The organism is Candidatus Pelagibacter sp., assembly GCF_052049835.1.
Lineage (GTDB): Bacteria > Pseudomonadota > Alphaproteobacteria > Pelagibacterales > Pelagibacteraceae > Pelagibacter.
The window spans coordinates 1-115,343 of sequence record NZ_JBNGZF010000016.1 but is presented as its reverse complement, the minus strand read 5'-3'; the positions used below and the strand labels follow the sequence as shown (position 1 = coordinate 115,343).

At 30.3% G+C, this 115,343-nt stretch carries 117 protein-coding genes, 2 tRNA genes, 1 other RNA gene and 1 riboswitch (1 of these 121 running past the window's edge); of the genes, 35 read left to right on the top strand and 85 right to left on the bottom strand.

The window, feature by feature from the left end; translation table 11 throughout:
• The 6 genes in view from ACTT9R_RS06100 to ACTT9R_RS06075 are tightly spaced (at most 21 nt apart) and all read left to right on the top strand, a layout consistent with a single transcriptional unit that may run on beyond the window.
• A protein-coding gene (locus ACTT9R_RS06100; protein WP_440927119.1) for an iron-sulfur cluster assembly scaffold protein crosses the window boundary here: on the top strand, window positions 1-200 show its 3' portion. The gene continues 199 nt to the left of window position 1, outside the view; only the last 200 of its 399 coding nucleotides appear in the window; its start codon lies off the left edge, out of view; the stop codon is at window positions 198-200.
• Window positions 201-677, top strand: coding sequence for an HPP family protein (locus ACTT9R_RS06095; protein WP_440927118.1), 477 nt, complete (start codon window positions 201-203; stop codon window positions 675-677).
• Window positions 678-681: 4 nt separating this feature from the next.
• A complete protein-coding gene (gene fdhD, locus ACTT9R_RS06090) occupies window positions 682-1,521 on the top strand; it encodes a formate dehydrogenase accessory sulfurtransferase FdhD (RefSeq protein WP_440927117.1) in 840 nt (279 codons plus the stop codon).
• A gap of 21 nt (window positions 1,522-1,542) precedes the next feature.
• Complete coding sequence (locus tag ACTT9R_RS06085; protein ID WP_440927116.1) at window positions 1,543-3,198, top strand: NADH-ubiquinone oxidoreductase-F iron-sulfur binding region domain-containing protein; 1,656 nt, start codon at window positions 1,543-1,545, stop codon at window positions 3,196-3,198.
• Window positions 3,198-5,966: a formate dehydrogenase subunit alpha gene (fdhF, locus tag ACTT9R_RS06080; RefSeq protein ID WP_440927115.1), complete on the top strand. Its 2,769-nt coding sequence runs from the start codon at window positions 3,198-3,200 to the stop codon at window positions 5,964-5,966. The genes ACTT9R_RS06085 and fdhF overlap by 1 nt, the downstream gene beginning before the upstream one ends.
• Window positions 5,967-5,971: 5 nt before the next feature.
• Window positions 5,972-7,417: a protein adenylyltransferase SelO gene (locus tag ACTT9R_RS06075; RefSeq protein ID WP_440927114.1), complete on the top strand. Its 1,446-nt coding sequence runs from the start codon at window positions 5,972-5,974 to the stop codon at window positions 7,415-7,417.
• 2 nt (window positions 7,418-7,419) lie between these two features.
• On the opposite strand, the gene ACTT9R_RS06070 is transcribed toward ACTT9R_RS06075, so the two are convergent.
• A complete protein-coding gene (locus ACTT9R_RS06070; protein ID WP_440908175.1) occupies window positions 7,420-8,523 on the bottom strand; it encodes an NAD(P)/FAD-dependent oxidoreductase in 1,104 nt (367 codons plus the stop codon).
• A 2-nt stretch (window positions 8,524-8,525) separates the two neighbouring features.
• Entirely contained in the window at window positions 8,526-8,993 is a 468-nt protein-coding gene (locus ACTT9R_RS06065) for a TspO/MBR family protein (RefSeq protein WP_440927113.1), read from the bottom strand.
• Window positions 8,994-9,016: 23 nt separating this feature from the next.
• Between ACTT9R_RS06065 and ACTT9R_RS06060 the strand changes: the two genes are divergently transcribed.
• Entirely contained in the window at window positions 9,017-9,775 is a 759-nt protein-coding gene (locus ACTT9R_RS06060; protein ID WP_440927112.1) for an SDR family NAD(P)-dependent oxidoreductase, read from the top strand.
• Here ACTT9R_RS06060 and ACTT9R_RS06055 read toward each other — a convergent pair whose 3' ends face one another.
• The 10 genes from ACTT9R_RS06055 to ACTT9R_RS06010 all read right to left on the bottom strand — a co-directional run bounded on the left by ACTT9R_RS06055 (window position 9,776) and on the right by ACTT9R_RS06010 (window position 20,551).
• On the bottom strand, window positions 9,776-10,324 hold the full coding sequence (locus tag ACTT9R_RS06055; RefSeq protein ID WP_440927154.1) for a DUF3833 domain-containing protein: 549 nt from the start codon (window positions 10,322-10,324) through the stop codon (window positions 9,776-9,778).
• A gap of 16 nt (window positions 10,325-10,340) precedes the next feature.
• Window positions 10,341-11,519 carry a class I SAM-dependent methyltransferase gene (locus ACTT9R_RS06050; RefSeq protein WP_440927111.1) on the bottom strand — a complete coding sequence of 393 codons (1,179 nt, stop codon included), beginning with the start codon at window positions 11,517-11,519 and terminating at the stop codon, window positions 10,341-10,343.
• The gene (locus ACTT9R_RS06045) at window positions 11,519-12,283 is read right to left on the bottom strand and encodes a DUF1365 domain-containing protein (RefSeq protein ID WP_440927110.1); all 765 of its coding nucleotides are present in this window, start codon (window positions 12,281-12,283) and stop codon (window positions 11,519-11,521) included. Before ACTT9R_RS06045 ends, ACTT9R_RS06050 begins: the two co-directional genes overlap by 1 nt.
• Window positions 12,276-13,514 carry an NAD(P)/FAD-dependent oxidoreductase gene (locus tag ACTT9R_RS06040; protein ID WP_440927109.1) on the bottom strand — a complete coding sequence of 413 codons (1,239 nt, stop codon included), beginning with the start codon at window positions 13,512-13,514 and terminating at the stop codon, window positions 12,276-12,278. The genes ACTT9R_RS06045 and ACTT9R_RS06040 overlap by 8 nt, the downstream gene beginning before the upstream one ends.
• 6 nt (window positions 13,515-13,520) lie before the next feature.
• A complete protein-coding gene (gcvP, locus tag ACTT9R_RS06035; protein ID WP_440927108.1) occupies window positions 13,521-16,391 on the bottom strand; it encodes an aminomethyl-transferring glycine dehydrogenase in 2,871 nt (956 codons plus the stop codon).
• Window positions 16,391-16,771: a glycine cleavage system protein GcvH gene (gcvH, locus tag ACTT9R_RS06030; protein WP_440927107.1), complete on the bottom strand. Its 381-nt coding sequence runs from the start codon at window positions 16,769-16,771 to the stop codon at window positions 16,391-16,393. The genes gcvP and gcvH overlap by 1 nt, the downstream gene beginning before the upstream one ends.
• A complete protein-coding gene (gene gcvT, locus ACTT9R_RS06025; RefSeq protein ID WP_440927106.1) occupies window positions 16,771-17,874 on the bottom strand; it encodes a glycine cleavage system aminomethyltransferase GcvT in 1,104 nt (367 codons plus the stop codon). Before gcvT ends, gcvH begins: the two co-directional genes overlap by 1 nt.
• A 77-nt stretch (window positions 17,875-17,951) precedes the next feature.
• A riboswitch (glycine riboswitch) is annotated at window positions 17,952-18,037 on the bottom strand.
• A gap of 30 nt (window positions 18,038-18,067) precedes the next feature.
• On the bottom strand, window positions 18,068-18,940 hold the full coding sequence (locus tag ACTT9R_RS06020) for a DMT family transporter (RefSeq protein ID WP_440927105.1): 873 nt from the start codon (window positions 18,938-18,940) through the stop codon (window positions 18,068-18,070).
• Complete coding sequence (locus ACTT9R_RS06015; protein ID WP_440927104.1) at window positions 18,940-19,884, bottom strand: biotin-dependent carboxyltransferase family protein; 945 nt, start codon at window positions 19,882-19,884, stop codon at window positions 18,940-18,942. Before ACTT9R_RS06015 ends, ACTT9R_RS06020 begins: the two co-directional genes overlap by 1 nt.
• Window positions 19,877-20,551 (bottom strand): allophanate hydrolase subunit 1, encoded by a 675-nt coding sequence (locus tag ACTT9R_RS06010; RefSeq protein ID WP_440927103.1) that lies wholly within the window; start codon window positions 20,549-20,551, stop codon window positions 19,877-19,879. The genes ACTT9R_RS06015 and ACTT9R_RS06010 overlap by 8 nt, the downstream gene beginning before the upstream one ends.
• Before the next feature lie 27 nt (window positions 20,552-20,578).
• Here ACTT9R_RS06010 and ACTT9R_RS06005 point away from each other — a divergent pair, with 27 nt between their 5' ends.
• Together ACTT9R_RS06005 and ACTT9R_RS06000 are read left to right on the top strand one after the other, a co-directional pair.
• Window positions 20,579-21,352, top strand: coding sequence for a 5-oxoprolinase subunit PxpA (locus ACTT9R_RS06005; protein ID WP_440927102.1), 774 nt, complete (start codon window positions 20,579-20,581; stop codon window positions 21,350-21,352).
• Window positions 21,352-21,849, top strand: a complete 498-nt coding sequence (locus ACTT9R_RS06000; protein WP_440927101.1) for a tetratricopeptide repeat protein — start codon at window positions 21,352-21,354, stop codon at window positions 21,847-21,849. Before ACTT9R_RS06005 ends, ACTT9R_RS06000 begins: the two co-directional genes overlap by 1 nt.
• Here ACTT9R_RS06000 and ACTT9R_RS05995 read toward each other — a convergent pair.
• From ACTT9R_RS05995 to ACTT9R_RS05985, 3 genes are read right to left on the bottom strand one after another with little or no spacing between them, the layout of a single operon-like run.
• A complete protein-coding gene (locus ACTT9R_RS05995) occupies window positions 21,846-23,156 on the bottom strand; it encodes a TRAP transporter large permease (protein ID WP_440927100.1) in 1,311 nt (436 codons plus the stop codon). The two genes, ACTT9R_RS06000 and ACTT9R_RS05995, sit on opposite strands and share 4 nt — an antisense overlap.
• Window positions 23,149-23,637, bottom strand: a complete 489-nt coding sequence (locus ACTT9R_RS05990; RefSeq protein ID WP_440927099.1) for a TRAP transporter small permease — start codon at window positions 23,635-23,637, stop codon at window positions 23,149-23,151. Before ACTT9R_RS05990 ends, ACTT9R_RS05995 begins: the two co-directional genes overlap by 8 nt.
• Before the next feature lie 49 nt (window positions 23,638-23,686).
• Window positions 23,687-24,658 carry a TRAP transporter substrate-binding protein gene (locus ACTT9R_RS05985; protein WP_440927098.1) on the bottom strand — a complete coding sequence of 324 codons (972 nt, stop codon included), beginning with the start codon at window positions 24,656-24,658 and terminating at the stop codon, window positions 23,687-23,689.
• Between the two features lie 111 nt (window positions 24,659-24,769).
• Between ACTT9R_RS05985 and ACTT9R_RS05980 the strand changes: the two genes are divergently transcribed.
• A complete protein-coding gene (locus ACTT9R_RS05980) occupies window positions 24,770-25,381 on the top strand; it encodes a TerC family protein (RefSeq protein ID WP_440927097.1) in 612 nt (203 codons plus the stop codon).
• Between the two features lie 137 nt (window positions 25,382-25,518).
• Complete coding sequence (locus tag ACTT9R_RS05975; RefSeq protein ID WP_440927096.1) at window positions 25,519-26,709, top strand: ABC transporter substrate-binding protein; 1,191 nt, start codon at window positions 25,519-25,521, stop codon at window positions 26,707-26,709.
• A 34-nt stretch (window positions 26,710-26,743) separates the two neighbouring features.
• On the opposite strand, the gene ACTT9R_RS05970 is transcribed toward ACTT9R_RS05975, so the two are convergent.
• The 16 genes from ACTT9R_RS05970 to ACTT9R_RS05895 all read right to left on the bottom strand — a co-directional run bounded on the left by ACTT9R_RS05970 (window position 26,744) and on the right by ACTT9R_RS05895 (window position 40,999).
• Window positions 26,744-27,913: an MFS transporter gene (locus ACTT9R_RS05970; RefSeq protein WP_440927095.1), complete on the bottom strand. Its 1,170-nt coding sequence runs from the start codon at window positions 27,911-27,913 to the stop codon at window positions 26,744-26,746.
• A 76-nt stretch (window positions 27,914-27,989) separates the two neighbouring features.
• Window positions 27,990-29,321 carry a branched-chain amino acid ABC transporter permease gene (locus tag ACTT9R_RS05965; RefSeq protein WP_440927153.1) on the bottom strand — a complete coding sequence of 444 codons (1,332 nt, stop codon included), beginning with the start codon at window positions 29,319-29,321 and terminating at the stop codon, window positions 27,990-27,992.
• Window positions 29,322-29,356: 35 nt separating this feature from the next.
• The gene (locus ACTT9R_RS05960) at window positions 29,357-30,367 is read right to left on the bottom strand and encodes a branched-chain amino acid ABC transporter permease (RefSeq protein ID WP_440927094.1); all 1,011 of its coding nucleotides are present in this window, start codon (window positions 30,365-30,367) and stop codon (window positions 29,357-29,359) included.
• A 1-nt stretch (window position 30,368) separates the two neighbouring features.
• The gene (locus tag ACTT9R_RS05955; RefSeq protein WP_440927093.1) at window positions 30,369-31,076 is read right to left on the bottom strand and encodes an ABC transporter ATP-binding protein; all 708 of its coding nucleotides are present in this window, start codon (window positions 31,074-31,076) and stop codon (window positions 30,369-30,371) included.
• Entirely contained in the window at window positions 31,076-31,864 is a 789-nt protein-coding gene (locus tag ACTT9R_RS05950; protein ID WP_440907568.1) for an ABC transporter ATP-binding protein, read from the bottom strand. Before ACTT9R_RS05950 ends, ACTT9R_RS05955 begins: the two co-directional genes overlap by 1 nt.
• A 5-nt stretch (window positions 31,865-31,869) precedes the next feature.
• On the bottom strand, window positions 31,870-32,637 hold the full coding sequence (locus ACTT9R_RS05945) for a pyrroline-5-carboxylate reductase (RefSeq protein ID WP_440927092.1): 768 nt from the start codon (window positions 32,635-32,637) through the stop codon (window positions 31,870-31,872).
• A gap of 74 nt (window positions 32,638-32,711) precedes the next feature.
• Window positions 32,712-33,365, bottom strand: coding sequence for an outer membrane protein (locus ACTT9R_RS05940; protein ID WP_440927091.1), 654 nt, complete (start codon window positions 33,363-33,365; stop codon window positions 32,712-32,714).
• Window positions 33,366-33,561: 196 nt separating this feature from the next.
• Window positions 33,562-34,476 carry a glutarate dioxygenase GlaH gene (glaH, locus tag ACTT9R_RS05935; RefSeq protein WP_440927090.1) on the bottom strand — a complete coding sequence of 305 codons (915 nt, stop codon included), beginning with the start codon at window positions 34,474-34,476 and terminating at the stop codon, window positions 33,562-33,564.
• Window positions 34,477-34,515: 39 nt separating this feature from the next.
• Entirely contained in the window at window positions 34,516-34,842 is a 327-nt protein-coding gene (locus tag ACTT9R_RS05930; RefSeq protein ID WP_440927089.1) for an AzlD domain-containing protein, read from the bottom strand.
• Complete coding sequence (locus tag ACTT9R_RS05925) at window positions 34,829-35,533, bottom strand: AzlC family ABC transporter permease (protein WP_440927088.1); 705 nt, start codon at window positions 35,531-35,533, stop codon at window positions 34,829-34,831. The genes ACTT9R_RS05930 and ACTT9R_RS05925 overlap by 14 nt, the downstream gene beginning before the upstream one ends.
• Entirely contained in the window at window positions 35,533-36,318 is a 786-nt protein-coding gene (locus ACTT9R_RS05920) for an ABC transporter ATP-binding protein (protein ID WP_440927087.1), read from the bottom strand. Before ACTT9R_RS05920 ends, ACTT9R_RS05925 begins: the two co-directional genes overlap by 1 nt.
• Window positions 36,318-37,058 carry an ABC transporter ATP-binding protein gene (locus ACTT9R_RS05915; protein WP_440927086.1) on the bottom strand — a complete coding sequence of 247 codons (741 nt, stop codon included), beginning with the start codon at window positions 37,056-37,058 and terminating at the stop codon, window positions 36,318-36,320. The genes ACTT9R_RS05920 and ACTT9R_RS05915 overlap by 1 nt, the downstream gene beginning before the upstream one ends.
• Window positions 37,055-38,104: a branched-chain amino acid ABC transporter permease gene (locus ACTT9R_RS05910; RefSeq protein WP_440927085.1), complete on the bottom strand. Its 1,050-nt coding sequence runs from the start codon at window positions 38,102-38,104 to the stop codon at window positions 37,055-37,057. Before ACTT9R_RS05910 ends, ACTT9R_RS05915 begins: the two co-directional genes overlap by 4 nt.
• Window positions 38,104-38,997, bottom strand: coding sequence for a branched-chain amino acid ABC transporter permease (locus ACTT9R_RS05905; RefSeq protein WP_440927084.1), 894 nt, complete (start codon window positions 38,995-38,997; stop codon window positions 38,104-38,106). The genes ACTT9R_RS05910 and ACTT9R_RS05905 overlap by 1 nt, the downstream gene beginning before the upstream one ends.
• A gap of 62 nt (window positions 38,998-39,059) precedes the next feature.
• Window positions 39,060-40,298 carry an amino acid ABC transporter substrate-binding protein gene (locus ACTT9R_RS05900; protein WP_440927083.1) on the bottom strand — a complete coding sequence of 413 codons (1,239 nt, stop codon included), beginning with the start codon at window positions 40,296-40,298 and terminating at the stop codon, window positions 39,060-39,062.
• Between the two features lie 86 nt (window positions 40,299-40,384).
• Window positions 40,385-40,999 (bottom strand): LysE family translocator, encoded by a 615-nt coding sequence (locus tag ACTT9R_RS05895; protein WP_440927082.1) that lies wholly within the window; start codon window positions 40,997-40,999, stop codon window positions 40,385-40,387.
• Between the two features lie 117 nt (window positions 41,000-41,116).
• On the opposite strand from ACTT9R_RS05895, the gene ACTT9R_RS05890 reads away from it, so the two are divergent.
• Window positions 41,117-41,413 (top strand): TIGR03643 family protein, encoded by a 297-nt coding sequence (locus ACTT9R_RS05890; RefSeq protein WP_440927081.1) that lies wholly within the window; start codon window positions 41,117-41,119, stop codon window positions 41,411-41,413.
• Between the two features lie 3 nt (window positions 41,414-41,416).
• A complete protein-coding gene (gene grxC / locus ACTT9R_RS05885; protein ID WP_440927080.1) occupies window positions 41,417-41,674 on the top strand; it encodes a glutaredoxin 3 in 258 nt (85 codons plus the stop codon).
• Here the strand turns inward: grxC and ACTT9R_RS05880 are convergent.
• The 24 genes from ACTT9R_RS05880 to hflK form a co-directional block, all read right to left on the bottom strand.
• The gene (locus tag ACTT9R_RS05880) at window positions 41,671-42,903 is read right to left on the bottom strand and encodes a YbiU family protein (RefSeq protein WP_440927079.1); all 1,233 of its coding nucleotides are present in this window, start codon (window positions 42,901-42,903) and stop codon (window positions 41,671-41,673) included. The genes grxC and ACTT9R_RS05880 overlap by 4 nt on opposite strands.
• A 5-nt stretch (window positions 42,904-42,908) precedes the next feature.
• Complete coding sequence (msrB, locus tag ACTT9R_RS05875) at window positions 42,909-43,283, bottom strand: peptide-methionine (R)-S-oxide reductase MsrB (protein ID WP_440927078.1); 375 nt, start codon at window positions 43,281-43,283, stop codon at window positions 42,909-42,911.
• Window positions 43,280-44,179 carry a histone deacetylase family protein gene (locus ACTT9R_RS05870; protein ID WP_440927077.1) on the bottom strand — a complete coding sequence of 300 codons (900 nt, stop codon included), beginning with the start codon at window positions 44,177-44,179 and terminating at the stop codon, window positions 43,280-43,282. Before ACTT9R_RS05870 ends, msrB begins: the two co-directional genes overlap by 4 nt.
• Before the next feature lie 2 nt (window positions 44,180-44,181).
• Window positions 44,182-45,132 (bottom strand): D-2-hydroxyacid dehydrogenase family protein, encoded by a 951-nt coding sequence (locus ACTT9R_RS05865; protein ID WP_440927076.1) that lies wholly within the window; start codon window positions 45,130-45,132, stop codon window positions 44,182-44,184.
• Entirely contained in the window at window positions 45,125-46,027 is a 903-nt protein-coding gene (locus ACTT9R_RS05860) for a DMT family transporter (RefSeq protein WP_440927075.1), read from the bottom strand. The genes ACTT9R_RS05865 and ACTT9R_RS05860 overlap by 8 nt, the downstream gene beginning before the upstream one ends.
• A complete protein-coding gene (locus ACTT9R_RS05855) occupies window positions 46,028-47,269 on the bottom strand; it encodes an NAD(P)/FAD-dependent oxidoreductase (protein ID WP_440927074.1) in 1,242 nt (413 codons plus the stop codon).
• Between the two features lie 43 nt (window positions 47,270-47,312).
• Complete coding sequence (gene rodA / locus ACTT9R_RS05850; protein ID WP_440927073.1) at window positions 47,313-48,437, bottom strand: rod shape-determining protein RodA; 1,125 nt, start codon at window positions 48,435-48,437, stop codon at window positions 47,313-47,315.
• Window positions 48,438-50,360: a penicillin-binding protein 2 gene (gene mrdA, locus ACTT9R_RS05845; protein ID WP_440927072.1), complete on the bottom strand. Its 1,923-nt coding sequence runs from the start codon at window positions 50,358-50,360 to the stop codon at window positions 48,438-48,440.
• Window positions 50,353-50,871, bottom strand: coding sequence for a rod shape-determining protein MreD (mreD, locus tag ACTT9R_RS05840; RefSeq protein WP_440927071.1), 519 nt, complete (start codon window positions 50,869-50,871; stop codon window positions 50,353-50,355). The genes mrdA and mreD overlap by 8 nt, the downstream gene beginning before the upstream one ends.
• Window positions 50,871-51,719, bottom strand: coding sequence for a rod shape-determining protein MreC (gene mreC, locus ACTT9R_RS05835; RefSeq protein ID WP_440927070.1), 849 nt, complete (start codon window positions 51,717-51,719; stop codon window positions 50,871-50,873). Before mreC ends, mreD begins: the two co-directional genes overlap by 1 nt.
• 5 nt (window positions 51,720-51,724) lie before the next feature.
• Window positions 51,725-52,759 (bottom strand): rod shape-determining protein, encoded by a 1,035-nt coding sequence (locus tag ACTT9R_RS05830; RefSeq protein WP_075504547.1) that lies wholly within the window; start codon window positions 52,757-52,759, stop codon window positions 51,725-51,727.
• Window positions 52,759-54,330 carry a 2-isopropylmalate synthase gene (locus ACTT9R_RS05825; protein WP_440927069.1) on the bottom strand — a complete coding sequence of 524 codons (1,572 nt, stop codon included), beginning with the start codon at window positions 54,328-54,330 and terminating at the stop codon, window positions 52,759-52,761. Before ACTT9R_RS05825 ends, ACTT9R_RS05830 begins: the two co-directional genes overlap by 1 nt.
• Before the next feature lie 101 nt (window positions 54,331-54,431).
• Window positions 54,432-56,114: a dipeptide ABC transporter ATP-binding protein gene (locus ACTT9R_RS05820; protein WP_440927068.1), complete on the bottom strand. Its 1,683-nt coding sequence runs from the start codon at window positions 56,112-56,114 to the stop codon at window positions 54,432-54,434.
• Window positions 56,111-57,040, bottom strand: coding sequence for an ABC transporter permease (locus ACTT9R_RS05815; protein WP_440927067.1), 930 nt, complete (start codon window positions 57,038-57,040; stop codon window positions 56,111-56,113). The genes ACTT9R_RS05820 and ACTT9R_RS05815 overlap by 4 nt, the downstream gene beginning before the upstream one ends.
• Complete coding sequence (locus ACTT9R_RS05810) at window positions 57,033-58,016, bottom strand: ABC transporter permease (protein WP_440927066.1); 984 nt, start codon at window positions 58,014-58,016, stop codon at window positions 57,033-57,035. The genes ACTT9R_RS05815 and ACTT9R_RS05810 overlap by 8 nt, the downstream gene beginning before the upstream one ends.
• 61 nt (window positions 58,017-58,077) lie before the next feature.
• Entirely contained in the window at window positions 58,078-59,640 is a 1,563-nt protein-coding gene (locus ACTT9R_RS05805) for an ABC transporter substrate-binding protein (RefSeq protein ID WP_440927065.1), read from the bottom strand.
• 81 nt (window positions 59,641-59,721) lie between these two features.
• The gene (gene ilvC, locus ACTT9R_RS05800; protein ID WP_440927064.1) at window positions 59,722-60,744 is read right to left on the bottom strand and encodes a ketol-acid reductoisomerase; all 1,023 of its coding nucleotides are present in this window, start codon (window positions 60,742-60,744) and stop codon (window positions 59,722-59,724) included.
• A gap of 18 nt (window positions 60,745-60,762) precedes the next feature.
• Window positions 60,763-61,311 (bottom strand): acetolactate synthase small subunit, encoded by a 549-nt coding sequence (gene ilvN, locus ACTT9R_RS05795; RefSeq protein ID WP_440927063.1) that lies wholly within the window; start codon window positions 61,309-61,311, stop codon window positions 60,763-60,765.
• A gap of 5 nt (window positions 61,312-61,316) precedes the next feature.
• Complete coding sequence (locus tag ACTT9R_RS05790; protein ID WP_440927062.1) at window positions 61,317-63,083, bottom strand: acetolactate synthase 3 large subunit; 1,767 nt, start codon at window positions 63,081-63,083, stop codon at window positions 61,317-61,319.
• A 52-nt stretch (window positions 63,084-63,135) separates the two neighbouring features.
• Window positions 63,136-64,044, bottom strand: coding sequence for a tRNA (adenosine(37)-N6)-dimethylallyltransferase MiaA (gene miaA / locus ACTT9R_RS05785; protein WP_440927061.1), 909 nt, complete (start codon window positions 64,042-64,044; stop codon window positions 63,136-63,138).
• A gap of 2 nt (window positions 64,045-64,046) precedes the next feature.
• Window positions 64,047-65,462 carry a Do family serine endopeptidase gene (locus ACTT9R_RS05780; protein ID WP_440927060.1) on the bottom strand — a complete coding sequence of 472 codons (1,416 nt, stop codon included), beginning with the start codon at window positions 65,460-65,462 and terminating at the stop codon, window positions 64,047-64,049.
• Between the two features lies 1 nt (window position 65,463).
• Window positions 65,464-65,649: a DUF2065 domain-containing protein gene (locus tag ACTT9R_RS05775; protein WP_440927059.1), complete on the bottom strand. Its 186-nt coding sequence runs from the start codon at window positions 65,647-65,649 to the stop codon at window positions 65,464-65,466.
• Between the two features lie 7 nt (window positions 65,650-65,656).
• On the bottom strand, window positions 65,657-66,529 hold the full coding sequence (hflC, locus tag ACTT9R_RS05770; protein WP_440927058.1) for a protease modulator HflC: 873 nt from the start codon (window positions 66,527-66,529) through the stop codon (window positions 65,657-65,659).
• Between the two features lies 1 nt (window position 66,530).
• Window positions 66,531-67,631, bottom strand: coding sequence for an FtsH protease activity modulator HflK (gene hflK, locus ACTT9R_RS05765; protein ID WP_440927057.1), 1,101 nt, complete (start codon window positions 67,629-67,631; stop codon window positions 66,531-66,533).
• Window positions 67,632-67,680: 49 nt separating this feature from the next.
• On the opposite strand from hflK, the gene ACTT9R_RS05760 reads away from it, so the two are divergent.
• Complete coding sequence (locus ACTT9R_RS05760; protein WP_440927056.1) at window positions 67,681-68,505, top strand: Mrp/NBP35 family ATP-binding protein; 825 nt, start codon at window positions 67,681-67,683, stop codon at window positions 68,503-68,505.
• On the opposite strand, the gene thyX is transcribed toward ACTT9R_RS05760, so the two are convergent.
• Window positions 68,486-69,433 (bottom strand): FAD-dependent thymidylate synthase, encoded by a 948-nt coding sequence (thyX, locus tag ACTT9R_RS05755; protein WP_440927055.1) that lies wholly within the window; start codon window positions 69,431-69,433, stop codon window positions 68,486-68,488. The genes ACTT9R_RS05760 and thyX overlap by 20 nt on opposite strands.
• Window positions 69,434-69,437: 4 nt before the next feature.
• Here thyX and ssrA point away from each other — a divergent pair.
• Window positions 69,438-69,736, top strand: a transfer-messenger RNA (tmRNA) gene (gene ssrA / locus ACTT9R_RS05750).
• Window positions 69,737-69,743: 7 nt separating this feature from the next.
• On the opposite strand, the gene ppdK is transcribed toward ssrA, so the two are convergent.
• Genes ppdK through ACTT9R_RS05730 form a run of 4 tightly spaced genes read right to left on the bottom strand, consistent with a single transcriptional unit; the run spans window position 69,744 to window position 76,147 of the window.
• Window positions 69,744-72,404: a pyruvate, phosphate dikinase gene (gene ppdK / locus ACTT9R_RS05745; protein ID WP_440927054.1), complete on the bottom strand. Its 2,661-nt coding sequence runs from the start codon at window positions 72,402-72,404 to the stop codon at window positions 69,744-69,746.
• Window positions 72,404-74,470, bottom strand: a complete 2,067-nt coding sequence (gene glyS, locus ACTT9R_RS05740; RefSeq protein WP_440927053.1) for a glycine--tRNA ligase subunit beta — start codon at window positions 74,468-74,470, stop codon at window positions 72,404-72,406. Before glyS ends, ppdK begins: the two co-directional genes overlap by 1 nt.
• Entirely contained in the window at window positions 74,470-75,351 is an 882-nt protein-coding gene (locus ACTT9R_RS05735) for a glycine--tRNA ligase subunit alpha (protein ID WP_440927152.1), read from the bottom strand. The genes glyS and ACTT9R_RS05735 overlap by 1 nt, the downstream gene beginning before the upstream one ends.
• Window positions 75,341-76,147 (bottom strand): S49 family peptidase, encoded by an 807-nt coding sequence (locus tag ACTT9R_RS05730; RefSeq protein WP_440927052.1) that lies wholly within the window; start codon window positions 76,145-76,147, stop codon window positions 75,341-75,343. The genes ACTT9R_RS05735 and ACTT9R_RS05730 overlap by 11 nt, the downstream gene beginning before the upstream one ends.
• Window positions 76,148-76,261: 114 nt before the next feature.
• On the opposite strand from ACTT9R_RS05730, the gene ACTT9R_RS05725 reads away from it, so the two are divergent.
• On the top strand, window positions 76,262-77,275 hold the full coding sequence (locus tag ACTT9R_RS05725) for a polyprenyl synthetase family protein (RefSeq protein ID WP_440927051.1): 1,014 nt from the start codon (window positions 76,262-76,264) through the stop codon (window positions 77,273-77,275).
• On the opposite strand, the gene pdxH is transcribed toward ACTT9R_RS05725, so the two are convergent.
• Window positions 77,272-77,898 (bottom strand): pyridoxamine 5'-phosphate oxidase, encoded by a 627-nt coding sequence (gene pdxH, locus ACTT9R_RS05720; protein ID WP_440927050.1) that lies wholly within the window; start codon window positions 77,896-77,898, stop codon window positions 77,272-77,274. The genes ACTT9R_RS05725 and pdxH overlap by 4 nt on opposite strands.
• Before the next feature lie 33 nt (window positions 77,899-77,931).
• Between pdxH and aroC the strand changes: the two genes are divergently transcribed.
• On the top strand, window positions 77,932-79,014 hold the full coding sequence (aroC, locus tag ACTT9R_RS05715; protein WP_440927049.1) for a chorismate synthase: 1,083 nt from the start codon (window positions 77,932-77,934) through the stop codon (window positions 79,012-79,014).
• Window positions 79,015-79,020: 6 nt separating this feature from the next.
• Here the strand turns inward: aroC and dxs are convergent, their stop codons facing one another.
• From dxs to ACTT9R_RS05700, 3 genes are read right to left on the bottom strand one after another with little or no spacing between them, the layout of a single operon-like run.
• Window positions 79,021-80,937, bottom strand: coding sequence for a 1-deoxy-D-xylulose-5-phosphate synthase (dxs, locus tag ACTT9R_RS05710; protein ID WP_440927048.1), 1,917 nt, complete (start codon window positions 80,935-80,937; stop codon window positions 79,021-79,023).
• Window positions 80,934-81,806, bottom strand: a complete 873-nt coding sequence (locus tag ACTT9R_RS05705) for a polyprenyl synthetase family protein (RefSeq protein ID WP_440927047.1) — start codon at window positions 81,804-81,806, stop codon at window positions 80,934-80,936. Before ACTT9R_RS05705 ends, dxs begins: the two co-directional genes overlap by 4 nt.
• Window positions 81,790-82,038, bottom strand: a complete 249-nt coding sequence (locus tag ACTT9R_RS05700; protein WP_440927046.1) for an exonuclease VII small subunit — start codon at window positions 82,036-82,038, stop codon at window positions 81,790-81,792. Before ACTT9R_RS05700 ends, ACTT9R_RS05705 begins: the two co-directional genes overlap by 17 nt.
• A 20-nt stretch (window positions 82,039-82,058) precedes the next feature.
• Between ACTT9R_RS05700 and ACTT9R_RS05695 the strand changes: the two genes are divergently transcribed.
• From ACTT9R_RS05695 to ACTT9R_RS05685, 3 genes are read left to right on the top strand one after another with little or no spacing between them, the layout of a single operon-like run.
• Entirely contained in the window at window positions 82,059-82,991 is a 933-nt protein-coding gene (locus ACTT9R_RS05695) for an L-threonylcarbamoyladenylate synthase (RefSeq protein WP_440927045.1), read from the top strand.
• Window positions 82,991-83,713 carry an ABC transporter ATP-binding protein gene (locus ACTT9R_RS05690; RefSeq protein WP_440927044.1) on the top strand — a complete coding sequence of 241 codons (723 nt, stop codon included), beginning with the start codon at window positions 82,991-82,993 and terminating at the stop codon, window positions 83,711-83,713. The genes ACTT9R_RS05695 and ACTT9R_RS05690 overlap by 1 nt, the downstream gene beginning before the upstream one ends.
• Before the next feature lie 2 nt (window positions 83,714-83,715).
• The gene (locus ACTT9R_RS05685; protein WP_072090933.1) at window positions 83,716-84,507 is read left to right on the top strand and encodes an ABC transporter permease; all 792 of its coding nucleotides are present in this window, start codon (window positions 83,716-83,718) and stop codon (window positions 84,505-84,507) included.
• A gap of 2 nt (window positions 84,508-84,509) precedes the next feature.
• On the opposite strand, the gene ACTT9R_RS05680 is transcribed toward ACTT9R_RS05685, so the two are convergent.
• Window positions 84,510-84,586: transfer RNA gene (locus ACTT9R_RS05680), tRNA-Arg, on the bottom strand.
• Between the two features lie 23 nt (window positions 84,587-84,609).
• Between ACTT9R_RS05680 and ACTT9R_RS05675 the strand changes: the two genes are divergently transcribed.
• Together ACTT9R_RS05675 and rpoH are read left to right on the top strand one after the other, a co-directional pair.
• A complete protein-coding gene (locus tag ACTT9R_RS05675) occupies window positions 84,610-85,590 on the top strand; it encodes an RluA family pseudouridine synthase (RefSeq protein WP_440927043.1) in 981 nt (326 codons plus the stop codon).
• A gap of 41 nt (window positions 85,591-85,631) precedes the next feature.
• Window positions 85,632-86,525 (top strand): RNA polymerase sigma factor RpoH, encoded by an 894-nt coding sequence (gene rpoH, locus ACTT9R_RS05670; RefSeq protein WP_440927042.1) that lies wholly within the window; start codon window positions 85,632-85,634, stop codon window positions 86,523-86,525.
• Here the strand turns inward: rpoH and ACTT9R_RS05665 are convergent.
• From ACTT9R_RS05665 to ACTT9R_RS05580, 18 genes are all read right to left on the bottom strand, one after another.
• Window positions 86,522-87,814 carry an adenylosuccinate synthase gene (locus ACTT9R_RS05665; protein WP_440927041.1) on the bottom strand — a complete coding sequence of 431 codons (1,293 nt, stop codon included), beginning with the start codon at window positions 87,812-87,814 and terminating at the stop codon, window positions 86,522-86,524. The genes rpoH and ACTT9R_RS05665 overlap by 4 nt on opposite strands.
• A complete protein-coding gene (thiD, locus tag ACTT9R_RS05660) occupies window positions 87,814-88,626 on the bottom strand; it encodes a bifunctional hydroxymethylpyrimidine kinase/phosphomethylpyrimidine kinase (protein WP_440927040.1) in 813 nt (270 codons plus the stop codon). Before thiD ends, ACTT9R_RS05665 begins: the two co-directional genes overlap by 1 nt.
• A gap of 1 nt (window position 88,627) precedes the next feature.
• Entirely contained in the window at window positions 88,628-89,959 is a 1,332-nt protein-coding gene (gene glmM, locus ACTT9R_RS05655) for a phosphoglucosamine mutase (protein ID WP_440927039.1), read from the bottom strand.
• Window positions 89,959-91,011 (bottom strand): dihydropteroate synthase, encoded by a 1,053-nt coding sequence (folP, locus tag ACTT9R_RS05650; protein ID WP_440927038.1) that lies wholly within the window; start codon window positions 91,009-91,011, stop codon window positions 89,959-89,961. Before folP ends, glmM begins: the two co-directional genes overlap by 1 nt.
• Before the next feature lie 6 nt (window positions 91,012-91,017).
• Entirely contained in the window at window positions 91,018-92,925 is a 1,908-nt protein-coding gene (gene ftsH / locus ACTT9R_RS05645) for an ATP-dependent zinc metalloprotease FtsH (protein WP_440927037.1), read from the bottom strand.
• A gap of 63 nt (window positions 92,926-92,988) precedes the next feature.
• Window positions 92,989-94,017 carry a tRNA lysidine(34) synthetase TilS gene (gene tilS, locus ACTT9R_RS05640; RefSeq protein WP_440927036.1) on the bottom strand — a complete coding sequence of 343 codons (1,029 nt, stop codon included), beginning with the start codon at window positions 94,015-94,017 and terminating at the stop codon, window positions 92,989-92,991.
• Window positions 93,977-94,984 (bottom strand): tol-pal system protein YbgF, encoded by a 1,008-nt coding sequence (ybgF, locus tag ACTT9R_RS05635; RefSeq protein ID WP_440927035.1) that lies wholly within the window; start codon window positions 94,982-94,984, stop codon window positions 93,977-93,979. The genes tilS and ybgF overlap by 41 nt, the downstream gene beginning before the upstream one ends.
• Window positions 94,985-95,067: 83 nt before the next feature.
• Entirely contained in the window at window positions 95,068-95,559 is a 492-nt protein-coding gene (pal, locus tag ACTT9R_RS05630; protein ID WP_440927034.1) for a peptidoglycan-associated lipoprotein Pal, read from the bottom strand.
• Between the two features lie 97 nt (window positions 95,560-95,656).
• A complete protein-coding gene (gene tolB, locus ACTT9R_RS05625) occupies window positions 95,657-96,997 on the bottom strand; it encodes a Tol-Pal system beta propeller repeat protein TolB (protein ID WP_440927033.1) in 1,341 nt (446 codons plus the stop codon).
• Window positions 96,998-97,006: 9 nt separating this feature from the next.
• Window positions 97,007-97,870, bottom strand: coding sequence for a cell envelope biogenesis protein TolA (locus ACTT9R_RS05620; protein ID WP_440927032.1), 864 nt, complete (start codon window positions 97,868-97,870; stop codon window positions 97,007-97,009).
• Window positions 97,871-97,875: 5 nt separating this feature from the next.
• Complete coding sequence (gene tolR / locus ACTT9R_RS05615; protein ID WP_023854310.1) at window positions 97,876-98,292, bottom strand: protein TolR; 417 nt, start codon at window positions 98,290-98,292, stop codon at window positions 97,876-97,878.
• A gap of 3 nt (window positions 98,293-98,295) precedes the next feature.
• Complete coding sequence (gene tolQ / locus ACTT9R_RS05610) at window positions 98,296-98,970, bottom strand: protein TolQ (protein WP_440927031.1); 675 nt, start codon at window positions 98,968-98,970, stop codon at window positions 98,296-98,298.
• Between the two features lie 53 nt (window positions 98,971-99,023).
• A complete protein-coding gene (locus ACTT9R_RS05605) occupies window positions 99,024-99,518 on the bottom strand; it encodes a crossover junction endodeoxyribonuclease RuvC (protein ID WP_145596142.1) in 495 nt (164 codons plus the stop codon).
• Window positions 99,518-100,243 (bottom strand): YebC/PmpR family DNA-binding transcriptional regulator, encoded by a 726-nt coding sequence (locus ACTT9R_RS05600; protein WP_440927030.1) that lies wholly within the window; start codon window positions 100,241-100,243, stop codon window positions 99,518-99,520. The genes ACTT9R_RS05605 and ACTT9R_RS05600 overlap by 1 nt, the downstream gene beginning before the upstream one ends.
• Before the next feature lie 5 nt (window positions 100,244-100,248).
• Complete coding sequence (locus tag ACTT9R_RS05595) at window positions 100,249-101,052, bottom strand: TIGR00282 family metallophosphoesterase (protein ID WP_440927029.1); 804 nt, start codon at window positions 101,050-101,052, stop codon at window positions 100,249-100,251.
• Window positions 101,052-101,594, bottom strand: coding sequence for a 5-formyltetrahydrofolate cyclo-ligase (locus ACTT9R_RS05590; RefSeq protein WP_440927028.1), 543 nt, complete (start codon window positions 101,592-101,594; stop codon window positions 101,052-101,054). The genes ACTT9R_RS05595 and ACTT9R_RS05590 overlap by 1 nt, the downstream gene beginning before the upstream one ends.
• Window positions 101,595-101,598: 4 nt before the next feature.
• On the bottom strand, window positions 101,599-102,045 hold the full coding sequence (zapA, locus tag ACTT9R_RS05585; protein WP_440927027.1) for a cell division protein ZapA: 447 nt from the start codon (window positions 102,043-102,045) through the stop codon (window positions 101,599-101,601).
• Window positions 102,033-102,356: a 5-formyltetrahydrofolate cyclo-ligase gene (locus ACTT9R_RS05580; RefSeq protein ID WP_440927026.1), complete on the bottom strand. Its 324-nt coding sequence runs from the start codon at window positions 102,354-102,356 to the stop codon at window positions 102,033-102,035. Before ACTT9R_RS05580 ends, zapA begins: the two co-directional genes overlap by 13 nt.
• A gap of 53 nt (window positions 102,357-102,409) precedes the next feature.
• Between ACTT9R_RS05580 and tkt the strand changes: the two genes are divergently transcribed.
• The 11 genes from tkt to ACTT9R_RS05525 all read left to right on the top strand — a co-directional run bounded on the left by tkt (window position 102,410) and on the right by ACTT9R_RS05525 (window position 110,659).
• On the top strand, window positions 102,410-104,368 hold the full coding sequence (gene tkt, locus ACTT9R_RS05575) for a transketolase (RefSeq protein WP_440927025.1): 1,959 nt from the start codon (window positions 102,410-102,412) through the stop codon (window positions 104,366-104,368).
• Window position 104,369: 1 nt separating this feature from the next.
• On the top strand, window positions 104,370-105,377 hold the full coding sequence (gene gap / locus ACTT9R_RS05570; RefSeq protein ID WP_440927024.1) for a type I glyceraldehyde-3-phosphate dehydrogenase: 1,008 nt from the start codon (window positions 104,370-104,372) through the stop codon (window positions 105,375-105,377).
• The gene (locus tag ACTT9R_RS05565) at window positions 105,377-106,555 is read left to right on the top strand and encodes a phosphoglycerate kinase (RefSeq protein WP_440927023.1); all 1,179 of its coding nucleotides are present in this window, start codon (window positions 105,377-105,379) and stop codon (window positions 106,553-106,555) included. The genes gap and ACTT9R_RS05565 overlap by 1 nt, the downstream gene beginning before the upstream one ends.
• 1 nt (window position 106,556) lies before the next feature.
• Window positions 106,557-107,567, top strand: coding sequence for a class I fructose-bisphosphate aldolase (locus tag ACTT9R_RS05560; RefSeq protein WP_440927022.1), 1,011 nt, complete (start codon window positions 106,557-106,559; stop codon window positions 107,565-107,567).
• A complete protein-coding gene (thiE, locus tag ACTT9R_RS05555) occupies window positions 107,554-108,168 on the top strand; it encodes a thiamine phosphate synthase (RefSeq protein ID WP_440927021.1) in 615 nt (204 codons plus the stop codon). The genes ACTT9R_RS05560 and thiE overlap by 14 nt, the downstream gene beginning before the upstream one ends.
• Complete coding sequence (gene efp, locus ACTT9R_RS05550; RefSeq protein ID WP_440927020.1) at window positions 108,165-108,725, top strand: elongation factor P; 561 nt, start codon at window positions 108,165-108,167, stop codon at window positions 108,723-108,725. Before thiE ends, efp begins: the two co-directional genes overlap by 4 nt.
• Window position 108,726: 1 nt before the next feature.
• Window positions 108,727-109,467 (top strand): inositol monophosphatase family protein, encoded by a 741-nt coding sequence (locus ACTT9R_RS05545; RefSeq protein ID WP_440927019.1) that lies wholly within the window; start codon window positions 108,727-108,729, stop codon window positions 109,465-109,467.
• Window positions 109,468-109,502: 35 nt separating this feature from the next.
• Window positions 109,503-109,733: a 50S ribosomal protein L31 gene (rpmE, locus tag ACTT9R_RS05540; RefSeq protein ID WP_440927018.1), complete on the top strand. Its 231-nt coding sequence runs from the start codon at window positions 109,503-109,505 to the stop codon at window positions 109,731-109,733.
• Entirely contained in the window at window positions 109,734-110,315 is a 582-nt protein-coding gene (locus tag ACTT9R_RS05535) for a cell cycle transcriptional regulator TrcR (RefSeq protein WP_440927017.1), read from the top strand.
• A 67-nt stretch (window positions 110,316-110,382) separates the two neighbouring features.
• Window positions 110,383-110,577: a 30S ribosomal protein S21 gene (gene rpsU, locus ACTT9R_RS05530; RefSeq protein WP_440927151.1), complete on the top strand. Its 195-nt coding sequence runs from the start codon at window positions 110,383-110,385 to the stop codon at window positions 110,575-110,577.
• A 5-nt stretch (window positions 110,578-110,582) separates the two neighbouring features.
• A tRNA-Met gene (locus ACTT9R_RS05525) sits at window positions 110,583-110,659 on the top strand.
• A 59-nt stretch (window positions 110,660-110,718) separates the two neighbouring features.
• On the opposite strand, the gene wecB is transcribed toward ACTT9R_RS05525, so the two are convergent.
• Window positions 110,719-111,831, bottom strand: a complete 1,113-nt coding sequence (gene wecB / locus ACTT9R_RS05520) for a non-hydrolyzing UDP-N-acetylglucosamine 2-epimerase (RefSeq protein WP_440927016.1) — start codon at window positions 111,829-111,831, stop codon at window positions 110,719-110,721.
• 84 nt (window positions 111,832-111,915) lie between these two features.
• Between wecB and ACTT9R_RS05515 the strand changes: the two genes are divergently transcribed.
• Entirely contained in the window at window positions 111,916-113,175 is a 1,260-nt protein-coding gene (locus tag ACTT9R_RS05515) for a hypothetical protein (RefSeq protein WP_440927015.1), read from the top strand.
• A gap of 16 nt (window positions 113,176-113,191) precedes the next feature.
• Here the strand turns inward: ACTT9R_RS05515 and ACTT9R_RS05510 are convergent, their stop codons facing one another.
• Complete coding sequence (locus ACTT9R_RS05510; RefSeq protein ID WP_440927014.1) at window positions 113,192-113,917, bottom strand: glycosyltransferase family 2 protein; 726 nt, start codon at window positions 113,915-113,917, stop codon at window positions 113,192-113,194.
• A gap of 172 nt (window positions 113,918-114,089) precedes the next feature.
• On the opposite strand from ACTT9R_RS05510, the gene ACTT9R_RS05505 reads away from it, so the two are divergent.
• Window positions 114,090-115,343, top strand: a 1,254-nt coding sequence (locus ACTT9R_RS05505) for a Rieske 2Fe-2S domain-containing protein (RefSeq protein ID WP_440927013.1), incomplete at its 3' end; no start/stop codon positions are given.

The following is a 115,343-nucleotide window of genomic DNA, read 5'->3' as shown; positions in this document are numbered from 1 at the left end:
TATCAAGAAAAATAAAAGAAAAAAAGATAGAAGAAATTAAAGTATTTATTTTAATTGGAGAGCAATTGTTTGATGACGTTAAAATAACTTTAGAGAAACATTGGAAGGATTTTATGGAAATTTTTGATAAAAAAAACCTCTCCAGGAAAGAATGTTTGCTATTACCTTTAAGAACAATTGCAAAAGCTTTAAAAATTTAAATGATTAATACTTCAAAAACTATTTTGCAGAAAGCATTAATTGCTGGATTTTTTTCAGCGTTCACAATTGGTGTGTTAACAGTACTTACTTACAAAAGTACTCTTGGCTATTTTATAGCAGGGTCTTTTGGCTCTTCCATGGTTTTGTTATTTGGTTTTCCTGAGAGCCCATTTGCTCAACCAAAAAATGTTTTTTTTGGACATCTGGTAACAGCTTTAGTTGGTGTAATTTTTGTTAATTTTATTCCACTACCTATTTATATCAATATTGCAGCTGCAGTTGGTATTGGGGTATTTTTAATGATATTATTGAATGTTGTCCATCCACCAGCTGGTGGAAATCCTATAATGGTAATTATAGGTAGTGCCTCTTACGACTATCTTATTAATCCAATAATTTTTGGATGTATTATTATTCTATTATTGGCAATTATTGTTAACAAATATCTTTTAAAAAAAAATTATCCTTTAAAATAATTTAATGAATTCAAAATATAAAGTTACAAAATTTTCTTCAAAAAATTTTAGTGATACCGAAGATTTAATATCTATTGAAGAGCCTCTTGAAATTTCTCTAAAATATAAATCAGAAGATAAATGGATTAATCAAAATTTATCTATCACAATGAGAACACCAGGTCATGATGAGGACTTGGTAACAGGTTTTTTGTTCAATGAACAAATTATTACATCTTTAGAAGATATTGCTTCTGTTGAAAGTTATGGTGAAAAAGTCGGTCAATACAAAATCCAAAATAAAATCTTAGCAACCTTAATAAATTCAGAAAATGTTAATATAGCGAAAATAAAAAGAGATTTTTTAACCAATTCTTCCTGTGGCGTATGTGGAAAATCTTCATTAGATGCACTTGAGATTGTTAAAAAAAATAAAACTCATGCTTCTGAACCAAAAATTTCAAAAGATATTATAGTTCAATCTCCGAATTCGTTACGAGAGGCTCAATCAGAGTTCAGCAAAACAGGTGGTATCCATGCAAGTGGTCTCTTTAATTCTAGTGGGGAACTGGTAGATCTAAGAGAGGATGTGGGTAGACACAATGCTTTAGACAAACTTATTGGTTGCACTCTAAAAAATGGTAAGCTAGATCCAAAATCTCAATTTATTACATGTTCTGGAAGACTTAATTTTGAGCTGGTTCAAAAGGTTTTAATGACAGATGTTGGCATAATGATTGGTGTTGGTGCGCCAACAAGTCTTGCTATAGATTTAGCGAATAAATTTGACATTACCCTTATAGGTTTCGTAAAGAGGGACAGTTTTAATATTTACACAAATAACAAAAAAGTTATTGTGAACTAAATAATAAAGAAAAGGGTATTTGTGTCAAAAAACATAAGTAATTTATCTGGTAGAATTGGCTTAAAAGACAATTTATTTAAGCAAATTTCAGAAAACACTTTAAGCGAAAAACCGCAGGATATTAAAGAAATTGCCAAAAAACATAACCTTGGGGTTTCAACACTTCATGGAGCTGAGTCATTTTATGAATTTCTAAGACCATCTCATAGAGAAAAGAAAGCTTTTGTTTGTAATGGTAGTGCGTGTATGTGCGCTGGCACACAAGAGAAGTTAAAAGATACTTTAAAAGAAAAACTTGGTGACGATAAAGTTGGAGAAATGTTTTGCTTAGGACATTGTTATGAAAACCATGCATTCCATTATGATGGAGAAAATTATGCTGGGAAGGATATAGAAAAAATTGACCAAATAATTAAAGGTGAAAAAATTAAACAAGATAAATTTTTCTCAAAAAGTTTTGCAACAACAAGTTTTTTAATGGATGATAAACTTTCATCAACTGACCAATTTAAAGATCAATTAAATAAATTTTTAAACACTGATAAAAAAGAAATTGTTAAATCACTTTTAGATTCTAATTTAACTGGTAGAGGTGGTGCTGGATTTCCAACAGGAATGAAATGGGATTTTTGTAGTAAAGCAAAAGGAGAAAAAAAGTATGTTATCTGTAATGCAGACGAAGGTGACTCTGGTGCTTTTTCAGATAGATATTTATTAGAAGACCAGCCTCTAAAAGTCATTTTTGGAATGGTAATGTGTGGCTTTGTAATTGGAAGTGATGAGGGAGTTTTATATATTCGTGGAGAATATCCAAAATCTATTGAAGCTTTAAATGGAAGTATTAATGAACTTAAAAAGTTAGGTCTTCTGGGTGAAAATATTTTAGGAACTGATTTTTCATTCGATCTTGGAATTTGTATTGGTCAAGGTGCTTATATTTGCGGAGAAGAAACAGCATTGATTGCATCTATTGAAGGAAGAAGAGCAGAAGTTGATGTTAGACCTCCTTTTCCTGTTACAGAAGGATTATATAAAAAACCAACTGTTGTTAACAATGTTGAAACTTTAGCAGCTGCTACCGGAATTTTAATAAATGGTGCTGAAAAATTTTCATCTATAGGAAATAAAAAATCTGCAGGTACTAAATTGGTTTGTTTGGATAGTTTCTTTAACAACCCAGGTGTTTATGAAATTGATATGGGAACTCCAATGAAAAAAATATTTAATGAAATTGGTGGAGGATACAAAGAACCATTAAAAGCTTTCCAAATTGGTGGGCCACTTGGTGGTGTGGTTCCATTAAGTGAAATAGAAAATCTTAATTTAGATTTTCAGGAGTTTACTGCAAAAGGTTTTATGTTAGGTCATGCTAGTGTGGTGAGTATTCCTAAAGATTTTTCTATGGCTGAATACATTCATCATCTATTTGAATTTTCTGCTGAAGAATCATGTGGAAAATGTTTCCCTGGAAGACTTGGGTCTTACAGGGGTAAGGAAATGTTTGACCAAGCTAAAAAGAAAACTGCCAAAATACCTTTGAAATTGCTTGAAGAATTGCTTGTTACAATGAAAAAAGGTTGTTTATGTGCTTTATGCGGAGCTATTCCCACTCCTATTCAAAACATCCTAAAATACTTTGGTGATGAAATGAAAAATGATATGGTTAAAGATAATTAATGAGTTCAGAGAAAAGAAAAATTGCTTATATTGACGGAAAACCGTACGAAATCGGTCCAAATCACTCATCTATTTTAAAATTTGTAAAAAGCTATGTAGGAGAAAAAAAAGTTCCTACTTTATGTGATGATCCAAATTTAGCACCTTATGGGGCTTGTAGAGTGTGTTCGGTCGAAGTTGCTTTAGAAAAAGATGGTCCTACAAGAGTAGTTGCTTCTTGCCATACTCCAGTTGCTGAAAATCAACACATATTTACGTCAAATGAATCTTTGAAAGATCTTAGAAAAAATATTGTTGAATTAGTATTAACAGACCACCCAATGGAATGTGATACTTGCGAGGTAAACAACAACTGTGAATTACAAACAGTAGCAAACGATTTAGGGGTATCTGATCACAGATATAACAGTCCAAGACAACATAAAGGAATTCCGAGAGATACCTCTCATGATTACATGAGAATGAATTTAGACAATTGTATCAATTGTGGAAGATGCGTCAGAGCTTGTGATGAAATTCAAGGTTCATTCGTTTTAACAATGAGTGGAAGAGGATTTGAGTCAAGAATAACAACTGATAACGACATGATGTTTGGAGATAGTTCATGTGTTTCTTGTGGTGCTTGCGCACACACTTGTCCAACAGATGCTATCTCAGATGTTTTTCAATCAAAGTCTGCTGCAGTAGATAAAAAAGTTAGAACAACTTGTTCATACTGCGGTGTTGGTTGTAATTTAGAGGCTTCAATTAAAGATGATAAAGTTGTAGCTATTGACACACCCAAACAAACAGAGGTTAACGCCGGACATACGTGTATTAAAGGAAGATATGCATTTAGTTTTTATGATCATCCAGACAGATTAAAAACACCTTTAATTAAAAGAAATGGAAAATTTGAGGAAGCTTCTTGGGATGAAGCTTATGATTATATCAAAAAGGAAATGAATAGAATTACAAAAGAAAATGGTCCAGATGCCTTTGCTGGAATTTCTTCTGCGAGATGTACGAATGAAGAAAATTATGTTTTTCAAAAAATGATTAGAGCTGCTGTAGGAACTAACAGTGTAGACTGTTGTGCAAGAATTTGTCATTCACCAACAGCATGGGGGATGCAACAAACTTTTGGAACGGGAGCAGCGACTAACTCTACAGAAGATATTTATCATGCAGATTTATTTTTAGTGATTGGAGCTAATCCAACTAATGCTCATCCTGTAACAGGTGCTAAAATAAAACAGCAAGTGATGAAAGGTAAAAAACTAATTGTTCTTGATCCAGTAACAACTGAACTAGCAAAACTTGCAGATTACCACATTAAATTAAGACCTGGAACTAACGTTGCAGTTCTAAATATGATGTTGCATTTTATTATAAAATCAAAACTCTATAATGCAGATTTTGTTAGAGATAGAACTGAAGGCTTTGATAATTTCTTAAAAGAGATTGAAAGACAGGATGTAGATCAACTAGCAAAAGTGGCTGGAGTAGATAAACAATTAGTTAAAGAAGCTGCAATTGCATATGCAACTGCTAGAAATTCAATGGAGTTCCATGGTTTAGGAGTTACTGAACACGAACAAGGTTCAAAAACAGTAATGTTAATTGCAGACCTAGCAATGATTACTGGAAACATTGGAAGGAAAGGTGTTGGAGTTAATCCTTTAAGAGGTCAAAATAATGTTCAAGGCGCAGCGGATATGGGATGTCAGCCACACCAAGGTGCTGGATATTTTTCTGTTGCTGAGGAAAAACATCAAGAATTCTATACTGAAAAATATGGAGTAACACATCCAACTAAACCAGGATTAAAAATTCCTCAAATGTTTGAAGCTGCAATAAACAAGGAATTAAAAGGTTTATGGATCATAGGAGAAGATATTGTTCAAACAGATCCTAATAGCGCACATGTTATTGAAGCTATGAACTCTTTAGAACTTTTAGTTGTACAGGAAATATTTATGAGTGAAACAGCAAAATTAGCAACTGTTGTATTGCCTGGTACAACTTTCTTAGAAAAAGATGGAACTTTTACAAACACTGAGAGAAGAATTCAAAGAGTGAACAGAGCTGTACCTCCTCTTCCAGGAACTAAACCTGATGGATTAATTGTAACTGAGATGATGCAGAAATTAGGTTTTGACCAGCCAACTTATGATGCAGATCAAGTTCTAGCAGAAATTGCTGATATTGTTCCCTTCTTTAAGGGAGTTACCAGAGAGAGACTTGGGAAATTTGGATTACAATGGCCAGTTCAAGAAGATGGAACTGATACGAAAATTTTACATACAGAAACATTTAAATTAGGTAAAGGCAGACTTAAAAACTTTGATTGGAAAGAATCATCAGAAATTGAAGCTAATCAAAAAGACTATCCTTTGATTTTGACAACTAGTAGAGTTTTACAACATTACAACGCCGCAACAATGACTAGAAGAACAAAAAATATAAATATTGTAGATGAAGATGTTTTATTAATTCATCCTAAAGATGCTGAGTATAGAGATCTAAACACTGGTGATATTGGAAGACTTTATTCAGGTAGAGGTGAGGTTGCTCTTAAAGTTGAGGTTACAGATAAGGTTAAAGAAGGAATTGTTTTTACTACATTCCATTTCCCAGAACATATGGTTAATATGGTTACAGGTCATGGTAAAGATGAAGAAACAATGTGTGCAGAATACAAAGTATCTTCTGTTGAAGTACAAAAAATTTCTAATCAATTTAAAACAGAAGTTAAACCAAAAGAAAATCAAGCCGAAGTTAGTTAATTAAAATGACCATTGGTTGGCATTTTGATAATACGTATTCAAAGTTATCAAATACTTTTAAAGAAAATATTAAACCAACTCCTGTTCATGATCCTGAATTAGTAATTTTAAATGAGGAACTAGCGTCTACTTTAAATTTAGATTTTTCAAAAACTGAAAAAAAAAAATTAGCAGAAATATTTTCTGGAAACTCTATACCGGAAGAAACTAATACCATTGCACAAGCATATGCGGGTCATCAATTCGGACACTTTACTATGTTAGGAGATGGTAGAGCAGTTTTATTGGGTGAGCATTTAGTTAATAATGACAATCGTTTTGATATTCAGTTTAAAGGTTCAGGAAGAACTTCTTTTTCTAGAGGGGGTGATGGAAGAGCAGCACTAGGACCTATGCTAAGAGAATATATTATCAGTGAAGCGATACATTCACTAAATATTCCGACTACTAGAAGCCTTGCTGTAGTAAAAACAGGAGAAAAAGTTGTAAGAGAAAATCTTTTACAGGGTGCTATATTAACAAGAGTTGCATCAAGTCATCTTCGAGTCGGAACATTTCAATATATTGCTGCAACTCAAAATATTGAAAATTTAAATACTTTAGTCAACTACACTATAAACAGACATTATCCAGAAATTAAAACATCAAATTCAAAAGCATTAGACTTGTTAAATCTTGTTATGGAAAAGCAATGTCAGCTTGTAATCAATTGGATGCGAGTTGGATTTATTCATGGGGTTATGAATACTGATAATATGGCAATTTCAGGTGAAACTATTGATTACGGTCCTTGTGCATTTATGGACCATTATGATCCAAAAACTGTCTTTAGCTCAATCGATAAGTTTGGAAGATATGCCTTTTCTAATCAACCGCCAATTACAAAGTGGAATTTAGCAAGATTTGCTGAATGTTTGATCCCTCTAATTGATAAAGATGAAGATACTGCAATAAAATTAGCTACAGATTTAATAGATAATTTCCAAAATATTTATGAGGATAAGTGGTTAAATATGATCAGAGATAAGCTTGGTCTATTTGGTGAGGAAAAAAATGATAAAAAATTAATTAATGATTTGTTTAATTGGATGGAAAAAAATAAAGCAGATTACACAAATACTTTTTGTCATTTAATGGGTATTAATTCTGAAGAAGTTTACAAAAATGTTGAATTTATCAATTGGAAAAATGAATGGAAAAAAAGATCTGAGTTAAATAATTCAACTAAGGAAAAACAAATCAATCTTATGAAAAAAAATAATCCAACTGTTATTCCTAGAAATCATAAAGTAGAGGAAGCCTTAGCTGAAGCAGATAAAGGAGGTTTAGATAAAATGAAAAAATTATTAGCTATTTTAAAAAATCCTTATGACAATCAAAATAATATTCAGGAATATCAAACGCCTGCTCCATCAAGCAATGAAAAATATCAAACTTTTTGTGGAACTTGAAATTATAAAACGTAAGGCTCTGGCCTAGCTGATTTACCCAAAACTCTTTCAACTGCAAAATCACTTATATCAATTGTTTGGTATGATCCTGTTGTGATTAATTCAGTTAAGGCCCTACCGATACCTGGTGCCTGCATTAAGCCTCGTCCGGTAAACCCAGATGCCATGTATACATTCTCATATTTTGGATGTTTACCAACTACTGCATTATTATCCAATCTATTACAATCATAGTAACCTGCCCATCCACCAGTTAACTTTAATTCCTCAAAAGCAGGTATTCGTTTAGCTAGAGCTGGCCAGACTAATTCTTCAAAGTCATTCCAGGCTGGTTCTAAATCTTCTGCGTCGAATACAGAAATAGGTGAGCCTGCTAAATATTCTCCTCCTTCTGGTCTCCAATAAACACCCGTTGTTAAATCTCCACTTAGTGGCATCTCTTTTATATATGTTGGGCATTTTACTCTAAACACGGTATGCTTTTGAGGAACAACAGGAATATCCTCTAACAATTCTTTTGTCCAACAACCAGCCGCAGAAACAATTGTTTTGGCATTTATTTCAGAAATACTTTTTACTTCACCCTTAATAAATTCTGCTCCAAGCTCTATAGCTTTACTTTTAAGAGCGCTATGAAACATAAATGGATCAATCCATCCTTCGCTTTGGTTATCTGTATAGGTTGCTGTTTCAATTCCCTCACTATTAACATAAGGAAAAACTTTTGATAATTCTGAGCCTTTAATATTTTTTGTTCCTGCATCACAATCTTTATGGTTTTCTAATGCTCTATATTGCTCTTCAGCATGTTCAGGGCCAAACATTAAAAGATATCCATTGGTTACCATACTAGCTGTTGGATTAGGATTTTTTTCTGTTTTTAATAATTCTGGTATTTGAAAAATAAATTCTCTTGCAAATTTTCCTAATAAAATATTTTCTTTTTGGAAAAATTGTCTTCTAAAACCTCCTAGAGATAATGGGAATGAAGCTGTTTTATAAGTAGGATCTCTTTCAATGACTTTTACTTTTCTACCTTCTTTGGATAAAAAATAAGCAGTTGCCGCCCCTATTATTCCACCACCAATTACTACAACATCATCCATATCTAATTTAATATAATTAAGCTTGTATTCAGAATTAGTGCAAAGCTACACCAAAGTAAATATGGAATCATTAAGTAGGCGCTCAACATCTTGACGCGTTTAAACCTTAAAATTAAGTTAATTATCAATGCTATTAGAATGATTAAAACTAATAAAGCCAAGACCATATTGTGAAAAACAAAAAAAACTACACTCCAAGTTGTATTGAAAATTAAATGAATGAAGTAAATATAAACAGTATTCATATCTCTATTTTTAGTATGCCAATAAAGCCATATAGAGAAAGTCATCATTAAATAGAGAGATGTCCAGACAGGACCAAATATCCAATCTGGAGGATTAAAAGTTGGTTTATTTAATAGTGAGTACCAAGGTTCTTTAAATGTAATTGTAGACAAACCTCCAATGAATGAGGCAGAGAATGTAATAGCAAGAAACAAAAGAAATGTTAAAAATTTGTTTTTAAGCATATTAAATATATACATAACAAAAAATGAGTAAAAAAACTATTTGGATTACCGGAGGAAGTACTGGCATTGGTAAAGCTTTAGCAATTAAGTTTGCAGCCATGGGATGGAACGTTGTTATATCTGCAAGACGAGCTGAATTATTGAATGAGCTTTCAAATTCTTATGAAAATATTTCAGGTTTTCCTTTAGATGTGACTGACAAAGAAAAGTGTAAAGAAGTATTTAATGAAATTAAAAACAAATTTAAAAATATAGATATTTGTTTTTTTTCAACAGGAACATGGGATCCAAAAAAAGAGAAAGAAATAGATGTCGAGCAAATGGAAGACGTATTTAAGGTAAATTTTTTTGGAACAGTTAATTGTATTAAAGCTGTTGAACAGTACTTTAGAGATAAAAAAAAAGGAATAATAACTATTGTGTCATCAATTGCGGGATATAGAGGATTACCTAATTCAACTGGATATGGACCATCAAAGTCGGCATTAAATAACTTAGCTGAAAGTTTGTACTTTGATTTTAAAAGACACAATGTACGTGTTTGTTTAGTGTCTCCTGGTTTTATTAAAACTCCAATGACAGATAAAAATGATTTTAAAATGCCTTTTTTAAAAACACCCGAGTATGCAGCAGATCAAATTTTTGAAGGTTTAGTAAACAAAAATACATTTGAAATACATTTTCCAAAATCACTTACAATAACATTAAAGCTGCTTAGTTTTTTACCAAGTAAAATTTATTTTGGATTAGTTGGAAAACTCACAAAATATCAAAAAAAATAGTTAATCTTTTACAAATACAACTGTTAATTCTGCTACTTTAAAACCAAACTTTGTCATAGTTGCTCTATTTATTGCAACTCTATCATCTTGTTTAAAAATCCAATCATCAAAAGTGATTTTTATCTCTTTACCTTTGACTGGGACTAATAAAACATATTCAAATTTAAATGCAGGTCCATAAGAATAACCTTTTGCTTTACCAACAACATCGCCTGCTGTCCCTTCATAATTGTTTTCATCAATTTTATTTATTTTCCATTCTCGGTCTTGAACTTCACCATCATCCCAATTAAATTTTTCTTTAAGAATTAGCTGCTTTCCATCCCAAGTTCCATTTAAGTCTGCAGAAAATTGCCTTGTAACTTTTCCTGATCTATTTTGTAAAACACCCCAAGCCTTAACATTTCCAGATAAATATTCTTCAATGATTAATCTCGGTTCTTTATTTTTAAAATCTTCTGGTTTCATAGCGCTATTATTCGAGCAACTTGTAATTAAGAATAATAAAATTATCAACGAAATTGGCTTAATAATTTTTATATGTCGCATAAATATCTCCATTATTTTATTTATTTTGCATTGAAAACTGGATTAGATCTATATTTTTTGACTTAAATCCTGCTTCACAATAAGAAAGGTAAAACTCCCACATTCTTTTAAATGTTGAGTCAAAACCTTGATTTTTTATTAAATCCCATTTTTTTAAAAACTCATTTCTCCATATAGCCAATGTATTTGCATAATGATCAGCGTAAGAAATATATGAATTAACAGTTAAACCGTTGTCAGAAACGTATCGATTAATGCTATTTTTATTTGGCAAAAAACCACCTGGAAAAATATATTTTTGAATAAAATCTTGTTTGTTTTTATATCTATCAAATAACCTATCATCGATAGTAATTGCTTGAATAGCTGCTTTGCCACCATCAGATAAGTTATTTTTAATAGTTTTAAAATAACCCTCTAAATAATTTTGACCAACTGCCTCAATCATCTCTATAGAAGCAATTGAATTGTATTTGCCTTTAAGATCTCTGTAATCTTTTATTTCAATATTTACTTTTTCGTTTAAACCACAATTAAAAATTCTTTCTTTTGCGTATTCAAATTGTTTTTTTGATATTGTAATACAGTCTAGTTTAACATCGTATTTTTTACCTAGATACTCGGCAAAACCTCCCCAACCACATCCTATTTCTAAAATTTTGTCACCATTATTTGGTTTAATTAGATCAATTAATTTTTGATATTTGTTATTTTGAGCATCGGATAGATTTTTTGATTTATCATCAAAAATAGCGCTAGAGTATGTAAGTGTGTCGTCTAACCAAAGAGAAAAAAAATCATTACCTAGATCATAATGTCTAGCAATATTTGCTTTGCTTCTACTTTTTGTATTTTTAATAATTTTATTTTTTACAAAATTAATTATTGGAAAATCAAGAAGGCCTGAGAATTTATGTATTACTTCTATATTTCTTGCAGTTAATTCGATTAAATTTGATAAGTTATTAGTTTCAAATTCACCTCTCATGTAGCTCTCAGCAAATCCAATACTACCACCTCTAATTAAATTATAATTAAAATCTGGTTTTTTGATTGAAATATCTGCATGCAATTTTTCATTTGGATTTCCAAACTTTAAAACTTTTCCGTCATGTGTAGTAAGCTCTAGATAACCATATTTTATTTTATTAAGAAATTTAAAAACTAATTTATCTGCAGTGTTATTTAAAAACATTAATTTTCTACTGTTATATTATTTTTAATTTTAAATTTTTTCTTAATTAATTTAATTCCTTTAAACCACAATTTAAACGCTTCAAAATGTATCGCAGAGATAATTTTAAATGTCATTAAAGGGTGTTTAAGATAAGAATTCATTAAGTTTTTACTTGTCAAAGCAGATCTTTCACCATCTTGAGATGCAAAAAGAATTTTTCCTTCTTGATCATATTGATCAATTACAACTGACAACTTCTGGTCTGGATTTAATATTCTAAAAAAATAATTACAATCCATTTCAATGAATGGTGAAACATGAAATTTTTTTGAGCAATTATTTTGAATTAATTTATTTTGTCCCTCAACTTTAAAAACATATGTGTGTTGCTCACCAAATGTATTTTTAACCTCATATAATATAGAAATTAAATTATCATTATTATCGTATACAAAAAAAATACTTAGTGGATTAAAAACATAACCAAATATTCTTGGATAGCATAAAAGTTTAACTTTTATGTTGTCTGTACTAATTTCGTTATTAATAAGATTTTTTTTTACCCACTCAAAAAGAGATGACCCATCACGGTCACCATGATCTTTTTCGTAAAAACTAATAAGATTAAATTTATTTAATGAAAAAAATTTTAATTTATTATTAAGCTCATTTAACTCCGAGAGATCAATGAAAAGTGAAAATACTTTATATTTAAAAAAATGTTCTTTTGGTTTAAATCTCTTATGGATTACGTTTCCATTATATATACAAGAACTAATCATTAAGGTTTTTCAGCATTTCGAGAGATGATTTTATTCCATCTTCATGAAATCCGTAACCAAAATAACTGCCACAAAAAAGTAAATCTTTTTGATTTTGTATTTTAATAAGCTCTGATTGAGCATCTAATGCTTTTTGATCGTAATATGGATGTGTAAATTTTACTTTTTTCAATATTTTTTTCTCATCAATATTGAAGTAAGGATTTAGTGTTAAGAAAATATTTTCATCACACTTTAAATTTTGCAATAAATTTAACCAGTAGGTTATTGAATTTTTCTCTAAATTCTTTTCATCTATTGATGAATTCCAAGAAGACCAAGCTTTTTTATTTTTTGGCATGGCACGCTGATCTGTATGTATGTAAGCTATATTTTCTTTGTAGCTAAAATTCGAAAGAATATTTCTCTCATCCTCAGTTGGATTTTCTATTATCTCTAAGGCCTCATCAGCATGTGTTGCCAAAATAACCTTGTCGTAATCAAAAAATTCACTTTCTCCACCATAATATAAATCTAGTCCTGACATTTTTCTTTTTATTTTTGTAACTTTATAATTTTTATAATGTTCCCCACTTAATTGTGAAATTATTTTACTAACATAGGTTCTGCTTCTATTGGTTACTGTGTACCACTGTGGTCTATTTTTCAATTTAAACAAACCATGATTTTGGAAAAATCTAAGAAAAAAACTAATTGGCATTTTGCTTGCTTCATAAGGGGGCATAGACCAAATTGCAGATACCATTGGTATTATATGATAATCAACAAATGTTTCAGATAATTTATTAATTTTTAAATATTCACCTAAGGTAATTTTGTCATTGGATATGATTGCTTGATCACTTTTTTTATAAAATTTAATTATATCAAAAAACATTTTTAAGAAATCAATGTTAAATAGATTTGATTTATTGCAGAAAATCCCACTCAATCCTTTTCCACAATATTCAAATTTCGTATTATCTACTGAAACTGAAAAAGACATGTTGCTTTTTTCAATTTGAATATTATTTTCCTTAAAAAAATTAATTAAATTTGGATAAGTTTGAAAATTAAAAACAATAAAGCCAATATCAACTGATACTTTTTTTTCATCAAAAAACAAATCTATAGTATGAGAATGTCCACCAAAATGGTCTTCTCTTTCGAAAAGATCTACATGATGTTTTTTAGATAAATAATAAGCAGCACTCAGTCCAGAAATACCTGACCCAACGACAGCAATTTTCATTAATTATTATGCTGCATCTTCTTTAAACTCATCCATACTTGGACAAGTACAAAAAATATTTTTATCTCCATACACGTTATCAACTCTTGCAACCGGAGGCCAAAATTTATTTGCTTTTAAGAATTTTGCAGGATATGCAGCTTGCTCTCTTGAATATTTATGATTCCATTCATCTGAAGCTAATTCAATATCGGTGTGAGGTGCATTTTTAATAGGGTTATCTACTTTGTCAAACTTACCTGACTTAACCATATCTATTTCCTCTTTTATGCTAATCAATGTGTCACAAAATCTATCCAGTTCAGATAAACTCTCACTCTCTGTTGGTTCAATCATCATTGTTCCAGCAACTGGCCATGACATTGTTGGCGCATGAAATCCATAATCAATTAATCTTTTAGCTATATCTTCTTCTGAAATACCTGTTTCGCTTTTAATTGATCTAATATCAATAATACACTCATGAGCAACATTACCATTTGAACCTTTATAAAGAATTGGGTAATGGTCTTTTAATCTATTTGCTATGTAATTTGCATTTAGGATTGCAATTTGTGTTGCAAGTTTTACACCTTCGGATCCCATCATCTTAATGTACATCCAAGAAATTGATAAAATACTTGAGCTTCCCCAAGGAGCTGCTGAAACGGCACCTATTCCACTTGCAGGTCCACAATCTTTTACGACTGGATGATTAGGCAGATAAACTTGTAAATGTCTTTTACATGCGATAGGTCCCATTCCAGGTCCTCCTCCACCATGTGGAATACAAAATGTTTTATGCAAATTTATATGACAAACATCAGGACCAAAATTTCCTGGTTTTGCAACTCCAACAAGTGCGTTTAGGTTTGCTCCATCCATATAAACTTGACCACCATGTTCATGAATTACTTCGCATATATCTTTAATTTTTTCCTCAAATACGCCATGGGTTGATGGGTAAGTTACCATTAATGCACCAAGATTGTCTGAATGCAATTCTGCTTTTTTCTTTAAATCCTCAAAATCAACATTTCCTTCTTTGTCACAATCAACAACGACAACTTTCATTCCAACCATCTGTGCACTTGCTGGATTAGTTCCATGTGCTGAGCTTGGAATTAAACATATATTTCTATTTTCATCCCCTCTATCTAAATGATACTTTCTTATTACCATTAAGCCAGCATACTCACCTTGGGCTCCCGCATTTGGCTGAAGTGAAACACCAGAAAAACCTGTAATAGATCTTAACCAATTTTTAAGATCTGTGAACATTTCTCTATATCCCTCCATCTGTTCGACAGGTACGAATGGGTGGGGCTCAGCCAATTCTCTCCAAGAAATAGGTATCATTTCTGCAGTAGCATTTAATTTCATAGTACATGAACCTAGAGCAATCATTGTTCTATTAAGAGCTATATCCTTATCCTCTAACTTTTTAAGATATCTAAGCATTTCTGTCTCTGAATGATATGAATTAAAAACAGGGTGTTCTAAATATTTTGAAGTTCTTAATAAATTTTTTGGTAGATTTGGTAAACTAACAGTTGGATCCTCTTTTTTTATTGACTCTGCAGCATTAAATATTTTTAGTAATTGGTTTACTCTATAAACATTTTTTCTTTCATCGAAAGAAACAGCCAGCATTTCTGAATTTACTTTTCTAATATTAACTTTTTGGTCTAAAGCATTTTTGAAAATCTGATCTGTCTTTTCTTTGGTTATAATAGTTACAGTATCAAAAAAATAATCTGAGTGTAATTCATATCCAGATTGTTTTATTTTATCTGCAAAATTTTTTGCTAGTTGAGATACTCTTTCGGAAATACTTTTAATTCCATCAGGGCCGTGATAAATGGCATATGCTGCTGAAACAATCGCTAGTAAGGCTTGAGCAGTACAAATATTACTTGTAGCTTTGTCTCTTCTAATATGTTGCTCTCTAGTTTGTAATGACAATCTATAGGCCTGGTTTCCATGCCTGTCCACTGAAACCCCAACAATTCTACCTGGCATAGATCGTTTGTATTCATCTTTTGTTGCAAAAAAAGCTGCATGAGGTCCTCCATAACCCATTGGAATACCAAATCTTTGGGAACTACCGACTGCAATATCTGCTCCAAGCTCTCTTGGTGTTTTTAGCATAGAAAGTGCAAGGAGATCACAAACTAAAATTGCTTTTCCATTTTTTTTATGAATTTTACTTATGGCCTCACTAGGATCTTTAATATCACCTAAAGTTCCTGGATATTGTAAAACTCCGCAAACAATATCTTCTTTTAACTGCTCTAGAACTTTATCCTCGTTTCCAACAAGTACTTTAAGACCCATTGGCTCTGCTCTAGTTTGAATAACGTCAATTGTTTGTGGGTGGCAGTTCTCTGAAACAAAAACTAAATTACTATCACTTTTATTAAGTCTATGACTCAAACCCATAGCTTCGGCAGCTGCTGTTCCTTCATCAAGTAAAGACGCGTTTGCTATATCCATTCCTGTAAAATCAACAATCATTTGTTGAAAGTTTAATAGCATCTCTAATCTACCTTGTGCTACTTCAGGCTGATAAGGTGTGTATGATGTGTACCATCCAGGATTTTCTAATATATTTCTTAAAATTACATATGGTGTGTAGGTTCCATAATAACCCATGCCTATAAAATTTGAGTAAATTTGGTTTTTTTTTGAAATTGCTTTTAATTTTCTTAAAGCTTCATATTCTGAATTTGGTTCACCGATATTTAATTCACCTTTAAACTGAATCTTTTCTGGTATGGTACTATTAATAAACTCATCTAATGACTTAAAGTTAAGATCTTTAAGCATTTTTTCTTGGTCCTTTTCAGATGGACCTATGTGTCTTCTAATAAAATCTTTTTGTGAATTATGTAGCATTAGCTTGATGTCTCCTTTGCAAATTTATCGTATTCTTCTTTGTTCATTAAATTATCTAGCTCAGATGTGTCTTTAATTTTCAATTTAAAAAACCATGCACCACCTTCAGGGTCCTCATTGATTTTGGCAGGATCATCTACTATAGACTGATTGGTATCTACCACTTCACCACTAACTGGAGTATAAACATCACTAGCAGCTTTCGTAGATTCTACTACTCCTGCAGTACCATCTTTTTCAACATTAGATCTTTTTTCAGGAAGTTCTGCAAAAACTATGTCTCCAAGCATTTCTGTTGCATGTTTTGTAATTCCTATTGTGGCTACATCTCCCTCTAAAGTAATCCACTCATGTTCTTTAGAAAATTTTACTTCACTCATTAATTTACTCCTTTCACATAATTTTTCTTATAAAATGGTAATGCGCAAATATTTGCTGGATGTTTTTTTCCTCTTACCTCAAGCAAAATTTTTGTATCAACCTTTGAAAACTCTTTATCAACATAACCCATCGCTATAGGACCGTTTACACTTGGTCCAAACGTTCCACTAGTTATCTCACCAATTTGTTTATCTGTATCATTAAATATTTTAGTTTTTTCTCTTGCAATCAGTCTACCCTCAGGCTTAATCCCTACTCTTATTTGGCTTGCTCCATCTTGCATTTGGTTCATTATTTTTTTCGATCCAATAAAACCTCCATTTGATAATCTAGATTTTGAGATTGCCCATCTAAGGTTTGCCTCAACTGGTGTTATATTAATATCTAATTCATGACCATATAAACATAATCCGGCTTCTAATCTCAAGGTATCTCTTGCCCCAAGTCCTATAAGTTGTGCTCCCTTTTCTATTAAATTTTCAACAAATTTTTCAGCTTTATCGTTAGAAATTGAAATTTCAAATCCATCTTCCCCTGTATAACCTGATCTTGTGACAAATAATTTTTGATTATCAGAATCAAACCAATTTCCTGTCATAAAATTTAGTTGATCAACCCCATTTATAATTGAGTTTAAAATTTCAACAGATTTAGGTCCTTGAATTGCTATTAAAGATCTATTGTTATCTAAATTCATTTTAAATTTTGAACCTAGTAAATTGGATAAAATATCATAATCTTTATCTTTGCATGCAGCATTTAAGATAATTAAATATCCCTCCTCTATTTTTGTGATAATTAAATCATCATAAATTCCAGCATCTTCATTCATTAAAAAACTATACTTAGAGCAGTTTTGTTTTAGATTTTTTAAATCTAATGGAAAAATCTTTTCTAATTCTTCTGTTAAACTTTCATTACCGTATATAAATAATTGACCCATATGAGATACATCAAATATTCCAGAATTCGATCTTGTGAATTTATGTTCTTCAATAATACCTTTGCTATATTGAATGGGCATTTCGTAACCAGCGAATTCAACAAACTTAGCGTTGTTACTTTGATGAAGTTTATTTAGCGATGTTTTTTTTATTTCCATATTAACTCTTCTGTGCCCCCTCTGTCTTGGTGCCTGAGAGATTTGCTCCTTCGGCGAGAATAATTCTCTTTCCAGAGTTAATATGTACGGTCCTTTTGCCTGAGAGTTTCCGGGGTGGTTGCTCCTTCGGCGCTACAAAAGTAGTCTCTCCCGTATATAAATTTATAGCATATTTAAAATGTTTATGTGAAATTTATTTTGCTACCTTTTTGACAAGTAATGGAGATAAAAACTGTATAACCACTGCTGTTATAACTACCGCTCCACCAAAAAGCACTGTAAGTGGCGGGTTTTCGTTTGCAAACATCCATGCCCACATGGGTCCTAAAACAGCTTCAGTTAACATAATTATTCCAACAAATGCTGAGGGAGTTGATCTTGCTCCAATTGTTATAAGTATAAAACCAAGTCCAACTTGAAAAAATCCTGCAATAAAACCTAAAAATATATCATTTGTTGAAACAATAATACTTGGTGACATAAACAAACCTATTAATGTTGCAAAAATTCCTGCAACAAGTTGTAAAGGTATCATGTCAACTTTTGGATATTTTCTAACAATTAAAATTAAGATCGCAAATGAAATTGGCATAATAAATGCAACTAAGTTTCCAGTCATTTGACCTGGTGTTAGTGAACTTCCTAACATTAAAATAATACCAAAGACTGCTGTAATGATGCAAGTTAATGTAATTTTTGAAATTTTTTCTTTTAAAAATACATAACCAAAAATTGCTAAAAACAAAGCTTGAGTTTGTATTATAAAGTTTGCATTAGCTACTGTTGTTTCATACATAGCAAATACATAGCTAGCAAATCCAATGGATAAAATTATACCTCCAAATAAACCTGGAATTCCAGATTTATAAAGAGCACTAAAAATTTTTCCTTTGTAAGTAAAAATTAAAAAAATTGTAATTACTCCAATAAAGAAAAGTGATCTCCAAAATAATATTTGCCAAAGTGTAGATCCGTCAAAAGACTTAACAATTAAACCTCCAAAACTTAATGCACAAGCTCCTAAAAAAACTAAAAAAGGACCTGGTATTTTTGATAAAAAATTCATTAAATTTGTGATAGTAAATTTTGAGTTTCCATTTCATATAACTTAAATAAAGTCTCTGCATCAGATAAATTAATCTCTTTAAATTTAATTTTTGAACCAGGAGACATCTGTACTAATCGGTCATAATCGACACTAGCTACAACTCCAATTTTTGGATAACCACCGATAGTACCATGATCTGAAAGCATTATTATTGGATTTCCATCTGTCGGTACTTGAATTACACCTTTAATCAAACCCTCTGATTTTATGTTAGTATTAACAATATTATCAATTTTAGGTCCCTCTAGTCTCATACCCATTCTGTCTGAAAGTTTCGATACTGTGAATTCCTTTTCATAAAATATTTTTTTACCTTCTTCAGAAAAGTAATCAAAGTTGGTGCCTTTGATCACCCTTATGTTTTCTATTTTGGTATTAATATAATTAATTTTTTTAATATCCTTATTTGAATTTATTATTTTTAAATTAATTCTTTGCCCTACATCTAATTTTTTTCCATCATTAGATCCGATATTAGCTTTCGTGTTTATAGAACAACTATTCCATTGAAATTTTAAATCAAGTTCACCGCCTAATGCCAAATATCCATAAACTGATTTATTTGTAGAAATGATATTGATTTCATCTCCATTTTCAATTTGATAGCTTTCGTAACAATTACCTTCAATTTCAGTATCTTTTCTTTTAATTGAAAAAATTACATCCCCAGTAACAGCAAAGTTAATTTTTTCTCCTGAATATTTTAAATGTGGACCTTGATATGCAAACTCTATAACTGCAGAGTCTAAATTATTATTAACAAGTTTGTTAGCCATATGATAATTTCGACTATCCATAGCACCACTAAATGGAATGCCAATATGATTAAGATGATCCCTGCCTTTATCTTGAAAGGTAGTATTAATTCCAGGTCTGATTATATCTAGATAATTACTACTCATTATAATTTTTATACTGATCAAGAGTAATTTCCTTGAAAATTACTGTATCACCTGGGTTAATTAGGTTTGGTTTATCTTCTTTTGAACTATCAAAAACATCCAAAGGGGTATTTCCTAAAATATTCCACCCACCTGGGCTTTCAAATGTGTAAATATTTGTAAATTGCTCTGTTAACGCAACAGATCCTTTAGGCACTTTTACTCTTGGAGTTTCTAAACGTTGAGCTCGCATATTATTATCTAAGTCACCAAGAAAAGGCATACCAGCAATAAACCCTGTCATATAACAAAAATATTCCTTATTTAAAAAATTCTCTAAAATTTTTTCTCTACTTAATTTTAATATTTCTTCCAATCTCTTTATATCCATTGAAAAATTTTCATGACAACAAACTGGTATTTCCAATTTTTTAGAATTTGTATCTTGTGAATCCTCAGCATCAATATTTTCAACATAATTTTTAACTTTTTTAAAATTTGTTTTTTTAAGATCGTAAGAAATAATTAATTTATTATACGAAGGTGTTAAATTATTTATCCCTTCAAATTTTTTTTCTTTTATGGTTTTAAAATATTTTATTACTTGTGAATTAATTGATTTATTAACTTCATTACCAAAATCACAGTACAAAGCTGCGTCACCAAGATTTGATATATTTTTTATCATGTCATGTTATACTTAACATTATAGACTATGGAAATTAATATAAATTGTGATTTAGGAGAAAAATCAAAACATCATTCAAATAAGTATGATCCAGATTTACTAGAAATAGTTAATTCTGCAAATGTAGCGTGTGGTTATCATGCAGGCGATGATGAATCAATGAATCAAGTGGTTCAAATTTCAAAAAAAAATGGTGTTAGTATTGGAGCACATCCGTCGTTTAATGATCCTGAAAATTTTGGAAGACAAAGAATGAATCTTGCACCAAATGAAGTAAAGCAATTGATAATTGATCAATATGAAATTCTTCAAAAAATTGCTCAAGATTATGGGGAAAATGTCACTCATATAAAACCACACGGTGCTTTAAACAATATGGCTTGTGAAGATATAGATTTAGCTACAACTTTAGCAAAAGTCATAAATGATATTAATAAAGATTTAATTTATCTGGTTCCTACAGGATCTAAAATGGAAGAAGCAGGTAAAAAACTAAACATGCGTATTGCTTGTGAAATTTTTGCTGATAGAAACTATGAGGATGATGGTAATTTGGTTTCTAGAAAAAAACCACACGCTCTTATTACTGATCCAGAGGAAGCTAAAAAACATGTGTTAAATATGGTTAAAAATCAGTCACTTAATTGTCACAGTGGGAAGCAGATACCTTGTGAAATTGATTCTGTATGCATACATGGAGATAATGTTAGTTCGCTGGCTACTGCAAAATCTATAAAAAAAAATTTAGTAGATAACGGGCTAACTTTAAAACCTTTAACTAAAATGGAGAAATTTAAATAATGATAAGAAATACATTAATTACTTTTTTTTTATTAATTCTTTTATCTGCTAATTCATATTCTGCAGGTTCTAGTTCTGGTTCAGATTCCAATAGTACTAGTGCTAATCATTACAGCAAAGCTGTAAAATTAGTAAAAGCAGCAAAAAAATATGAAAATGATGGTAAGGTGGAGAAAGCAAATAAAAGATATATGAAAGCTTTAAAGCTTTTAATTAAATCAAATAAAAGCAAACCAAATAAAGCAGATACATTAAACTACTTAGGTTTTACAACAAGGAAACTCGGAGATTTTGAAACTGGAGAAAAATATTACCTACAAGGTCTTGCAATTGAACCAAATCATATAGGTATTAATGAATATTTAGGTGAACTTTATGTTGCAACAAACAGAATTGATTTAGCTAATGAAAGATTAAAAATTTTAGAAAGTTGTAACTGTAAAGAATACGATAGTTTAAAACAAATTATTGCTGGTACAAAAAAATCAAAATACTAATTAATGTTTTGAACCATTTGTTGCGGCATCCATAAAGCAATTTCTGGAAAGATAACAACGAGAATTACTGCAAGGATCATTAACATAAACAATGGGAATGCACTCCTTGCAATAAATCCCATGTCTCTATTGGCCATTCCTTGCAAGACAAATAAATTAAATCCTACAGGTGGAGTAATTTGAGCCATCTCAACTACAATTACTAAAAATATTCCAAACCAAATCATATCAAAACCAGCCTGTCTAATCATTGGTTCAATGATTGCCATTGTTAATACTACTGCTGAAATTCCATCAAGAAACATTCCAAGAATAATATAAAAAATCATTAATACAAAAATTAATACATAGGGAGATAACTCCATATTTTGTATCCAGATAGCTAGATTTCTTGGAAGACCAGTAAATCCCATAGCTAATGATAAGAATGTAGAGCCAGCTAAAATAAAAGCAATCATACAAGATGTTTTAGTTGCTCCTAATAATGATTGTTTAAATGTTTCAATGGTTAAGCTTTTTTGAAAGTAAGATAAAATTAAAGCCCCTACTACACCTAAAGAAGCAGCCTCAGTTGCTGTTGCAACTCCAGTGTATATTGATCCAATCACAGCTGATATTAAAATAATTACTGGTAATAATTGTTTTGATTTTCTTATTTTTTCTAGAAAGGAAAATTTTTCCACGTACTTTGGCATGCTTTTTTTATTTATTAGAGACCATATAATCACGTAAGACATAAATATAAGTGCAATCATTATCCCTGGAATAATTCCTGCAATAAATAGCTTTGCTATAGACTCCTGAACAGTTACTCCATAAATTATTAGTATTATTGAAGGAGGTATAAGAAGTCCTAAGGTTCCTGAACCTGCTAGACTGCCTAACAAAATTTTTTCTGGATATTTTCTTTTTCTTAATTCTGGGATGGACATCTTGCCTACTGTTGCAACAGTTGCTGCTGAAGAGCCTGATATTGCTGCAAAAAGTGCACAACCAACAACATTTACATGAATTAATCCACCTGGTAATTCTTGCATCCATGGTGATAGTCCAGCAAATAAATTTTCAGATAACTTTGTCCTAAACAATATTTCACCCATCCAAACAAACAATGGCAAAGCTGTTAATGTCCATGATGATGAAGTTCCCCATATCGTAGTTGCCATGGCATCTCCAACTGGTCTTGAAGTAAATAACATCATCCCAATTGTTGAAACCCCTATCATACTTATCGCTACCCAGATGCCAGATCCAAGAAAAAATAAAAGTACACTAATGAAAAATATAATGAGAAATATTTCAGTCATTCTTACTTAAAATTGTTAAAATAAATGTATGTAAAACAGCTATAAAAAAAATTAAAGATCCGATAGCAACACTAGTTTGAGGAATCCATATTAAGATCTCATCTGCACCTTCGCTTCTCTCTTGAAAATCATAAGAGATTAATAACATTTTCCATAAGTAAAAAGACAAATAGCCTGAAAAAATTGTTGCTACAATCAAGCACCAAATTTCTAAAAATTTTTTGTAGGATGAAGAGGCTTTTTCTAAGAAAAGTGTAATTCGAATATGTCCACCTTCAACAAAGGTAAACGCTAATGCATAGAAGGAAGCCGCAGCCATGCAGTAACCTGAGTACTCAGCTAAACCTCTTATGTAAAAACCAAAAATCCTTGATGAAATTCCAATTAAAATAAAAACTGCAACAAGTATTAAAAAAAAAGCAGCTATGTATCCTGAAAATTTATAGAGCTTATTTAGATTGTTATTTATTGATTGAAACATTTAATAAAAAGGCCAACTTACTACAAGTTGGCCTTTTTTTTAAGACTATTTATTTGTAAGCAGATAAAACTGCAGCACCTCTGTCTCCAGCTTTTGCTTTCCATTCTTCAGACATTGTTGCTCCAACTTTTTCAAAATGTTTTTTCAAAGCTGAATTAACTTCGCCAACTTCCATTCCAGCGTCAGCTAAAGCTTTCTTGTCTCCAGTATTACCTTGTTTAGATAATTCCCAACCTTTTTCCTCAGCAATTGCTGCTTGGTTCATTACTAAATCTTGAGTTGCTTTATCAAGTTTATTCCAAGCGGCTTTGTTAGCTATAATCATATTTTTTGGAAACCATGCTGCTATATCGTAAAAATATTTAACACCATTTTCCCAAATCTTGCTGTTTTTCCCAGTTGTTGGTGAAGTAATCATACTCTCCACGGCACCTGTAGAAAATGCTTGGCTTATTTCAGCTGCTTCAATTTTAGTTGGTGCCATTCCTGTTAACTCCGCAATTCTGATTGTTGCAGAATTGTATGCTCTAAATTTTAATCCATTTAGATCACCAACTTTTTTAATTTGCTTTTTACTGTAAAGTCCTTGTGCAGGCCACGGCACTGCATAAAGAAATACCAATCCTTTTTCATCAAGACTCTTAACAATATATGGCTTTGAAGCTTCATATAATTTCATAGCATCATCATAAGAACTTGCTAAGAAAGGCAATGAGTCAATTTCATATAAAGGATCTTCTTTTCCAAGAGCTGACATAAATCTTTCACCGATAGGCGCTTGACCTGTTCTTACAGCTCTGAAAATTTCACCACCTTTAAACAATGAACCACCTGGGTGAGTAACAATTGTAAGTTTTCCACCACTTTTTTCAGTTACATTCTTTGCAAATTCTGTTGCATTAGCAGAATGAAAGTTTCCAGCACCATAAGCAAGTGCCATATCCCATTTTTCAGCTAAAGAAACGTTTGCAAATAACAATACTGAAGTAATTATAGATATAAATAATTTCAATAATTTCATTTATCCTCCTTTTTAAAATAAACATTTAATTATCTCTCAGAGATTAAATCAATAAAATTATCATTATGGTCTCATTGAAAATTTGTCAGATTATACTATTATAATGTTATCTTGATTGAAGAACTCATAATTTTAACTAATATAATTTTTATCACAATTATATTAACAGCAGATAATGCAGTGATAGTCGGATCTATTGCCTCAAATTTTGTACCAAAAAATAGAAAACAAATAATTCTTTGGGGTGTAATTGGAGCTTTTGTTTTTAAAATTTTTTTTGCGATCTTTGCAACTTTTTTGTTTGAATTTTATTTTATAAAAATTTTAGGCGGTTTGTTGCTAATCTGGATAGTAAATGATTTAAGAAAAGACTTACTAGATATTAAAAAAGTAAAAACTGTTTCAAAAAAAACAAAAGAACCTTCATACATTAGCAGTATTGGAAAAGTTTTATTTGCAGATATCATGATTAGTTTTGATAATGTAATTGGTGTTGTCGCTGCAGCAAAAGGATATTTTGGATTTATGATATTTGGACTTATGTTGTCAGTTGTTTTAACTGGTGCTTTAGCAACATATATGGCTAATTATATACAGAGACATATTTGGATAGCCTATATCGGCTTAGTATTTATCTTAATCGTTGGTCTGCAATTAGTAATTGGAGGATTGGTTGATCTTGAAATACTAAATATTAATGAAGAATTTAAAAAATATTTTTAAAATCTATACAATAGTTTGAAAATACTCATTAAAGAGGTGCTTATTCAATGCTAAAAGGACTATTTTGTCATTGAATATTAATCATATTCATAATTAAATTACCTTTTTATAAATTGTTAACAATATAGAGGAAGATAATGAGAAAACTATTTATTGCTGTATTTATGTTTGTATCAAGTTTTGGTTCAAATGTAATAGCAGACGGACATTCGATTAAAATGGGGATCATTCTGGGGTTCACAGGCCCTATTGAATCTCTAACTCCAGCTATGGCTGCATCAGCAGAGCTTGCATTTAAAGAAGCTTCTGATTCGGGTTCGCTATTAGGTGGGAAAAAAATTGAGCCAGTAAGAGCAGACTCAACTTGTGTTGACTCAGCAGCAGCGACAGCTGCAGCTGAAGGACTAATTTCAGGTGGTGTGGCTGCAATTATGGGAGCAGACTGTTCAGGTGTAACTGGTGCGATTGCATCAAACGTTGCTGTACCAAATGGTGTAGTAATGATTTCACCTTCAGCAACTTCTCCAGGATTAACAACTTTAGATGATAATGGATATTTCTTTAGAACTGCTCCATCAGATGCTAGAGGTGGTCAAATTTTGGCAGATATTACAAAAGATAGAAAAGTTAAAAGTGTAGCAATAACTTACACAAATAATGACTATGGAAAAGGTTTAGCTGATGTTTATAAAGCAGCAGTTGAAGCTCATGGTATTAAAGTTACAACTGTAACTGCTCACGAAGATGGAAAAGCAGATTATTCATCTGAAGTAGCAACTCTTGCTTCTGCTGGTGGTGATGCTGTAGCAGTTATTGGTTACCTTGACCAAGGAGGAAAAGGTATCATTCAAGCCTCTTTAGACTCAGGTGCATTTGATAAATTTATTTTATCAGATGGTATGATTGGTCAATCTTTAGTTGATGCTTTTGGTAAAGATTTAAGTAAATCATTTGGATCAATGCCAGGTTCTACTGGCAAAGGTGCTGGTGTATTTGCGGAAGTTGCAAAAGCTGGTGGTATTGACTCATCAGGACCATACACAGGTGAATCTTATGATGCGGCTGCTTTAATCGTATTGGCAATGCAAGCAGGAAACTCTGCTGATAGAGCGTCTATTGCAAAACATGTGATGGAAGTTGCTAACGGTCCTGGAAAAAAGATTTATCCAGGTGAGCTTAAGAAAGGTCTAGATTTACTAGCAAAAGGTAAAAAGATTAATTACGAAGGTGCTACTGGAGTAACTTTTACTGAAGTTGGTGAAGCTGAAGGTTCTTTCTTAGAACAAGAAGTTAAAGGCGGAAAATTCAAAACTAAAAAACAAAGATAATTTTTTTTATCTTAATTCAAAAAACCCCAGTAATTTAAGTACTGGGGTTTTTTTTTAAGTCAGCTCTAATAGTAGAAAGAGCTATTATAATTAGAAAAATTAAACATATTAAATTCATAGTTTTCCAGCTAGTTAAGCTAAGAAATACTCCAGCAGACAAACTGGCTATTGCTTGTATAGAATAAACAATCAAATCGTTATAACCTTGAGCTCTAAATTTTTCCTCTTCTCTGTAACACAAAACAAGTAAGCTTGTTCCTGAAATGAATAGAAAATTCCACCCTAGCCCTAGAAAAATAAGCGCAATCATATAGTTAATATAATTCTGTTCAAATAAACTGGTAATAATTGTGACTAGAAACAATAAAACTCCTACATACATAATTTTACTATGACCAAACCTTTTAATTAAATTTCCAGTAACTAGTGAGGGTAAAAACATGGCTGCTATATGAAGCTGAATAACAAATCCAGTCTTGGATAAACTTATTTTTTCCATCAAATGCATACTTATAGGAGTTGCTGTCATTAAAAAAGTCATTACAGCATAGGCAAAAGCTGAAGCTACGAGCGCCTGTAGAAATCTAGGTTGAGAGATGAGATCAAAAAAACTTCTCCCAGTTTTATATTGATTGCTAGATGTCGTTTTTGGTTCCTGATAAAAAATTAAAAATATTGTTGATGAAATAGCTAATATTGCAAGAGCAAGGTAAGAACCTGCATAAATGTGGTCTGAAATAAATCCTTTAGAAATATTTGCAATATTTGGACCAATAAATGCCGAACCTATTCCTGCTAATAAAATTATAGAAATTGCTTTTGGTGCATAATCCTTATCCACAACCTCAACTGCAGCAAAACGATATTGATGACTGAAAGCTATTCCTCCACCAATTAAAAAACATCCTAAATTATATAAGACAAAGCTTTCTATAATTATAGAATATGCTGTTAAAAGAGACGCTAGACTTGTTCCTATTGATGCATAAATAAATCCTAATTTTCGTCCAATTATGCTCATTAGCTTTGCAGCAAAAAATGCAAATAATGCAATTCCAACGACTGATAAAGCCATTGGAAGAGTTGCTAAAGATTTTATTGGACTAAATTTCGAACCAATTATACCACTTAAAAAAACTGTGACTGGGGCAGCTGTAAAAGCAAAAATCTGGCTTAAAATGAGTAACGAAAGATTTTTATTCATTAAAAGAATAAATACTTGTCAGCCATATATAAAGCCCAAGCAGCAGCAGCACCTAATATAATATATTTCATTTGATTTACTTTATTTCTATTTTTTCAGGAAGTATACCTTTAGGACGATACCTCATTATAAATAACAATCCTAACCCCATCAGTAAAAATCTGAAATAAGGAACGCTTTCTATTAAGTGAGCTTTAAGTGCATTTGTTTCAGGAATCCCCGCAGTAAAAAAATTAATTAAAAATAAAGAAATTGGAGCCGCCTCAATCCATAAGAACCAAACAACAAATCCTCCTAAAATAGCTCCAAAATTATTTCCACTTCCGCCAACAATAACCATTACCCAAATCAAAAATGTATATCTCATAGGTCTATAGCTTCCTGGAGTAAATAAACCATCTTGTGTGACCAACATTGCGCCAGCAATTCCAACAATTGCTGATCCCAAAATAAAAATTAGTAAATGTTGTTTAACAACATTTTTACCCATTGCATTTGCAGCTTCCTCATTATCTCTTATTGCTCTCATCATTCTTCCCCAAGGAGAATAAAGAGCTTTTTGAGTTAAGATTAGAAGAATAATTACTACTAACAAGAATAATCCTGAATAACACAGTTTTACAAATACTGATGAACCTTCAATAACAAGTTGATTTAAAGCAGCTTGTCGATCAGCTAAATTCTCTATTACACTTAATTTTCCTGAATTAAACTTTTCAACTAAGCTTATAAACCAATCTGTCGTTTGAAGATCTACCTCATAAGGTGCGGGTCTTTTTAATCCAATAACATTTTTGACCCCTCTTGTGAGCCAATCCTCGTGTTTAATAATTGCAATAACAATTTCAGAAATAAGCAGAGTGGCAATTGCTAAATAATCCGCTCTAAGACCGAGTGCAACTTTTCCAACTATAAAAGCTAAACCACCTGCAAAAAGAGCTCCGACTATCCAAGAAAAAATAATTGGTAATCCAAATCCTCCTAGGAAACCAGTTTTAGCAGGATCAACTGCTTCAATTGCTTCTATACCTGGCTCTGCAGAAAACCTGATAAGCAAAATACCTGAAATTATTATTGTAGCTATGCTGTATGTTCTTATTTTTGATTTTTCAAATCTTTTTAAAACAAAGCGTATAACCAAAACCATTACTACAATCAGCCATAACGACATTAGAATATCAAAACCACCTGCCCTCCAAGCTTCTTGAACAGGGTCAACAGATATCAATACTGCAGCTAAACCGCCTAAAGCTGTATAGCCCATAATTCCAAAATTAATTAGACCAGCGTATCCCCATTGAATATTCGCACCCATCGTCATTACTGCGGAAATCAAACAAAGATTAAATATTGATAAAGCTATATTCCAAGATTGAAATATCCCAACCAAAAGAATAAGCACCATCATTATACTGTAAGCCGCAATTACATTTAAATTTTTTCTCACAATACTTTCCCCTTAAATATTCCTGAAGGCCTGTAAATTAAAACTATTACCAGGATAGAGAACGAGACTGCAAACTTATAGTCTGTAGACAATAGTTGAACTAAACTATTTGGTTCCATACTTTCTGGTAAAATATACATAAAGAATTTTTTATAGGCATAAGTTAGTAAAATTTCTGAAAAAGCAATAACATATCCCCCTAAAAATGCTCCAAAAGGATTTCCAATACCTCCAACTATTGCAGCAGCAAAGATAGGAAGCATATTGTTAAAATAAGTAAATGGTTTAAAGCTTTTATCTAAACCATACAAAGCTCCACCTATTGTAGCCAAAATACCAGCAATAACCCAAGTAACTAAAACTATTTTTTTTGGATCGATACCCGATAGCAAAGCAAGATCTTCATTATCAGAATAAGCTTTCATACTTTTTCCAGTTTTAGTTCTATTTAAAAACCAAAATAATAAAGAGACTAAAACTATAGTTACAAAAATAGTAATCACTTGAGTGGATTTCAGTGCAAGACCTTCGTTTAAACCTGTCATCTCCTTAAATTCACGAGCTTTAATAATGAATTTTTCACCATCAAAAAATCTTCTATCACCAGGTCCAATTATAATTCTGACCACTGCTTGTGTTACAAACATTACACCAATACTCACCATTGCAAATTGAACTGGGGGACTTTTTTGATTTCTGTAATACTTAAAGACAAACTTATCTATTAAAAGCATATAAAATATCATGAAAATTATTCCAAAAGGAATAGCCAATAAAGCAGTAGGTAAAACACCTAAAGAAACACCTAAAGATTGAAAATACCATGTAAATAAAATCGTTGCCATAGTCCCAAAAGACATCATGTCACCAGTTGCGAAGTTTGCAAATCGTAAAATTCCATAAATAAGTGTTACAAATATTGCACCTAGTGCTAACTGAGAACCATAAGTTAATGCAGGAATGAAAATATAATTTAATAAAAGAATTATTGCATTTACAAAATCCATATTACCCTCCCAAAAAAGAGCTTCTTACTCTTGGATCGTCTAATAATTCTTTTCCAGTCCCTGAATAACGATTTTCTCCAGTCACTAGTACATAGCCTCTATCTGAAATGCTTAAAGCTTGTTTTGCATTTTGTTCTACCATTAAGATAGCAACGTTTGTTCTTTTTACTTTTACAATATGATCAAATAATTCATCCATCACAATTGGCGATACACCAGCAGTTGGCTCGTCTAACATTAAAACAGTTGGTTTAATCATTAAAGCTCGGCCTAAAGCTACTTGTTGTCTTTGACCTCCAGAAAGTTCACCAACCAACTGATTTCTTTTCTTTCTTAAAATTGGAAATAATTCGTAAATTTCCTCAATTATATTTTTGATTTCATCCTCAATAAGAAATGCACCCATTTCTAAATTCTCTTCAACAGTCATCCCTGCAAAAACATTTTTAGTCTGTGGCACAAAAGAAATACCTTGCTTAACTCGATCTTGAGGAGATAATTTTGAAATATCCTTACCATCAATCTTTACTGATCCAGACTTTAAATTCAGCAAGCCCAACATTGCTTTCATGGCAGTTGATTTACCAGCTCCATTAGGACCTAAAATAGAAACTATTTCACCTTTATTAACATTTACTGAACACGAACTAATAATGTCAGGACCATTACCATAACCACCTGTCATTTCTATTCCTTCAAAATATGCCACTAATTTGTATCCTTTAATTTTGATCCTCTTCCAAGATAGCTTTCGATAACTTTCTCATCTTTTTTTGCTTCTTCAACACTTCCTTCAAACAAAACTGATCCTTCAGCCATAACAATAACTGGATCACATAATCTTCCAATAAAATCCATATCATGTTCAATCATACAAAAAGTATAACCTTTTTCTTTATTTAACTTTTCTATTGCAGTTCCAAGATCTTTTAACAAAGTTCTGTTAACTCCGGCTCCTACTTCATCTAATAATACTAATTTTGCATCAACCATCATGGTTCTTCCAAGTTCTAATAATTTCTTTTGTCCACCTGAAAGATTTCCAGCTAGCTCATTTGATAAGTGTCCTAAATTTAAAAATTCAACAACTTCTTTCGCTTTCTCTTTAACTACAGCCTCTTCTCGTGCAACTAAACCTGGTTTAAATAATGCTGTCATTATTTTTTCTCCAGATTGATTTCCTGGAACCATCATTAAATTTTCTAAAACAGATAAATTTGAAAACTCATGTGCAATTTGAAATGTTCTTAACAACCCTTTAGAAAATAATTCATAAGATGGAACATCAGTAATATTTTCATCATCAAAAACAACATTACCACCAGAGGATTTTAAGTTTCCAGCAATTAAATTAAATAAAGTTGTTTTACCAGATCCATTTGGCCCAATGATACCGGTGATAGTTCCTCTTTTAACTTTTATTGAACAATCTGAAACTGCAGCTAATCCACCAAAATATTTACTTAAATTATTAATCTCTAAAATATTTTCAGACATTTGATTTATTTGTTAAGTCTTCTGTGAATACTATTTAATGTTCTTTCTAGAGATCTATAAAATCCAGCTTTAGTTAATTCTTTCACACCTTGTTCATTTAAACCTTTTGGCGTTTGAGACTCTTTTACTAAATTCTTTAAATTTTCTTTTGAATTTACTACAGCATCTTCAGATAAAGCTAAAAATAAAGAAGTGATATATTTTTGGGCATTATTTCTTTTTACGCCTCTTTTTACCAACCAATCTGTCATTACTCTCAACATCTCATAAAAAGGCGCCATCATTCCTGAGGTTGACCAAAAATTAATAGAAGATTTTTCATTTTTAATTTCTACGGTTGTTCCTAAATTGTTAAAGAATGCTTTTACTTTTTGATTGGGAGGACAAATAGGTATTGGCCCTTTTTTTATAGAAATAGGCGGTAAAGGAATTGCTCTATAGACTTTTGTTTTTACTTTAATAATTTTTTTTAACTCAGGTAAATTTATTGTGGAAATAAAACTTATAATTGTTTGTTTTGAATTAAATTTTAAATTTTTTAAAATTTTTTTACCTACACTTGGTGTTATTGCTAAAAAAACCCAATCTGAATTATCAATTACGTTTTGATTATTTTTAGCTATTTGTATTTTTTTAAATTTATTTCTCAAATTTCTAGAAATTATTTTATTTCTAGGAGAAAGTATGATTTTATTATACTTTAATTTGGAAGAGACAATTCCTGTTATTACTGATGAAGTTATTTTTCCAACTCCAATAAAACCTAAATTCATTTAAATATTATATCAGCGTGTAAAAAAAAAGCCTCCATAAATGGAGGCTTTAAATTTTTGATTTTTAAAACTAATTAAAACGATTTAACAAGTGATATTGTGCCTCTTGCACCAATCATATCCTTAACTACTATCTCGTTTTTATCTGTTTTGCCGTTGTTAGCTCTTACATCCCCAAATTCAGAGGCTGTTACTTCTGCTCTTACTGAAAAGCCTTCAGTTAATTCATGATCATATCCTAAACCAACTGTTGGTCCTGAAGAAGTATCGTTACCATAAGAACTTCCTGAGCTCATATTTTCTTTTGATATTACTTCAACTTGTGAATAGCCAAGTTTCAAATAAGTTCCTCCTAGTGGAACATTTATCTTAGCATACAAAGTTGTCAAATCTTCAAAGTGAGCTTCAACAGTATTTGCTGCAGCACCGTCTCTTGATGTATTAGAAGGTGTTTCCAATGCTTGAGGAACATAATCTAACCCAAGAGAAATTGCGTCAGTCAAACCTAATTCAATGAATACTGACCCATATTCAGTAGCGAAAGCACCATGCTCATCAATCGTTGAATCAACGGTTGCACCAGTATGGTTAAAATTCCTTTCGGTACCAGTCGCGGCATATACTCCAAGGTTTGCAGACAAACCTACTGAAGGCCTCAAGTCCAAACTCATAGCACTAGTGGCTACAAACATGAAAGCTGAGGTTATTGCAATAATTGTTTTCTTCATTTTTATACCTTATCTTAATTATTAAGTTAACTTAGGAGTATGTATATCTGAATACTGTTAAAATTGTTAAAAAAAAATTTATTTTAATTAATTTTATTAATATGTTGCAAAATTATCACTAAATTAACCATATTTTTCAATAATTTTAACGATTTCTATTATTAATTGTATCAAAATTGCTTGAATTAAGAACTTTTTAAATTTTTTTAAAAAAATGACCTCTGATTCTTAGAAGTTCTCTGCTTAAATCTTTGTTTTCTTTAAAAGGTTTTCTTCCATGAAGCCAGAAATAATTATTTGCAATTATAGAACAACCTACGGGTAATTTGGTAATTACTTTATTTTTACTTTCCTCCAATGCATCTGACAATCTTTGTAAAAAATTACCTTGTTCCATATTTTTTGGTTCAGGAAATTGATCAATATATGAGATTTCTGGATTGCCATTTTCATCATATGAAAATACTGGGTGTTCTACTTTATAACCTACATTTTTACTTTTAGGAGATCCCCAAACGAAATCTTGTTTACCGACTGGATCTTTTGATAAGTCAGCACAGTGCTCCCAATCATCTAAGTGAAGTATAGCTGTTTCTCCACCTTCAACATTTTTTTCTTCAAGTTTGGTCATCATTAGCCAGTCAGTTACCTCTTTTACATAAGTGCCATCAGTATGAAGATCCATATTTCTATATGCTTTTCTTAAGTATGAATCGCTCGAATCTTGATGTTTTACATGAAACCTTGCATAATATTTTCCTGCCATAGAGTCATAATTAGGGATACCAATTAAATATGCCACAGCTGTAGACAACTTAACTAAAAATTTATCATTTATTTTTGAGGTAATATTACTTGGACCAATAATGAAGCAACCTGTAGATCTATCTCTTATAATATAATTCATTAATTTGCTTAGTTTATTTTCTGTTAAATCATCTAAACTTTTAGCAATAGTAAATCTTGTGAATGGTTTTAGTTCTAATGCGGTTAAGTCAAATTTATTAAAAGGAAAAATTAGTTTTTCAATTATTTCATCTTTTAATTTTATATTTAAAATTCTTTTTGATCTCTCGTGCTCCTGAACGTCTATACCAATAATATTTTCCATAATAAATTTTATTTTACCTTAATTTATAAATCAATCTAATTAGATATAATTATTTATTATTGTCATAAAAATAGCTGAGAAAATTGTAGGATAAACAAAGTTTTTCTTAGAAATAAAAAAAACAAACAATGATAATACTACAACAATAAATCTACTTGCATAACTTGCGTCTATTAAAACACCAGCAGGAAAAATTATAGTTCTTGCTATTAATGCTGCTAAAGTTGCATAGGCTAAACAATTAAACCACTTAAAAAGTTTTGATGTTTGCTTAATACCTTGAGAGGTGAGAGCGCCCAAAAATCTAGACAAAAATGTTGCTAAAGACGTAACTAAAATTGCGTAGACAATACTAGCTGACATCATACTCTCCAACTAAATAAGCTATAGTTCCACCGATTACACCCGCTAACAGAATTGACCACTCAGGTGAAAATAAATAAATAATTGGTCCTAAAATTATTCCAAGTAAGACAGATAATATAACTTGTATAGTTTTTGATGCACCAACCATCATGCATAAAAAATATACTGGATTAAGAATTGCCAATCCAATCATCATATCTTTATTCATGAATTCTGAAAAATAAAAACCTATAAATGTTCCAAATACAGATACACTTACTGTTGCACTTCCAATACCAATCCAATAATCAATCCTATATTCTTTTGGAATTTTCTTATAATTACTTTTCATAATTAACCATGCAGAGACAGCAATAAAATGACAAGAAAAGTAATACTTCCACTTAGGTTGAGATTTATGCATCATTAAAGGAAATAAAGATACAGCCATAGGATAAAGTCGAGCATTTACAAACCAAACTGCTAGAAAAATATTAAATAAAGATGCTCCAATCAACATAGACTCTGCCATCACCAATGAACCTGGTAAAGCATAAGTTAAAACAGTTGAAAAAATACTTTCTTGAATATTGAAACCTAAATTTTTAAAGAGAGCACCAATTGCTATAAAGCAACAAGTAAGAGCTATTGCAGGACTGTCGTGAGTAAATATAGATCTGTATCCTTTAAGGAAAAAACTTTTATTTATCATTATCCGCCAAGGAATAATCTACCTACGTCAGGATTTTGAAGCAACTCATCACCCTTGCCTGCTATTGCAGTTTGGCCTGACACTAAAACATATCCTATATCTGAAAACTCTAATCCTTTCTTAGCATTTTGCTCAACTAAGATTATGGTTTTTTTTTCATTTTGCTGAAGATCTCTTAGGATTTCAAAAACCATATCTATATACCTGGGCTCTAAGCCGATTGATGGTTCGTCTACAAGTAATACTGAAGGCTTCATTACAAGTGCTCTTGATATTTCTAACAATCTTCTCTCACCACCTGAAAGAACCTTAGCTGGTTGATTTCTTCTGTTTCTTAGTCTTTCATATTTCTCAAAAATTCTTTCTGCTTCTTCATAAGACTCATCTGTTTTATCTTTTATATAACCACCCATCAGTAAATTTTCTTCTACTGTCATGTCTGGAAAAACTGAATTATCTTGTAAAATATATGCAATGCCAACAGATTTTAATTTTTCAGCTGGAGATAAATTTGTTATTTCTTTGCCGTCAATTTCTATTTGACCAGAAAAAATATTTGTAAATCCATATATTGAATGAAGAATTGTAGATTTACCTGCACCATTAGGTCCAATCAGACATAAAGACTGAGCTTTATTTACAAATAAATCAAAATTATGTAAAATTTCCATTTTTCCATAACCTGCATTTAAATTTTTAATAGTTAAATGAATTTCTTTAGGAGATAATTTTTTTAAATCTTCTGGTGTTGGAGCTTTACCTAGTACTTCATATTGGTTAGCCATTATTGAGCTCCTAAATACGCGTCAATTACACGTTTATCATTTTTAATTTCATCTGGCGATCCATTGGCTAACATTTTACCATGAGCTAGACAAAAAATATTTTCTGCTAATTGCATAATCACTCTCATATTATGTTCAATAACCAAAAGAGTAATCCCAAAATCTTGGTTAACTTTAATTAATCTATCAATAATACCATTTATCAGTGTCGGATTAATTCCAGCTGTGGGTTCATCTAGTAATAGCATCTCTGGTTCATTCATTAATGCCATTGCAAGTTCTAGTAATTTTTGCTGACCAAAAGATAGATCTCCAGCTCTTAGCTTTCTTTTCTGATATAAACCTACAAAATTTAATAAATTTTCTGCTTTATCTGTTAAATCTTGTGGAATTTTTGAAAATATTTTCATTAAATCTGTATCACTACCTTTATGACTAATAAGCATATTTTCTATACAATTAAGCTTTCCATAAATTCTTGTTTGTTGAAAAGTTCTCAATAGTCCTAACTTAGCAATTACTGGAACTGGTAATTCTGAAACTTCTTTTCCATTAAATTTTATAGATCCATTATCTATTGGGTAAGTGCCTACAATCGAATTAAATAATGTAGTTTTGCCTGAACCGTTAGGTCCAATTAGCCCAACTATCTTTCCTTTTTCAACATTCATTGAAATATCAACGTTTGCTTTAACGCCACCAAAAGATTTGCTTACATTGCTAACTTCCAAAATACTCATTTAAGTTCTACCTGTGCTTTACGATCTTTTTCATCTACCACTTCACCAAATCTTTCAGGATATTTTTCTCTTAACCATCCCATAATTCCTTCTGGGAAATAAATTACAATTACAACAATCAAAACTCCTAAAGCGACATACTGCCAACCTAAAAAGAATGTCCAAAAGCCTTCTTTAAATATATGAAAAACAGTTGCACCAATAATTGGACCCCAAAGTGTCCCTTTACCACCAAGTATAGCCATCAATACCATGAATACTCCCATCTCTCTTCCGTCAAATGCAACGTCTGTGGAGTCAATGTATCCAACTAAGCCTCCCATGATTCCACCAGCTAAACCACAGAAGAAAGCAGATATCATCCAACCAATAATTTTATATTTCATTGTTTCAATACCCATCGCCTCAGCTTTATCTTCATTATCTCTTATGGCATTAAGTATTAATTTAAATCTTGTAGAATAAATTGAACGCACTGCAATGAATGTAAGGACTAGGGTAAAGAAGCTTAGGAAATAAAAAAATTCACCTCTTGAATCTAAACTTCCAACATCAGGAAATGGTGGTGTAGTAAAACCTTGTCCAGCCCCAATGATTTCAATTCCTCCAGAAATTTCACCTGCTGCAACACCTAATCCTAGTGTACAAATTGCAAAATAATGTCCTCTAAGTCCTAAAATAGAGTACCCAATTAAACCTGCTACAATGGTTGGTACAACTGCAGCAACTAACAATCCAACAGCCATGCCCTGAAAAAATTGTGCAGGAGTATGCACAAATGTTTTCTCTCCACCACTTTCAGTCCACTCAGCTAGTGGGAAAAACATTCCAACTTGAACGGAGGCACATAAATACATACCAAGACCGTAAAAGAGAATATTTCCAAAAGAATTATAACCCATTTCGCCACCTTGAATATTCCAAGTAGTTGCAAGCACTATTAGTACACATAGTATTGATAACTGAACTTTAAAAGCTGGAAATACAAACGGAGCTGCTATACCAAAAATTAAAATTCCAATGTATAAAATTGAATTATTTTTCATTATTTTAAGTACTCTCTTTTTCTAGAAAGCTTAAATCTTCTGTAAATAAGTATTAAAACTAAAAGCAAAAATACTGATCCTATTCTAAATTCTGTTCCTAAAATATAATCAGCAAATTCCTCAAATACACCCAATCCCATTCCTGACATTGCAACACCTGGTAAATTTCCAAGTCCAGCAACTATTACAATCATAAAAGATCTTATTGTGTAAGGTAAACCCATATAAGGATGTATTGTAAATGTTATAGATATTAATGCTCCAGCAACACCGCAAAGTGCTGCATTAATTCCAAATGTTGCTGCATAAACTTTTTCTGTATCTACACCTAAAATCTTGGCTGCTCTTGCATTTTGTGCTGTAGCTCTAATTGCGCGACCTAGCTTAGATTTTTTCATATAAATTACTAAACAAATTGCAAATAAAATACTTATGAAGGCTGAAAATATTTTTGAATTCGGTAGCACAACATTATTATTAAATAACATAGTTGTTCCGTAATCTGAATTTGCAAGAACAACATCTGCTCCAAATACAAAGTTCATTAATTGCATGAAAAGAATACTTATTCCAAAAGTCGCTAAAATAGAGATAAATAGATCTCTATCTACTACTTTATTAATTACAAGTTTGTAAATTGCTATACCAACAAAATACATTATTACTGGAGCAACGATTACTCCCCACGCTGGATGGATACCATATAGATACATAAAATAAGCAATGTATCCTCCTAAGATAACAAGATCACCTTGAGCGATATTGATAATATTCATAACTCCCCATTGCAAAGCCATACCATAAGCAATCAATGCAAATAAAATTCCAAGAAGAATTCCGTCCAAGCATGCTTGAACAGAAATCATTGGATATTGGAAGACCATGAAATCCATATTGAACCTTTTAAAAAAATACCCCCTATATAAAATATATTAGGGGGTATTTATAGATTTTTTTATCTTTTAGACCACGAAGGAATTGGGTGAATTAACTTAGCTGATGCCCATTTAGTTGGAGCAACAACTTTATTTTCACATTTTCCTGCATCATCACACATTACTTGGAAAAGCACCATTGGCTTGTCAACATTCTGACCACCTTCAGCAAATTTTATGTTTCCATAAAAAGTTTGCATGTTAGTAGCTGCAAGAGCATCTCTTACTTTCTTTTGATCAAAAGAATTTGCTCTTTCAAATGCATCTTTAAATACCAATAGGGCAGCTGAAGACTCTGCTGCTTGATACGGAGGTGCATAACCAAACTCCTTAGTAAAGTCTGCATCATAAGTCATACCATCTTTAAAGAAATCATCTTTATAAGTTAGTGTTTTATGCCATTGAGAAGCGCATAAAGCGTACTGAGAGTTTTTACCATGTTGCTTTGATAGTTTAGCTGCATCACAGTGTGTCATAGCTAACATTGGAACATCTACTTTCATCTCAGCTATTTGTCTGATAGCAGTTAGAGCACCTTTAGTATGACCTGAAACAACTAAAACATCTGGTTTCATTTGTTTTACTTTAACTAAAGTAGCAGCCATATCATTAAGCTCTTTCGGTAATTTATCGTCAATTACTTTTTTAGAGCCAGTTCTCTTAATTGCATCTAAAACACCAAGTCTTACGTCTTGAGAAAATGCATCTTGTTCAAACGCCATAGCAACAGTAACCCCTTTTCCATTATTCTTTTCAACTGCTAGATCTATAGCAACATCAAGGTATAAATTAGCTGGAGCTAATACAGCAAATAGATATTTGTAACCTTTTGTAAACAAAGATCTAGATGCACCATTTGCTTCAACCATTGGAACACCATATTTCTCTGTTACTGGAGCAATCGCTTTAGTTAAACCAGAACTGTAAGGGCCAAGCATGAACTCAACACCATCTTGTGATATCAATCTTTCTGCAAGCTGTGCAGCTCTCTTAGGGTTTGACTCATCATCGTAATAAATAATGTCAAACTTATAAGTCTTTCCACCAACTTTAACACCACCCATGCTGTTAATTCTGTCAACGGCCATGTTATAACCATTTTGAGTATGAACACCATTAGATGAGTATTTACCTGTTAATGAAATTGCAGCACCTAAAATAATTTTATCGCCAACAACTTTTGCAAAAGATGCAACTGAAGTTGAAAATAAAATTACAAATGCAGAAACAAAACTTAAAATTATTTTATTTAATCTCATTTTATTTCCTCTTTAATTAATTAATTATGTGTTGATTAAATAAAGAAATTTTATTTTATGCAAGTGGCAATAAAGGCAAAATCTAATTAATATTGTTGAGTTACAACAATTATTGCGGCAATAATTACTAAAACACTCGCAGAAATTGTATTAATTGTTTTTGGATTAGCAGTTATCCACTTTATTAATTTTTGTGCGAGCATTGCATATCCAATCAAAGATAAAAAATCTAAAACGATGTAAGTTGTAATTAAAATTACAAATTGAACCAATAAATTAGAATTAAAGTCAATAAATTGAGGAAAAATAAAAGGAAAAAACATCCAGGCCTTAGGACTTGTACCAGCAACTAAAAAACCATCTCTAAAAAAAGATAAATTACTTTTTTCTATTTCTCCTTCGCTTGAAATACTTTTTGGTCGAGATTTATAAATATCATAAGCTAAATATAATAAATAAATTATTCCGATCCATTTAAACGCATTAAGTAACATTGGGTTTTCTGAAAAAAAAGATCCAATGACAAAAATAACTAAAGTTGCCTGAATCAAATTTGCAGTTACATCACCTAATGCAGACCATACACATTTTCCGACTCCATAATTCATTGAATAAGAGATAATTACAATCCTGGGAGTTCCAGGTGTAATAAATAAAAAAATAATTATCTGTAGATAAAGTATAAAATCTAGGGGGAGCATAAAAAAAGATAGTCCTTAAAAACCGGGAGCTAAAGATGGCTAAGAAGGACTATCTATTAGATAATATCAGAGGCTAAAAAAAATGCATTAAATATTTTTTTCAAATATAAAGGATTTATGAAAAAAAAAGGTCACAGGCCAATTACCAGAGTCAAAAATCCAGAGCCCAAAATGGACGATCCTGATTGGATCATTTGGGCAGCCTGGGCAGATAGAATCACTTTTGAAGAAATTGAAAAAAAAACAGGGAAGAAAGAATCTGATGTAATTAAAATTATGCGAAGATCTCTAAAACCATCATCTTTTAGGTTATGGAGAAAAAGAGTAAACCAAAAAAGTATAAAACATCGAAAAAAATTTGAATATTCTAGAAAAGAAATAACTAGTAAAATTAAAAAAGGTGACTATTTATAACCTATGAAAAAAATTACCATGTATACAGGTCCGCTATGTAATTATTGTGAGGCTGCAAAAAGATTATTAGCTAGAAATAACGCTCCCTATAATGAAATTGATATTTCAAAAGTAGATGGCGCAATGGATGAAATGATTAAAAAAGCTAATGGTAAAAGAACTATTCCACAAATTTTTTTTGATGATCATCATATTGGAGGTTATGATGAAGTTAGAGCTTTAGAAAAAGAAAATAAACTTCAGGATCTTTTAAATAATTAATTCCATTCCTCTAAAGCTAATTGTTTTTTTGCTAATAAGCTTAAATCTTCTAACTTAACTCTTCCTTTATAATTTATTTCATAATCCTCAGCAGAAAAATCTGGTGGGCTTTTACCTTCTAAGAATTTTTTTGATTGTTTTATTGTATAATCAAGATTTTTTTTACAATAAGGCGTTGCACCAACATATATAACATTAGAATAATTTTTTCCTGAATGTTTGTCTTCAACAGCATGGATAACGTCTGGATGCCACCAAACAGTATCACCTGGTTTCATCTTTGGAATTGAAACTAAACCTTTTAAAAGTAATGAGTGATAATCTTTATTTACAGATAAAGCTCTGCCAAGTTTTGATCCGCACAATTCGTTTTCTTCAACATCGTCTAGCAATGCCCTAGTTAAAACATAAGCAATTCCTTTAGATATAGGTATTAATTGTAAAGTTCCATCGTTAGGACCTTGTTCTGTTAAAGCTGTCCAACCTTGAAATGTTCTGAATACATGTGCAACTGCAGGAGATTCGAATTCTATAGTTTTGTCTCTATACTTTGCTTCAAATGGATTATATTTTTCAAAGTTGTCAGAAAATATATCTCTATAAATTTTTTGATAATGACTATCAGTCCATCTTTCAATAGATCCAGCATCGCAATGAGGAGAAAGTCCCAAAGTATCATCTCCTGGCTCTCTTCTTCTTACTCTATCTGCATAAGACAATTCTTTATTTGGATCAAAAACTTTATAATCAGAGTTTTTAAATAGCCAAAGATTATTAAGCCATTTTTTTACTTTAGCCATCTGCTCTGAGTGTCTTATTTCTATTTGTGCTTTAGACCAATAAAGACCGTATATTTGGGGTTTGCCTGATTTAAGATCGCTAAAATATTTATCTAGATCAGCTTTCTTCTTTTGATCATCGTAATAATTATTTTCATCAATATACTTCCCTAATTCAAAATTTAAATTTTCAACAAATTTGTCTTCAAAAACATCTCGGATTATTACACACCCTCTTTTTTTTATATCTTCAATTACCTTTGTTTTGTTTTGATCTATCTCATTAATATTAATTTCTGGAATTATGGATTTATTTTTTTTTTTGAGATTTAATATTTCTTGTATTTCAGTTTTTATAAACTTTTCAATTTTAGCAAAATTTTCTTTGTAATTTTTTGAGTGATTTCTGAGCTCTTCTTTTACTTTTTTAATATCAATATTTTCAAACATTATATTTAGCTTTTAGGTTTAAAGACTAAACATACTCCATTATTACAAAATCGCTTTCCTGTAGGTTCAGGTCCATCATCGAATATATGTCCATGATGACCTCCACATTTTTTACAATGATATTCGGTTCTTGCGTAACCTATGTGGTGATCTGTTTTGGTTTCAAATACGTCAGGCAAAGATTCATAAAAAGAAGGCCAGCCTGATCCACTCTCATATTTTGTTTTTGAATCAAATAATTTTTCACCACAATTTGCACAATGAAAACTTCCTTCCCTTTTTTCATGATTAAGTTCACTTGATCCAGCACGTTCAGTACCTTCCTCAAATAAAATTAATTTTTGCTCTGCAGTTAAATTTGGATTTATTTTTTTCGTCATGAATTTATATATTTAGCACAAGATTGATGTAACATTGAATGTAATTCAACAAGTTTATTAAAATCTTTATTATAACCACCACCCAAAACCCCACAAAATGGTATTCGTTTAGAAAAAAAATTTTCTACCACAAGTTCATCTCTTGATTGAATGCCTTCATCAGAGATTTTTAATTTTCCTAATCGGTCATTAAAATGAATATCTACGCCAGCAATATAAAAAACAAAATCAAAATTTTCCTGATTAAGCTCTTTTAAACAATGTTTTAGTGTCTTTATATATGCATCATCCTCTAAATTATCCTCCAGCTCTACATCTAAATCACTGTTAGATTTTTTTGCTGGATAATTAGTTTTAGAATGCATACTAAAAGTAAAAACATTTCTGTTATCTTTAAAAATTTCTGAATTTCCATTTCCTTGATGAACATCTAAATCAACAATCAAAATTTTATTGGCTAGACCTCTATTAAGTAAATAATGTGACGCAACTGCTACATCATTAAATACACAATAACCTGCTCCACCATTATAACTTGCGTGGTGACTACCTCCTGCTGTATTGCATGAAATACCATAATTTATTGCAAGTTTAGATGCTAGAACAGTTCCGCCTGTAGCAACTAAAGATCTTTGCACAACACTATCTATAAGTGGAAATCCAATTTTTTTTACTCCTTCTTTGCTTAAAGTTTTATTTTTAATATCTAGTATATAATTTTTTGAATGTGCGTAACTTAATGTTTCAAATGAACAGGCTGAAGGTTTATGAAATTTATTTACTATTTTGTTTTGAGTTAAGTAGTTTGCTAATTCTCCAAATTTATTAATTGGAAATTTGTGATCATCGCCAATCTTAGCAAAATAATCCTCATGATTAACAACAGGAAGATCCATTTTTACTCTAGAACTCTGATAGGCTTTCCATTTACACAAGCCTCTAGTCCTTCAATCATTTGATTATAAAAAATGCTATAATTTTCAGCTGTTACATAGCCTATGTGAGGAGTAAGCAGTGCATTAGGTAAAAATCTAAGTTTATTATTCTCTGGTAGAGGTTCTTTGTCATAAACATCTATTCCAGCTCCTGCAATTACATTGGTTGATAAAGCAATAATTAAATCATCTTCCTTAACAATGGGTCCTCTAGAAGTATTAATCAAAAAAGCTGTTTTTTTCATTTTATCCAATTCTTTTAAAGTAATACAATCTTTGTATCTCTCCCCTCCTTGAACGTGAATTGAAAGTACATCAGAATTTATAATTAGGTCATCTTTACTACAAGGGAGCACATCTAATTCTTTACACTTGTCTAAGCTCAAGTTTTCACTCCAGGCCATTACTTGCATTCCAAATGCTTTTCCAATTTTTGCAACTTCTGTACCTACTCTGCCTAAACCGATTAAGCCTAGGATTTTTCCTTTCAATTCCACTCCAATTGTAGTTTGCCAATACCCTTGATACATATTGTCAAACTCTTCTTTAAAATTTCTAGCTAAACCAAGAATTAGTGCCCAAGTTAGTTCAGGTGTTGGGTTTAAATTTATATCTGTACCACAAACTATAATTTTTCTTTTTTTTGCTGCCTCCAAATCTATAGATTTGTTCCTTAATCCACTTGTGATTACAAATTTTAAATCATTTAAATTATCAATTAAATTTTTTGTAATTGGAGTTCTTTCTCTCATTATTAATAAAGCTTCAAAATCAGCTAACTGATCAATTGTATCAGCCTCATCTAAAAATGGTTCACTAAAAATCTTAAACTCATATTTTCCTGACAGTTTTTCTAAATCTACAAATTGTTGGGCAACATTTTGATAATCATCTAATATAGCAACTTTAAGCATTTTTAACTTTCTTATTTGATAGCAGTATTCCCGTAATAATAAAACAAGCGCCTAAAATATGATAAAACATAAATTTTTCACTAAAAAAAATCATCGCCATTATTGCACTTAAAATAGGCATTAAATGTAAAAAAACACCTGATCGATTTGCACCAATCATAGATATTCCTTTTATCCATAAAAGAAAAGATGCCAAACCTGGAAACAAAACTACATAAGATAGAATTAAAATAAATGGTAATTCTAAATTAATTCTAAATCCAATTTGGTATTCAATAAAATAAATTGGTATCAAAAATATTAAACCAAAAGTAATTACTACTTGAAGTAATGATATTTGAGTTAATTCATATTTCTTTCCTTTTAACAATGTAGAATATAAAGCCCATGAGAACATTGCTATAACCATAGTGACATCCCCTTTATTAAAATCTAAATTTTTTAATATTTCTAAATTTGCTTTTGTTATAATCATAATTACACCTACAAAAGATAATACTACTCCCATAATTTGAAAAATATTTGTCTTTTCAATTTTTAAAATTGATGAAAACAACATGATCATTACAGGTATAGTCGAGATCATTAAAACTCCACTAATCACCTGAGTAAAATTTAATGAATAATAAACAATTGAATTAAAAACCGTAATACTAGTAACCCCCAAAATAATGAAAAGTTTATAGTTTTTAATTATATAATTTCTTTTCTCTAATATTTCGGGAATTGTAAAAGGTGCTAAAATCAACCAAGCAAAAAGCCATCGGTAAAAATTTAGTGAAAAAGGTGGAACTTCATAGAAACTTGCAAGTTTACCTACTACAAAATTTCCTGCCCAGAAAGTTACTGTTAAAAATAGATATAAATAAGCTAAAAAATTATTATCTTTAGTCACTTAACTAAATCTAAGCGAACTATAAGGTTTTAAATCTAAATTTGTATTTTCGTTCGCTATCATCCCTGAAACAATCTTTCCAGAAATTGGACCTAAAGTCCATCCTAAATGATGATGCCCAAAACAGTAATAAATATTCTTATGATTTTTTGATGGTCCCATAACAGGTAAAAAATCTGGTAAAGTTGGTCTAAATCCTAACCACTCATCCTCATGCTCAGGTAAATCACCAAGCATATATTTTGCATTATTTATCAAATTTTTTACTCTTGATTTAGATAATGGATTATCTAATCCACCAAATTCTACAGTTCCAACAACTCTTAAACCTTGTTCCATCGGTGTAATTCCAAATCCGCGATTAGAAAATATTACAGGTCTACTTAATAAATGATCACAATTTTTGAAATGAACATGATACCCACGCTCTGTATCTAAAGGTATCTTTTCACCAAGATTGTCTGTTAATTTTTTTGAAAAAGCTCCACAAGCTATTACTGCTTTATCAAAAACGTAACTTTGTGTTTCAGCTTTAAAAACTGGTTTTTCTTCATCAAAACTAATATCTTTAATATTTACTTTGTTAAATTTTCCACCTTTTTGCAAAAATAAATCAAATAGTTTTAAAAGAATTCTTTTCGGATTTCTTGCATGTCTTGCATAAGGATAATAAACGCCTGCATGGTAAAATGGTTTAATATGTGGTTCAAGATCGTGTATTTCAGCTTTAGTAACCAATTGCTGTTCAACACCTAATTCATCTCTAACTTTAATTTCTAATTCTCTACTTTTTAAATCTTTGTCATTCCAAATATAAAGAATACCTTTGTTTTCAACTAAGCCTTCCAAATCAATTTCTTCAAACAATTCATCATAAGCTGGTAAAGCTAAATCTAAAATTTGGTGCATATTTTTAGCAGTATGCATCATCTTAGTTTTGGAGGTATTCATTATAAACTTTAAAAACCATGGAATCATTTTAGGAACGTAGTTCCATTTCAAGGCAAGAGGACCTGTGGAGCTAAGTAACATAGCTGGAACATCCGCCAAAACATCAGTTCTGTTTAAAGAAAGAGATGCATATGGCGAAAAGTGACCTGCATTTCCATAAGAGGCGGCTTGGCTACCTGGATTATCTCTATCGAAAATAGTTACGTTGAAACCTTTTTTTTGAAGAAACAAAGCATTAGATACACCTTGAATTCCTGCTCCAACTATTCCTACTTTAAGATTTTTATTCATAAAATTGTTATACAAGTAAATATTTAATTTTCAGAGTGACAAATTATGCAATCATTTGTTTATGATTAATTTTTGCACTCAATACTATGCCAAAACCAATCATAGTGGCCAACATTGAAGAACCTCCATACGACATGATAGGTAATGGTGAACCAACTATAGGTAGCAGACCCAAAACCATAGATAAGTTTACCACAATATAAATGAAGATTGCAAAAGCATAACCAAAACAAAAAAGTCTAGCAAAATTACTTCTTGAAATTGCTCCTATTCTCACAATTCTAAAAATTATTATTGAGTATAATATCAAAAGACCAACTGAGCCTATAAAACCAAACTCTTCTGAAAATAAAGTGAATATAAAATCTGTATGTTTTTCAGGTAAAAAATCTAAGTAGCTCTGAGTTCCTTTTAAAAAACCTTTTCCGTTAAGGCCTCCTGAACCAATAGCTATTTTTGACTGAATAATTTGATATCCAGCACCTAAAGGATCTCTATCTGGATCTAAAAAAGTTAATATTCTTAATTTTTGATATGGTTTAAGAAATGAGATTATAAATGGAAGCGAAATTAAGAAAGTAATAAATGAGTATATAAAATATTTAATTTTCACGCCCCCTAACCACAGTATAATTAATCCACTTAAAGCAATTAATATAGATGTACCAAGATCAGGTTGAGAAATTACAAAAATTATTGGAATTATTATAATCGATAACACAATAGTTATACTGGTAAATGAATTAACATTTTCTATTTTTATTCTATGAAAGTATTTTGCAAGACACATTATGATTGCTATTTTCATAAGTTCTGAAGGTTGCAGAACAAATAAATAAAGATCCATCCATCTTTTTGAACCAGAAGACTTTATTCCAAAAAAAGAGACATAAATTAATAAAAGTATTACTATAAAGTAGATTATATAAGAAAAATTGTGCCAAAATTTTATGTTAAAGAAAGCCACAAAAATCATTAAAGGGAAAAAAACTGCAAGTTTTACAAAATGATTTTTTGTATGAAAAAGTATTTCACCACCATCTGTAGAATACATAACAAAAACACTTAATACAGAAAGAAGGATAACAGAAATCAATAGTATATAATCTAAGTTTTTTATTTTTTGAAATAATGTAATCTCATTACTCAATCTATCGTGCTGAAACATTTAAACGTTAATCCTCTCAAAATTTGATTGTTTATTTCTTAAATCATGTCTGTCGATGATTAATTTAAATAATTTTTTTGCAATTGGTGCTGCCGCCTTACTTCCTGAACCACCATGCTCAACGATTATACTAAGTGCATATCGCGGGTTAACATATGGTCCATAAGCTACATACAAAGCATGATCTCTATCTTTGTATGGTATTTGCTCTAATTCTAAATCCAATTCCCTCTCTCTTTTACTAATTCTCTTGACCTGAGCTGTTCCAGTTTTTCCTGCAAATTGATATTTAGGGTCATCAATTCTTGATTTGTAAGAAGTTCCAAATCTTTCATTGGTCGAAGCAAACATTGCTTCTTGAACAATCTTAATATTTTTTTGATTTTTAAATAACTTTTTATCTAACAATTCCTCAGAGTCGGTATCAAATAATAGTCCGCTTTCCATTGATTGTTTTGCATCTTCATAAGAAATTGGATTACTATCCACTATTATTTTTGGTTTTACAGCAAATCCCCCATTTGCAATTTGTGCAGTCATCATACAAAGTTGTAAAGGAGTTGTTTGTGTATAGCCTTGACCTATACCTGTTATTAAGGTCTCTCCTAATACCCAGCCTTTACCAAGATTATTTTTTTTCCATTTTGTATTTGGAAATAATCCTTTTTTTTCATTATCAAAATAATCGCCGAGAACTTTTTTACCTAAGCCAAATTTTTCAGCTGTAATGTTTAATCTATCAACACCTAATAACCTAGCAACCTCATAAAAATATGTATCACAAGATTGTTTCATTGCATTTTTCAGACTAACCCAACCATGTCCCTTTTCCTTCCAACAGTGAAATGTTTGTCCATATAATTCCATTTTTCCTGTGCATTTAACTTTAAACTTTGTATCTATTACTTTGTTTTCTAAAGCTGAAAGCGCAACGATAGGTTTTATTGTTGAACCTGGTGAGTATAGACCTGAAAGAGTTTTGTTTATTAGTGGTTTTAATGGATTATTTCTAATTAATTGCCACTCATCTTGACTTATTCCGAATAAAAATAAATTTGGATTATAAGATGGAGATGAATACATTGCTATTATATCTCCAGTATAGATATCCATTACACTTATAGATCCTGCTTTTTCATTTAACAATTTCCCACAAGCTTTTTGTATTTCTGTGTCTACAGTTAAACGTATTTTTGATCCTTGCTCACCTTTTTGATGCTCGAGTTGATTAATTCTTTTACCGTAAGCATTTACTTCATATCTTTGAATAGCATTTGTTCCAATTAAATGATTTTCAAGTCTTTTCTCTAAGCCCAGTTTTCCAATTTTCATTCCTGGTACAAATCTTTCTTGGATAATTTGATTTTCTAAAATTTCTTGTTCATTTGGTTGACTGACATATCCAAGAACATGTGTATATACGTCATTAAATGGATAGTTTCTGGAGATTGTCATCACTGGTTTGACACCAACAAGATCGTATAAATAATTATTAATTTTTACAAATTGACTCCAGCTTAAGTTTTCAGAAACAATAATACTATCCCACGGTTTTAGCTCTGCTTTTAATTTATTTATTCTTGCAATTCTTTTTTCGCTTATATTTAAAAGATTTTTCAATCTAACTAGTAAATAATTAAAATTCTCAACTTGCTCTGGAATTATATGTAATTGATAAACTTTTAAATTCCCTGCAATTACATTTCCAAAATAATCAACTATATTTCCCCTAGTAGGTGGGAGTTTCCATTCTCTAATTCTATTTTTGTCTGAAAGTGTTAAATATTTTTTATTTTCGTTTATTTGAAGAGAAAATAAACGAGCAACGATACCTACAAAAATTACTACTTTTGCTGCTCCGATTATGAACATCCTTCTATTAATTACATCTGTTTTTCTTATTCCTGAATTAGATTTAATCATTTGTTTGATATGAAATTCTTTCGTTTAAAAAATTAAAAAATAAAAAAAATATTGGATAAAATAAAAAAGTAAATCCTGAGTTAATCAAATAATTTGTGTAATCAACTTTAATTAAAAAGACCAAATCCAAAATAATTACTTGAACTGAATTTATTAATAAAATTGTGAATAATAATGATATCCAGTCCTTCATAAAGTTTGGGGATAAAGTAATGTTTCTTATATAAGCTGTTACTGAGCAAAGAATAAGGTAACAAAAACTACTAATTCCTATCGGTATACCTATTACAACATCATTTATTATTCCTGCAAAGAAAATTGCTAAATAACCTAATTGATCAGGGTTTCTTAAAGTCCAAAAGAAAATTAATAGATGAACAAAATTAAAAGAAAAATAATCAAGTTTTAAGTAATTAAAATCAAATTCATTAAATACAGAAAAAAATAACATTATAAATGGTACGTAGGATAAGAATATTTTCAAAAAAGGACTTTTATTAAGTGATGACATTATTCTTCTCCGCCTATTTTATAAGAAACTATTTTTACATAGTTGAGTTGTGTAAAATCAGAAAAAAAATTAATTTTTCCTTCTGATATATTTTTAATTTTTCCAATTGGTATACCAGGTTTGAATAAACCACCAAGACCTGAGGTATAAGCAAAAATTTCTTTATTTTTAAAATCTTCTCTAAATTCTTCTTGAGTATGTTCAATTTTTCCAAAATCACTTCCTGTACCAGAAATTACAGCTTGTATGTCATCTGGCTCTAGAACCGATGGTATTTTACTATTAAGGTCAGACAATAGTAATGCCCTTGAATTAGTATAATTTACTTCAATTATCTGGCCAACTAGATAAACATCATCAATAACTGCCATACCAATTTTTACTTTATCTTTTGTGCCTTTATTTAATACTACTGACTTTAAATATGGGCTGTCTTTATCAATTAAAACTCTGGCAAAAATTTCTTGTGAATCTATAGTTTCATCAAGTAACTCTCTAAGCTTTTTATTTTCTGCGGTTAAAAACTCATTTTGTAATTTAAGTTGATCAGAATTTTCTATTTTAATTAAATCTTTCTGATGACTTTCATATAAATCCATATGTGATTTGAATTTTGAAGTTATTACTTTTAATTTATTTTCTGGGATTGATGCAATATAAGATGATCTATAAATTACTTCATTAATTCCTAATTTAACAAATTGTATTGCTTTAAAATTAAAATTACTCAGAACAATTACAAAAATTGATAAAATAATTAAAGTAAGTAAAGAAAATTTTTGTTTATCTTTTTTTTTTAAGAAAGCTGACCTAATGGCAATTACAAAATCATCTCTGCCAGTAGCCATTTTTCCTAATATTCAGATAACATAGTAGAAAAAGTTTCTTCTTGATCCAATGCTTTACCTGTACCCACAGCAACACAAGATAATGGATCATCCGCTATATGAACTGGTAAACCTGTTTCTTTAGAAAACCTTTTATCAATATTTTTTAACAAAGCACCACCTCCTGTTAAAGTTAAACCCATATCAACTAAATCAGCTGACAACTCAGGAGGAGTATTTTCTAACGCATCTTTAATTGCACCAACCATTTGTTTCATAATATCGTTTAGTGCTTCAGCAGTATCTTCTTCTGTAATATTAACTTCCTTTGGAGTACCTGATCTTAAATCTCTTCCTTTAACTGGGTAAGTATTTGTTCCAGTTGGAACAGCTGTTCCCATTTCTTTTTTTATTTTTTCGGCAGTAGTATCACCAATTAATAAGTTGTATTCTTTTCTCATATAATCTACGATTGCCGTATCCATTGAGTCACCTGCAACTCTTAAAGATTTAGAGTAAACCAATCCACCTAAAGACATTACAGCAATTTCACTTGTTCCCCCGCCAATATCTACAATCATTGAACCAGTTGCCTCAGAAATTGGTAGATTTGCTCCAATAGCTGCTGCAATCGGCTCTTCAATTAATTGAACTCTTCTTGCACCTGCTGCTAGAGCACTATCTTGGATTGCTTTTCTTTCAACTGGTGTTGAACCAGTTGGTACACAAATTAAAATTCTAGGATTAGCAAATGTACTTCCTTTATGAACTTTTTTAATAAAATGTTTAATCATTTCTTCGGTAACTATAAAATCTGCGATAACACCATCTCTTAAAGGTCTAATTGCGCTTATATTTCCGGGCGTTCTTCCAAGCATTGTTTTCGCTTCATCTCCAACAGCTAATACATTTTTTTTACCACCTTGATCAACTATCGCTACCACTGATGGCTCATTAAGAACTACACCTTGACCCTTTAAAACTACAAGTGTGTTTGCTGTTCCAAGATCAATTGCCATATCTTGGCTCCATATTTTTTTAACACTGCTAAATAATCCCATTATATCCCTCTTACTTTCTGACTTTCTTGCTCCATAGGAGCTGTTTTATCTCGTTTAATTATCAATTTATTTAATGCATTTATGTAAGCATTTGCTGATGCAACTAAAGTGTCTGTATCAGCTGCCTGGCCTACAGTTGTTTTACCTTTCTCCTCAATTTTTACACTTACTGTTGCTTGTGCATCTGTTCCTTCTGTAACTGCATGAACTTGATAAAGCTGTAAGTTAACATCATGAGGATATAAAGTTTTAATACATTTGAATATTGCATCCACTGGACCATCTCCAGTTTCTGTTGCATTTTTAACATCACCGTAAACATCCAAAGTCATTTCTGCTTTTTGTGGTTCTCCTGTTCCAGCAAAAACTTTTAAAGATTTAAGAGTAATTGCATTCACTTTATTGTCTACAATCAAACTATCATCTACTAAGGCAATAATATCTTCGTCGTAAACATGTTTTTTCTTATCTGCTAAGACTTTGAATTTTGCAAATGCATTTCCTACTACATCGTCAGTTAAATCTGGATAACCTAAACTGTTTAATTTATCTTTAAATGCATGTCGCCCAGAATGTTTTCCCATTACTAATGATGTTTGCTTTACCCCTACACTTTCAGGTGTCATTATCTCATATGTTTGCCTATTTTTTAACATTCCATCCTGATGAATTCCTGCTTCGTGAGCAAAAGCATTTTTTCCAACAATCGCCTTATTATATTGAACAGGAAACCCTGTTGCATTTGAAACAATTTTTGAAGCTTTGCTTAAAAGTGTCGTATTAATTCCAGTTTCGTATGGCATTAAATCAGGTCTTGTTTTAATTGCCATAACAACTTCCTCAAGAGCAGCATTTCCTGCTCTTTCTCCTAAACCGTTTATTGTACATTCTATTTGTCTTGCTCCAGCTTGAACACCAGCTAATGAGTTAGCTACTGCTAAACCTAAATCATTATGACAATGAGTTGATAAAATTGCTTTATCTATATTTGGAACTTTATTTAATAAAGTTTCTATAATTGTAGTAAATTCAGATGGTATTGTGTAACCAACTGTATCAGGAATATTAATTGTTGTAGCTCCATTTTTAATTGCAAGCTCTACAGTTTTACACATATAATCCATATCAGTTCTTGTTCCATCTTCACAAGACCACTCAACGTCATCAGTAAACTTTCTTGCATAAGCAACATGCTTTCCGATTGATTCATAAACATCTTCTGGAGACATATTTAATTTATGCTTCATGTGTAATGGACTTGTAGAAATAAATGTATGAATTCTAAATCTTGGTGCATGTTTTAAAGCTTCATAAGCTCTATCAATATCTTTAACTGAGTGTCTTGAAAGTCCTGCGGGGATAGAATTTTTTAAAATTTTGCTTACTTCAGAAACAGCTTCAAAATCCCCTGGTGAAGCTATTGGAAAACCTGCTTCAATAATATCGATACCTAATTCATCAAACACTCTAGCGATTTGAATTTTTTCTTCTAAACTCATAGATGCGCCTGGTGATTGCTCACCATCACGCATAGTAGTATCAAATATAAAGACTCTATCTTTATTGCTCATAACTAAAATTTTAGAAAATCTATAATACAATCTATGAGAGAGATTGCAAAATAATTAGTTAAATAATCACTTTTAATGGACCATTTTAGGCTTATAAAAAATTAATTGTAAATAGACTCAATTTTAGGCATTAGCCGTAAAAGTTCTTTTGTATATCCATGGGTTGGTTTTAAAAATAAATCCTCAGTGTTTGAAACTTCACATAATTTGCCATCTTTTAAGACGCCAATTCTATCGCACATTTGTCTAACAACGGGTAGATCGTGACTTATAAACAAAATTGTTAAATTTAATTGTTCTTGAAGATCTTTAAGTAAATTTAGTATTTGGGCTTGAATACTTACATCTAAAGCAGAGGTAGGTTCATCACAAACTAAAAGTCTTGGTTGTGTCGCGAGTGCTCTTGCAATTGATATCCTCTGTCTCTGTCCTCCAGAAAATTCATGTGGATATCGATCTGCAGATTTTTGGTTAAGCTCTACAGACTCCAGCAAATCATAAATATAATTATTTAAATCTAAAGTAGATATAGATGGATTGTGAAGTGTTATTGGTTCTGCAATTATATCTTTTACTTTTAATCTTCCATTTAATGAAGAATAAGGATCTTGAAATATCATTTGAATTTGTTTTCTAAATTTCATTAATTCAGATCTATGTTTAATTTTTGTTATACAAACCTTGTCAAAAAAAATATCACCAGATGTAGGTTTAAATAAATTTACAATCATTTTAGCAATTGTAGATTTTCCACTCCCACTTTCGCCTACTAGGCCAAAAGATTCACCTTCTTTTATTTCAAATGAAACATCATTAACAGCCATCACAGAATTTTTAGAATTTTCTGTAAAAAAATTATCATCAAAACTTTTATTTAAATTTTTAATCTGAACTAAATCTTGACTTATAATTTCTTTTTTTGACCATCTATTTAATATCTTAATATTATTTTCTTTTTTATTATTATTTTCTTTTTCAACTATTACAAATCTTGAAATTTTTTTGTTGGTTGGTGGAACTGAACTTACTAAGCTTTTAGTATAATTTTGTTGTGGATTAGTTAATATTTTTTTTGTTTCACCGATTTCAACTAAATTTCCACTTTTCATAACTGCTACACGATCTGCTGTCTCAGCTATAACTCCCATGTCATGAGTAATTAAGATAACCGCAAGGTTTCTTTCTTTTGTTAATTTTTTAATTAATTCTAAAATCTGAGATTGAATTGATACATCTAATGCTGTTGTTGGTTCATCTGCAATTAACAATTCTGGCTCGCAACATAGAGCTAAAGAAATTACTACTCTCTGTCTCATTCCACCTGAGAATTGGTGAGGATAATTATCAAATCTTGTTTCTGCATCTTTTATGCCAACCTCTTTCAATAGATTTATAGATTTATTTTTTGCTTTCTCTTTACTTAATTTAAGATGAGTTTGAATTGTTTCAATCAACTGTTCACCCACAGTAAGAATAGGGTTAAGTGAAGTTTGAGGATCTTGAAATATCAATCCAATTTTATTTCCTCTATATTTAACAATACTTTCAGAATTTTCATGAATGTTAAGGTCACCCAAAATAATTGAGCCACTAGATACCTTGCCTGGTTCATCTATTAAATTTATAATAGCGTTTCCTACTGTACTTTTTCCTGAGCCTGACTCTCCAACTAATCCTAAAATTTCTCCTTTGTTTACTTCAATATTTACATTCCTAGCAGCGTTAACTGTTTCTTTTCTCATTTGATAATCGACACTAAGATTATTTATTTTTAAAAATGTCATTTTTTTAATTTTGGATTTAAAGTATCTCTCATCCAATCACCTAATAGATTTATTGAAAATGCTAAAATAACCAAGAAAATTGCTGGAAAAAAAGTAATCCACCATTCTCCTGAAAATAAAAAGTCATTACCAAGTCGTATCAATGTCCCTAAAGAAGGTGTTGTTGGAGGGACACCAACTCCTAAAAAACTTAAAGTAGACTCGGCTAAAATAGCAAGGGCTAAACCAATAGTTCCAATGACTAATACTGGTCTTAAAATATTTGGTAAAATATGTTTAAACATAATAATTATATTTGAAACCCCGATTATTGTTGATGCTGAAACATAATCTTTATTTTTTTCCACCAAAGTTGCAGCTCTAGAAACTCTTGCAAATTGTGGCCACTCTGAAATCCCGATTGCAAATATTAAAACATATATTGCCATTTCATCATGCATTTCTCTCGAGATTAATCCTCTTGCTATACCATCAACCAATAATGCCATCAAAATACTAGGTACTGTTAACTGAACATCTGTTAACCTCATTACTATCATTTCATATTTTCCCCCAAAAAATCCAGCTGTTAATCCCAATCCAACTCCAAGGATTAAACTAAAAATTATCGCAGAAAAACCTACAATTAAAGAAATTCTACATCCGTATAAAATTGTAGACAACATATCTCTTCCTTGTCCATCAGTGCCTAAAATAAATTTAGCCAGACCATCTTCGGTCCATGATGGCGGTGTGAATGCATCCATAAGGGATAGGGAAGATGGATCAAAAGGGTTGTAAGGTGTAATGAGCTCAACAAAAAAAGAACAGAAAAAAATTATAAACAAAATAGTAGATGATACAATTGCAGTTGGGGATTTAATAAAGCTATGATAAATATCACTATCTTTTATTCTTTCCCAAGTATTTAAAGAGTTGTTATCCACTTGCTGTATCTCCCTTAACTCTTATTCTTGGATCAATTAGATAATAAAGAATATCAACTATAAAATTTATCATCACGAAAACAAAAGCTATAAATACTAAATAAGCTGACATAATTGGTATATCAACGAATTGAACTGCTTGAATAAACAGGAAACCCATCCCAGGCCATTGAAACACGGTTTCAGTAATGATTGAAAACGCAATTAGTGTTCCAATATTTATTCCTGCAATGGTTATTACAGGTATTAATCCATTTTTTAATGCATGTTTATATTTAATACTATTTTCACTAATGCCTCTAGCACGTGCAAATTTAATATAATCTGTTTGTAGTATTTCCATCATCTCTGCTCGCACAAGTCTGATGATATAAGTCATTTGGAAAAGACTTAATGTTACTGAAGGAAGTATAATTGCTTTAAGTCCAGAGACTGTTAAAAATCCTGTAGTCCAAAAACCTAAATCAACAACTTCTCCTCTTCCAAAAGAAGGTAAAATTCCTAATATTACTGCAAACAAATATATAAATAATATACCAATTACAAATGTGGGGAGCGAAACCCCCAACAAAGAGATTGCCAGAACAAAATCACTTAAAAAGCCTTTTCGATTTATACCCGTATAAACCCCCAATAATGTACCAGTTACTAGTGCTATTAGTGCTGAAATAACCACAAGCTCAATAGTTGCAGGTAATCTTTCAACTATTAATTCTGAAACAGGTCTTCGTAATTGATATGAAATTCCAAATTCGCCCTTAGAAGCATTAACTATAAATCTTGAAAACTGTACATGAATTGGATCCATTAAACCAAGTGTTTCTCTCAATTCTGCTCTTTCCTCATCAGAAGTCTCTTCTCCAACCATGTTATTAATCGGATCTCCAACAAAATTAAATAAAGAGAAAGACACAAAGGCGACAACAAGCATCACCAAAGCAGATTGAAACAGCCTTTTAAAAAAATATTTAATCAATTTGTGAAGGTTTAAACTTACAAGCCCTTTTAATTTGTAAAGGGCTTGTAATAATTTTTAATTAGTTAAAACTAGCAGTTCTGAATAACGGTTCGTTATTCGGTCTGATAGGAACATTAACATTGCTTTTAGATGCCCAAGAAATTACTTGGTGATGTAAAGGAAGATAAGAAATATCATCTTTTACAATTTTCCAAGCTTTTGCAATTGCAGCATTTCTTTTATCTAAATCAACTTCACCTTCCATAACTCTAATAGCAGCATCAACATCTGCGTTACTAAAGTTAACTTTGTTCCAGCTAGCACCAGTTTCATATAAATAATGGAAAACATAGTGACTATCTAAAGTTGGAACACCCCATCCTAGCATATAGAAATCACCTTGATCATCTTTAAGCTCTTTGAAGTGTTTACTTTTGGTTTGAGCAAATAAGTTAACGTTAACACCAATTTTACCTAACATTCCAACAACAGCAGTACAAATTGCTTCATCGTTTACATATCTATCGTTTGGACATCTAAGTTCAACATCAAAACCATTAGGATAACCTGCATCAGCTAAAAGTTTTTTTGCAGCATTAACATCATAAGGTAATCTTTTATCAAGATCAGCTGTGTATCCATTTACACCAGGGAAAGTTATAATTCCTGCTGGTTCACTTAAACCTCTCATAACTTTTTTCTTGATCGCTTCAATATCAATTGCTTGATAAAGAGCTTGTCTTACCTCTTTTTTCTTAAATGGGTTATCACCTGTGTTACCTGTTCTTAACTTGTCAGCTGCTTGATCCATTCCTAAGAAAATTGTACGCATTTGTGCTGTACTTTCAACTTTGTGGCCTGAAGAAGAACCAATTCTTTTTAAATCCTGAACAGGTGCATCTGTAACTATGTCAATTTCTCCAGATAACAATGCTGCAACTCTAGTTGCTGCATTTTTTATTGGAAGTAATTCAATTTGAGTTACTTTTTTATCTTTCATCTCACCCCACCAATGTTTATTTCTTTTAAACACAGTTTTAGTGTTAGGCTCTCTTAAAGTAATTTTAAAAGGTCCAGTTCCTAAAGCATTTGTAGCTGAAAATGTTTCTTGCCCTGCATCCCAATTTTGTGGTGCCATTGCAAAATTTTTCTCTGACCATGCTTTTGACATGATAAAAATGTTTGAGAGTTGATTTAATAAAATAGGATTTGGTTTACTTGTTGTAATGATAACAGTGTGATCACCAACCGCTTTAACTCCAGAAATAGTGCTTATGTACTCTTTAAAATCCGATGTTCTTTGTTTAGCTCTTAATATGCTAAATACGACATCTTCTGATGTCATATCAGAACCATCAGAAAATTTTACACCTTTTCTTAATGTAAATTCCCAATTATTTGGATCAGTTGCTCTCCACTTTGTTGCTAAAGCAGGTCCAATTTTCATATCAAGGCCTCTTTGAACAAGTGCTTCATAGACTTGCCTTGAAACCTGAGTAGTTGGACCTTCGTTTTGTGCATGCGGATCTAGTGTTAGACTGTCTCCTTGCATAGACCATTTAATAGTTTTTGCCCATGCTGAAGAAAATCCAAATACTAGAACTAATGACAATATTACTCTTAATATATTTTTAGTCTTCATTATTCCCCTCGTTTTTAAATTTATTTAAAAAAGTATAGGTGAAATAATTGAATTATTGTAGCAATAATTTACTGATAAAATTTAACTTTTATCGCTATCAACCAGTTTTTTCTTCCCAATCCAGGGCATCATAGCTCTTAGTTCTGCGCCAACCTTTTCGACTGGATGTTCAGCTAATTTTGCTCTTGTGGCTAGAAAGTTTTTTTGTCCATTTTTACATTCATCCATCCACTCTTTTGTGAATTTTCCAGACTGAATTTCAGCCAAAACCTCTTTCATTCTCTTTTTAGTTTCTTCTTTATTAACTACTCTTGGTCCTGATTGATATTCACCATATTCAGCGGTATTAGAAATTGAATAATTCATATTCGCAATTCCACCCTCATAAATTAAGTCAACAATCAATTTAACTTCATGAACTGTTTCAAAATATGCCATCTCTGGCTCGTACCCTGCTTCAACTAAAGTTTCATAACCATTTTTAATTAGCTCAACCAAGCCTCCACATAATACAGTTTGTTCACCAAACAAATCTGTTTCAACTTCATCTTTAAAAGTTGTTTCAATAATTCCTGATCTTCCTCCGCCAACTGCTGAGGCGTATGACAAAGCTAAGTCTCTTGCCTTTCCTGAACCATCTTGATGAACAGCAAATAAACAAGGCACTCCACCTCCTTTTTCATATTCACTTCTAACTAAGTGGCCAGGTCCTTTTGGAGCAACCATAAAAACATCTAGGTCTTTTCTTGCTTTTATTAAATCGTAGTGAACATTTAATCCGTGAGCAAACGCAATACTTGTTCCTTCTCTTACTCTTTGTTCAATGTGGTTTTTATAAATTTCTGCTTGTAGTTCATCTGGGGTAAGAATCATTACTACATCAGCCCACTCAGCAGCATCTGATAAATTCATAACTTTTAATCCTTTTGACTCTGCTTTTGCTGCACTTGATGAACCTTCTCTTAATGCTACAACAATTTCTTTTACTCCACTATCTTTTAAATTTAATGCATGAGCATGCCCTTGGCTTCCATAACCAAAAATAGCAACTTTCTTACTCTTAATCAGGTTTACATCTGCATCTTTTTCATAAAACATTTTCATATTATCTCTCCTATTAATTTAGTTAAATATTTTAGCACCTCTTGTCATAGCTACTGCCCCAGTTCTCGAAGTGCTAATAAGTCCAAAGGGCTTTAATTTTTTATTCATTTTATCAATTTCTCTTCTTAGTGCAGTAATCTGAATTACGGCAGAGGTTTTAGTTTTGTCTAATATTATGGGATTAAATCTTTTACAAGCATTTAAACATTTTTCTATTTTATTTCTTTTGCCAACAACTTTAAATAAAGCCATTTCTTTAAAAATTACATTTTTATCTTCCCTCTGGAATTCCGCTACTTTGTGAACAGGAACCAGTTTAGTTAATTGAAGCTTAATTTGATCTATCACTTGAGGAGTTCCTGTAGTAACGATTGTTATTCTTGAAATGTTTTTAATAGCATCAACTTCAGCAACCGCTAAAGACTCTATATTATATCCTCTACCTGAAAAAAGACCAACCACTCTTGCAAGTACACCAGCTTCATTATCAACCCACACAACAAAAATATATGTCTCTGGTTTCTCTTTCTTTGTAGGTACGCTATAGGCTGATTTTGATTTCGGCATTATAATTATACTAAGGCTTTGCCTTTTCCTTTAATTTTATTATCCTCTTGATCATTTGGACCTAAGATCATTTGGTTGTGAGGTTTTCCAGATGGGATCATTGGAAAACAATTTTCATTAGGATCCACATGACAATCAAATATAACTGGTCCATCATAATCTATCATTTCTTGAATTTTGTCATCCAGATCAGATGGATTGTCAGCTTTAATTCCTTTGCACCCATAAGCCTCTGCCATTTTCATGAAGTCTGGTAATGCTTCTGAATAACTTTCAGAGTAATTTTTTTCATGTAGTAATTCCTGCCATTGTCTTACCATTCCCATATATTGATTATTTAAAATAAATATTTTTATTGGAAGATTATATTGAACTGCAGTAGACATTTCTTGCATAGTCATTAAAACCGAAGCTTCTCCAGCAATATCAATTACTAATTTTTCAGGATGGGCAATTTGGACACCAACTGCTGCAGGCAATCCATAACCCATAGTTCCTAAACCACCAGATGTCATCCATCTGTTTGGTTTATTAAATTTATAATGCTGCGCAGCCCACATTTGATGTTGTCCAACCTCGGTAGTGATATAAGTGTCTTTATTCTTAGTTAATTCATAAAGTCTTTGAACAGCATATTGAGGTTTTATGCTTTCATCACTATTTACAAAATTAAGAGAGTCTTTTTCTCTCCATTTTTCAATTTGTTCCCACCACTTAGCTATATTTGATTTATTTGACTTGCTATGACCATTTTTTCTTTTAGCAATTGTCTTATTAATTTTACTTATAACACTCGTAACGTCTCCAACAATTGCAAGATCAACCTTAATAATTTTATTAATTGATGATGGATCTATATCTATATGAACCTTTTTTGAATTTGGTGAAAACTCATCAATTTTTCCAGTAATACGATCATCAAATCTTGCACCAATATTAATTAAAAGATCACAATCATGCATCGCATTATTTGCTTCATAAGTACCGTGCATACCAAGCATTCCTAAAAATTGACTATCGTCTCCAGGGTACGCACCTAATCCTTGAAGTGTAGAAGTTATAGGAAATCCTGTTAGCTCAACAAATTCTCTTAGAGCCTGACTTGCTTTTGGTCCTGAGTTAATTACTCCTCCGCCACTATAAATTATTGGTTTTTTAGATTTACTTAATAATTTTACCAATTCATCAATTTGATCTTTAGAAAATTTATTATGCGATTTTCCATTTAATTTTTTTTCTTTATTTGGTTTTTTGTATTTTGTTTTTGCAAACTGAATATCTTTTGGAATATCAATTAAAACTGGTCCAGGTCTGCCTGTTGTTGCAACTCTAAAAGCTTCATGAATTACTTTTGAAAGATCATTAATATCTTTAACTAACCAATTATGTTTTGTACAAGGTCTTGTAATTCCTGTGGTGTCGCATTCCTGAAAAGCATCTGTTCCAATTAAATGCGTTGGAACTTGACCAGAAATACAAACCAGTGGAACAGAGTCCATATACGCATCGGTTAATGCTGTAACTACATTAGTGGCTCCAGGACCTGATGTAACTAAAACTACACCTGGTTTTCCTGATGATCTAGCATAACCTTCGGCTGCATGGCCAGCACCTTGCTCGTGTCTAACTAAAATATGTTTTATAGAAGGATGATTTTTTAATTCATCATAAATTGGTAACACTGCACCACCTGGATAACCAAAGATATGTTCTACCTTCTGGTCTTCAAGACACTTAAAAACAATTTCTGCTCCAGTTAATAATTTTGGCATTAGGCAATCTAGCTGAAGTTGTACTCATTGGTCAAGTTTAAGAATGAAAATTTTAAATTTTTTTCAAAAAATTATTTAAGTCTTCTGGCTTTAGTTTCATCCAACTCATCATGTTACCTCTAGCCCAAGTACTTTGTCTTTTGGCGTATTGTCTAGTTTTTATGGCTATTTTTTCTTTAGTATCATTCAGATTTTTTTGTTTTTTTAAATATTCCCTTATTTCATTAACGCCAATGGCCTTGTTGGCACTTTTATCTTTTCTAACCCTTAGCTTTATGAAACCTTTTACTTCTTTTATTGCTCCATTTTCAATCATCTCATCTGTTCTAAGATTGATACGCTCAATTAATTCTTGTCTTGGGTAATCAATATAAACTCTAAAAAAATCATCTTCCATGAAGTTTGATTTTGTGTTTTTAAACCATTCATAAAGTGATTTTTTTGTAAATTTTTTTACCTCATAAGCTCTTACAGATCTTTGAGTATCTGTAGGTTTTATTTTTCCTATTGAGGGTGGATCTAATTTTAAAAGCTTTTTGTAAAACTTCTTTTGTCCAATTTTTTTTTGTAAATCTCTGATTTGATTTCTTAATTTTAAAGAAATATTTGGTATTTTAACTAAGCCATCAGTTAAAGCTTTAAAATATAAGCCTGTACCTCCAACAAGAATTGGAATTTTTTTTCTTTTTTGAACTTCTTTAATTTTTTTAATCACTAGCTTAAGCCAATCACCTGTAGAAAAGTTTTTTGTAACACTATGAAAACCATACAAATGATGTTTTACTTTCTGGTATTTTTTCGGATCTGGTCTAGCTGATAAAATTTTGAGTTGTTTATATACTTGCATGCTATCTGCATTAATAATCTCTCCATCAACTTTTTTTGCAACTTTAATTGCAAAACTTGATTTTCCTGATGCTGTTGGTCCTGATATTAATATAATCTTGGATTTTAAATCCATGATCAATCTAGCTTAACACCAATGTATCTTCGTTGATTTTGATTGTTGTAAATAGCAAGTAAAACTGTTTTCTGATTTGAATTTAGAACTTCCTTTGTAATATTTCTTAAGTCATCGGCTGATCTGATTTTTTTCTTCTGTGCTTCAACAATAATGCTGTTAATTTCTATCGAATTTGCGACAGGACTATTATTAGCAATTTTAGTTATCACCAGTCCTGTTGTCTGGTTTGGTAAATTTCTACTTTTAATATCTTCTTTAGTCAAAGGTCTTACAGCAATTCTTAAGCTTTCGATAATCTCTTCGTTATTTTGTTGCTGAGTTTCTTCATTTTTGCTTATTTTAAAATCATCTGAAGTTTCTAATCTTCCTAAAATCACATTTTTAATTATTTCTTTTTTGTCTCTCCAAATTTTAACTTTAACTTTTTTTCCAACCTCAGTTCTAGCAACAATAGCTGGAAGCTCTTTCATTTGATTTATTTTCTCACCATTAAATTCTAAAATAATATCACCAGCTTGTATTCCTGCTTTTTCTGAAGGGCTATTTTCAGCAACGCTTGCAACAAGTGCTCCTCTTGCTTTATCTAATTTTTCAACTTCAGCAATTTCTTTTGTCACATCTTGAATTCTAACACCCAGCCATCCTCTTTTTGTTTCACCGAATTTGATTAATTGTTTAATTATAATTTGAGCACTGTTTGAAGGTATAGAAAATCCAATTCCAATAGAACCATTACGTCCAAGAATTGCGGTATTAATTCCAATTACATTTCCATTCATATCAAACAAAGGCCCTCCAGAATTTCCAGAATTTATAGATGCATCAGTTTGAATGAAATCTTCATATCTTGATAAACCAATTGATCTATTTCTTGCTGATATTATTCCAGCAGTAACAGTCCCACCTAAACCAAACGGATTTCCAATTGCTAAAACCCAATCTCCAATTCTTGCTTTATCAGAGTCTCCAAATGCTACTGGAATAAACCTTTCATCTGTTTCTAATTGTAAAACAGCAATATCCATTAGTGGGTCGGCACCCAAAACTTTAGCTTTAAATTCTTGGTCACCATTTACCCTAACAATAATATCATCGGCATCTTGTATAACGTGATTATTCGTAACGACAATCCCTTTCTCATCAATTATAAAACCAGAACCTAATGCAGCTGATTTTCTTTCCTGAGGTGTTCCAAACTCTTTAAACATATCTTCAAATGGAGAACCCGGAGGAAATTGAAAAGGGAAAGGATTAGTGTTTGTCACTACAGTAGTTGTAGTAGAAATATTTACCACAGATGGCATTAATTTTTCTGCGAGATCTGCAAAGGAAGCAGGAACTGGTTTAGAGTTTACATTAAATGAAAAAGAGAATGATAAAAATATTGTTAAAAAGATGATTTTAATTTTTCTCATATTAACTCTTAATAATATAAATAATTACAAAACCTATTAATGCAAAAATAAATCCTCCTGATCTAAGCTGACTATCTTTAACAAGTTCTAATTTTTTCAACATACTTTTCATTTTTGCTGGAAATAAGGCGTACAAAATTCCCTCAATAAATAAGAAAAGACCAAAAGCTATAACTAGCTCACGCATTTAAGAGTTATTGTTGGATTTCAGGTTTTATATTTCCAAAAAATTTAAAAAATTCGCTATCAGGTGATAAAATTAAAGAAGTTTCACCACCAATAAGAGCTTTTTCATATGCTTGCATAGCTCTGTAGAATGCAAAAAATTCTGGATCCTGGCCAAAGGCGTCAGCAAATATTTTATTTCTTTCTCCATCACCTTCCCCTTTCATGATCTCAGATTGTTTTTGAGCATCTGCTAAGATTACAGTAACTTCTTTGTCTGCAGTGGATGTAATTGTAACTGCCATCTCTGCACCTTTTGCTCTGAATTCTTTTGCTTCCCTCTCTCTTTCAGTTTGCATTCTTCTATAGATTGCATCACTGTTAGCTTGAGGTAGATCTGCTCTTTTAATTCTAACATCAACAATATTTATTCCAAAGTTTTGTGCTTCATTGTTTACACCTTCCTTAATTAAAGCCATCTGCTTAGATCTATCTTTAGATAATAATGTTTGTAATTCCTCTTGACCTAATACATTTCTAATTCTTGAATTTATAATTGTGGACAGTCTTGATCTTGCAACTCTTTCGTTTCCAACTGAAATATAGAATTTTAATGGATCAACTATTTGAAACCTTGCAAATGCATCTACTATTAAACGTTTTTGATCTGATGCAATAACCTCTTCTGGTGGAGCATCTAAGTTTAAAATTCTTTTATCTAAATAAACAACATTTTGAATGAAAGGAATTTTAAAGTTTAATCCCGGCTTCATTATAATTCTTTTTGGATCACCAAACTGAAGAATAATTGCTTGGTTAACCTCTTTAACTATAATTACTGATAAAAAAGCTACAACACCAATTGCTACTAATACTGCTGCTAATATTTTTCCAGACTTCATTTTAATTCGTCGCTTTCTTCTTTAATTCAGGCAAAGGTAAGTATGGAACTACACCTGAACCTGCATTTTTTTCTATAATTACTTTATCAATATCTGCTAAAACTTTTTCCATAGTCTCTAGATACATTCTTTCTTGAGTAACTGCTTTTGCATTTTTATATTCATTGTAAATAGCTATAAATCTACTTGCTTCACCTTCAGCTTTTGCAACAACCTCTTTTTTATATGCTTCTGCAGCTTGTAAAATTTTTTGGGCTTCCCCTCGCGCTCTTGGAATAACATCATTTGCATAGGCTTCAGCTTCGTTTTTAGATCTTTCCATGTCTGCTCTTGCAGCCTGTACGTCTCTAAATGCATCAATTACTTGATCTGGTGGGTCTGCTTTTTGTGTTTGAACTTGTGTAATTTGAATTCCACTTTCATAATCATCTAAAATAGTTTGAATAATTTCTTGAGTTTCAAGCTCAATTTTTGATCTTCCTTCTGTTAAAATTGGTTGAATATCACTCTTTGCTATCACTTCTCTCATTGCGGTTTCAGCAGCTGCTTTAACTGTACCTTCTGGGTCTTGAATTTTAAATAAAAAATTCCCAGCATCTTTAATTACCCAAAATACAGAAAAATCTATATTAACAATATTTTCATCTCCAGTTAACATTAAGCTTTCCTGTGGAACATCAGCAACACCTCCACCTGTAGAAAAACCACTGTCTCTTTCAGATCTAAAGCCTATATCCATTCTATTAACCTTGGTAACTTTCGGTGTTTGAACAGTCTCAACAGGAAAAGGTATATGGTAGTTCAAACCAGGCTGTGTAGTTTTTACAAACTTACCAAATCTTAATACAACGCCTTGTTCATCAGGTAATACTCTATAAAGTCCACTCGCTAACCATACAAAAACTAAAACTAATAAAATTAGACTTATTGATTTTCCTCCTGAAGTTTTTCCACCAGGTAAAAATTTTTTAATTTTATCTTGAAGATCTCTAATTAATTCGTCGATATTTGGTGGTGTAGGACCTCTACCTGAACCATTACCACTACCACCTCCACCCGGAGGTGATCCCCAAGGACTTTGGCCTTTAAAATCATCTGACATGCCAAAGTATATAGTGTCTTTATTGTAAAAAACAAGTAATGATACTTTTATGACTGACAAAAAACCTGAACTTAGTGCCGCAATGAAAAGCAAGCTAGAACCTAAAAAATTCACTAAAAATCCTATTCTTGGTACTAAGTTTACAATTGCAATCTCTAGTGCAAAAGGTGGTGTTGGAAAATCTACATTTGCAACGAATCTTGCTTTAGCTTTGAAAAAAGTTGGATGCAAAGTTGGTCTTTTAGATGCAGATATTTATGGTCCATCAATACCTAAAATGTTTAATATTAATGAAAAACCTAAAAGTGATGGTCAAAAATTAGATCCAATTACAAAATATGACATTCAGTGTATGTCTATTGGTTTTTTAGCTGATCAACAAACTCCAATGATATGGCGTGGTCCTATGGTTACAAGTGCAATTAAAACTTTTACTCAGAAAGTAAATTGGAAAGACTTAGATTTTATTATCGTTGATATGCCTCCAGGAACTGGCGATACTCAACTTACATTTTCTCAAGAAATAAAAATGGATGGTGCAATAATTGTAAGTACACCTCAAGAAGTAGCTCTTTTAGACGTTAAAAGAGGAATTAAAATGTTCGATAAACTAGGGGTTAAGATTTTGGGTTTAGTTGATAACATGAGTTTTTTTATTGGTGATGATGGAAAAAAATATAAAATTTTTGGAGAAGGCGGGGTAAAAAAAACTGCAGAGGAATTTCAAAAAGAATTTTTAGGTGAAATTCCAATTAATCCTGAAGTGGGTAAAACTGGTGATGAAGGAAAGCCAATTGTGGAAACTAACCCTGAGCATGAAATTTCTAAAATATATTTAAATTTTGCTGAAAAAATTAAATCAGCTTATCTTTAAGATCAAAAGCAGTCATTAATTCATTCCACTCTCTTTTAGACAATCCAGAACTTTCAAGATCTACAGTTTCACCTTTAATAAGTTTTTGAATTATAACTTTTCCTTTTGCAGAAACTTCTGTGCCTCCTACTCTATAATCCATAAATGCATCATAAGTTATAGGAACCCATTTTTTTACAGTATCTAGCATAATTTCTGCATAAACTCTAATTTCATATTGAGCGTGACTATCAGCTCTTAATCTTAAAAAATTCATTAAATTTAATAAATCAGTTTTCCAATACCATTGGGTATAAGTATTTAGTGTTAAATTCATTCTTGCAAGTTCTCTCGCTAGACCTTTTTTATTTTCATCAATAGTTGATCCATCAAATCTTTCATTAAGCATTGTCTCATAATTATCATAAGTTCTCTCTGCATCGCTTTTTAGAAGTTCTAAAACTTCCTCTGCCTGTTTTCCTTCCAAGACATCTCCTCTACCCTGTCTGTTGCTAGTTGATTGAGCGGCTAAATTTTCTTGTGATGGCAAATAAAATTCTTTATCCAAAATTGAATACCTTGCAGAATATTCATTTACATTTGCAGTTCTGTGTCTAATCCATTGTCTTGCAATAAATATTGGAAGCTTAACATGATATTTAATTTCACACATTTCGAATGGAGTGCTGTGCCAATGCCTCATCAAATATTTAATTAGTCCTTTGTCTGTTGAAACTTGTTTCGTTCCTTTTCCATATGAAACTCTTGCTGATTGAACGATGGACGTATCATCCCCCATATAATCAACCACTCTAACAAAACCATGATCTAAAGCTGGTATTGCTTCATATAGGATTTTTTCAAGCTCAGGGGCAGTAACTCTTTTTGTTTGGTTGCTTTGAGATTGTTGATTTTTTATCTCTTCTTGTTGTTCTTTAGTTAATTTCATGATTGTTATTGAATCTGTTGTAATTACTTTTATATTAATAATGTTGGTTTTCCAACTACGACGATAAACGAATTTCGTAATAACCATTGCGGACGTGGGGGCAGTACCCACCACCTCCACCATTACAACTTATGGGGGTGAACTAGATTCGACGGGTGACTAAAGGCTATTCTTTCGTTCGGGATTGTTCCACCGTAACGGGCTAATTTATAATTGCTAACGAAAGTTACGCACTTGCTGCCTAATTAACTTAGTTAATTAAGCAAACGGGGTCTGGGGCACCTGGCAACAGAACGCCCCCCTATTTAATTTAATTTTTTTTAATTTCAGCTTGAGCAGCAGCCAACCTTGCAACAGGAACTCTATAAGGTGAACAAGAAACATAATTCAATCCTGCTTTAGAACAAAAAGATATACTATGTGGATCTCCTCCATGCTCTCCACAAATACCTAATTTAAGATTTTTATTTTGTTTTCTTCCTTTTTCTACTGCTATTTCAACTAAATCTGAAACTCCTTCATCTATTGAAACGAAAGGATCAACAGAAAAAATTTTGTTTTCTAAATAATCATTTAAAAATTTACCACTATCATCCCTACTAATTCCAAAAGTAGTTTGAGTTAAATCATTTGTTCCAAAACTAAAGAATTCTGCATGCTTAGCAATCTCCTTTGCTTTTATTGCCGCTCTAGGTAATTCAATCATCGTTCCAACTAAAAATTCTATTTTCAATTTATTTTCTTGTTGAACTTGACTAGCAGTTCTAATTACTAATTCTTTCATTATTTTAATTTCAACCTCCGTAGATACTAAAGGTATCATTATTTCAGGAAATGCAGATTTAATTTTATTTTTTTTGAGGAAAGCCAAAGCCTCGAATATTGCTTTGCATTGCATTTCATAAATTTCAGGAAAAGATATTCCTAGACGACATCCCCTATGACCTAACATAGGATTTTGCTCATGGAGCTCTTCAATTCTTGACTCAACCTCTTTAACTGGGAGATTAACTATACTAGCAACCTCATTAATTTCCTTTTCTGTACGTGGTAAAAATTCATGTAATGGTGGGTCCAACAATCTAACTGTGACTGGTAATCCACTCATGATTTTAAAAATATCTATAAAATCTTTTCTTTGATGTGGTAACAGTTTTTGTAATGCTATTGCTCTGTCTTCTTTTGTTTTAGATAATATCATTTCTCTTACAGACAAAATTCGTTCTTCATCAAAAAACATATGTTCAGTTCTGCATAATCCAATACCCTCAGCACCAAAATCTTTTGCTGTTTTGGTATCTTTTGGTGTCTCAGAATTTGTTCTTACTTTTAATTTCCTAAAGCTATCTGCCCAAGACATTAACTTGGAAAAATCACCAGATATTTCAGGCTTCACAGTTGAAACACTTCCATCAATAATTCTTCCAGTTGAGCCATCAATAGTGATTACGTCTCCTTCTTTAATCTCCATTGAAGAAGTTTTAAAAGATTTATTTTCATAGTTTATATCAATTTCACTTGATCCTGATACACATGGTCTACCCATACCTCTCGCAACAACAGCTGCATGACTTGTCATTCCTCCTCTAGCAGTCAAAATTCCTTTAGCAGCATGCATTCCTTGTATATCTTCTGGGGAGGTCTCTACTCTAACCAAAATTGTATCTTGCATCATTGCGGTTAATCTTTCAGCCTCTTCTGATGTAAATACAACTTTACCACTAGCTGCACCTGGTGATGCTGGCAATCCATTTGCTATAACATTAATTGAACTTTTTTCATCTAAAGTTGGGTGTAAAAGTGTGTCTAAAGAATTTGGGTCAATTCTTAATACAGCTTCCTTTTTAGAAATTAATTTTTCTTTAACCATATCAACTGCGATCTTCACTGCTGATTTTGCTGTTCTTTTTCCTGATCTTGTTTGAAGCATCCATAGTTTACTATTTTCAACTGTAAACTCTACGTCTTGCATATCTTTGTAATGCGTCTCTAATTTTTTCAAAATTTTTTGAAGTTCTTTAAAGACTTTAGGCATAGACTCTTCCATTGATAATTCTTTTACTTTAGCATCTCTCCTAGCTTTTTTCGTTATGTATTGAGGCGTCCTTGTGCCCGCTACAACATCTTCGCCTTGCGCATTAATTAAATACTCACCATATATTTCATTTGATCCATCTGATGGATTTCGTGTAAACACAACTCCCGTTGCACAATCATCACCCATATTTCCAAAAACCATTGATTGAACATTTACAGCAGTTCCCCACTCGGCTGGGATTTGATTTAGTTTTCTATAAACTTTTGCTCTATTACTTTCCCATGATAAAAATACTGCGTTTATTGCTCCTAACAATTGTTCGTGAACATCTTGAGGAAAATCTTTTTTTGTCTTTTCTCTTACTGTTCTTTTAAAATCTTCAATTAATCCATCCCAATCACTTTCATCTAAATCTGTATCTAATAAAACACCTTTTGTAAGTTTATAATTTTCAATTAATTCCTCAAAATGATAACCTTCTACACCCATTACCACATTACCGTACATTTGAATGAATCTTCTATAACTGTCTTTAGCAAATCTTCCATTTGAAGTTTTAATTGCTAAAGCTTTAACTGTTTTATCGTTAAGACCCAGATTTAGAATAGTATCCATCATACCTGGCATTGATACTCTTGCACCAGACCGCACAGATAATAAAAGTGGATTTTTTAAGTCCCCAAATTTCTTAGAAACATCTTTTTCGATTAATTTTAATTCTTTTTTAATTTGAGAAATTAAACTTTTATTTAATCTTTTTTTATCCTTATAAAAAATTTCGCAAACTTTTGTGGATATTGTAAAACCAGGAGGCACAGGAAGACCCATTCTTCCCATATCAGAAAGATTAGCACCTTTTCCTCCTAAAAAGTTTTTAGGATTTTTAATTTTTTTACTATCCTTGGAATTAAAGTTTAAAATAAGTTTTTTCATTAACGGGAGTCGATTAGAGCAAAATTAACATAATTGTTGAACGTTTTACACATCATTTGGATTAGTTCCAGCCTATTCTTCTTTATGACCAGATCATCTTCGTTCACAATTACATTATCAAAAAAGTCAAAAACCTCTCTTTTAACGCTAGCTAAATTGTCCAATGTTTGAACATAATTTTCATCTTTATTAATGCCTGAGAAATATTTCCTTAATTCACTAATTTTTTTAAATAGGTTTTTTTCTAAATCAGTTTTAAAAATTCCAGGGTCAGTTGTATTTGATAATTCTATTTTATCTTTTTTTAATTCACCGTCTAAAATGTTTGAGGCTCTTTTATAGCTTGCAACAATATCTAAACCATTTGGTTTGTTAATAATTTTATTTAAATGTTTAGCTTTATTAAAAATAATAACAGATTGATCTAAGTTAAAAGAACTAGTTGATGCTTGAATTATATCATTTCTAATATTTTCTTCCTTCATGTGATATTTTAATCTGTCCATTAAAAAATCTGATAATTCATTTTGTAGGGATTGGTTATCAATTTCAAAACCTTGATCTAAATACAGGCTTAAAGAATAATTAATTAGATCTTTTATTTTAAAATCTTTTTTATTTTCAACTATTATTCTTATTACCCCCAATGCTAACCTTCTTAGAGCATACGGATCTTTCGAACTTGTTGGTTTTTGATTTAAACCAAAAAAACCAACTAAAGTATCTATCTTATCAGCTAAAGAAAGGGCTATGCTAAATGGTTTTTTTGGAACTCTTGAACCTGAACCTGTAGGTAAATATTGCTCACTTATCGCCAAAGCTAAATCTTTATCAAAACCTTGTGCGTTAGCAAAATAACCTCCCATCACACCTTGGAGTTCTGGAAATTCACCTACTAGTTCTGATAATAAATCAACTTTACAAATTGATGCTGACAATTCAACTTTTTCTTTACTGATTAAAAGTTCATCAGATATCATTCCACCCAATTTTCTCATTCTTTGGGCTTTATCGAAATAACTTCCTAATCCTTTAAAATAATTCATTGATTTTAATTCAGTAACTTTTTTGACCATATTTTGAGATTTATCTTTTTTCCAAAAAAATTCTGCATCACTTAATCTTGCTTCAACTACTCTTTCATTTCCTAATTTAATTAATCCCTTTTTGTCTTTTTTGTTTGCAACCACTAAAAACTCATTGGTAATATTTTCTTTATTATCAAATATAGGAAAATATTTTTGGTGGTATTGCATGGTAATAATTAATATTTCTTTTGGAATATTTAAAAATTTTTTATCAAATTCACAAAGAAGGATATTTGGTTGATCTGTTAAATCTACAACTTCATTGAGTAATCTAGGATTATGTTGGATCTTAATATTTTTATTTTTTAATATATTATTAAATTTTTTTTCTATTAATTTTTTTCTTTCATTGTGATCAACGATAATGTCAATTTTTTTAAAAAAACTTTTATAATTTTTAAATTCTAAGAAAGACTTTTTATTTTCCTCAAATTCTTTATCAATAAAAGTTGAGTTAGAAGATGTTAGGTGATGAAAATTAAAATTTAACTTTTTTTTATCAAATACAGCTAGAATTGACTTTAAAGGTCTACCCCAATTTAGGTCAAAAGTTCCCCAATACATTGATTTTTTCCATTGAATTTTATTTAATAATATTGGGATAAATTCCTCTAATAATTCATGTGTGTGCAATTTTTTTGATTTTGTCTTAAAAAAATAAAATTCTCCTTTGTCTGTTTTCTTTTGGTAGAGATCCTTTTTTAAGATTTTATTTGACCTAACAAACCCCTCTAGTGCTGTCTCTGGTGACTTAATATTTGGACCTTTAATCTCCTCAGATTTTAGTACAACATTTTTTTGAACACCTTCAAATAATAACACTAATCTATTTGGTGTTGAATATGACGAGCTTTTTTTAAATAAAATTGATTTTTCTAAAAATAAATCATTAAAACTTTTAAGTAAGTCTTCCCTTAAATTTTGTTGAAGATTTGAAGGTATTTCTTCACTAAATAATTCTAAAAAAAACTCTGACATTATTTTTGACTATCTAACCAAACGCCAGCTACAGATTTTGTAATATCTCTTATTCTAGCAATATAACCAGCTCTTTGTGCGACACTGATTGCACCTCTTGCATCTAGAATATTAAACACATGACTGGCTTTTAAACATTGATCATATGCTGGTAATGAAATTTTTTTTTCTACCAAATCTTTTGCCTCAGACTCATGCATTTCAAACATTTTCAAAAGTTTTTCTACATTCGCATGTTCAAAATTGTATGCTGAAAATTCTTTTTCGGCTTGATGAAAAACTTCGTGATATTTTACACCTTCATCATTCCACAATAAATCATAAACATTTTTTTCTTTTTGGGTAAACATACAAATTCTTTCTAAGCCATAAGTGATTTCAACTGATACAGGTTTACAATCAAATCCAGCCATTTGTTGAAAATAGGTGAATTGAGTAATTTCCATTCCATCACACCATACTTCCCACCCCAATCCTGCGGCACCTAATGTTGGACTTTCCCAATCATCCTCAACAAACCTTATATCATGATCATTATGATCTATTCCTATAGTAGACAAACTTTTTAAATAAAGTTTTTTTATATTTTCAGGAGAAGGTTTGATTAAAACTTGAAATTGATAATAGTGTTGTAACCTGTTTGGATTATCTCCATATCTTCCATCTGTAGGTCTTCTTGATGGTTGTACGTAAGCTGCTTTCCATGGTTTAGTTCCTAGTGATCTTAGGGTGGTAGCTGGATGAAAAGTTCCTGCACCAACCTCCATATCGTAAGGCTGAAGAATAATGCATCCCTTTTTACTCCAAAATTTCTGAAGATTTAAAATTGTATCTTGGAATGTTTGAACTTTTTTTTTTTCTTTTTTTGCTTTAGAAACCATATCTTTGCCAAATTGATCTTTCATCTAAAATACTTGCTATTTGATCTACTTGATTGTTAGATGAAGAAAGTTTTTGACTTAACCATCCTTTTGATTTTTCAAATTTTTTAATAATTACATCCTCACCAAATTTATCTTTTAATATTTCATGTGCGTCACCTATTCCATCAATCAATCCTAAATTTTTTGCTTTACTGCCTGACCAAAACTCACCTGAAAAAAGTTCTACTTCAGATTTGTTTAATTTTGATCCTCTACTTTTTTCAACAACATCTATAAAGTCTTTATGAAGATCCAATTGAATATTTTTTAATCTTTCAATATCCTCATTTTTTTCTTCTAAAAATGGATCAAGTGTGCTTTTGTTTTTGCCAGCAGTATGAACTCTTCTTTCAACCCCAATTTTTTTTATCAACTCTGTAAATCCAAAAGAAGAATATATCACTCCTATGGATCCAATTATTGAACTTGAATTTGCATAAATTTCGTCCCCAGCACAAGAAATCAAATAGCCTCCAGAAGCTGCTACGTCTTCAGCGAATACAATAACTTTTTTTTTATGTTTTTTTGCTTGTTGTCTAATAAAGCTGTAGATTAGATGAGATTGAACTGGTGATCCTCCTGGAGAATTGATTGATATAGCAACACATGCCGCTTTTTTCAGAGAAAAAGCCTTTTTAATTAGTTCTTCTTGACCTGCAAAATCAATACCTTGTTTAAATTTTCCTGCATTACCAATAACGCCACTTAATTTTAAGTGAGCAACAATTTTTTTCTTTTTAAAAAAAGAGAACATAGGTAAGTCTTATAGAATTATTTATTGAATATAAAGACTACTTATAATTGAAGAAACTGGTGCGTCAATTGATAAGTAATATATATAAACAAATTATACTAATTTAAAAATCTTATGGGAACAGTTGTACAGCTTAAAAATCAAATAAATGATTCATATTTTCAACTTAAAGACTCTGTTGAAGAAAAACTGGTTTTAACCGAAGAAAAAATAAAATCAAAATTATCTAGTGATGTACAGCTGGTTCAAAAAATGACAGATTATCATATAGAAACCGGAGGAAAAAGACTAAGAGCTTTACTAACTTTGGGTAGTGCAAAATTATGCGGTTACTCTAAAGGCTCTAGAGATATAAATTTAGCTGCGTGTGTTGAATTAATTCACAGCGCAACATTGATGCATGATGATGTAATTGATGAAGGCACTGTTAGAAGAGGAAAAGAAACTTTAAACAAAGTTTGGGATAATCATTCGTCAGTTTTAATTGGAGATTATCTATTGAGTAGATGTTTTGAAATGATGGTAGAAGACGGAAACCTAGAAGTTTTAAAATTATTATCGTCCACTTCATCTAAGATTGCTCAAGGAGAAGTTCTACAACTTCAACACAAAGGTGAAGTTGATATGCTGGAAGAAACATATTTAAAAATAATCTCAGCTAAAACTGCTGAGTTATTTGCAGCAGCAACTAAAGTTGGTGCTATTTTATCTGATGCAGAAAATAAAGAAAAAGATGCTTTAGAATTTTATGGAAGAAACTTGGGATTAACTTTTCAAATAGCAGACGACACACTAGACTATAATGCTGAGCTCAAACTATTTGGTAAAAAAATTGGTCAAGATTTTTTTGAAGGAAAAATTACCTTACCAATAATTTTACTTTTTCAAAAATTAGGAAATGATGAAAAGAAAATTTTATCAAATATTTTTAAAAAAGAGTTTAGAAGTAAAGATGACTTTAATGAAATTATTGCACTTATAAATAAATATAAAATAATTCAAGAATGCTATCAAAAAGCTCAGCACTATATCAATTTAGCCTCAAACTCTCTAAGTGTATTTAAAGACTCTGAAGAAAAAAATATTCTTAAAAGATTAACATCATTTAGTTTATCAAGAAATTTTTAAGGACTTAATAAAGACTTTATCCACTTCCCAGAGTAATCTTTATTGTATTTTAATCTTTCGTGGATTCTGTTATCACCATCTAGCCAAAATTCAATACTATCTGGAGATAAAATCCATCCAGACCAGTGACTTGGTCTTGGTACATCTGATTTGTTGCTATATTTTTTTTTGAAATCTTGTATAGATTTTAACAGTTGTTCTCGCGAATTTAATTCTTCACTTTGCTTAGAAGCCCATGCTCCTATCCGGCTTTCATACGCTCTAGATGAATAATATTCATCTGCAACCTGATCAGAAACTAATGACACCTTTCCATTAATTCTTATTTGTCTTAGAAGACTTTTCCAATGGAAACACATCGCAGCATATGGATTTTCTTTTAATTCATTTCCTTTTTGACTATTTAAATTTGTATAAAATACAAATCCATCCTTGTTGAAATCTTTAAGTAAAACCATTCTAACTGTAGGAATATTTTTTTTATTTGACGTGGCCAAAGCAACAGCGTTTGGATCATTTGGCTCAGTTTTCTTTGCTTCCTCCATCCATTCATGAAATAATTGAATTGGATCATCTATATCAAGAAAGCAACTATTAAGACCTAAAGAGTTTTTTTGATTCATAATTTAAACAAAATAATCTATATAATATAAATAATGTCATTTAATACTTTTGGAAAGCTATTTCGTTTCACAACTTGGGGAGAGTCTCATGGGCCTGCAATTGGTTGTATTGTTGATGGTTGCCCTCCAAACATAAATCTTAAAGAGCAAGATATTCAAATAGAATTAGACAAAAGAAAACCAGGACAATCTAAATTTACAACTCAGCGAAAAGAGGATGACAAAGTTCAAATATTGTCAGGAGTATTTGAGGGAAAAACTACAGGAACACCCATTTCACTTATAATCTACAATAAAGATATGAGATCCAAAGATTATAGTAATATTAAAGATAAGTTCAGGCCAGGTCATGCGGATTTTACTTATTTTAAAAAATATGGAATTAGAGACTATAGGGGTGGTGGTAGATCTTCTGCTAGAGAAACTGCAGCAAGAGTTGCAGCCGGTGCAATAGCAAAAGTTGTACTTCAAAAAAAATTAGGTAAAAAATTTAAAGTAATTGGTGCAGTAACTCAGCTAGGAATTCTTGGATGTGATACAAATCAATGGAACGATAAAGTAATTTCAAAAAATCCATTTTTTTGTCCAGACAAATCAATGATTAAATTATGGGAAAAATATTTGCTTGGTGTAAGAAAATCAGGATCCTCTTGTGGAGCAGTGATTGAAATAAGAGCAAGAGGTATCCCAGTTGGTTTAGGTGCTCCAATTTATTCAAAATTGGATACTGACATAGCTTCAGGTCTAATGAGTATTAATGCAGTTAAGGGTGTAAATATTGGAGCAGGAATGAACTCAGCACAATTAAGTGGAGAACAAAATTCAGATGAAATTTCTTCAAGAGGAAATAAATTAAAATTCAATTCAAATAAAGCAGGTGGAATTCTTGGTGGAATTTCTACGGGCCAAGAAATTATTGCATCTTTTGCTGTCAAACCAACATCGTCAATTTTAACTAGTAGAAAAACTATAAATAAATTTGGGAAAAATACTTCAATATCTGTTAAAGGAAGACATGATCCTTGTGTAGGAATTAGAGCTGTACCAATTGGTGAGGCTATGATGAACTGTGTTTTACTTGACCACTACTTAATGAATAAAGCCCAGTGTGGTTAGTTTAAATTAATTTTTCACAACTCTTATTGTCTCCTTTTGAAACAAAATATCAGAGATTTTCTTAAAAATTTGAGAACTGTTTAATCCAGCTTTATCGTACATTTTTTTTGGATCAGCTTGTTCAATAAATTTATCTGGTAAAGTCATTGATCTAAATTTTAAACCTTTATCAAATACTCCTCTTTCAGCTAATAAATTTTTAACATGAGAACCGAAACCACCTATTGATCCCTCTTCAATAGTTATCATAAGCTCATGTTCCTTAGCAGATTTTAATATAAGTTCCTCGTCTAAAGGCTTTGCAAATCTGGCATCTATCAAAGTTGTTGAAACCCCTTTTGATTTTAATTGCTCTAAAGCTAACTTACACTCCTCAAGTCGAGTACCGAGGTTTAAAATACAAACTTTTGTCCCTTGTTGAACGATTCTTCCTTTACCAATTTCAATTTTTTCGTCTATTGATGGGAGATCAACACCTACTCCAGTCCCTCTTGGATATCTAATTGCAGAAGGTCTGTCATTTATATCTACTGAAGTATTAATCATTTTAACAAGTTCAGCTTCATCACTTGCTGCCATTACTACAAAGTTTGGTAAAGTTGATAAGTAAGTTATATCAAATGACCCAGCATGTGTTGATCCATCAGCACCAACTAATCCTGCTCTATCTATCGCAAATCTAACTGGTAAACTTTGGATGGCAACATCGTGGACAACTTGATCATATGCTCTCTGTAAAAATGTAGAATAAATTGCAGCATATGGTTTGTATCCTTCGGTTGCTAGACCGGCTGCAAAAGTTACAGCATGTTGTTCCGCTATTCCAACATCAAACATTCTATTTGGAAACTCCTTGCCAAAAATATCCATGCCAGTCCCTCCAGGCATCGCAGCTGTTATTCCAACTATTTTGCTATCTTTTTTAGCATGTTTAACTAACGTGTTTGCAAATACTTTTGTATAAGCTGGAAGATTTGATTTGCTCTTTACTTGTTCGCCAGTCTCTACATTAAATTTTGACACTCCATGATAATGATCGTTTGCTTTTTCTGCATAAGAATACCCTTTTCCTTTTTGAGTTTTGATATGAATCATTATAGGACCCTCATGTCTTGATTCTTTTGCATTTTTTAAAATTGGAACTAGGCTTGATAAATCATGACCATCTATAGGACCTGCATAATAAAAACCAAGTGAACTAAACAATGTACCTCCGGTAACTGCTGAACGGAAAAAATCCTCTGCTTTTCCTGCTTTAGCACTAAATCTTTTTGAAAATGCAGATGTAATTAATTTTAAGGTTTCTCTAAGACTAAAATATATTTTACCAGTAAATAATTTTGCCAAGTAAGTTCTCATTGCTCCAACTGGTTTTGCAATTGACATGTCGTTATCATTTAAAATAACAATCATTTTTGTCTTAGATGCTCCAGCATTATTCATGGCTTCATAAGCCATACCTGCGCTAATTGCTCCATCACCTATTACAGCTATTACATTGGAAGACTTATTTTCTAATTTATTTGCCTCTGCAATTCCTAATGCAGATGAAATAGATGTTGAACTATGTGCTGCTCCAAATGGGTCATACTCACTTTCAGATCTTTTTGTAAAACCTGATAAACCATTGCCCTGTCGTAAAGTTCTAATTTTATCTTTTCTTCCAGTTAAAATTTTATGTGGGTAAGATTGATGGCCAACATCCCATATTAATTTATCATTTGGGGTATCAAAAACATAGTGAAGTGCAACTGTCAATTCAACCACTCCCAAACCAGCACCAAGGTGACCTCCTGTTTCTGAAACAGCGGTTATCATTTCCTCCCTCACCTCATCTGCTACTTTTTGCAAATTATCTTCAGAAACTTTTCTTAAATCAGATGGAAAATTGATGTTATTTAAAAATTGATAGTTTTTTTTCATTTTTTTCTATTCAATATATAGCCTAATGTTTCATTTATTTTTTCAGATCTTGAACCATATTTTCTTAAATTCTTATTAATATCTTTTATTATCTTATCACAATACTTAAGTGAGTCATCATAGCCTATTAAATTTATAAGTGTTGCCTTGCCTTTTTTTTGATCTTTTCCTGTTTTTTTCCCAGCTTCCTTAGAATTACTTTTCAGATCAATTAAATCATCAGCTATTTGGAATAATAGACCAATTTTAGATCCAATATTTTCAAAAAATTTAATTTCTTGGATAGTTTTTTTCTTAATTATTGCTGGAGCTGCGCAACAAAAACTAAATAACATTCCGGTTTTTTTTATTTCCATTTCTAATATTTTATTCTTTGATATTTTCTTTCTCTCATAACTTAAATCTAAATATTGCCCACCAGCTATTCCTAAATGTCCTGAACATTCTGATAATTTTTTGATTAGATTAATCTTTATCTTTTCATTTAATTTCAATTTAGGACTTGATAAAATTTCAAAAGCTAAAGTCAGTAATGAATTTCCTGCTAGAACTGCTGTAGACTCACCAAATTTAATGTGAGCTGAAGGTTTTCCTCTTCTTATATCATCATCATCCATGCAGGGAAGATCATCATGAATAAGAGAATAAGCATGAATACATTCAACAGCCGACCCAACTATTATCAATGTTTTATAATCTATTGAAAATAATGACCCTAAGTCGGTTAAGATTTTAGATCTTATTTTTTTTCCACCTGGAAACAAACCATACTTCATGGGTGACATTAGCTGAGAATATTTCTGTGAATTAATATATTTTTTAAGGAATATATTTGTATCTTTAGCTATTTTATTAAGCTGTTTTTTCATTTTTTTTAGTTATCTCTTTAATCTTTTTATTTGTCTGTTCCCCAATAGATTTAAAATTTTTATGAAATTTCTTTTCAATAATATTATTTAATTTTAGAAGTTCTTGATAACTATCAACTGAATTGTTTAAATCATTTTCCTTCTCTAGAGACTCTATAATCTTATTTGCTTTTTCTGTAAGCTCTTCAACTGAATACTGATCATAATCAAGTGGTAATATTTTATCTTTCATATAATAATAATTATTAATACATGAAATCTATTCAATCAAATATCAAAAAAGCAAAAAAATATTTAGATAATAATCATTGTGTTGCGGTACCAACAGAAACTGTTTATGGATTGGCTGCAAACGCTTACTCAAATAGTGCGGTTAAGAAAATATTTAGTCTTAAAAAAAGACCATTAAATAATCCTCTTATTGTCCATTATTACAATATTCAAAGACTTAAAGAAGACTGTGATATAAATGATAATTTATTAAAACTTTACAAAATATTTTCTCCAGGTCCGATAACTTATGTTTTGAAATTAAAAAACAACTCAAAAATATCAAAATTTGTCACTAATAATAAAAAAAGTATTGCCGTACGTTTCCCTAAACATAAATTGTTAAGAAATTTATTAAAAAATTTAGATTATCCGGTAGCGGCACCTAGTGCAAATATATCCTCAAGATTAAGTTCAGTTAAACCATCTGATGTAAAAGAAGAATTTGGTTCAAAAATAAAATATATTTTAAATGGAGGAAAAAGTAAAATTGGAGTTGAGTCTACAATACTAAATCTTTTAGAAAAGCCCTCACTTTTAAGATATGGAGGCCTAGATACTAAAAAAATCGAAAATGTTTTAAAAAAAAAATTATTAATTAATACAAATTCAAAAAAAAAATTATCACCTGGTTTATTTCCGTTACATTACTCACCCGGGATACCTTTAAGAGTCAATGTTAAAAAACCAAAAAAAGATGAGGCTTATTTATTAATAAAAAAAAGAAAATTAAAATTAAAAAACTATTATTATTTATCCAAAATGAAAAATATAGATGAAGCTGCAAAGAATTTATATTCAACTTTAAGAAAAATTAAAAACGATGGTTTTAAAAAGATTGCAGTTGAGACGATTCCAAACAAAGGTCTTGGCAAAACAATTAACGATAGATTAAAGAGAGCCTCAAAATATTAATGACAAATTCTATTGAAGCAATCAATCTATCAAAAAAATATAAAGATAAAGAAGCGGTATCTAATATAAATTTTAAAATTAATGAAAATGAAATGGTTGGTTTATTAGGACCTAATGGATGTGGAAAAACTACAACTATTGGTATGATTTTAGGGTTATTAAAGCCAAGTAGTGGTGAGGTTTTAATCAACGGAGAGAATATTGAAAAAAATAAAATCTCGCTTCTCCATAAAATGAATTTTATTTCACCATATATTGAATTACCTAAAAAACTTAAAGTTAAACAAAATTTAATTGTTTATGGAAAATTATATAACATTCAAAATTTAAATGACCGAATAGATCACCTTGCAAATAAACTTAGATTAAAAGACCTTTTAAACAAAATTACTGGAGAACTTTCTTCTGGACAAAAAAACAGGGTAAGTCTTGCTAAAGCTTTAATAAATGATCCAACGGTACTATTGTTGGATGAACCCACTGCTTCACTAGACCCTGAAACTGGTGATTTTGTAAGATCGTTTTTAGAAGATTACAAAAAGGAAAAAAAAATATCAGTTTTGCTTGCATCCCATAATATGGAAGAAGTAAAAAGATTATGTAGCTCTGTTTTAATGATGAAAGATGGTTTAATAGTGGATAGAGGAACTCCTGAAGAGTTAATAACAAAATATGGGAGAAGAAACTTAGAAGAAGTATTTTTAGAAATTGCGAGAAAATAAAAATGAATTTAATTAGAATATACGGTCTTTTTTTAAGACACTTTTATTTAATAACTAGGTCATTTCCAAGAATATTAGATTTAATTTATTGGCCTTCAATTCAAATAACTCTTTGGGGATTTATTTCTAATTTTTTTGCAGCTCATAGCTCTTATTACAGTGGTGCAGTAGGAGTTATTCTTTCATGTGCAATTCTTTATGATTTTTTATTTAGAACCAGTATTGGCTTTAATATGTTGTTTTTAGAGGAAATTTGGAGCAGAAATTTTACAAATCTATTTATTGCGCCGATGAAAATTAGTGAGATAATTGTCTCTCTAGTTTTTACTGCTTTAATAAGAGCATTAATTGGTTTGATCCCAGCTATACTATTAACTTCTCCTTTGTTTGGTATATCTTTGCTAAAACTTGGTCTTCCTTTAGCATTTCTTTTCTTGAGTCTGTATTTATTTGGAATAACACTTGGTCTTTTTGTTTCAGCAGGATTGTTAAGATTTGGACCATCTTTTGAGAATATTGCATGGTCTACTATGTTTTTATTAGCACCTTTTGGCTGTATTTACTATCCAGTTGAAACACTACCCGGAATCTTCCAATCAATCGCTTTCGCACTTCCTTTGGTTTATATTTTTGAGGAGACCAGAAATATCTTGGTCAATGGAATGGTGAATTATGAAAATATTATTAATGCAATCTATCTGAATGGGTTTTATTTAATTTTGTCAATATTAGTATTTTATTACTCATTTGACAAAGCAAGAGATAAGGGAACTTTAATAAATATAGGTGAATAAACTGGTGCGCCTGCTAGGAGTCGAACCCAGAACCTCCTGATCCGAAGTCAGGCGCTCTATCCAGTTGAGCTACAAGCGCATATAGTATTAATATTATATTTTATGGAAAAAAACATTAATTTTATAGTCAATAAGGATGAGAAGAATTTAAGGGTTGATATTTTAATTAACAAAAGAGAGCAATTAATTAGTAGAACTAGAATTAAAAATTTAATTTTAAAAGAAAAGTTAACACTAAATAATGAAATAATTAAAAGTCCGTCAAAAAAAGTCTCAATTGGTGATACTATAAATCTTAAGATTCCAGAGCCTGAAATAGCATCCCTTAAACCTTACGAATTTAAATTAGAAATAATATACGAAGATTATGATCTATTAGTAATTAATAAACCTGCCGGAATAATCATGCATCCAGGAGCTGGAAATTATGATAAAACAATTGTTAATGCATTGATGCATTATGATAAGGATTCTTTATCAAATATAGGTGATGAGTTAAGACCTGGTATTGTTCATAGAATTGATAAAAACACATCTGGTTTAGTTGTAATTGCAAAAAACAATGAAACTCATGAAAATTTATCAAAACAATTTAGTGATCATACAATTATAAGAGAGTACCAACTTTTAATATGGGGAAAATTAAGACCCTCCTCAGGAAGGATTGAAACATTTATAACTCGTAGTTCAAAAAATAGACAACTAATGGAAGTCAGCAGTTCTAAAGGTAAGAAAGCTATAACAAATTATAAAACACTTGAAATTTTTGAAAATCAAAAAACACCAACTTTAAGTTTAGTTGAATGTAAATTAGAAACAGGAAGAACACATCAGATAAGAGTTCATATGAACTTTAAAGGAAATAGTCTAGTTGGAGATGACAAATATAAAAAAAAATATAAAAAATTAAAAAATATTGATTTTGATATCCAAAATTCAATTACAAAATTAAATAGACAATTCCTGCATGCAAAAACTTTAGGATTTATACATCCACGTACTAAGAAAGAGATGATTTTTTCCTCACTTTTGCCACAAGATCTAAATAATATCCTAAAAATGCTTAGAAACACTGAAGAATAAATTATTGAAAATTAGCTATAATTAATTAAATAAACACTGCTATGAGTAGAACAATAAGCAACAATCTGCCAACGCTTTCTAATGAAGGTGGGCTATCTGCATATTTAGAGCAGATTAAAAAATTTCCAATGTTAGCTGCAGAAGAGGAATATATGCTAGCAAAAAATTGGAGAACAACTGGTAATATTAAAGCTGCAGAAAAACTAGTCACTAGTCATTTGAGATTGGTTGCAAAGATTGCTATGGGTTATAAAGGATATGGTTTGCCTATTAATGAAATGATTTCAGAAGGAAATGTAGGTCTTATGCAAGCTGTTAAGAAATTTGAACCAGAAAAAGGTTTTAGATTGGCAACTTATGCAATGTGGTGGATTAAGGCTTCTATTCAAGAATATATTTTAAGATCTTGGAGTCTTGTCAAAATTGGAACTACTACTGCTCAAAAAAAATTATTTTTTAATCTAAAGAAAATTAAAAATCAAATTTCTCCAGAAACTGAAGGTGACTTAAGAGATGAACACGTTGATCATATAGCTAATAAGCTCGATGTAAGTAAAGAGGAAGTTGTTTCAATGAATAGAAGACTTTCTGGAAAGGAGTTCTCGCTAAATGCTCAAGTTGGGGAAGATGGCGATGAATGGCAAGACTGGTTGGTTGATAAAGAACTTGATCATGACTTAAAATTTGCTCACCACGAAGAAATGGAACAAAGAAAAGATTTGTTAAAAGACTCTATTAAAGTTCTTAACGATAGAGAAAGAGAAATTTTATACTCAAGAAGACTAAATGATGACCCAAGTACACTAGACGATTTAAGTAAAAAATATAAAATTAGCAGAGAAAGAGTTAGACAAATAGAAAATAAAGCATTTGAAAAACTCCAAAAGCACATGCTTCTATTAGCTAAATCAAAAAATCTTTTACCCGCAAACTAAACTTCAAAAGGGTTTTCAATTAAAATAGTATCATCTCTTTCTGGACTAGTTGAGATACTTGATACTTTTGCACCAATAAAATCTTCAACAGCAAAAATATATTTTTTTGCATTTTCGGGTAATGAATCCAGATTTTTAACTCCATTTGTAGAAATTTTCCAACCTGGAAAAGTTTCATAAATTGGTTTTATTTTTATTTGATCTTCTACAGCAGCAGGTAAATAATCTAATCTTTTACCATCAAGCTCATAAGCAACACACATTTTAATTTCATCTAACTCATCGAGTACATCTAATTTCGTTAAAGCGATACCATCAATCCCTGAAACTTTAATAGTTTGTCTTACCAAAACACCATCAAACCATCCGCATCTTCTTTTTCTACTTGTAACAGTTCCAAATTCTTTTCCACGTGTTCCTAAAAGTTCACCAACATCGTCTGTTAACTCTGTAGGAAAAGGACCTTCCCCAACTCTTGTTGTGTAAGCTTTTGTAATTCCAAGAACATAATTAATCGAATTGGGGCCACAACCAGTTCCTGTAGCTGCGCTTGAGGCAACAGTATTAGATGAAGTTACAAAAGGATAAGTTCCATGATCTACATCAAGTAAAATACCTTGGGCTCCTTCGAATAAAATTTTCTTTTTTTGTTTTTTAAATTGATCAATCTTTAGCCAAACTGGCTGAGAAAATTCTAATATTTTGGGTGCTATTTTAAGCAAATCGGATTTAAGCTGATCTTTTTCAAAAATTTTTTTTCCTAGGCCTATTCTAATTGCATTATGGTGAACTAGTACAGAGTCGAGTCTTTGATCTAAATTTTTTTCAGATCTAAGATCCATAACTCTTATAGATCTTCTTCCAACTTTATCTTCATATGCTGGTCCAATTCCACGTCTTGTAGTTCCTATTTTGCTTTTTCCTGCTGTATCCTCTCTAATCTCATCCATTTCTCTATGAAAAGGCAAAATTAAATTTGCGGACTCCGAAATAATAAAATTATTTACATTTACTTCTACCCCTTTAGATTTTATTTCTTCTATTTCCTCTAATAAAGCCCATGGATCTACGACAACACCATTACCAATAATTGATATTTTGCCTTTTCTAACTATTCCAGATGGCAATAATCTCAATTTATAAGTAACACCATCAATCACTAAAGTGTGACCAGCATTGTGACCCCCTTGGAATCTTATTACTACATCAGCCTGTTCAGATAACCAATCAACAATTTTTCCTTTACCTTCGTCACCCCATTGAGATCCAACAACGACTATATTTTTCATTATTTAAATTTTTTGTTTACTTTTAAGGAAGTGAGATGGTTAATTGGGCCATGACCTTTTCCATATTTTGGGTTTGATTTAATTGCAGAATTTACATACTTAATTCCTAGCTCACAAGATTTCTTTACTGTTTTTCCACATGATAAAAAAGTTGTAACTGAGCTAGATAATGTACAACCTGTACCATGAGTATTCTTTGTTTTGTGACGCTCACTTTTGAAGATCTTTATGTCTTTTTTGTTTATTAAAATATCAATTACATTTTTATGTTTTAAATGACCACCTTTTATAAGTACGTTTTTAGCTCCTAATCCTATAAGTTTATTAGCAGAAAAAATCATATCCTCTTTTGTTATAATTGTTGTTTTAGTCAAAATTTCTGCCTCTAGGATATTAGGCGTAATAAGTGATACTTTTTTAATTAATTTTAATTTTAATAACTGAATAGCTTTACTATCTATAAGTTTAGCACCTCCTTTAGCAACCATAACTGGATCTAATACGATTTTTTTAACTTTAATTACATCCAGAGCCTTCAGTACCATTCTAATAACCTCTGAGGAATGTAGCATACCAATTTTTATTGCATCAGGTCTTATATCTTTGCAACTATAAATAATCTGATTAAAAATTTCTTTTGGATTAATTCCAACAATTGATTTTACACCTGTGGTATTTTGTGATGTCACTGCAGTTATTGCTGTCATTGCATAAGAACCAAGTGCAGTGATAGTTTTTATATCAGCTTGAATACCTGCTCCACCAGATGAATCAGATCCTGCAATAATTAAAATTTTAGAATTAGGTTTCAATTTATTTAATTTTTTTTGTAATCATATTCACACATTTAAATAGAAGAGCTTTATTTTCGCTTTCTCCCATTACTCTTATTTTAGATTCTGTTCCTGATTTTCTTACTAAAATTCTTCCATTACCTTTAATTAATTTATCTGCATTTTTTATAATTTTTTTTATCACTGGTTTATTAATTATATTTTTATCTTTAACTTCGATATTTTCTAAAAGCTGAGGTGTTTTCTTAAATTGATCAAAAAATTCACTTGCCTTTTTTCCTTTTCTTAAAGCAAAAAGAGCTTCTAGAGCAACTAGCAAACCATCTCCTGTAGTAGCAAATTTACCTAAAATAATATGTCCCGATTGTTCACCACCTAAATTAAAACTATATTTCTGCATTTTTTCTTTAACATATCTATCTCCAACATTTGCCCTTAGAAATTTTATTCCTTTTGATTTAAAATATTTTTCTAACCCATAATTCGACATTAATGTTCCAACAACTCCTCCTTTTAACATTTTTTTGTTTTTCCATCTTGTTGCTAAAGCAGCTATAATTTGATCTCCATCTATTATATTGCTTTTTTCATCACACATTATAATTCTGTCAGCATCCCCATCTAAAGATATTCCAATATGTGCTTTATATTTTTTTACAGCAGATCTGATTTTTCTTGGAAAAGTTGATCCACATTTTTTATTAATATTTAAACCATTTGGTTTAATTCCTATTGCTATGACTTTAGCTCCTAATGATTTCAACAATTCAGGACCTGCCTTATAACCAGCACCATTTGCACAATCGATTACTATTCTTAGTCCCCTTAAATTGAACTCTTTAGTAAAATTTTTTTTTAATATTTTAATATATTTTTTGGTACCAGTTTCTAATCTTTTAACTCTTCCTAATTTTTCAGAATGCGAGAGGTTTTTTGAGATTTTCTTATCTATAAGTCCCTCAATTTTTTTTTCTATTTTATCTGATAATTTCATTCCATCAGGACCAAATAATTTTAAACCATTGTCAAAATGTGGATTGTGAGAGGCAGTGATCATTATACCCATATTAGCCTTCATTTCTTTTGTTAGCATAGCCAACCCATTAGTTGGTAAGGGTCCTAGAGTATAAACATGCATACCAGCTGAAGCCAAACCTGAAACAAGAGCTGGCTCAAGTGTATATCCTGACAATCTCGTATCTTTTGCAATTATTGCTGTTTGTTTTCTTTTTTTTTGGGATTTAAAGTATGTTCCGCTAGCAAGTCCAAATTTAAAGAACATATCTCCATTTATATATTCACTATTGACTGCTCCTCTTATTCCATCTGTTCCAAAATATTTTTTTGTCATTAGTTTTTGACTATCTCGTTAAAAACTTTAATACCTTGCTTAACTTCATTAACATCATGAATTCTTAAAATCTGAATTCCTTGCATTAAAAGATATATTGAAGAGGCCATAGTTCCACCGATCCTTGTTTTGCTATCATTTTTTTTTGATATATCTTTAATAAATCTTTTTCTTGAGTTCCCTACTAGTATAGGAAATCCTAATGAATGAAAAATAGAAACACCTCTTAAAAGATTCATATTATGTTTCAAATTTTTTCCAAATCCAATTCCAGGGTCTAAAATTATATTATTATGTTTAATGCCCTTGGACCTTATTAACTTAATCTTATCTTCAAAATAATCATATATATCTAATAATTCATTTTTATATTTCGCCTTCTTTTGCATATTTTCTGGTGTCCCAACTGAATGCTGTATTACAAATGGAATTTTATGCTTTTTTAAAATATTTATTGTTTTGGGATCATAACTTAACCCTGAAACATCATTGATCAGTTTAACTCCCATCCTGATACCATTTTTCATAATCCTAGACTTTCTTGTGTCTAACGATATTGGCATTTTTTTTACAATTAATTTTAATATCTTATTAATTCTATTCCATTCTTGCTTTTCATTTACAGGCTTCGATCCTGGTCTTGTAGACTCTCCACCAACATCTATCATAGATGCACCACTTTTGTACAAATTAATAGCATGAGTGATACCCTTATTTTTTTTATTAAATTTTCCTCCATCCGAAAAACTGTCGGGTGTAAGATTTAATACTCCTAAAATATTTGGAATTTTTTTAAAATTAAAATTAGAAAAATTTTTTTTTTTTGAATTTATTTTTTTAATATCAGCATTTATTTTTTTTTTTATATTATTTGGTAATTTCTTGACTTGATTTATAGAAATTCTTCTTATCTTTTTTCTTGTAATAATCTCAATATGGTCAAAAGATATTTCTTTAATCTGATGTAACGGAATAGATTTTTTTAAATTTACTAAAATTTTAGATTGATTACCAAAGTAGAAATTACACGCTCTTGTGTAATATCTTTGCATTATTTATTAATGAACAATTTTAGGTTTCAAACCCATAGCACCCAAAGCTGAGTCTTGATCATCTTTTGTTTCTGGATTATCTAAAACTTTATCTTTAGGATATAAATTTTTATTAATTATATTCTCTATTTCTTCACCAGTTAATGTTTCATATGTTATTAGAGCTTTAGCAATTTTATGTAGATCATCTATTTTTTCTGTCAAAATTTTCTTAGCTTGGTTATATCCTTCATCAACAAGTTTTCTTATTTCTTTATCTATTTTTTGAGCAACTTCCTCTGAAACAGATTGAGTTTGAGTAACCGATCTTCCTAAAAATACTTCTTCTTGATTTTCTCCGTACTCTACAGGGCCCATTTCCTCACTCATACCATATTTTGTCACCATCGCTCTTGCAAGTTGTGTTGCTTGATTAATATCTGAACCACTTCCACCACCTGCACCTGTAGATATATTGTCTTTTCCAAAAATTAATTCCTCAGCAACTCTACCTCCAAAACAAACAGCCAATCTTGCTTTTAAATATTTTATTGAGTAACCATGTTTGTCCCTCTCTGGTAAGTTCATTACCATTCCAAGAGCCCTTCCTCTTGGTATAATAGTTGCTTTATGTATTGGGTCGTAGCTTGGCATATTGAACGATACTAAAGCATGACCACCTTCATGGTATGCTGTAAGTTTTTTCTCGTCTTCAGTCATAACCATTGAACGTCTTTCAGCACCCATCATTACTTTATCTTTGGCCTCCTCAAATTCTAATAATGTTACAATTCTTTTATTTTTTCTTGCTGCTAACAAAGCTGCTTCATTAACCAGATTTGCAAGATCAGCCCCTGAAAAACCTGGTGTACCTCTTGCTATTGTTCTTAAATTGACATCTGGTGCCATTTTTATTTTTTTCACATGAACTTTTAAAATTTTTTCTCTTCCAATAATATCTGGGTTTGAAACCACTACCTGTCTATCAAATCTTCCTGGTCGCAACAAAGCTGGATCAAGCACATCTGGTCTATTTGTTGCAGCAATAATGATAACGCCTTCGTTAGTGTCAAAACCATCCATTTCAACTAATAACTGATTTAATGTTTGTTCTCTTTCATCATTTCCACCACCTAAACCAGCTCCTCTACTTCTTCCAACAGCATCAATTTCATCAATAAAAATTATACATGGTGAATTTTTTTTACCCTGTTCAAACATATCTCTAACTCTAGATGCCCCTACTCCAACGAACATCTCTACAAAATCAGAACCTGAAATTGTGAAGAACGGAACACCCGCTTCACCTGCAATCGCTCTAGCCAATAGGGTCTTACCAGTTCCTGGAGGACCAACAAGCAAAGCACCTCTTGGAATTTTTCCACCTAACCTACTAAATTTTTTTGGATCTTTTAAAAATTCTACTATTTCTTCTACTTCCTCTTTTGCTTCCTCTACACCAGCAACATCGTTGAACGTAACTTTACCTTTGAGTTCGTTCATCATTTTTGCTTTTGATTTCCCAAAACCCATCGCTCCACCTTTTCCACCTTGCATTTGTCTCATGAAGAAAATCCATACTGCAATAAGCAGTAACATAGGAAACCATGATAAGAGCACACCAAACAATGAAGGCATTTTTTCCTCTAGAGGTGCTGCTGAAATACTTACACCTTTCTCTGATAATTTTTCTATTAGATTTGGATCATTAGGAGCATAGGTTGAAAAAGAATTTCCATTTGAATAAACACCTTTAATGTTATTTCCTTGGATCTCAACTTTAAGAACCTCACCGTTTTCAACTGAATTTAAAAAATCTGAAAATATTATTTGATTTCCACCTCTGATATTAGACTGAGGATTTTTAAACATGTTATAAAGACCTATAGTTAAAAAAACTATAATTCCCCACATTGCTAGATTTTTTAAGTTCATGAGTTTAAAATAAGAATTATTATTAAATTAACAAGTGACAAAATATCAGTTATTTCATCAACTTTAACGCTCTTTTGATACTAAAACTGAGTTATTTACCTTCTTTATTACACAGTTTCCTAAAGTGGTCATGAATGAGTTATTATTTTTAATTCGATAAATTAAGATATCAATTTTTTTTCCTCTTACTGGGTAGTATTTTTTACCAACAGCTTGTAACACTTCTGTTAGAGACCTAAAAACTACTTCTTCTGGTTGAAGAAAAAAATTTTTATTCAAAATAACAGACTTATTAATATTTGAAATTATTGAATTGTCTTTTAAATTTTTTTCCACAAAGTATTTAATTGACTCGTTAGCAAATTTTAAATTTTTAATCGTTAGATTAAATTTATCATTATCCAATCCCTCTAATTCCAAGTTTTTTATAAAATTTCTAATTTTTACTCTTTTAAATTCATCATTTTTATTGGAGGGATCTTCAACATAATTTTTAAAAACTTTTTTGGTAATATGTTCTAAATTTTTTTTAGAAAATTTTAACAAAGGTCTTATCAAATTAATATTTTGTAAGTTGGTTCTTTGATCAAATGACACCATGCCATTTAAACCGCTGCCTCTTAAAATTCTAATAAAAAAATTCTCCATTAAGTCATCCTTATGATGAGCTAATAAAATATTATTGATTTTTAATTTTTTTGCCTTTTTTATCATCAGTGCATATCTTTTATCTCTCGCAATAGATTGGATATTGCTTTTTGGTTTTTTTCCAACCCAGTTTAAAATCTCAAGATTAGTAGATAATTTTTTTAGAAGCAATTTTACAAATTTTGCCTCTTTTGTTGAATTATTTCTAAGTTTATGATCAACGTGTAAATATTTTACTTTCAGATGTTTTTTAATCGAATAAATTTTTGATAAAAAACATAAAGCTAGACTGTCTGGTCCACCAGAAACTGCAACTATAAAATCCTCATTTAATTGAAGATTTTCTTCAAATTTTTTATAAATTTTAGAAGTTTGTTTATCTTTTAATTGATTTAATAAAAACTTATGAGTCTTGTTTGATGCATTCAAATTTTTTGGACTCATATTTTGCTTTTTGTATTACAGACTGATTTGCATTAGGATATTGTAATTCTACACCATTTATCATTTTACATCCTTGGTCTTTTTCACCAATTTGAACCATTGATACTCCAAGTTTTAATAGATTAATTGGAGCTTTTTTTCCTTTAGGATATTTTTGGTAGCCCTCTAAATAAGCAGAAGCTGCATCAGTATATAATTGTCTAATTCTGAATGTTTCTGCATACCAGTATTGTGCACTACCTGCTAGCTCATGATCAGGGTTAGATAGAACAAATTCTCTAAAAGCTCTTTCCGCTGTACTGTAGTCTCCAACTTTTAAAAAGCTTGTTGCAAATTCATATTGCTCAACCGGATTTAAATCCTGAGGAAGTATTTTTTCTTCAGATTGAAAAGTTTCTGTTACAATTGAAGCTGTAGTATCTACAGATTGAATTTGTTGTGAAGTTTCGTTTGTCTCTGTATCTTTATATGAAATTGTTCCTAAATCTTGGGGCTGCGAACTACCAGGTAAAACTTTTTGTTCATCAGTCTTAGGTTTTAAACTCAATTGATTTTCTACGCTACTTATATTTCCAGAGCTAATGTTTGTCTCTATATCTTGAAATCTTATTTGATTATCTGCTTGAATTTTTGAAACACGGGTAGATAATTTATCTAACTTAAAATTTATTTCTTCAAATTTATTAGTAAGCTCTCTAAACTGATCCTCAACTTCTGACAATTTTAATAAATGTCTAGTTAAAACATCTTCTGAGTTTTGGTCCAAGTTTGAAACTGAACTATCATTAGTACTCGATTTCACTTCTATAGATCCAGAATAAACTGCTCTTTCAAGAGTTTTAAGATCATTTTTTATTATTTCTAATGTTTCATAAATATTATGGTTATCTGCAAAAGAAATATTAATAAAAACTAAATTTAAGATTAAAAATAATTTTAAAATTACTAATTTAAATATGTGCATCATTTAAATTAGATTTATGATTATAAAAATGGCAAAAAAAAGACCCTAAATCCAATAAAGGTTTTAGGGTCTTAAATTTTAAATTATTAATTTGCTTTAACAGTTACTGATCTTCTGTTTTTTGACCAAGCTAACGGGTTTGAACCAGAGTCTACTGGTCTCTCTTTTCCATAACTTAATACTGTAATTCTGTCAGAAGATATTCCGTAAGTCATTAAATAGTCTTTAGCTGCATTTGCTCTTCTTTCACCAAGAGCCAAGTTATATTCTCTTGTTCCTCTTTCGTCAGCATGACCTTCAAGAACTACGTTTATGTTTGGATTTTTTCTTAACCAAGCTGCTTGGGCTCTTAAAGTTTCTCTTGATGCAGTTGTTAATATCGACTCATTTGTTGCAAAGAAAACTCTGTCTGGAACACCATCAGCTAAATATTCAACTGTGTCTGTTCCCGTGTAAACATCACCTTGCATTTGACCTTGAATGTCTGTTGCCACTTCTTTTTTAGTTGCACATGCAGATAGCACTAGGCAAGCTGTTAATACTAAAAGTGTGTTTTTTAAAATTTTGTTTAATCTCATTAAATTGCTCCTTGCTGCTAATTTCAATTTCTTAACTTTTTCACAACTAAATAGAGGTTTCAAGTCTAAAAATCAAGAAATTTAAAAAAATTGATCTTTAATTACTTAATAAAGATGACCATGATGGGTCTGAAGCATCTGTTTGTGTCTTTATTTGACGTTCATTATAACCCGTTAAATCTATAGACCACAATTTTGCAGAAAAACCTTCTCCTTTGGAGTTAGTTTTTGTCTCTCTATAAAATATTAACACCCTTCCATTTGGAGACCAAGAAGGTGCTTCTTGATAATAATTTTCAGTTAACAACCTTTCACCACTACCATCGGTTCTCATTACGCCTATATAAAATTTACCTTTATGTAATTTTGTAAATGCAATTAAATCTCCTCTTGGAGACCATACAGGTGTTCCATATAAACCCTTGCCAAAAGAAATTCTTTTTACATCACTTCCATCATTCTTCATTACATAAATTTGCTGATAACCACTTCTATCAGAATTAAATGTAATATATTTTCCATCAGGAGAATAAGATGGAGAAGTGTCAATTGATGGATGATTGGTAATTTTTTCTACAATTCTATTTTCTAAATCCATAGTGTAAATATTTGAATTTCCATCTTTAGCAAAACTCATAATTATTTTTTTACCATCAGGTGAAAAACGTGGTGCAAACGTCATTCCAGGAAAATCTCCAACTACCTCTTGTGTACCAGTTTCTATATCTAATAAATAAACCCTTGGCATATTTTTAAAGTAAGACAAATAGGTTACCATTTGACTTGCTGGATTAAATCTTGGTGTTAAAACTAACTCATTCCCTAATGTCAAAAATTTATTGTTAGCTCCGTCTTGATCCATGATTGCTAATTTTTTTATTCTTTGTGTTTTTGGTCCTTCTTCTGAGACATAAATTATTCTTGTATCAAAATAACCTTTTTCTCCAGTCAGCCTTTCATAAACCTTATCAGAAATAATATGCCCTACTCTTCTCCAATTATTAGGAACTGTGGTAAAAGCTAAAGCCATCATTTCTTTAGCAGCTAAAACATCCCATAATCGAAACTCAACTCTTAATTTATCGTCAACATAATTTACTTTACCAGTAATAAGTGCTTGAGCTTTAATTAAATTCCAATCTTCAAATCTTGGTTTTAAATTTGCAATATCAGGAGCTTGTAAGAAAGCCTTTTTGTCTAGGGGATTAAATAATCCTGATGTTCTCAAATTATTCTCAACGATAGTTGATATCTCGGAGCCAATATTTTCTTTTTTAAGTATTTTTTCAAAACCTTTTCTAGATTCTTCATCAATTGATAGTGGAGAAACTGCTAATGGAAGTGGATTTAAATTTCCCCTAGTTATATCAACTTCAATTAAAGCATTTGCTTTGATAGGTATTAATATAAATAATAATAATAAAATTTTTTTTGTCATTTAAATATACTACCCTTCTAACATCTCTCTTGCATCAAAATTTAATTGTAATTCTTTCCATCTTTCATATCCAGTTGTTGGAACTCTTAATGGTTGGCATAACTTGACAGCTCTCAAAGCACTTTCTGCTAAAACCTTGTAAAATCCTTGGCCTGGTTTATTCATTCTTGCATGGTCCAAAATTTCTGTTTTTGAAACAGTTCCATCAGGTTTTAATTTTAACTTTATTCTTACCAATAAATTTTCATTGTATGGTAATCCTAATGGAATACTCCAGCACCCAAATATTTGTGCCTTAAGAGCATCCTCTTCGCTTAGTGTAAGACCTGTGTTTTCTACATTTCTTTCTTGATCTTGAGTAATGTCATCATTTGTTTTTAAAACTTCTGCACTCTCTTCTTTTGATTTATCAATTAAAGCAGCAATATTATTTGGATCAAACAAATCTTTTTTTTCAAATTCTGATACTTGTTTAACTTCATCATCTACTTTTTCAGGATTTTGTTTTTTTTCCTCTTTTGTTTCAACCTTTTTTAAAGTTTTATCTGGAAGTGGAATTGCCTCAGGTGTTTCATTCTCTATTTTTTTATTATTTTGATCAGGAGCCAGAACAGTTTTTGTTTTCGTTTTTTCTACTTTTTTTGGTGGAGCTTGTTCTGAAACAAGTTTTTTTTCTTTATCTTTTACTTTCTCAATTATTTTTTTAGCCTTAGGTGCAAATGGAATATTGGTTTTTTCTGCTATTTGAATTAACTCAACCGATACGATTGGTGGAATATCAAGTGGTTTCTTTGCCAAAAAAGGTAAGCTCATTGCTGTAATAAATATTAACAAAGCATGCAAAACAGAAGAAATAATTAAACTTCTATTCACTTTAATTACCTTTGTTTATACGGTTCTGAAATCAATGCTACTTTAGTAAAACCAGATCCTGATAGTAATCCCATTATTTCTAAAACTCTCCCATAATTTATAGTTTTATCACCTCTAACATAAATTCTTGTATCAGTTCTATTTTTTGAAACTGCTAAAACTTTTGCAATAATATTATCATATTCAACTTTTGCTTCTTGAATAAAAATTTCACCTTTTGCGTTAATTGACAATGTTAAAGGTTCTGTTTCTTCAGGTAAAGAGTCTGCCGAACTTTCTGGTAAATCAACTTGAACACCTACCGTTAACAATGGTGCTGTTACCATAAATATAATTAATAATACCAACATAACATCAACGAATGGAGTAACATTTATTTCACTCATAGGTTCTTTTGATGAGCGATTAAATTTAAAAGCCATTTTTTAGATTATAGTTAAAAATCTTTTAGAGAAATTTTCTAATTTTTCAGAATATTTTTTAGAGTCATTATTAAATTTGTTGTAAGCAACTACTGCTGGTATTGCAGCCAAAAGACCAAGTGCTGTTGCAAATAAAGCTTCAGCTATCCCTGGCGCAACTATCGCAAGACTTGTGTTTCTTGAAATAGCTATAGATTGAAAAGAATTCATAATTCCCCAAACAGTTCCAAACAAACCAATAAATGGTGCTGTTGAGCCTACTGTTGCCAAAAAAGTAAAACCTTTTTCAATTTTTGTCATTTGTTTTTCAATTCCAGCTTCTAGAGAAGCGCTCATTCTTTCACTAATGTTAGTTCTTGTTTTTTTTTTAAGTAATCCTTCCATTGCATCTTGAAACACAAGTGACATTGGATCCTCAAGTTTACTAGGTAAACTATTGTAAAAAGTTTCGGCAGATTTAGAATTCCAAAATTTTTCTTCAAATTCTTCTGAAGATTTAGTTATTTTTTTAAATAAACGAAACTTTTCAATAATTACAGCCCAAGAATATATTGAGCACAATATTAATATAATCATTACAGACTTAACAATTATATCTGCTCTAAAAAATAAACTGAATAATGAAAAATCAGTATTTGTCCCTAATTCAACTGCTTTTGTTGCTACATCTGCTTCCATACTTACTCTTCACACGTAAATGTGTCATGATTTTGTCTTTTAATTTAAATTGATTATTCCTCTTTTTGATAAGTTTCATAGAAAAAACTAGCTATTAGAATAGCATCTGCCTTGTTGTTATCTTTTTTTTTTGACAATTGTGATGAAAAATATGGAAAAATTTCAATAGCTCTTGTTCTGCTTGCATCTTTTTCTGAATTAATAAGGTTAAAATATTTTTTCCACTTAGCAGGCCTAACATAATAAACAGGTAAATGCATTGCGCTGCATATTCCTTTTAAAATACCAAAAGATTGACCAAAATTAAACATACTAGTAACGCCTTGTCCGGGCATTGCAGAAACTTGTTCAATTACAACTTTTATGTTTTTTTTATCAAATTTGTTTATCCTTTCGCTAATTTCATTAAATATTTGAGCACCATTTACTTGTCTTTTATTCTTCTTACCATCTGTCATGGTTGGCATTTCAATTACATCTTTTATTATACCATCTTGAAAAAAACAGATTGAACCTGAGATGCCTGGATCAATTCCAATAATCATCATTAAATGCCACCTAAATTAACGTTTGAATAAACGTTCTGAACATCGTCATCTTCCTCAAGAATTTCTAAAAAATCTACAACATTATCTTTATTTTCTTTGTTTACTTCAACACTATTTAAAGGGACCCATTCAATTTCTGTAGAAATAAAATTTACAATAATTTTCTCAAGATTTTTTTTTACATTATATATTTCGCTCATTTGACACTGGACCTCATGATAATCCTCGTAAGAAAAACATTCATCAGCTCCTGACTCAATCGCTAAATCTAAAATTTTTTCATCAGATATCTCTTTTTTATCAATTTTGATTATACCCAATTGTTGAAAATTGTGAGATGCCGAACCTTGAGTTCCTAAACTCCCACCACTTTTTTGAAAAATAGTTCTAATATTTGATGCGGTCCTATTTTTGTTATCTGTTAAGGTTTCAACTATAACAGCAATCTTTTCTGGTCCAAACCCCTCGTATCTTAAATTTTCAAAATTTGCTCCTGTAGCTGCAGAAGATTTATCTATTGCTCTTTCAATATTATCTTTAGGCATATTTGCAGATCTAGCAGCCTGAACTGCAGACCTTAGTCTAGGGTTCATTGCTGGATCTTTGTCACCAAGTTTTGCCGCAACGGTAATCTCTTTAGATAATTTTGAAAATATCTTTGATCTTTGCTTATCAGCCTTACCTTTTTTATGTTTTATTCCTGCCCAATGTGAATGTCCTGCCATGATCTTTAAATATTTTTTAGTTGTTCTCCGTATACATAGCTTTTGATGTCTATTGCTAAACCTGTTTTTATATCACAATCTACTATAACACCACACAAAGTAGCATCTCCAGTAGCGGGAAAGTGTTTCACTGAATTCTTTTTTAAAAATCTATTCAAGGAATTTTCTTTATTCATTCCAATCACTGAATCATAATCCCCACACATACCTGCATCGGTTTGATATCCAGTGCCATTATTAAGTATTCTGGCATCATTTGTTGGAATATGAGTATGGGTTCCAACCACGAGAGTTGCCTTTCCATCAAATAGATGTCCTATAGCATTTTTTTCGCTAGTAATTTCACCATGGAAATCAACTACAAGTAAATCAAAATCCTTTTTCATTTCATTTTCTTTTAAAAATTTTTGAGAAGCTTCAAAAACATCTTCACATTTTTTCATAAAAACGTTGCCCATCAGATTAAGAACTCCAATTTTTATATAATTCTTTGTTTTATAAATCTGAAAACCTTTTCCTGGTGCAGGTTCAAATAAATTTTTAGGTCTTAATAATCTTTCTTCTTTATCAATAAATTCCATAATTTCTTTTTGATCCCAAACATGATTACCAGTTGTAATAACATCAACTCCACAATTAAAAAAATCCTTACATATTTCTTTAGTTAGCCCCACACCTTGAGCTGCTGCATTTTCACCGTTTACTATTACAAAATCGATTTTGTTTTTATCAATTTCATTTAATAAATTACTTGTTAATTTTGAACATCCTGAAATTCCAACAACATCTCCTAAAAATAAAATTCTCATTATATAATTTTTTTATCGGTTATTATTAAATCGAGTTTTTTATCATACTTATTGATAGGTATTTTTTTTATCTCCTGGTATGAAAATCCTAATCCAATTTTAAATATTTTTTTAATTTTAGATACTTTTTCTAAATAACGATCATAAAATCCTCCACCATAGCCCAGTCTATTCAAATCATCATCATAAGCTACTAAAGGAACAAATATTATATCTGGGTAAATTTTCTTTCCTAAAGTTGGCTCAGCAATTCCATACTTATTAATTTGTAAAGGATCTTTATTTGTCCATTCAAAAAAATCCATTTGGTTATTTTCTCTAATTATTGGTAAGGAAATATTTGCCTTTTTGTTTCTTAAAAAATAAAGCGTATCCAAGTCATCAATCTCATAATTACAAGGGTAATACCCTCCTACATTTTTGAAATTAATTTTATTTTTTTTTAAAAATCGATAAATTCTGTCAGGATTGAGACAAAGTTTTTTATTCAAATTTTTTTTTCTAAGATTTAAAATGTTACTTCTTAGCTTGGATTTATTCACAGACCTACTTTGAAATGTTTTCTAATTTTGCTTTTTTTACAAAATTTGATATTTGATCAGCAGCTTGATCGATTAAATTTTCGTATTTTTTTTGATTATCGTCAATTTCTTGTTTTAAATTTTCATGATCAAGATTTAGTTTTTCAATTTCAGATTCTTTTGTGTCTCTATAATCGTAAATTAGAGATTTTAGTTCTTTAAATTTTTTTGATAGATCGTTTAATTCTTCTTTTTTTTGATCTACTTTTTTCTTAGTTTCATAATATTCATCCATTATTTTTACAGCTGTAATTAATAATAATTTATTTTCACCTAGATTTCCCAAATCATTTTTTAAATTATTAAACTTTTTGTTAATCTGAATTAACAATTCTTCTAGGTGGTCTTCTTGTCCATCTTCACAGGCAAGCAAAAACTCTTTGTTGTTAAATTTTATACTTACATTTGCCATTTATCTATTTCATCCAATAGTGTGTCAGTTTCTTGATTAAGTTCGTCAATTTTTTCAGAAAATTCAATTTGTTTTCTTTCTTCCAACTTTTCTTTGTTTTTTAAATCCTCAAGTTTTTTTGATAGATTTTCATGTTCCTCGAGTAACGTTTTATATTTTTCCTCAATCTGTGTTTTTTCAATTTCTAATTGATTTTGTTTTGTGCTTAAATTTTCGATATTTTTTTGTAATTCAGGATTTGTTAGATCTAAATTTTTTAATTGCTCTAATGCAATATTTAATTTTTTTTCTTTTTCGTTTATAGAATTCATATATATATATTTATATTATTAAATAGATTCTTCTTAGTCTAGTCAGGATAATTTTGAGCAAACTACACAATGATTTAGCTAATTGCATCAGATTTTTATCAATTGATGCCGTTCAAAAAGCAAATTCAGGTCACCCGGGAATGCCAATGGGTATGGCAGATGTCGCAACAGTGTTATTCAAAAATTTTTTAAGATTTAATCCAAAGAATCCAGATTGGTTGAATAGAGATAGATTTGTTTTGTCTGCTGGTCATGGTTCTATGCTTTTATATTCTTTGCTTTACCTAACTGGATATAAAAGCATATCAATTAATAACATTAAAAAATTTAGGCAGCTTAATTCTATTTGTGCTGGACATCCTGAATATCATCCGAAAACAGGTATTGAAACTACAACAGGTCCTCTTGGACAAGGTATATCTAATGCAGTTGGTTTTGCAATAGCTGAAGAAATTTTAAAAAATAAATTAGGTAAAGATTTAATTAATCACAAAACTTATGTTTTAGCTGGAGATGGATGCTTAATGGAAGGAATAAGTCATGAAGCGATGAGTTTAGCGGGACATTTAAAACTTAAAAATTTAGTTATGCTATTTGATAACAATTCAATTTCAATCGATGGTCCAACAAATCTTGCGGTTTCAGATAATTTTAAAAAAAGATTTGAAGGATATGGTTGGGATTATATTTCTATCAACGGTCATAATGAAAAAGAAATTTTTAAAGCTCTAAAAAAAGTTCAAAAAGCTAAAAAACCTACTGTGATTTCTTGTAAAACAAAGATTGGATATGGTTCACCGAATAAATCAGGTAAAGCATCGTCCCATGGAAGTCCATTAGGAGTAGATGAAATTAAGCTTGTGAGAAAAGCCTTAAATTGGAAAACTAAACCTTTTGATATCCCAAATAAAATTTTAAATGAATGGAGAAAAATTGGCCAAAGAGGTGAAATTTTAGAAAAAAAATGGAACAAAGCATCAAAAAGAAAAAGAATAAAATTTAATCAAACTTTAAAAAATAACTTTACTACGGTGCTTAAGAAAGAAAAAGAGAATGCAATAAAGGAACCTAAAAGTTTAGCTACTAGAAAATGTTCAGAAATGACATTGAATGCATTAACAAAACAAAAAAATAATTTAATTGGTGGCTCTGCTGATTTAGCTGGATCAAATAATACAAAAACTAAAAACCATAAAATAATTAAACCTGGAGATTTTACTGGTGACTACATCCACTACGGAGTGAGAGAACACGCAATGAGTGGGGTTATGAATGGTATCGCACTTCACAGTCATCTAATTCCTTATGGAGGTACTTTTTTAATATTTTCTGATTATTGCAAACCTTCGATCAGATTGTCTGCCTTAATGAAAAAAAGAGTCATTTATGTAATGACACATGACTCTATTGGGCTCGGAGAAGATGGACCTACCCATCAACCTATAGAACAGCTTTCGGGTTTACGTGCTATACCTAACCTAAATGTATTCAGACCTGCAGATAGAATTGAAACTATCGAGTGTTGGGAACACGCATTAAAAAGCTCAAAAACACCTAGCGTGCTATCTTTAACAAGACAAAATTTAAATCCAGTAAGAAAAAAATACCCAAATAAAAACTTATGCTCATTAGGTGCTTATGAGGTTTTAAGAACAAATAAAAAAATTAATCTAACAATATTAGCGAGTGGATCTGAAGTAAATCTAGCGTTAGAGGTTAGCCATAAATTAGCCAAAGATAAAATATATTCCAAAGTGATATCAATGCCTTGTATGGAACTTTTTGAATTACAATCAAAATCTTATAAAAATAAAATTTTAGAAGAAACAAAATTTAAAATATCCATTGAAGCTGGATCAAGCGATTGTTGGAAAAAATATGTAGGTGATAACGGTATTGCTTTTGGAATTGATGAATTCGGAAAAAGTGCACCTTATAAAGATATTTATAAATATTTTGGACTTGAGAGTACAAACATTAAAAATGTCACTAAAAAATTATTAAATAAATAAAATGACAATTAAAATAGGAATTAATGGAATGGGACGGATTGGTCGTATGGTTATTAGATCAATTGTCGAAAGTAAAAATAAAAATTTAAAAATTAATCATATAAACAACAGGTCAAATTCAGAAACTACATCTAAATTAATAAAATATGATTCTATACATGGAAAATTAAATGCTGATTTAGATTATGATCCAAATCATTTAATAATTAATAAAAATAAAATTACATTTTCTCAAGAAACAAAAATTGAAGACATAAATTGGAAAAAACATGATGTTGATTATGTTTTCGAATGTACTGGAAAATTTAATTCAAAAGAAAAACTTCTTGCTCATATAGAAAATGGAGCAAAAAAAGTGATCGTTTCTGCTCCATGTAAAAATGCTGATAAAACAATAGTATTTGGTGTTAATGAAAATATAATTACAAAAGAGGATAAAATAATATCTGCAGCGTCGTGCACCACCAATTGTCTAGCACCAGTAGCCAAAGTTCTTGATGAAAATTTTGAAATTGAAAAAGGTTTTATGACTACAATTCATGCATTTACTAGCGATCAGAGAATCTTAGATAATTCTCACAAAGATCCAAGAAGAGCAAGATCTGCGAGTCAATCGATAGTTCCCACCTCAACAGGAGCTTCGAAAGCAATAGGAGAAATAATACCAAGCCTCAAAGGAAAATTAGAAGGTGTTGCGATGAGAGTACCTACTCCTAATGTTTCTATTATTGAATTAGTTTTTTGTACAAAAAAAGATATTAATATAAAAAGGATTAATGATGCCTTTGAAGAAGCTTCAAATAATAAATTAAAAAATATCTTAGAAGTTACTCATGAAAAATTAGTATCTATAGATTTTAATCATCATCCTGCTTCTGCAATAGTAGATACTTCTTTAACAAATGTAGTTGGTGGTAATATGGGTAAAATATCAGCCTGGTATGATAATGAATGGGGCTTTTCCAATAGAATGTGTGATATTGCTGAAACTTTGCAAAAAATCTCTTAATGAGAAGTATTATAAACGAAAAGAATCTATACAATAAAAAAATATTATTGAGACTTGATTTAAATGTCCCTTTGGAACAAGACAAAATAACGGACACAACTAGAATCGATAAAATTCTTCCTACATTAAATTTTTTAATTAAAGAAAAATCTAAAATTATAATTTTATCTCATGTCGGAAGACCAAAAGGGAAAATTATTAAAAATCTATCTCTAAAACCAATTTGTGAAGAATTACAAAATAAATTAAAAAGAAAAGTAAAACTTATTAGTGAAAATATTAAAGAAATAAAAAGTAAAAGTTTCTTCAGTGACTTTAATGAAGATATTTTTATTTTAGAAAATATTAGATTTTATTCTGAAGAAGAGGAAAATGACAATAAATTTGCAAAAATAATATCAAATCTAGGAGATATTTATGTCAATGACGCCTTCTCTTGTTCACATAGAGCTCATGCTTCAATTAATGAGATTCCAAAATTCTTACCCTCGTTTTCTGGATTACAGCTAGACCTAGAAGTAAATGCACTTAAGAAAATAACTTCTGAAATTACTAGACCAATTACTTGTATTATTGGAGGATCTAAAATTTCAACTAAAATTAATGTTATTAAAAATTTAATTCGTAAATTTGATAATATTATAATTGTTGGTGGTATGGCTAATAATTTTATAGAATATTTTGGAAATAGCGTTGGGAAGTCAATTAAAGAAAAAAATTGCGATAAAATAATCGAAGAAATTATCTCTCTTTCAAAAAAAGAAAAATGTAAAATAATTTATCCAGAAGATGTGATTGTATCTAAAGATTTTAACGGATCTCCTCAAAAAAAAGAATCGAACGAAGTATTATCTGATGAAATGATATTAGATATTGGTCCTAAAACTATAGATAAAATTAGAAAAATTGTTGATAACAGCAAAACTATACTTTGGAATGGACCCGCAGGATATTTTGAAAATCCAAATTTTGCTTATGGAAGTATTCAAATAGCAAAAAATATAATTGAAAATAATAAAGCAAATAAAATTTTTTCAGTTGCTGGTGGTGGGGACACTGTTAGTTTATTAAACAACTTAAATGCTGTAAATGAGTTTAATTTTGTTTCAACTGCAGGTGGAGCGTTTTTAGAATATCTTGAAGGTAAAAACCTTCCTGGTATAACCGCATTAAATTAAAATGTCAGAGTTAAATAAAATTGTACTTAAAATAATTTCAAATGGCAAAGGTATACTTGCGGCTGATGAAAGCAATGGAACTATGACAAAAAGACTTGAAGCGGTGAATGTCAAATCAACCGCAGAAAATAGGCTTTCCTTCAGAGAAATTCTTTTTTCATCAGATGGAATGAGAGATTGCATAGGTGGTGTTATTCTTTTCGATGAAACTATAAATCAAATTTCAAGCTCAGGAAAATCAATACCAGATTTAATATCTAGTTCGGGTGTAGTTCCTGGAATAAAAGTTGATACTGGTGCAAAAGATCTGGCGAATTCACCTAAAGAAAAAATTACGGAGGGATTAGATGGCCTAAGGGATAGATTAAAAAAATATTATGATCTTGGAGCTAGATTTACAAAATGGAGAGGTGTATATTCAATTGGTGAAAAATATCCAAGCGATCTAGCAATAAGTAGCAATGCTCACGCACTTGCTAGGTACTCAGCACTAGCTCAAGAAAGTGGAATGGTTCCAATAGTAGAACCAGAAGTATTAATGGATGGAACTCACTCTGCTGAAATTTGCTTAAGCAAAACATCAGAAGTTATTAAAAGGTGTTTTGAGGAATTAATCTTACATAAAGTTGATCTTTCAGGAATTATTTTAAAACCAAACATGATATTGGCAGGAAACCAATCAAAAGATAAAATTTCAAATGAAGAAGTTTCTGTAAAAACTCTAGAGTGTCTTAAAAATTCAGTACCAAATGAAGTTCCTGGAATAGCTTTTTTATCTGGAGGGCAATCTGAAATTGAAGCTACAGAAAATTTAAATTTAATTAATAAAAACAATAATACAAATTTTATAATGACCTATTCATATGGAAGAGCTCTTCAACAAAACGCTTTAAAAGTTTGGTCTAATGATATTGAAAATGTAGTAGCAACTCAGACTACTTTTAATCATAGAGCTAAAATGTGTACTTTAGCTGCTCAAGGAAAATGGTCTAGCGAACTTGAAAATAAATAAAAAAAAATTTGTTTATCTTATTTCCCCAAACAAAATACCTAATTCTTTCTATAATAATCTAAAGTTGGTTTTAAAAACTGGAAAAGTAGGTTTTTTTCAGCTTAGACTTAAAAGTTATTCTCATAATAAGAAAATGATAATTGGAGAAAAAATTAAAAATATTTGTAAAAGAAATAAAGTAAAATTTATAATTAATGATGATCCTTTGCTTACTTTAAAATTGAATGCAGATGGTTGCCATCTAGGTCAAAAAGATATGAATATTAAGACAGCAAAAAAAATTCTTGGAAAAAAAATTATAGGAATTACTTGTCATAATTCTATGAGTTTAGCAAAAAAAGCAGTAAAGGCTAAAGCTGATTACATCGCCTTTGGTGCTTTTAATCAATCTAAAACTAAAAAAACTAAGCATGTAGCCTCTGTAAATATTTTAAATAAAGTTAAAAAATTTACAAAAATTCCAACAGTAGCTATTGGTGGAATTAATTCTGTTAATTATAAAAATCTGTTATTGAATAATGCCAATTTTTTAGCTATTTCAGGCTACATTTGGAAAAATAAAAAATATAAACCGATAGAAGCTATAGAAAGATTAAAATGAAAATTAATGCTGGAGAAATTAGAGTTGGAATGCTCTTAGAATACAAAAACGATTTATGGCAAGTTTTGAAAACCCAACATGTAAAACCAGGCAAAGGTGGTGCGTTTGCTCAAGTTGAGATGAAAAGCTTAAACAAAAATACAAAGTTAAATGAAAGATTTAGATCCAGTGAAACAGTAGAAAAAGCATCGTTGGAAGAAATGACTTTCAATTATCTTTATAGTGATGAAGCTAATTATTTTTTTATGGATCCAAAAACATTTGAACAAATAGAGATAAAAAAAGAAACTGTGGGTGATAAGGGTAAACTTTTAACTGAAAACCTACAAGTTTCTGTAAGTTTTTATAATGAAAACCCACTATCAATTGAATTACCTAACCAAGTACAATGTAAAATTGAAACTACTGATGCGGCCCTTAAAGGACAAACAGTTTCCTCATCTTATAAACCTGCAACACTTGATAATGGTTTAAATATTCAAGTTCCTCCATTTATTGAAGCGGGTGATGAAATCGTAGTTGATACTAGAAATTTAGAATATATTAAAAAAATCTAAAATGATCTCTATATCTCCAAATTTAAATATCATGATCAAAGCAGCCGAAAAAGCATCAAAGTCATTAGTAAGAGATTTTGGAGAAGTTGAAAAGTTACAAGTTTCAAAAAAAGGACCTCGTGATTTTGTAACTAAAACTGACAAAAATGTGGAAAAAATTTTAATTGAAGAATTATCTAAAATAAAAAAAAATTATTCTATTTTATCAGAAGAGGTTGGCAAAATAGAAAACAAAGATAGCGAAAATGTCTGGATTATTGACCCCATAGACGGAACAACAAATTTTCTACATGGTATACCTCATTTTGCAATTTGCATAGCGCTTGAATCTAAAAAGGAGATAATTAGTGGTTTGATTTATGATCCTATTAAAGATGAAATGTTTTATGCAGAAAAAAGTAAAGGAGCCTATTTAAATAATCAAAGATTAAGAGTGTCAAATAAAAACTCTTTAGATGAATGTTTGTTTTCAAGTAATCAAGAAGGTATCAAATTTAGTGACCTTAACATGAGATGCAGTGGATGTGCAGCATTAGACTTAGCTTATGTAGCATCAGGCAGATTGGATGGTTTTTTTCATAATAAAATTAATTTATGGGATATAGCTGCTGGAGCCTTATTGGTTGAAGAAGCAGGAGGAATAGTTAATGATTTAGTCAAATTCAATACTAATAATATAGATATTCGAGCCTCTAGTGAGGCAATTAACGATAAAATGCTTGAAAATTTAAAGAACTTTTAATTGAGTTATAAATTCCTTTTGCTATAAGTCTCGATATGAAAAAAGACATACATCCAAACTACCACACTATTAAAGTTGAAATGACTGATGGAACTCAGTTTGAAACAAAATCAACTTGGGGTGCAGAGGGAGACATTTTAAAATTAGAAATTGATCCAAAATCTCATTCGGCATGGACAGGTGGAAAGCAAAAATTAATGGATAAGGGTAGAATTAGTAAGTTTAACAAAAAGTTTCAAAATTTTAAATCAGAAAAGAAAAGCTAAATGTCAAATGCACCTTTAATGCCAATGGCTACCGCCGTCTGGTTAGTAGAAAATACAACTCTTACATTTAAACAAATTGCAAACTTTTGCAAATTGCATGAAGTTGAGATTCAAGGAATTGCAGATGGTGAAGTAGCAAAAGGTATTAAAGCTTATAATCCAATTATTTCAGGCCAGCTATCAAGAGAGGAAATTGACTTATCTTCTAAAGATGAAAATAGACCACTGCAAATAAAAGGTGCAGATATTGAAATTTCTAATACTGAAAAAAAAATTAAAAAATATGTACCATTATCCAAAAGACAAGATAAACCAGACTCTGCCCTATGGTTAATTAGACAACACAGTATCCTTAAAGACTCTCAAATTGCTAAACTTGTGGGGATTACAAAAAATTCTGTAACATCTATAAGAAACAAAAGTTATTGGAATTACAATAACCTTAACCCAAAAGATCCTGTAGCTTTAAACTTATTTACCCAAAAAGACTTGATTGAAGCAATAGAAAAAGCTGAAAGAAGGATAAAAAGAGAAAAAAAAGAGAAAGAAAAAGAAAAAAAACCTAAACCAGTATCTATATGATTTATAATAAATTAAATAGACATAAAAATATAAAAGTGTTATTTAACCACTTTTTTTGGAGGTAGTTATCAAAATAGAAGTTAAAGATAATAATGTTGAACAAGCCCTTAGAGTTTTAAAAAGAAAACTTCAAAAGGACGGTTTTTTTAAAGTTATAAAACTTAAAAATACTTATGAAAAACCCTCTGAGAAAAAGAAAAGAATTCTTCAAGAAAACATAAAAAGAGTAAAAAAATTAAATAAATTAAAGAATAGAATATAAAATACCGCGGGGTGGAGCAGTCTGGTAGCTCGTCAGGCTCATAACCTGAAGGTCGGCGGTTCAAATCCGTCCCCCGCAACCAATTTACCAATAATCATACAAAAGTTTTTAGACTTATAAGTCTTAAATTTAAAATAAGAACTAACGTGTGTTAATTTTTTTCAAAATATTAAATATCCTTCTGGATACCTTTCCATCTCCAAAAATATTGGATGGTTTCACCATTTTCTTATTAAAGTAAACAACAGCTTTCAATATTCTTTTATAATTATAACCAGTTAAAATATTGCTTTTATTAATAATACTCAATTGTCTTTCGGTTGTAGTTCTTATTGTGATGCATGGTACACCTAATAGGGAGGATTCTTCTTGAATTCCACCTGAATCAGTAAATATTATTTTACAATTACTCATTACAGTTAAAAAATCTAAAAATTCTAATGGCCTAGTAAATTTAATATAATTTAATTTTTTTAAATTTAATTTTTTTAAAATATTTTTTGTTCGAGGATGGAGAGGAAATAAAAACTTTGTTTTAAATTTTTTGCCTATTTTCTCAAAATCTATTATTAATTTATAAAATTTTTTTGGATCATCAACAGTTTCTGGGCGATGCAGTGTAATTAAATAAAAATCTTTTTTTTTTATATTAAAACTTTTTAGAATATTATTTTCCTTTATTAGTGGGATATTTTCTTTAATTATATCCGATATAGTATTTCCAACTGTAAATATTTTTTTATTTAAAGTTAATCTCTCTTTTTTTAAATTTTCAAAATCAAATTTTGTTGGTGCAAATAGTATATTTGAAAGTTGATCAATTAACTTTCTATTTATTTCCTCTGGCATTCTTTCATCAAAAGACCTTAACCCTGCCTCAATGTGAATAATTTTTATTTTTTTTTCATCGTTAAAATATTTCCTATTGAAAATTGATGCTGCAAAACATCCTGCAAAAGCAGTATTTGTATCGCCTTGTACAATTAAATAATTAGGTTTCTCATTATGCAAAATATTTTCAATACTTTTAATAGTTTTTGAAAAAAAACCACCGTAAGTTTTGCTTTTTCCTTTTATATTGTATTTGGGTTTTGGTATTTTAAAATACTTAAAAAAAACATCACTCATTATATTTATATAATGTTGATTTGTATTTATTAAAAAAAAATCAATTTTGTTTTGTTTGAAAATTTTAATTAAATTTGCAAATTTAATTATTTCTGGTCTAGTTGAAAGAACAATACAAATTTTCATATTTAATAACTTTTCGAAAGATTAATTTGATTCTATATAGTAGATTATTTTTGAATTAAAATAACAAAATAATTATTAATTTAAATGAGCAAGATTAATCAAAACTTTATAATTATATTCATATTTGTGTTTGTGCCAATATTATCTCTATTTATTGGTTTTTATTTTAACGAAGATTTATCAACTGGAGGATCTAAGTGGGATTTTAATGTAACTTGGCCAGTAGTTTTAGATTACTCAAATTTTAACTTTTTTGATGCAAAAACATTAAATGGAAAAGAACCAAGACATTTTCCATTTCATTATTTAATTTTATCTTTTTTTTATCAAATATTTAATCATCAAGATTTGGTAAGATTAACCTATTTATTTTTTAGTTTTTTATTTCCAGTTTTCTTATATTTGAATCTGATAAAAATCTATAACTATAAAAAGATTATTATTTTAATTTTAAGTTTTAGTTTTTTATTTTTTCCTTTTTATCGATCTTCAGCCTTATGGCCGAATGCTCATTTAACAGCATTAATTTTCTTTTTAATTAGTAACTACTTTTATTTAAAAGCATTAAATACTCTTAATACAAACTATAAATACTTAAATTTATTATTTCTTGCGTTTGCAACCTATAGTTTACAAACATATGTGGTTCTTTTTTTGTTTTATTTGTACAATTATTTTGTATCTCAAAAAAAAATTTTATTTTTTAAACTCTTTTCTTTTTGCTGTGCTTTAGGGATTCCTCCTTTATATTTTTTAATTCAAAATGAGAGAATGTTTAATTTACCTGTTACGCAAGATTATTTCTATAATCTGACAAATAATTTTTCGATATTTTTTTTCTTTTTAGTTTTTCTTATTTCGAACAAATTCAATATTAATGTTTTAATAATTGAATTTCGGAAGCTACAAATTAAAGAAATCTCAGTTATTTTAATTTTTTTTGTACTAGTGATATACAACCTTGATTATGAAGCATTAACATCAAACTTACGTGGTGGAGGTTTTTTTTATAAAATATCTCATTTCATTTTAAAAAATAATTTAATTTTTTTATTATCCTTTTTTTCTGCTTCATTCTTAATTTATGTTCTAATTAAATATGATAAAAGATTTTTATACTTATTTTTACTTATAAATATTATGGGGTTAAATTATCAAATATATCAAAAATATTTCGAACCTTTGTTACTGGTAATGATTTTTATATTATTTAAAAACTTTTTAGCGTCTAATATCCTCGCAGAATATAAAAATGTATTTAAATTTTATGCAATAGTAATAATATATTTTTTTATATCATTAATTAATGTTTTTTTTAGTTTTTCAAAAGGTATGACGGTCTAGTTTTCTCCAGGATTTGTTATTTCTTAGCTTTTTTAAAAATTAATTTAAGTGTAAGAATTATAGTTTTAGTCAATTTCATTTTGCTTTTACCAATTTTATAATCATAACTGAGTTTAAAGGGAATTTCCGATATTTTCAAAAATTCAAATCTATGTATTAAAAAAATTATAATCTTAGCAGCAATATTAAACTCTTCATAAGAAAAGAATTTTTTGTTCTTACATATTTCTTTAATTAATGTAGATTTATAAATTCTAAAATTACACGTATAATCATTTAGATTTTTGTAAGGATGCATAAACTTAAATAAAAACTTTGCCCCCAAACTTAAAAATTCCCTATAAATACTTACACCATTAACAATAGATCCTTTCACAAAACGTGAGGCGATAACAATGTCACTATTGTTATTTATTTTTTTTACCATTTTCGGAATAATTGAAATAGGATGCGTATTATCGCTATCAAGAGTTACTATTAAATCATTTTTATTACAAATTTTTATTATTTTTTTGAACCCTGTTTCCAGGGTTAGGCTTAAGCCTTTGTTTTTTTTATGTCTTAAATAATAGTATTTAAATTTATATTTTTTTTTTATTAAATCAGATATATTATCTAAGGAGCAATCATCTACGATTACAACTGTTATAATTTTTTTTACATTTGGAAGTTTTTCAATTTTTTTAAATATTTTAATTAAATTTTTAGCCTCATTATAAGCTGGTAATAAAATATAGATCATTGTTCTTTTATTTTTTTGGTATCAGTGGTTCATTTAAAATAAAATAAAAGTTAATCATGTGCGACATATTTTGAAACGCACAATAACAAGTCAATTTATCTTTTCAATTAAAATAAAATAATTTAATTAATTTTTTTCTATATATAATTTATAAGTTTATTGGATAATTTTTATGTTTAAAAATTTGGGAAAACTAGAATATAAAACAAAAACTCAAAATGTTAATATTGATTTAGAGTTAATTGAAGATGGTGTCAATTTCACTGAGGAATTTATAATTTTAAAAAAAAATGATCAATTATCAGTTTACGATAGAATATGTGATCATAATAGTGGAAAATTAATATCAAAAAATGGAAAAACTTTTTGTCCCATGCATAATTGGGAATTCAATCCTGAAACAGGAAAATATAAAAACGGCTTAATTAAAAAGAAAAAAAAATTTAAAATTTTCAACAATAAAATAAGTGTAATTGAAAAAAAATTTTTTCCAGAAATTAAAAATGTTAATAAGAATATTGATTTAAAAGTAAGATATATCAATCACGCCTTTTTAATTATTGAAAATAAAAATTTTAAATTTGCTACAGACCCTTGGGCTTTAGGGCCAGCATTCAATACTGGCTGGTGGCTTAAACACAAAACAATTAAAAATTGGAAAGAGGAACTTAACAGCTGTGATTTCATTTACATAAGCCACAATCATCCAGATCACTGTCATGAACTTACGTTGTCTTATTTGGAAAAAAATATCCCAATAGTAGTACCTAATTTTATTTCAAATTCAGCAGGACTATTGGTTAAAGATTTGGGCTTTACAAATATTCATAAATTAGTTTTTGAAAATGAATATCAGTTCAAAAATACTGAATTAATTTTTACAATATTAAAATCTGGAGATCTGAGAGACGACTCAGGTTTCTATTTTAGCGTGGGTAACTTCAAAGGTTTATTAACAGTCGATGCCAATAATTTAAACTTTTTAAAACTCCCTAAAGTAGATTTATTTGCTTCTAGTTTTGCTGGAGGAGCACATGGCTATCCTCTCAATTGTGAAAATTATGATTTAAATGATAGAATTAAAATGATAAAAAAAGATACAAACTTCATCAAACAAACAAAATTTAAATACATCAAACAAATTAAACCAACTTATTTTTTACCTTATGCTGGTTTTTTCAAAGAAAAACTCGCTAGAGATGAAATTTATATAAAATATAACACAAAAAATAAAACACGTGACTATTATGACATTTGTAAAAAATATAATGTAAAAATATTAGATCCTGAAAAGAAAAACATATTTCAATTTGATACTAAAAAAAATTGCAAATCTACAAAATATAAAGGAAATTATTTCAAAGATTTCAGTTCTGAAAAGTATTTAAGTTATTATATGAAAAAATATAAAAATGTTGATTTAGAT

Coding starts and splice junctions, on each gene's coding strand:
- thyX (WP_440927055.1), bottom strand. CDS start 69,433: ATGAAATTAACTAAAGAACAACAAGAAGAGATAAAAAATCAACAATCT.
- ftsH (WP_440927037.1), bottom strand. CDS start 92,925: ATGAACTTAAAAAATCTAGCAATGTGGGGAATTATAGTTTTTTTAACT.
- ACTT9R_RS06045 (WP_440927110.1), bottom strand. CDS start 12,283: ATGATTAGTTCTTGTATATATAATGGAAACGTAATCCATAAGAGATTT.
- ACTT9R_RS05820 (WP_440927068.1), bottom strand. CDS start 56,114: ATGACATTTTTAAAAATAAATAATCTTAGTGTCGATTATCAAATGAGA.
- ACTT9R_RS05780 (WP_440927060.1), bottom strand. CDS start 65,462: ATGAGAAAAATTAAAATCATCTTTTTAACAATATTTTTATCATTCTCT.
- rodA (WP_440927073.1), bottom strand. CDS start 48,437: ATGTTTCAGCACGATAGATTGAGTAATGAGATTACATTATTTCAAAAA.
- ACTT9R_RS06065 (WP_440927113.1), bottom strand. CDS start 8,993: ATGCTTAAAAACAAATTTTTAACATTTCTTTTGTTTCTTGCTATTACA.
- ACTT9R_RS05565 (WP_440927023.1), top strand. CDS start 105,377: ATGAGAAGTATTATAAACGAAAAGAATCTATACAATAAAAAAATATTA.
- gcvP (WP_440927108.1), bottom strand. CDS start 16,391: ATGCTACATAATTCACAAAAAGATTTTATTAGAAGACACATAGGTCCA.
- ACTT9R_RS05985 (WP_440927098.1), bottom strand. CDS start 24,658: ATGAAATTATTGAAATTATTTATATCTATAATTACTTCAGTATTGTTA.
- tolR (WP_023854310.1), bottom strand. CDS start 98,292: ATGGCTTTTAAATTTAATCGCTCATCAAAAGAACCTATGAGTGAAATA.
- mreC (WP_440927070.1), bottom strand. CDS start 51,719: ATGGCTACTGGCAGAGATGATTTTGTAATTGCCATTAGGTCAGCTTTC.
- ACTT9R_RS06070 (WP_440908175.1), bottom strand. CDS start 8,523: ATGGATGATGTTGTAGTAATTGGTGGTGGAATAATAGGGGCGGCAACT.
- hflC (WP_440927058.1), bottom strand. CDS start 66,529: ATGAAGTCTGGAAAAATATTAGCAGCAGTATTAGTAGCAATTGGTGTT.
- ACTT9R_RS05760 (WP_440927056.1), top strand. CDS start 67,681: ATGACTGACAAAAAACCTGAACTTAGTGCCGCAATGAAAAGCAAGCTA.
- ACTT9R_RS06000 (WP_440927101.1), top strand. CDS start 21,352: ATGATAAGAAATACATTAATTACTTTTTTTTTATTAATTCTTTTATCT.
- ACTT9R_RS05825 (WP_440927069.1), bottom strand. CDS start 54,330: ATGAGCAATAAAGATAGAGTCTTTATATTTGATACTACTATGCGTGAT.
- ACTT9R_RS05665 (WP_440927041.1), bottom strand. CDS start 87,814: ATGAAAAATATAGTCGTTGTTGGATCTCAATGGGGTGACGAAGGTAAA.
- ACTT9R_RS05790 (WP_440927062.1), bottom strand. CDS start 63,083: ATGCCAAAATTATTAACTGGAGCAGAAATTGTTTTTAAGTGTCTTGAA.
- ACTT9R_RS05990 (WP_440927099.1), bottom strand. CDS start 23,637: ATGTTTCAATCAATAAATAACAATCTAAATAAGCTCTATAAATTTTCA.
- ACTT9R_RS05545 (WP_440927019.1), top strand. CDS start 108,727: ATGATCTCTATATCTCCAAATTTAAATATCATGATCAAAGCAGCCGAA.
- ACTT9R_RS05700 (WP_440927046.1), bottom strand. CDS start 82,038: ATGAAAGATAAAATATTACCACTTGATTATGATCAGTATTCAGTTGAA.
- ACTT9R_RS06015 (WP_440927104.1), bottom strand. CDS start 19,884: ATGAGTAGTAATTATCTAGATATAATCAGACCTGGAATTAATACTACC.
- gcvT (WP_440927106.1), bottom strand. CDS start 17,874: ATGGAAATAAAAAAAACATCGCTAAATAAACTTCATCAAAGTAACAAC.
- ACTT9R_RS05895 (WP_440927082.1), bottom strand. CDS start 40,999: ATGCTCCCCCTAGATTTTATACTTTATCTACAGATAATTATTTTTTTA.
- ACTT9R_RS05535 (WP_440927017.1), top strand. CDS start 109,734: ATGTCAAATGCACCTTTAATGCCAATGGCTACCGCCGTCTGGTTAGTA.
- glyS (WP_440927053.1), bottom strand. CDS start 74,470: ATGTCAGAGTTTTTTTTAGAATTATTTAGTGAAGAAATACCTTCAAAT.
- ACTT9R_RS05965 (WP_440927153.1), bottom strand. CDS start 29,321: ATGATGGTGCTTATTCTTTTGGTTGGGATATTTCAATCTTGGAATATA.
- ACTT9R_RS06040 (WP_440927109.1), bottom strand. CDS start 13,514: ATGAAAATTGCTGTCGTTGGGTCAGGTATTTCTGGACTGAGTGCTGCT.
- miaA (WP_440927061.1), bottom strand. CDS start 64,044: ATGGATTTAAAATCCAAGATTATATTAATATCAGGACCAACAGCATCA.
- dxs (WP_440927048.1), bottom strand. CDS start 80,937: ATGAAAAAAAACTATCAATTTTTAAATAACATCAATTTTCCATCTGAT.
- ACTT9R_RS05725 (WP_440927051.1), top strand. CDS start 76,262: ATGGGAACAGTTGTACAGCTTAAAAATCAAATAAATGATTCATATTTT.
- ACTT9R_RS05900 (WP_440927083.1), bottom strand. CDS start 40,298: ATGAGATTAAATAAAATAATTTTAAGTTTTGTTTCTGCATTTGTAATT.
- ACTT9R_RS05690 (WP_440927044.1), top strand. CDS start 82,991: ATGACAAATTCTATTGAAGCAATCAATCTATCAAAAAAATATAAAGAT.
- ACTT9R_RS06060 (WP_440927112.1), top strand. CDS start 9,017: ATGAGTAAAAAAACTATTTGGATTACCGGAGGAAGTACTGGCATTGGT.
- ppdK (WP_440927054.1), bottom strand. CDS start 72,404: ATGAAAAAACTTATTTTAAACTTTAATTCCAAGGATAGTAAAAAAATT.
- ACTT9R_RS05605 (WP_145596142.1), bottom strand. CDS start 99,518: ATGATGATTATTGGAATTGATCCAGGCATCTCAGGTTCAATCTGTTTT.
- ACTT9R_RS05580 (WP_440927026.1), bottom strand. CDS start 102,356: ATGAATTCTATAAACGAAAAAGAAAAAAAATTAAATATTGCATTAGAG.
- mreD (WP_440927071.1), bottom strand. CDS start 50,871: ATGTCATCACTTAATAAAAGTCCTTTTTTGAAAATATTCTTATCCTAC.
- ACTT9R_RS05600 (WP_440927030.1), bottom strand. CDS start 100,243: ATGGCAGGACATTCACATTGGGCAGGAATAAAACATAAAAAAGGTAAG.
- ACTT9R_RS05950 (WP_440907568.1), bottom strand. CDS start 31,864: ATGTCTGAAAATATTTTAGAGATTAATAATTTAAGTAAATATTTTGGT.
- rpoH (WP_440927042.1), top strand. CDS start 85,632: ATGAGTAGAACAATAAGCAACAATCTGCCAACGCTTTCTAATGAAGGT.
- wecB (WP_440927016.1), bottom strand. CDS start 111,831: ATGAAAATTTGTATTGTTCTTTCAACTAGACCAGAAATAATTAAATTT.
- hflK (WP_440927057.1), bottom strand. CDS start 67,631: ATGTCAGATGATTTTAAAGGCCAAAGTCCTTGGGGATCACCTCCGGGT.
- gap (WP_440927024.1), top strand. CDS start 104,370: ATGACAATTAAAATAGGAATTAATGGAATGGGACGGATTGGTCGTATG.
- ACTT9R_RS05685 (WP_072090933.1), top strand. CDS start 83,716: ATGAATTTAATTAGAATATACGGTCTTTTTTTAAGACACTTTTATTTA.
- ACTT9R_RS05925 (WP_440927088.1), bottom strand. CDS start 35,533: ATGATAAATAAAAGTTTTTTCCTTAAAGGATACAGATCTATATTTACT.
- ACTT9R_RS05930 (WP_440927089.1), bottom strand. CDS start 34,842: ATGATGTCAGCTAGTATTGTCTACGCAATTTTAGTTACGTCTTTAGCA.
- pal (WP_440927034.1), bottom strand. CDS start 95,559: ATGAGATTAAACAAAATTTTAAAAAACACACTTTTAGTATTAACAGCT.
- ACTT9R_RS06005 (WP_440927102.1), top strand. CDS start 20,579: ATGGAAATTAATATAAATTGTGATTTAGGAGAAAAATCAAAACATCAT.
- ACTT9R_RS05970 (WP_440927095.1), bottom strand. CDS start 27,913: ATGAATAAAAATCTTTCGTTACTCATTTTAAGCCAGATTTTTGCTTTT.
- gcvH (WP_440927107.1), bottom strand. CDS start 16,771: ATGAGTGAAGTAAAATTTTCTAAAGAACATGAGTGGATTACTTTAGAG.
- fdhD (WP_440927117.1), top strand. CDS start 682: ATGAATTCAAAATATAAAGTTACAAAATTTTCTTCAAAAAATTTTAGT.
- ACTT9R_RS05960 (WP_440927094.1), bottom strand. CDS start 30,367: ATGGATTTTGTAAATGCAATAATTCTTTTATTAAATTATATTTTCATT.
- ACTT9R_RS05870 (WP_440927077.1), bottom strand. CDS start 44,179: ATGGATCTTCCTGTTGTTAATCATGAGGATTATTTTGCTAAGATTGGC.
- ACTT9R_RS05735 (WP_440927152.1), bottom strand. CDS start 75,351: ATGGTTTCTAAAGCAAAAAAAGAAAAAAAAAAAGTTCAAACATTCCAA.
- ACTT9R_RS05975 (WP_440927096.1), top strand. CDS start 25,519: ATGAGAAAACTATTTATTGCTGTATTTATGTTTGTATCAAGTTTTGGT.
- ACTT9R_RS05830 (WP_075504547.1), bottom strand. CDS start 52,759: ATGGGATTATTTAGCAGTGTTAAAAAAATATGGAGCCAAGATATGGCA.
- ilvC (WP_440927064.1), bottom strand. CDS start 60,744: ATGAAAATGTTTTATGAAAAAGATGCAGATGTAAACCTGATTAAGAGT.
- ACTT9R_RS06010 (WP_440927103.1), bottom strand. CDS start 20,551: ATGATAAAAAATATATCAAATCTTGGTGACGCAGCTTTGTACTGTGAT.
- ACTT9R_RS05940 (WP_440927091.1), bottom strand. CDS start 33,365: ATGAAGAAAACAATTATTGCAATAACCTCAGCTTTCATGTTTGTAGCC.
- ACTT9R_RS05915 (WP_440927086.1), bottom strand. CDS start 37,058: ATGAGTATTTTGGAAGTTAGCAATGTAAGCAAATCTTTTGGTGGCGTT.
- tilS (WP_440927036.1), bottom strand. CDS start 94,017: ATGAGTCCAAAAAATTTGAATGCATCAAACAAGACTCATAAGTTTTTA.
- ACTT9R_RS05890 (WP_440927081.1), top strand. CDS start 41,117: ATGAAAAAAAAAGGTCACAGGCCAATTACCAGAGTCAAAAATCCAGAG.
- ACTT9R_RS05515 (WP_440927015.1), top strand. CDS start 111,916: ATGAGCAAGATTAATCAAAACTTTATAATTATATTCATATTTGTGTTT.
- ACTT9R_RS05805 (WP_440927065.1), bottom strand. CDS start 59,640: ATGAAGACTAAAAATATATTAAGAGTAATATTGTCATTAGTTCTAGTA.
- ACTT9R_RS05905 (WP_440927084.1), bottom strand. CDS start 38,997: ATGGATTTCATGGTCTTCCAATATCCAATGATTTCTGTTCAAGCATGC.
- ybgF (WP_440927035.1), bottom strand. CDS start 94,984: ATGATGCACATATTTAAATTAGTAATTTTAAAATTATTTTTAATCTTA.
- mrdA (WP_440927072.1), bottom strand. CDS start 50,360: ATGATTAAATCTAATTCAGGAATAAGAAAAACAGATGTAATTAATAGA.
- ACTT9R_RS05560 (WP_440927022.1), top strand. CDS start 106,557: ATGTCAGAGTTAAATAAAATTGTACTTAAAATAATTTCAAATGGCAAA.
- ACTT9R_RS05730 (WP_440927052.1), bottom strand. CDS start 76,147: ATGTTCTCTTTTTTTAAAAAGAAAAAAATTGTTGCTCACTTAAAATTA.
- ACTT9R_RS05675 (WP_440927043.1), top strand. CDS start 84,610: ATGGAAAAAAACATTAATTTTATAGTCAATAAGGATGAGAAGAATTTA.
- tolQ (WP_440927031.1), bottom strand. CDS start 98,970: ATGGAAGCAGATGTAGCAACAAAAGCAGTTGAATTAGGGACAAATACT.
- ACTT9R_RS05595 (WP_440927029.1), bottom strand. CDS start 101,052: ATGAGAATTTTATTTTTAGGAGATGTTGTTGGAATTTCAGGATGTTCA.
- zapA (WP_440927027.1), bottom strand. CDS start 102,045: ATGGCAAATGTAAGTATAAAATTTAACAACAAAGAGTTTTTGCTTGCC.
- ACTT9R_RS05865 (WP_440927076.1), bottom strand. CDS start 45,132: ATGCTTAAAGTTGCTATATTAGATGATTATCAAAATGTTGCCCAACAA.
- ACTT9R_RS06055 (WP_440927154.1), bottom strand. CDS start 10,324: ATGCGACATATAAAAATTATTAAGCCAATTTCGTTGATAATTTTATTA.
- tolB (WP_440927033.1), bottom strand. CDS start 96,997: ATGACAAAAAAAATTTTATTATTATTATTTATATTAATACCTATCAAA.
- pdxH (WP_440927050.1), bottom strand. CDS start 77,898: ATGAATCAAAAAAACTCTTTAGGTCTTAATAGTTGCTTTCTTGATATA.
- ACTT9R_RS05910 (WP_440927085.1), bottom strand. CDS start 38,104: ATGAAAAATAATTCAATTTTATACATTGGAATTTTAATTTTTGGTATA.
- grxC (WP_440927080.1), top strand. CDS start 41,417: ATGAAAAAAATTACCATGTATACAGGTCCGCTATGTAATTATTGTGAG.
- ACTT9R_RS06050 (WP_440927111.1), bottom strand. CDS start 11,519: ATGTTTTTAAATAACACTGCAGATAAATTAGTTTTTAAATTTCTTAAT.
- folP (WP_440927038.1), bottom strand. CDS start 91,011: ATGCAAAGATATTACACAAGAGCGTGTAATTTCTACTTTGGTAATCAA.
- ACTT9R_RS05945 (WP_440927092.1), bottom strand. CDS start 32,637: ATGAATTTAGGTTTTATTGGAGTTGGAAAAATAACTTCATCAGTAATA.
- efp (WP_440927020.1), top strand. CDS start 108,165: ATGAAAATTAATGCTGGAGAAATTAGAGTTGGAATGCTCTTAGAATAC.
- ACTT9R_RS05920 (WP_440927087.1), bottom strand. CDS start 36,318: ATGGCTAACCAATATGAAGTACTAGGTAAAGCTCCAACACCAGAAGAT.
- ACTT9R_RS05855 (WP_440927074.1), bottom strand. CDS start 47,269: ATGAATAAAAATCTTAAAGTAGGAATAGTTGGAGCAGGAATTCAAGGT.
- ACTT9R_RS06075 (WP_440927114.1), top strand. CDS start 5,972: ATGACCATTGGTTGGCATTTTGATAATACGTATTCAAAGTTATCAAAT.
- fdhF (WP_440927115.1), top strand. CDS start 3,198: ATGAGTTCAGAGAAAAGAAAAATTGCTTATATTGACGGAAAACCGTAC.
- rpmE (WP_440927018.1), top strand. CDS start 109,503: ATGAAAAAAGACATACATCCAAACTACCACACTATTAAAGTTGAAATG.
- ACTT9R_RS05880 (WP_440927079.1), bottom strand. CDS start 42,903: ATGTTTGAAAATATTGATATTAAAAAAGTAAAAGAAGAGCTCAGAAAT.
- ACTT9R_RS05695 (WP_440927045.1), top strand. CDS start 82,059: ATGAAATCTATTCAATCAAATATCAAAAAAGCAAAAAAATATTTAGAT.
- ACTT9R_RS05510 (WP_440927014.1), bottom strand. CDS start 113,917: ATGATCTATATTTTATTACCAGCTTATAATGAGGCTAAAAATTTAATT.
- msrB (WP_440927078.1), bottom strand. CDS start 43,283: ATGACGAAAAAAATAAATCCAAATTTAACTGCAGAGCAAAAATTAATT.
- glmM (WP_440927039.1), bottom strand. CDS start 89,959: ATGACAAAAAAATATTTTGGAACAGATGGAATAAGAGGAGCAGTCAAT.
- ACTT9R_RS05775 (WP_440927059.1), bottom strand. CDS start 65,649: ATGCGTGAGCTAGTTATAGCTTTTGGTCTTTTCTTATTTATTGAGGGA.
- ACTT9R_RS06020 (WP_440927105.1), bottom strand. CDS start 18,940: ATGAATTTTTTATCAAAAATACCAGGTCCTTTTTTAGTTTTTTTAGGA.
- ACTT9R_RS06095 (WP_440927118.1), top strand. CDS start 201: ATGATTAATACTTCAAAAACTATTTTGCAGAAAGCATTAATTGCTGGA.
- glaH (WP_440927090.1), bottom strand. CDS start 34,476: ATGGAAAATATTATTGGTATAGACGTTCAGGAGCACGAGAGATCAAAA.
- aroC (WP_440927049.1), top strand. CDS start 77,932: ATGTCATTTAATACTTTTGGAAAGCTATTTCGTTTCACAACTTGGGGA.
- ACTT9R_RS05705 (WP_440927047.1), bottom strand. CDS start 81,806: ATGAAAAAACAGCTTAATAAAATAGCTAAAGATACAAATATATTCCTT.
- ilvN (WP_440927063.1), bottom strand. CDS start 61,311: ATGCCGAAATCAAAATCAGCCTATAGCGTACCTACAAAGAAAGAGAAA.
- ACTT9R_RS05995 (WP_440927100.1), bottom strand. CDS start 23,156: ATGACTGAAATATTTCTCATTATATTTTTCATTAGTGTACTTTTATTT.